The sequence below is a fragment of the Nocardia pseudobrasiliensis NBRC 108224 genome, from assembly GCF_001613105.1.
GTDB classification, from domain to species: Bacteria; Actinomycetota; Actinomycetes; order Mycobacteriales; family Mycobacteriaceae; genus Nocardia; species Nocardia pseudobrasiliensis.
In genome coordinates this window covers 283419-393927 of sequence record NZ_BDBS01000002.1, presented here as the reverse complement: position 1 = coordinate 393927, position 110509 = coordinate 283419, and the positions used below count along the sequence as shown (strand labels likewise).

Sequence of the window (110509 nt, the reverse complement as noted above, 5' to 3'; positions counted from 1 at the left end):
GCGACCGCGCCCGAATGTAATTCCCGGCCGTGGCCGTGCACGGTGCCGGTGAGCGTGGCCGCGGTATCGCGCCAGGTGTCGACCTTGCCGTTCAGGGCCGCCCGAGTGGCGCCGAACAGTGTGCTGGAATGGTCGGCCACTTCGGCGTGATGGCGATCGAATGCATCCGACGCATTACCCGCCGCATCGACGAATCGCCCCGCCAGCAGTCGCAGATCATCGGGATCGACCTCGAATCCCGCATCTTTTTCGGACAATTCGCCCCCTCGGCCCCGGAAAACCCCTCTTCGGTTAATGGTCCAGGATTCAATCCGTTTCCGCACGGAATCCCCAGCCCCGATTTCGGCGGGCTTGACATGAAGTTGTTGCCCCGGAACGTCTTTCACGGCAGGACGCTGAGATGTGTATGAGACCTCGGTGAAAGGCCGCGGTCACACGATGCCGATATGAATTACGGCCTCTGTGCGGATGTCACGCACCTCTCGGAGGTCCGCACCACCGCGATATTGGCGGACGACAATGCACTGGTGCGCACAGGTCTGCGCGCGGTACTCACCGACGCGGGAATCACCGTCCTCGCGGAGGCGGCCACCGGACCGGACCTGCTACGCGAGGTGCTGCGCCATCGGCCCGATGTGCTCGTGCTGGGCACGGTCTCACCCGATACCCTGCGCGATGTATCCCAGGTGACGCCCGGCATCGCGATTCTGCTGGTGAACGCGACCGAAGACACGCAGACGGTGCGCCGCGCGCTGCGGGCCGGGGTACACGGATATCTGCCCGCCTCCGCCGACGATATCGCCCGCGCGGTGTCGGTCGTCGCGGCCGGATGGGTGATATTCAGCCGGGCCGCGCTGTCGGCGCTCACCGGCGAAAGCGCCGACAGCCGGCCGTTTCCCGAGCTGACCACGCGCGAATTCGAGGTGCTCGATCTGGTCGCCGCGGGACTGCGGAATTCGGTCGTCGCGCGGCGTCTGCATCTGGCCCCCAAGACGGTGAGCAACCACATCTCCAATATCTTCGCCAAACTCGGCGTCTGCGATCGGGCCACCGCGATCGTGCGGGCCCGCGAGGCGGGACTCGGGGTCGATCCGGGCTGAGTGGATCCCCCCGACCGCACTCGGCCGGGGGGATCCACCGGATTCGATCAGCGCGGGTTACAGACGCAGTTTCCGCACGTGCAGCAGGCCTCACAGTTGCACGGAGGCAGGTAACCCGACGGCGTCGAACGGTCCTCCATGTCCAGCTGCTGCGGTTCCAGATCCAGCAATTCGGCGGCGAGATTCGCCGAGGTGACAGGCATGACTCGATCCTTTCGAATGAATATGACAAACACCTCGAATATGTCTGCCGCGCACACCTTTCCGGCAGGGCATCGACTCCCGGATCACTCGGGAACAATTCCCGGTTTCGCTCCCTGGTCGCGCACCCGGTCCGCATGTGATCGTGCTCTACAGGCGAAAGGAGACCGGCATGCGTCCGCGAATAGATCCGGCCGTGCGTTATGTCCCGTGTCCGGAGGGGGTCTACCTCCACGGTGATCGCGGCGCCCGAACCATGCGGGGAGCGCGCGCCTACGAGTGGCTCAGCCGCCTCGAACCGTATCTGACCGGCGAACTGAGCCTGCACGAGCTGACGGCCGCCCTGCCTGCCGCCCAGCGATCCACCGTCGAGGATATGGTGACGCTGCTGCACGAGCACGGATTCGTGACCGACGCACGCGCCGATCTGCCCCATACCCTCTCCCCTGCCCGGTGGGCGATCTGCTGTTCGAACTGTGCGGTGTCACCCGGCTGATCTGGACTCCGGAGTTGATCGGCGTGCCGTGTGCGCGCGAATCCGACTGCGCGCCGGTCGTTTCCGACCGGCTTCCGGCATCGGCGGCCCTGCACGCGGCGACCATGACAGCGCCCGGCGAGCCCGCGCTGCCTCGGGGCGCGATGGTATCGAATTCTGCAGGCCGACGCGGGCATCGCCCTCCAGCGCGCCAGCCTGGCCGCCGCGGCCCAGGGCCTCGCCGCCCGCATCTACTCCGGCGAAACCCCGGATTTCACCGCCCGGCTCGGCTGCCCGGATACCCGCACCGCACTGTCCGCCCTCCTGCTCGGCGCTCCGCGCGGGGCCTCGACGCTCGAGCGACGGGTCTGCTCGTAGGCGTGACCGACTCGCAGAAGGACATCCTCGGCCCGAGGTCTACCCAGTAGCTGCATACCGATCGGCAGACCCGCCGCGTCGTGACCGACCGGGACGGACAGCGACGGCACACCGGTGATGTTGGCGGGAGCCGACAGTCGCACATAGGCGTCGGCGACGGCTTCGGTCGTGCCGTCGCCCCAGGTGATGGTTTCCCGATACGTCTCGACCGCCGTCGCCGGAACCGTCGGCGCCGCAATCAGATCCACCTCACGCAGCATCCGGGCCCATTCCCGGCGCATCAGCTCGCGGGCGCGCTGGGCGCGCAGGTAGTCACCGGCCGACATCAGTTCGCCCGCCTCGAGCAGGATTCGGACGTCATCCTGATAGCGCTCGGGAACGGTCCGCAAGGTGTTCTCGTGGTAAGCGGTGGCCTCGGGCACCATGAGGCCCCACTGGGTGGCCTGGATGTAGCGAGTCATGGGGATGTCGACCTCGATCAGTCGCGCGCCGAGCGCCCGCAGTTGGTCGACGGCCCGCCGCACCGCGGCTTCGACCTCCGGATCGACCCGGTCGAAGTAGTAGTTGCGCGGTACGCCGACCCGCAATCCGGCGAGATCCGTGGTCTCGGTCAGGTGGTAGTGCACGGCCGGGTCGCTCAGGGAGGCCGGGTCGCGGGGATCGGGGCCGGTCAGCGCGGACAGGACCAGGGCGGCATCTTCGACCGTGCGGGTGATGGGCCCGATATGGTCCAGCGACCAGGACAACGATGTGACACCGTGCCGGGAGATCAAGCCATAGGTCGGCTTCAGGCCGACGACCCCGTTCAACGCGGCGGGTACCCGGATCGATCCGCCGGTATCGGTGCCCAGGGCGAATGTGGCGGCGCCCGCCGCCACGGCGACGGCGGAGCCACCGCTGGAACCGCCCGCGATCCGGCCCGGATGCCGGGCATTGCGAGTCTGCGGTGTGGTCAGTCCGTAGGCGAACTCGTGGGTGTGGGTCTTGCCGGCCAAGACGGCTCCGGCCGTCGAAAGGCGCTGGGCGACAGCGCTGTCGGCCCGCGCGCGATGGTCGGCTCGGACCCGCGAGCTCGCGGAGGTGGGCATATCGGCGACATCGATCAGATCCTTGAGGCCCATCGGAATACCGTGCAGCGCACCGCGATAGCGACCGGAGGCGATATCGTTCTCGGCCGCCCGCGCCGCTCGGCGCGCATGCTCGGCGGTCACGGTGACGTAGGCGTTCAGATCGGGCTGCACCTGTTCGATGCGGTTCAGCACGGAGTCCACCAACTCGACCGGCGACAGCCGCCGAGCCCGGATCGCCTCGGCGGCCGCGCTGAGCGACAGTTCGTAGGGCTGCATCACGGTTCTCCTAGTCGGCGCGGTAGGCGGAGGGGGGTGCGATGTCCGCGAAGTCGAGTTCGCGCAGGACCTCGACGACCGAATGAATGTGGTTGGCGGTGGCCGCGATTGCGGCCTGACGGTCGGCGGGCAGTCGCAGTCCCGTGCGCGCGGCCCAGCGGGCGGCGTCGGATGCGGTGAGTTCGGTGTCGGGCATCGCTCTCCCATCGGCTTCAAAAGCTAAATATTTGCTTTAGCAGACGTTAGCCCTACGACGGACTTAAAGCAAATTTGTTGCGTTTACCGGAGGGCTGGCGCGCTCGGAGCTCGTCGGATACCGATGTCCTCGGCATACCTATTCGCCGACGCTGCTCCCATGCCCTATGTTGTCGCCGCTGTCGTCGTCCTCACCGTCCTGGTGGTTCTCAATCTGCTGATCACCTTTGCCGTGTTGCGGCGCTTGCGGATTCACGAGGAGCGGCTGGCGATGCCCGCGGCGGGCGGGGCGGGCGACCGGGAGCAGTTGCTCGGGCGACGGTTGCCGCGGTTCGCGGCGAGCGGGGCGATTCGGCTCGTCGGGTTCTTCTCCGCGGGCTGCGCGCCGTGCGAGGAGCAGGCGGCGGAGTTCGCGCGCCATCCCGATGCGGAGCGGGTGGCGATTCTGACGCCGGGGTCGGGGGCGCAAGCCGAGCGGGCGCGCTTGCTCACCGCGCTCGGCGATGCGCCGACCGTGATCGAGGAGCCGATCGGCGGCGCGCTCGCCGAGGAGTTGGGTGTGCGCTCGTTTCCGCAGTTGTTGCTGCTGGACAAGTCCGGGACGATCGTGGCGGCGCGGCATTCGCTCGCCGCGCTGGCCGCGGGCGTCGCGTGACGGTGTGGTCGCGGCTGCGGACCGCGTGGCGGCTGTGCTGGGCGACGGGGCGGGGACTGACCCTCGTCCAGGTCGTGATCACGCTCATCGGCGGATTCCTTGCCTCGGCGGTGACATGGTCGACCAAGTTCATGATGGACGGCCTCGCCGAGCACGGGCCCTCGCGACAGTTGATCACGGCCGTCGCGGTGCTCGCGGCGGCGGGGCTGCTCGGGGCCTGCGAACCGCGGATCGCCGAATACGTTCGGGCCGAATTGAATCGGCGCGCATATCTACTGATGAACGATCGGCTGTTCACGGCGGTCGGTGATTTCCAGGGGTTGGAGCGATTCGAGGATCCGCGGCTGCTCGACCGTATTCGCTCGGCGCAGCAGAGCACCTCGAACGCGGTCGCGCCAGCGACCACCGGCCTGTTCGCCGCGGTGCGCGATCTGGTGTCGCTGACCGGACTGCTCGCCACGGTGTATCTGCTGGCCCCGGCGATGGCGCTCGTGCTGATGCTGTCGGCGGCGCCGGTGTTCTTCGCGCAGCTGTCGCTGTCGCGCCGATTCGCCGCAATGCTGGACACCATGTCGGCGTCGAGCAGGCGGCAGTTCCAACTGTCGGCGCTCAACAGTGATGTCAGGGCGGTCAAGGAGATTCGGCTGTTCGGCCTCGTGGACTTCTTCCGCGAGCGGGTCCTCGCGACGATCGAGGCGACCAATCACGCCCAGCGCGATCTGGATCGGCGGCAGCTGCGGGTGCAGGCCGCGCTGGCCGCACTCGGCAGTGCGATCGCCGCGGGCGGACTGGCCTGGGCGGTGTACGCCGCGAGCCGGGACCGGTTGTCGATCGGCGATGTCTCGGCCTTCGTCACCGCGGTCGCGGCGGCGCAGGCGGCGCTGTCCGGTCTCGTCACCAAGATCAGCGGCGCGCATCGGGGACTACTGCAGCTGGATCACTATGTGCGCGTGGTGAATATGCCGTCGGATCGGCCCGTGCCCGCACTGCCCGCGGCGCTGCCCACCCTGACCTCCGGTATCGACCTGGTCGACATCTGGTTCCGGTACGACCGGTCGCAGCCCTGGGTACTGCGGGGACTCGACGCCCGGATCGCGCACGGTGAGTCGCTCGCGCTGGTCGGGCGCAATGGCGCGGGCAAGAGCACGCTGATCAAACTGCTGTGCCGCTTCTACGAACCCGATCGCGGCGCGATCCTGTGGGACGGCGTGGACATTCGCGATGTGCCGATCACGGAGTTGCGACGTCGACTCGGGGTCCTGTTCCAGGATTTCATGGAATACGACCTCACGGTGGCCGAGAATATCGGAATCGGCGACCTGCCCGCACTTTCGGATCGACATAAAATCGCCCGGGCGGCCACCGAGGCCGGGGTATCGGAGAAGATCGAGACCCTGCCGCACGGTTACGACACGATGCTCAGCAGAATATTTTTCAAGGAGACCGACAAGAATGATGCGGAGCACGGCGTGACAGTATCGGGCGGGCAATGGCAGCGAATTGCCATCGCCCGCACCCTCATGCGCGACGACCGGGAACTGCTGATATTGGACGAGCCGGGATCCGGCCTCGACGCGGAGGCGGAGCATCGAATACATCGGCGATTGAAAACACATCGGACGGGCCGGACGAGTGTGCTCGTCTCGCACCGGCTGGGTGCGGTGCGAGACGCCGATCGGATTCTGGTGCTCGACGGGGGCCGGGTAGCCGAGGAGGGCACTCACGCGTCACTGATGGCGCTGAACGGGCAGTATGCACAGATGTTCACACTGCAGGCACAGGGTTACGCCATCGCGGGCACCGGGTGACCGACCCCGGTCCGGCGCTGCGGCCGGACCGGGTGACCTCGATCAGGGGCAGCCCTGGCGGCAGCCGTAACCACCGCAGGTGTAACCCGTGCCCGGGCAATAGCGGCATTCTTGGCAGCAATAGGACGGATAGTTGTTGTCGTGATCGCACCAGCATTCCCGTTCGGGCGCGGTGCAGGCAGACGCATCCATTTGTGGCACAAGCCTCGCCAGCAATCTGTCACCGGCCCTGCGCGCGATTCCGATCATGGGTTCACCTCATATCTCGCCGGCCCGTCCGGCGGCGGACAGATCATAACCATATTGCTTTCGATAACGGCAAGAAAAATTGCAGGAGACGAAGTATGAGATTGTTCGGAGCGGTCACCGCGCTACTCGCCGCGACGGGCGCGATATTCGCCGCACGGCGAATATTGGTCCTGGTGAATGTCACCGGCGTCAGCATGGAACCGACGCTGCGCGACGGCGACCGGATTCTGGTGCGCCGACACGGGCCCACCGGCCTGCGCCGCGGCCGGGTCGTGGTGCTGCCGGCCCCCGAGGCGGCCCGGGGGCCGCTGTGGCAGTGCCCCGGCTGGCACGTCAAACGCGTTGTCGCGCTGCCCGGAGACCCGCTGCCCGCCGAGGTTCCGGCGACCGACGATTCAGGTCTGGTGCCGCGGGATTCGGTGGTGGTGTTCGGCGACAACCCCTTCGGCGGCGATTCGCGCAACTGGGGGCCGTACGGCACGGACGGATTCGTCGGCACGCTGGTCTGCCGCACCCGGGCCTCGGGCCAGGCCGGATGATCTACGTTGTGTTGTCGGGCCGGTATCTGCTGGCGGGGGTGTTCCTGGTGGCCCTGGTGGGCAAATTACGTTGCCGCGCCGCGTATCTGGAGTTTGTCACGGCGACGGGCGCGCTGCTGGGCGCGAATACTCGAACGGCCCGGTGGGCGGCCGGGGCGACCGTCGCGATCGAGGCGATCACCGTCTGCGCGCTGATCGCCGAACCGGCCGCCCGGGTGGGCCTCGGCTTGGCCGCGCTGCTGCTGGGATGTTTCACCGTCGCCCTGATCCGTGCGTTGCGACGCGGCTCGACCACACCCTGCCGCTGTTTCGGCGCGTCCACCGCCCCGATTCGCGCCCGGCACGCGATGCGCAGCGCCGCACTGGGGGTCATCGCGCTCGGCGGGCTGCTGGTCGATCTCACCCTCGACGCCCACCACTACGAACCGGCCGGTGTCGCGGTGGCGGCTCCGGCCGTGGCCGCGGGCATCCTGCTGACCACCCGGCTCGACGATGTGGCCGACCTGCTGCGCTGAATGCCGCGTCGGATCAAGCCTGTTCGGGCAGGAATCGGGCCACCTGTGCGCGCGAGGTGATCTCGAGCTTCTGCAGGATCTTGGCCATATGCGCGTCGACGGTGCGCCGCGAACTGCCGCGCCGGGCGGCGATCGCGGAATTGGTCCAGCCTGCGGCGACCAGCGCCGCGACCTCCCGTTCGGCGGCGGTGAGATCGGTCCAGCGCGGCGAGGTTCCGCGCTGTCCGCGCACCGGCTCCGGCGTATGCGGCATCGGCAGGGCGCCCAGGGCGAGCCGGTGGACCTCGTGCGATTCCGGCCGCAGCGCAGCGCCGCGCCGTTCGGCGGCGTCGAAGGCCCTGGGGCCGAGTACATTCCGGGCGACGAGCACGGATTCGGTGGCGATATCGTCGAACGGTCCCAACTGCGCGATATCCACGCCGAGCCCGGTCCGCAGCGTGCGGATGCCGCCCGCGAGCACGGCTATCTCGGTCGCCACCGCCGTAATGCGTTGATCGGCAGAACGATTCGACGCGGCGCGATTGCCGATCACCTGCGCCAGCGACCAGGCTCGGAACTGGACCGCCCACAGTGCGGCCCACTGCTCCCGGCTGGGCAGCAGATTCGCCAGCACCGAACGCTGCAGCGCGAGCGCCTCGTCCAGATCGCCGAGCCGGGTGAGCGCCAGCGACCAGGTCAGCTCGGCCCAGAGTCTGGTCCACGAAATCCCCACGGCGGTAGTTCGTTCCAAATAGCGTCGTACCAGATCCCGCGCCTGCTCGCGCGGTCCGAGCAGACAGGCCGCCAGCGCGGCGAACTGCTGGCTCGGCACCGCTCCCGAGATGTTCCCGGCCCGATCGAATTTCGCGCGGGCGCGTTCCAGCACCGTCACCGCGAGTGGATCCTTGCCCACCAGCATCAGTTCGACGCCCCACGCGAAATCCACGACGGCGGGCAGACCGAGATCGTCCTGCGGCGCGCGCCGCCACTCGGGATCGGGCGTACAGGCCCGCCCGCATTCATCGAGCAGGCGTTCGGCATCGCGGGTCTGCCCCTGACACAACATGATCCACACCAGCAGCGCCATCGCCGTCACCCGCAACTCGGCCGGGGGTGCTGCGATGCGCGCGGTGGCGGTGAGCGCGCGCTCGGTCCACGAACGCATTTCGCGGAAGGACCCCTTGAAGAACGGCAGCCGCAGCACCAGCAGGCCCACACAGATCTCGAGTCCGTGCACCGCGCCCTCGCCCGGGACCAGGCTGCGCTCGATCGCGATGATGATATTGTTCCAGGCCGCCGCCGCCCAGTCGAGCAGTTCGCGTTCGTCCGGTCCGAAGTAGTTCGCCGCCGCGTGTAAAATCTTGTCCTGGTAGTAGTTTCGATGGCGTTCGGCGTAGCTGAGGTATTCGTCCGCATCGGCCGCCGACCGCGCGCGCAACCGCTGCAGCGCGTAGACGCGCAGATTCTCCGACAGCGAGTAATGCACCGCCGTCGCCGTGAGGTGCCGCGCTATCAGCGATTGGTCGGCAAGCCGCTCCAACAACGTCTCGATCTCCGCGGCGGGTAGTTCGACCGGATCGGCGCAGACGGCTCGAATGGCGTCCGGATCGGCACCGACATCGAAAGGCGCTGTGGCGCCGGGAGTGGTGTCGTACCCGCTGGCGAATACCGCCATTCGCTCGAAGAGAAGTTTCTCCTTGTCCGCGCACAGCGCATAGGACCAGCCGATGACATCGCCGATGCTGCGATGGCGCTCCTCGACCCCATGGGCGGGTCCGGGCGGCCAATCCAATCGACGGTCGCCCTCCGGACCATCACCCAATTGCCGGGCGATCATCGCCAACGGCTGACGTGCGAGGCGTCCGGCCGCCAGGCGAATGAACAAGGGGTGGTAGTCCATTCGGCGACAGATCAGCGCGGCCCAACTCAGCTCGTCGGCGTCCGCGACCGGATGTCCGGTCAACTCCGCGCGATCGCGGAACAACCGCAGCGCCTGATCCGGGGACAGCGGCGGCACCTCGAACCGATATTCGTCGACCCAATCCACGGCCTCACGGCTGGTCGCGATAACGCACAGCGCCGGAACGGCTTCCAACAGCCGGGCGATGACACGACCCGCGCCGGGCAATACATGTTCGCAGTTGTCGACGACGAGCACCGTCTGTCGCGGCCGCCCTTTCCCATCGCGTTTCGACAGGGTCGTGACGAGGGCCTCGCATCGCGAGCGGCCGGAATAGTCGGTGGTCACCACCGATCGGACGAGTTCCTCCTCGACCGCGATGTCGCCGCTGTCGGCGGGCAGACGAGCCAGGCGGACCCAGTACACGGGTGTGTCGCATGTGCGTAGGCGCTGAGAGACTTTCGCCGCCAAACGCGTCTTCCCGATTCCACCCGGGCCGAGCAATGTCACCAATCGCGCTTTGCGCAGCAGCAGTGTGACGATCGCATCCAGCTCGCGCTCACGTCCGACGAAGTCGTCTGCCGAAACCGACATGACGACGACACTAGCGGGAGGCGGGGAATGGGTATTCGCGATTCAGCGCCGGTCGAGCAGCGTGAGGTAGGCGTCGAGTTGGGCCGCACCGGCGAGCAGATCGCGGCTGCGGGTGGTCAATCGGTCCTGCCAGTTTTCCAGGAAGGCGCTCAGCGCCTCGGTTCCGCCTGCCTCGCGCAGTGATTCGATGAACCGGGCGACCTGGCGCAGCGGATAGCCGCCGCGACGCAGTTGTCGGGCGATCTCGGCGTCGCGCACGCCGTCCGGCCCGTATTCGCGGTAGCCCGTCGCCCGGTCGCGTGCGGGGCGCAGGATGCCCTCGGTCTCCCAGGTGCGCAGCGTTGCCGGATGTACGTCGAGTCGGCGCGCGAGTTCGCCTACGGTCAGGGGCTTTCCGTTGATCGGAGCGGGTGCCGCGGTGGACAGCGCGCCGAGGGCGCCCGCGACCTCGGCGCGGGTATCGCGCTCGGTGAGCAGCGCGACATGTGCGGCGTCGATGAGCCGGTAGGCGGCTTCGGTATCGCCTCGATTGACCGCGCGCATGATCTCCACGGCCTGCTCGTAGCCGTGGCCGCCGCGCAGGGCGACGAAGGCGCGCAGGGCCTGGGCGTGCAGCGCCGTATAGCGCCGGTACCCCGATGCGCTGCGTTCGGTCGGCGGGAGGATGCCCGCGTCGTCGTAGTTGCGGACGGCCTGGGCGGACAAACCGTGTTCGCGGGCCAGGTCGATGGGTCGCAGTTCGCACCTCCGATTGAGGCTTTGGAGTCGAAATTCCAGGTGATCCTCGCAGGGGTTTCACTCGAATCTTCAACGATACTGTCGAAGGCATGTCCACTGCCACATCACTGCACGCCCTCGGCCGCTCCCTCGACGATCCGGAGAGTCTGGGCCGTGCCCTCGACGAATTGCTCACCGCACCGCCGATCCTGCTCGCCCTCGGTGAACCGGTCCACGGGATCGCCGCATTTCCCTTGCTGCGCAATGAAATCCTGGGCCAGCTCGTCGAACGCGGCTACCGCTCCATCGCATTGGAGACCGACCTGTTCGCCGCGTCCGTCGTCGACGATTACGTGAACGGGGCAGAGTCCGATATAGAAACGGTGCTCGCGACCGGCTTCAGCCACGGTTTCGGCACCGTGCCGGGCAACCGCGAACTGGTCGAATGGCTCCGGGACTACAACTCCGGCCGTGCCGCCCAGGACCGCATCCGCTTTCACGGCTTCGACGCGCCCCTGGAGATCTCCGCCGCGCCCGGCCCGCGTCGGTTCCTGACCGCGGTCCTCGACTATCTCCCCGCGGCGCTGCGCCCCGCCTCGGCCCTGGACCTCGATACCCTACTGGGAGAGGATTCGGCCTGGACGAACCCGGCAGCGGTATACGAGCCGACGGCATCGGTCGGCGATTCCGATCGCGCTCGCGCGCTACGCGTCGTCGCCGACGATCTGGTGAGCGTGCTGCACCGCGCGGCCCCCGGACTGCGGCCCGCCGATCCGACCGGCTACGACCACGCCGTCGCGCACGCGCGCACAGCACTGGGCCTGCTGCGCTATCACGCCGCGATGGCCACCCCGGGACCGGATCGCGTCGCGATCCTGCTCAGCCTGCGCGCCGAGATGATGGCCCAGAACCTGCTCGCGATCGTGGCGCGGGAGCGGCGACGCGGACCGACACTGGCCTTCGCGCACAACATCCTTCTGCGGCGCACCGAATCCGCCGGGGCGAGCGGCAGTGCCGGAGCGCTGGTCGCTCTCGCCCTGGGTGATCGCTACGCATTCGTGGCCACCGATGCCAGCCTCGATCACCGACCCGGCACCTTCCAAGCGATATTGGCCGAGGCCACCACGCGCCGCACGCTGTTCCCGGCACCGGCCCTGCGCGCGGCCCTGCCCTCGACGGTCGACACGGGCGAACCGATTGTGCGCGGCCACATTCCGCTCGACGCCGCAGAAGTGGACCGCGCCGACGCGGTGGTCTTCATCGCCGATACCGACGGCGAACAGCATTGGGAGTGGTAGGCCCTGACGAAAACCTGCGGCAACCGGGACCCCTCCACCCGGCCGCCCCGGTGACGGCGGCGGTGCCGACCCGAAACATGATCGGGGCAAACCGGGCTGGGCTCCTTGGACGAACCTGCTACGAGTCGACTCGGAACTTCATCTCGCCGGTCAGAATCGCCGGGGACATACCGAAGGTCATCTTGCAGACGCGCGTGAAATGACCGTCGAAGAAGCCTGCGCCGTGGGCAACCCGCCGCGATAGGCCAGCACAGTCGAAGTCTTCCACCTAGGGCCTGCGGCAGACACCCCCGAGCAGCACGAGACCGGTGGCGGGCAGTTCGTCGTCGAGCCAGTTCTGCAGCGGCACAATGCCCGGGGCGAGGATGTCGAATCCGTCCAACAGCTCGGTCACCTCGTCGGCGGTCCGATATCGGCATTGGGCGGTACTGCCCGCGGTGACGCTGTCGACCTGGTCCACGAACGCCCGGCTGGTGTCGACCGAGGCATGGGTGACACCGAGATAGCTGCCCGGCGCCATCGCCTCGCGCAGTCGCGCGATGATCTCGGCCGGACCCTCGTCGTCCATGATGTAGTGCAGCACTCCGACGATCACGATGGCGACCGGTCGCGCGAAGTCGATCCCGGCCTCGGCGGGTAATCGGGCGATCAGGTCATCGATCCGGCGGACGTCGGCCAGCATCGGGGTCACGCCGACCTCGCCCGCGAGCATGGCATTGGCGTGGGCGTAGACGACCGGGTCGTAGTCGACGAAGGCCACGCGGGCGTCCGCGTCGTATTTGCGGGCGACCTCGTGGACCGCGGGACTGGTCGGGATGCCGGCGCCCAGGTCGACGTACTGGTCGACACCCGCTTCGGCGGCGATTTCGGTGATCTTGATGAGGAATTGGCGACAGAACCAGGCCGTCAGCCGGGTATCGGGGGCGACTTTCAGCATGCGCTGAGCAACCTGCCGATCGACCTCGTAATTGTCCTTGCCGCCCAGCATGTAGTCATAAACCCGGGCCACATTCGGCGTCGACGGGTCGACGCCCTCCGGCGCCGGTCTGCCCTCGACCATCACACCTCCCCTCGACCGCCTTCTGCCCCAACAACACCCAGGATGCCAGAACCGCGGGCCGGAGTAATGGAAGTAGGCCCAGCCGAACCCACCCCTCGTGGCCGAGAGGGTGGGTCCGGTCGGGGGCGAGAACCGTCTGCGGTCGGTCCCCGCTACCTTCCGCCGCCCGCCGATCGATCCCCGAACCGATATCGGTGGCGGTGGAAGGGGTTCGATCGGGTCAGCAGGTGGCCGCGGGATGCTCGGACCAGGTCCGGAAGCAGCCGGTGCAGCCCTCGAGGGTCTGACCCAGAGGTATGGCGGTGTGCAGGCGCGACACCAGGCAGGCCCGGTGGACGAACAGCTCCTGCGCGCCGCGTTCGCCGGGGGTGGAGATCTTCAGGGTTCGCAGGTCGGCGCTGGCCGCGGGAATGGTGTTGCCGCAGAAGGCACAGGCATAGGAGCCGGGGTGCCGCAGCGCGGGCCAGCGATTGATCGAGCGGGGGCGACCGCTCCTGGTCGAACTACACCGCGAATCATCCTCGTTCGTCGTGCTCATGCCTACTCCTCCCGAAACTTCAGTGGGCCGAGGACGACACACAGCGACTTCACAACGTCTTCTCAGTTGATCCTCAGGTCCCCGATACGGTCCGAACTGTGCAGGACGGATGACCAGCTCGCAAGTCTGTTAAGCGGATCAGAAGTCCGCGCGGGCGTTTTCAGCGACGGTTCGGCAATACGACCGCTGCGAACCGCCGAATACTCTCTCCACCAATGAGTTCGATCATCGACGCACCGCCGAAAAACGGCACCGAATCGTCGCTCGCAAGCACTGGGCAACCGACGAACAGAGCGGTCGGGACCGAATTGTTACCATCTGTTCCGACACCCGAAACATGCTGGTAGTGAGGTACTTTCGCACGCACAAGATCTCCACCGTGACCCCCCGGACCCCGCCGGTAACACAAAATGTCTCAGTGCCACAACAAGATCGACTCCACCAGCGCCGAAACCCTGTGATCGAGCTAACAGTAACTTTCGCCCTCGCCCCGCATATATGAGCCGCGAAGTTGCATGTGCAGAGAGGTTGGCTATGCAGATCGGGGCGCCGTCACCCCCCACGCACCAAGGGCCCACTCCCCGATGGCTCGATCGACCGTCGCTATCGGACCGGGAGCGCCGCCAAAAACTTTCGTGGGTCTGCGATCGACCGGAGATCGGGGTGTATCTGCGCCGCAGGCGCGAGGCCTTGGGACTGACGCAGGAGGAGGTCGCCCTCGCCGCCACGACCACCCTGTCGTCGCTGCGGAAATGGGAGGCGGGTCAACGCAACCCGGGGACCGAGAGCCTGGTCGCGTGGTGTCATGCGCTGGATCTGCCGGACTGGATGCTGCGCAAGGTGACCTCACTGGTGCTCAACGGCATCGACACCCTCCAGGTTGGCACGTGGCCGCCGACCGTCAACAACGATGACCTCGATCATCTCGAGACGATCATCAATCCCGCCTACTACTTCAGTTTCCCGCATCTGGATGTGCTGGCCGCCAACCGACTCGCGCAACGCCTGGTTCCCAGCCTCGCCCCGGCCGATCCCGCCGCCGCCCGGCCCACCAACCTGGTCGAGTGGATCATGACCAGGCCCGCGCGCGATCTGCTGGTCAACTGGCAGGCCGTCGCCACGCGCCTGGTGTATCTGCTGCGGGTCACCGGACCCGGCCTGGTCCCGCAGCAGCGCCTCGACGAGATCTTCAACTTCTGCTATTCGCAGGCGCCCAAGGATTTCGTCCGATTCTTCGCCGCCGAGCTCACCAAGGCCGAGACGAACGACGACGTGGTACTGCTGCGCAATCCGATCACCGGTGAGATCGTGCAGTGCACCTACCGGTTCCTGCGACCCGTGCAGCCGATGCGGCCCTATGAACAGTTCCAGGTCGCCCGGCGCAGCAATCCGCGGAATTGAACCGTCGACGCGACCGCCGGAATGTTGCACAGTATCGGGATGAACCGTTTCCCGCGTGGCCGCGCCCGGTTGTCGATCGTCGTGACCGCATTCGCATTGCTGGTCGGATTCGTTGCGGCGCAAGGGTGTTCGACTCGTACGGAGCCCAGTCCGCCGGTGTGGCAGACGCTTCCGGCGCTGGGGGCGACGCCCGCGGGCGGACACAGCGGATACGCGGCGGTCGACGGGATCGAGATGTACTACGCCGACTACGGGCAGGGACGGCCGGTGCTGCTGCTGCACGGCGGACTGGGCAGCGGCGAGTACTGGAACTATCAGGTACCCGCGCTGGTTCGTGCCGGATATCGGGTGATCGTGGCCGACAGCCGCGGACACGGACGCAGTACCCGGACCGCGGAACCCTACAGCTACGACCTCATGTCCGCCGATGTGCTCGCCCTGCTCGATCAGCTCGGGCTGTCCCGGGTGGATCTGGTCGGCTGGAGCGACGGCGGCATCATCGGGCTGAACTTGGCGATCAATCACCCCGAACGACTCGGCAAGGTCTTCGCCTACGGCGCCAATTCCGATCTGTCGGGCCTGATTCCGCACGGCACCGACAATCCGAACTTCGTCCGCTACATCGACCGCGCGCGCACCGAATACCAGCGCCTGTCCCCCACCCCGGACCAGTACGACGGCTTCGTCGCCCAGATCACGCATATGTGGGAGACCCAGCCCAACTACACCGCCGCGCAATTGTCGGCCATCACCGTGCCGATCACCATCGCCGACGGCGAATACGACGAGGCCATCGAGCGCTCGCACACCGAGTATCTGGCCCGAACCATTCCACACGCCCAACTCCGAATCCTGCCGAATGTCAGCCATTTCGGCATGCTGCAGAATCCCGACGAGTTCAATCGCGCGGTACTCGACAGCCTCACCCGCCCCTGAGGCGTCGATGTCGCGGTATGCGCATCACGGCGGTCCGCACGGGCGGGGCTATAACTGGCATACCAATCCGACCCCGTTGCCGTCGGGATCGGTGAACGAGGCGAATCGGGCCAGCCGTCCGGTGACGGCTACCTCAGAGCCGGGCCCGCACCAACAGCCCGAAAACGGACGAAACGGGCGTTCATTCGCACACTCTAGGATCGTGGTCGTGACCGGAGAACCACGCAAGCCTCGAACGACGGGCCTCGCGGTCTGGGCGGGTATGGCGTGGGGTGCCCTCGCCGCGGTCCTCACCGCGCCGATCGCCGCGGCGCTCGTGGCGATCGTCTATCGGTTCCCGATCCCCTTCGGCGACTACGCCACCGGCGCGGGCGATGCCCTGAACGCGGCCGCCGCGTCGGTGTTCTACCTGGTGATCGGCGGCGGTGTGCTGCTGGCGGTCCTGGGCGCGGTGGCGGGCGGGCTCATCACGCGGTCCACGGGGACGAGTCTGCTACGGGCGCTGGCACTGTCGGTCGCAGCGGGATTCGGCCTCGCGCTACTCGGTGCGCTGCTGCTGGCGAGCCTGGAGCATTTCATCGGCCCCTGGTGAGGAAACCGCTTAGGCTGCGCGCATGACCGAAGTGAACGCCACGGCCGCGGTCGGTCAGGCGGCCGGGCGCGGGCAGGTGGTGGCGTGGTCGCTGTGGGACTGGGGCTCCTCGGCCTTCAACGCGGTGATCCTCACATTCGTATTCTCGGTATATCTCACCGACAAGGTGGGCGAGGATCTGCCGGGCGGGATTTCGGCCAGCGCGTGGCTGGGCTGGGCGCTGGGAATCGCGGGTCTGATCGTCGCGCTCACCGCCCCGGTCAGCGGGCAGCGCTTCGACGCGTCGGCCGAACGCAAACGCTCCCTTGCCGTTCTGACCGCGCTGACCGTCGCGGCGATGGCGGCGATGTTCTTCGTCCGCGACGACTACCACTATCTGTGGCTCGGCCTGGTGCTGCTGTCGTTCGCCTCGGCCACCTTCGAACTGGCCGGTGTGCCCTACAACGCGATGCTGCGCCAGGTGTCCACCCCTGAGACGGTCGGGCGGGTCTCCGGATTCGGTTGGTCCATGGGCTATTTCGGCGGCATCTTCCTGCTGCTGATCAGCTACTTCGGTTTCATCGCCGGTTCGGGCGACCACCGCGGACTGTTCGCGGTGGCCACCGCGGACGGTCTGAACATCCGGCTGGTCGCGCTGCTGGCGGCACTCTGGTTCGCGGTCTTCGCCCTGCCGGTGCTGTTCGCGGTGCCCGAATTGCCGCGCACCGACGCAGATCCGGGCGCGGCGACCGCGGGTTTGTTCGGGTCGTACCGCGTGCTGTGGCGAGATCTGCGCGAGCTGTGGGCCGCCGATCGGCGCGTCGTCGAATTCCTGGTCGCCAGTGCGATATTCCGCGACGGGCTGGCGGGGGTGTTCACCTTCGGCGCGGTCCTCGCGGTGCGGGTGTACGGGATCGCCGATTCGGATGTGCTGCTGTTCGGCGTCGCCGCGAATGTCGTTGCCGCCCTCGGCGCGATCGTCGCGGGCCGATTCGACGATCGCGGCGGGCCCAAGCGGGTCATTGTCGTCTCGCTGGCGGCGATGACGGTATGCGGCGTCGCTCTGTTGATCGTGTCCGGGCCCGTGCTGTTCTGGGTCTTCGGCCTGCTGCTGACCGTCTTCGTCGGCCCGGCCCAGGCTTCGGCCCGATCCTTTCTCGCCCGGCTCTGCCCGCCCGGGCGCGAGGGCCAGCTGTTCGGCCTCTACACCACCACCGGCCGCGCCGTATCATTCCTCGCCCCAAGCCTTTTCGGCCTCTTCGTCTGGGTCTTCGACGCCGATCGCGCCGGAATCGTGGGCATTCTGGTGGTACTGGTCGTGGGCCTGGCGGTGGTGGCGCCGATCCGTCCGCCGGGCGGCGCTCAGCTGGGTTCGCGCAGCGGCAGTCCCGCGGCGCGGTAGATCGCGTCGATGACGGACATGTTCTCGATCGAATCCCGGGGTCCGGTCGGCACCGCCTCGCCGCGCAGCACGGCCGCGGCGAAGGCGTCGAGCTGGTAGGAGTAGGTGGTGCGGCGCGGGAAGCGTTCCACCCGGCTGGTCTGCTCCAGTCGCACCGACAGCCTGCTGAACAGTTGTGTCGCAATGGGATTGAGAACGCGCATGCGGCCGCGATCACCGATGATGTGAGCGCCGATGTTCACCAGATCCCGCGACCACAGCGAACAGCGCACCCGGCCGGTGTGCCCGCTCGGGAAGCGCAGCTCGGCCGTCATGGCCCGATCGACGCGAGGGTCGCGCAACTTCGCCTGCGCCGAAACCACTTCGGGGGTTTCGCCGCCGAAGACCCGGGCCATGTGCACCGCATAGCATCCGGCGTCCATCAGCGCGCCGCCCGCCAGCGAGTAGTCGTAGCGGATATCGGAGAACTTCGGCAGCGGGAAGCACAGCGCGGTCTCCACCCGCACCAGCTCGCCCAGCTCCCCCGAGGCGATGATCTGCTCGGCCCGCTCGGTCAGCGGGTGGTAGCGGTAGTGGAACGCCTCCATCACCACGCGATCGGAACTCGCTGCCAGCTCGGCGATTTCGCGCGCCTCGGCGGCATTGGCGGTGAACGGCTTCTCGCACAGCACATGTTTGCCAGCGGCCAGCGCGGCACGGGTCCACCGGCCGTGCAGGCCGTTGGGCAGCGGGTTGTAGACGGCGTCGATATCGTCGGCGGCGAGCAGCTCGTCATAGCTGTCGTGGACCGCCTCGATGCCGTGCTTGGTCGCGAATGCGCGGGCGCGCAACGGATCCCGCGCGGCGACCGCGGCGACGACCACCTCCGGATTCGCCCGCGCGGGCCTGATCAACGCCATGGGCGCGATGCGTGCCGCGCCCAGAATTCCGATTCGCACCGGCCCGATCTCGGTCACCCCAGCGATGGTAGTACCGATCGCGACGCCGGTGCGGAGCCGTGATAGAAGTACCGCCCAGGTCGATGGTGAACACCAGGATCCCATACACCGAATGTTCGGCGGAGGCACCGAGAACCAGCTGCCGAAGATGATGTGCACACAGCCGAACGCGGCAGCGCTGACGGCCGATGTCGTGGCGCCGGGCCCGACGGGCGGTATCGCGTAGCTTCGGCGGCGGAAAAGGCTTGGCGCACTGGGTTCGTCGATGACTATGGTCGCGATCATGGCGACGGCGAGACAGGCAGTGGTTGCGGATGCGGCGGAATTGGTGCGGCTGCGGGCGGTGATGTTGGAGTCGCTGGAGGCGCTGCGCGAATCGGCCCCCGGCGCGCCGGACTGGCGAGCGGCAGCCGCCGAAATCCTGGCCAAGGAATTGGCCGACCCGAACGGATCGATGACCGCATTCGTGGTCGATCGATCCGATGCCCCCGGCACGCTCGCGGCATGTGCCGTCGGCGTCGTCGAACATCTGCTGCCCTCGCCGCACAATCCGTCCGGTGTGCGCGGCTATGTCTTCAGCGTCGCGACCGAGGCCGATCAGCGGCGGCGCGGGTATTCACGCGCCTGTATGGTCGCCCTGCTGGACTGGTTCCGCGACCAGGGCGTGCTGCTGGTCGACCTCAATGCCTCCGAATACGGCGAACCGCTCTACACCGCACTGGGTTTCGTGCGGCAGGACGATCCGGGTATGCGACTGCGGCTCGGCTAGCGGGCCGAGCGGTCGAGCTCGACGATATCGGGAACGATCTCGCGGGTGGGACCGGTGCCGACGGCCGTGGCGTGCGCGTCGATGTCCACGATCTTCTCCTCGCCGCGAATGGCCTTCTCGCACCGGCGAGCCAGATCGTGACGATCGGCGCCGGGCTGCTCGAGCGGCAGCAGCGTGATCTCGGCGACCACACCCTTGGAGCGCAACACCCGCCGGGCCGAATCGAGGAAGGTGTCCACGCCGACGAAGCCGGGCACGGTCGACAGCTCGCCGTCGGAATCGAGGTAGCGCAACCGAATCGGCTGCACCGCGACCTCGGCGTCGACCGCGGCCTGGAACAGCGCCGCACGCGGGCGGCCGTGCGCGCGACCGCACCACGTGGTGCCCTCGGGGAACATGGCGATCCGCTCCCCCGCCACCAGGCGCTGCGCCATGGCGTCGATCACCCCGGGCAGCTGCCGCAGCCGCTCGCGCTCGATCGGGATGACCCGCATCAGCCGGGCCAGCTTGCCGAGCACCGGCCAGTCGATCAGATCCGCGCGGGCCACGAAGCCCATCGGATTCACCGCCGCCAACGCCAGGACATCGCTCCAGCCGACATGTCCGGCCACCACCAGCGTGCCGCGATCCGCGTCGGCCAGCGGCCCGCGCTGGTCGACGATCCGCAGCCGAATCCCGCAGCAGCGCAGCGCCGCACGGGCGAAGCGCCGTTGCAATCCGACCCGGCGCCGCTTGGGCGTGGCCAGATTGAGAACCGGGAAGGCGAACAGCAATCCGACCACGCCGAGCACCCGCGCGGCGGTGCGCACGGTTCCGGCGGCGGGGGCGATCTCGACGCAGCTCGGCCCGCACGGGCTCGACGGCATCCACGCGTGCACCGGGGCCGCGGGCGGACAGGCCAGCGATCCGGTGGTGGGTGACAGCAGTGCGGGGGTCATGTTCACCGTCCGTCGAAAGTGTTCGCGGCGCTTTGCAACCGCTCCAGATAGCGGGTGTTGATGGTGTCCAGTCCCAGCAGCGCGACGAAGTCGGCGACGGCGAAGGCGGGATCGTGTGCGGGTTCACCGCAGATCTCCGCGCCCAGGCGCAGATAGCCGCGCAGCAGCGGCGGCAGCTTGGGGCGGGCGGGCGGAACCAGCTCGTCGAGGGTGTGGCCGTCGACAACCACCGGATTGTGCGGGCGCACCCGCTGGGCGGGATCGCAGGCGTGCTTGGCCAGCAACAGATCTCGCACGCCGCGCACGTTCACGCCGGGCGCTTCGCCGGGGGTCTCGGCCATCGGCACCGAGACGCAGCCCATCACCCAGTCGTAACCGGTGAGCTGGATGTAGTGCAGGATGCCCGCCCACATGAGGGTCAGCACCGAACCGTTGCGGTGATCCGGTACCACGCAGGCGCGGCCCATCTCCACGATCCGCCGGCCCGCGGGATCCATATCGGTGAGGTCGAATTCGGTGGCGCTGTAATAGCCGCCCGCGGCGGAAACCTTGTCCGGCGGCAGCATTCGGTAGCAGCCGACGAACTGTTCGGTCAGCTCGTCACGCACCAGCAGGTGATCACAGTGCTCGTCGAACCGGTCGGCGTCCAGGCCCTCGGCGCTCTCGGGAATGTCGAAACCCGGCTCGGAGGCGAACACCTGATAGCGCAGCCGCTGGGCCGCCGTACGATGGTCGAGATCGGACGACACCACCAGGGAGTACTGCGGCCGCCCCACCCCGGCGTCCCCGGCCCGGCCCCCGGTCAGCACTGACGTAGTAGTCATATTCCTGATGAAGCCAGTCCGAATCGGCCCCGGGGCTACCGGTGAGTGTCGATCAAATGCCAGTCCGGTGAACGAGATACACGTCACACGCAGCGTTCACCGAGCCGATGCGTCAGGTTCGCCCAGTTTGCCTGGCGCACACTTTTCAGCAGGTCACCGACCCTCCAGCACCGTGGCACGGAATTCGGGCGCGGAAATGCGCCGGGTGTGGTCGATCAGAATCTCGGTCGTGCGGCGGACCCAATCGAGAATGGCCGCGTTCTGCTCCGGCGTGTAGCGCTCGTAGAGCTCGCTCATATCCTCGCCGAAGGGCGCGAATACCGCGCCGAGCAGTGCGCGCGATTCAGCGTTGGGCACCAACTCCACCAGCACCTTGCGGCGATCGTGCGGATCGCGCACGCGCCGGGCGTAGCCCGACTTCTCCAACCGATCCACCAGACCGGTGACCGCACCCGTGGTCAGCCCGGTGTGCTCGGCGATCGCACCGGCCGTCACCGAGCCGAGTCGATCCAGGGTGTCCATGCATTTTCGCTCGGATGCGCTGAGCCCCAACAACTTTCCCGTCGCCGCGTGAAAGTTGACCATGGCCGCCGCGAACTCGCGCCCGAAGGCGAGCCCGTCCTGCTTCTCCGTTGCCTCTTGCGCCATACGCTCAATATACCTTAGCTTCTAACTATCTTGGTAAGTAAGATACTTTTTGACCGAGGAGATGCTCATGTTCCAGGGGGAATCGCGTACCAGGCCCGTCCGGATCCTGGCGACCGTGGGCAATTTCGCCATCGATCTCTTGCTGCCGACCGTGCTGTACGCGGTGCTCGCGCCGACCGGGCTGCCCGCGGCGCTGCGGCTGTCCCTCGGCGGCAGCGTGGTCGCGGCCAAGGCCCTGGGCGGCCGGATCGGTGGCCGGTTCCGCTGGGGCCCGGCTCTGCTGACCGCGCTGATTCCCAGTGCGGCGCTGCTGGGCTGCCATCTCGCCGGATACAGCGACACCACGAGCATGGTCGCGGGCGCGATCGTCGCGGCGGTGATCGTGGTGACCGATCTGGCCTACACGCGCTTCGGCAGCGAAAATCCCCGGCCCTTGGATGGTTTCGCCGTGCTGGTGCTGCTCGAGGTGGTGGCGAGCGTGGTGCTGACCTCGCTGAGCGGTGACGCCCGCTTCGTACTGGCCCGCGCCTCGTTCTATATCGCGCTGGCCGGGGTGTACTTCTTCGTGAGTGCCTGGGGCACGGGGCCTTTCATGCAGGTGGCCCTGAAACCGGTACACACCGAGGGCGATCCCCCGCGCGTCGCCGCCTTCGACCGACTGTGGGCCGCCTCGTCCCGCTTCCGTCGTATCTATCGGGTGCTCACCGCGGCGCTGGGCCTCGTGCTGCTCGCCGACGCCGGGCTGCGCCTCGCCGTGATCTACAGCTATCCGCCCGACCGCGTGGGCGAATCCGCGCTGACCTCGAATCTGCCGCTGATCGTGCTGCTGGCGCTGTACTTCGTGATCGGTCGCACCTGGTCGGCGCCCCGGGCCGAGCGCATGCTCGACGCGGAGACCCGCGGCCGGGTCACCGCCGATCGCTGATCAGCCGCCCCATACATCCAACTCGCCGCTCTCTATGCGCCGCAAGGTCTTTCGCGACCACTCCAGATCCGCCCGGGTATGTTCGGCGACCAGCTGCAGATTATCGGCGACGTGGTACGGCGCGGCCTCGAGCGGATTGCCCGACCCCGCGAGAATTCGCCGCACGTCGCGCTCGAGACGGATGAGATCGGCCTCGAATTTCACGATCCGGCCGCGCAGCGCCGCCACCACCTCGTCGCGATCGGCCTGCGGAAACAGCGCGATCGTCGCGTAGTAGGGGTGTTTCGGCTGCTCGGTCGACCACAGCGACTCGCGGATCATGTCATCGAGCGTCTTCTCGCCCTCCGGCGTCATGCGATAACTCGTGCGCTCCGGCCGCGCACCGTCCTGTCCCACACCCTCGACCGCGATCAGACCCTCGCGCTGCAGGGTGTTCAACGCGCCGTAGATGGAACCGGGCTTGGCATTGGCCCATTCGTCGGCATGCCAGGACAGCAATTCCCGTCGCACGTCGTAGCCGTGCACCGGCTGCAGCATCCGCACCACCGCCAGCACCAGCATCCGAGTCGTAGGCACACCCATACCCGCAGGTTATCCCGCGCGGCCAGGAGGCCGGGGCTCAGCGGCGGTTGGCGCTGAGCAGATCGATCCCGAGCGCGGTGCACTGATGCCATACGGCCTTGCCGTCGCGCTGGGAGGTAATCAGCCCCGCCTCGCGAAGGGCCTTGGCCTGCATGGACGCCGCACCGATGGTGAGGCCCAGATCCAGGGCCAGTTCGGTGGTGGTGCGCTGCTGGATCACCGACTGCAGCGCCCGCGCGCGGGTGACCCCGAGCAGGGCCGCGATCGAGTCGGCGGGCTCCTCCTCGGCGTCCACCAGCGGCAGCGGGGTGGTCGACGGATACACCAGCAGTAAGCGGCCGTCGGGCAGGAACGCCACCAGCGGATGATCGGACCACAGCAGACTGGGATACAGCAGAATGCCCTGACCGGTCGTGCTGACCGTGAGCTCGTGTGGCGAATCCGCCTCGAGGGTGGTGCCGCGCCAGCGCACCGAGGTGTCGGTGCCCGACAGCGCCGCGCGCAGGCCGTCGCGCGCCAGAATGCGCGTCCGCCAAGCGGTTTCGGCGTAGAAGGCGGTGCGCAGCCGCGGCCACTGGCGGGCGAGGATCGTGGTGTAGGCCGCGCGTAGCGCCTGGTACAGATCGTCCCATGCCTCGCGATCCTGTTCGGCCAGCTGAGTCAGCCACAGCGTCTGCGGGCGATCGATCGAGCACATCCGCTGCAGTTCGGCCGAGACCGTCTGCCGCGGGGTCGTCATGACCAGCTCGATACCCTCCTCGACATCCGGGGTGGGCGGTTCGAGGAAATCCGGGCCCACGCCCAGCGGCGAGATCAATTGCAGCAGTGGACGAGCCCGCGGCGGCAGCATCCGCGAGACCTGCCGCCGCCAAGGGGTGAAGATCGGATGCGAATCCCGGCGCTGCAGCATCGCGACCGCGATCGCGAGTTCCGTCAGCGGTAGTGGCTGCTCCGCGATGGATACCCGAAGAAGATCATCAGCAGTGCAATGGATTCGCAACATACTGCGCCGCCTCCATATCGAGGATTCAGCCAGAGCTTAAACCATCGCACAGCGGTCGACCACCATGAAAACATCATCCCAAAAGGTATGAGTGGTAAGGGATTTCAAAAACTGCCAGGAAGCTCCGCTGTGAGGGGAGTCCTCCGCGCCCGTCGAGGTTCGGAGGACGGCGGGGCGAATCAGAGGGGATTGTTCGGATCGCGTTCCGGCAGAGGTCGTTCCACGATCGTCGGGCGACCGAGCGGATTGCGTACCCGGCGCTTGGCGGCCTGGTACACCTGGATCGTCTCCGCGGCGACGACCTCCCAGGCGAAGTCCGCGGTCAGGCGTTCGCGGGCGGCCAGGGCCCGGTCCTGGGCGGCCATCGGATCGTCGAGTACCGCGATGACGGCCTCCACGAGACCGTTCACATCCGCGGGTTCGAACGACGCGCCGGTCACACCGTCGATCACCAGCTCGCCCAGCCCGCCCGCGGTCGAGGTGACCAGCGGGGTTCCGGCGGCGGCCGCCTCGAGGGCGACGATGCCGAACGGTTCGTAGCGGCTCGGGAGCACGATCGCGTCGGCCCCGTGCAACCAACCGAGCAGTTCCGTATGGTCCAGGCGCCCGGCGAAATTCACCGCGCGGGCGACTCGATGCACGCGGGCGCGTTCACGCAGCCAGTCGAATTGGGTGCCGACACCGGCGACGGTCAGTGTCGCGCCCGGATGCGCTCGGCGGATCCGGGGCAGCGCGGCGATCGCGTCCTGAACGCCCTTCTCGTATTCCAGCCGCCCGACATAGAGCAGCCGCGGCGGACCCGAACGCGGCGCGCGCTCGCGAAAGGTCCACGCGCCCACGTCGATTCCATTGCGAATGACCGTGACCGGCACATTCTCCGGTCCGTAGAGTCGCTCGACCTCGTCCTGCATGGAGGTCGAACAGGTGATGAGCGCGTCGGATTCGCGGGCCAGCCACCATTCGACCGAATGCACCTGCTTGTTGACCTTGCCCGACACCCAGCCGCTGTGCCGACCGGCCTCGGTGGCGTGGATCGTCGACACCAGAGGCACGTCGTAGTGTTCGGCCAGCGCGATCGCCGGATGGGCGACCAGCCAGTCGTGGGCGTGCACGACATCGGGGGTCCAGCCCTCGGCGATACCCGGCTTGCTCAGCGCGATTCCCGCCCGGACCATCGCGTGACCCATGGCCAGCGTCCAGGCCAGCATGTCGTCACCGAAGTCGAAGCAGGGCGGATCCTCCGCGACCGCGACGACCAGGACGCGGTCCTCGATGAAGGTGTGCGTGGGATGGGTCGAGGAGTCGGTGCCCATCGGACGGCGCGCCAGCACGACCACCTCGTGCCCGGCGGCGGCCAATTCGGTGGCCAGGTGGTGTACGTGGCGGCCCAGCCCGCCGACGACAACCGGTGGGTACTCCCACGACACCATCAAAATTTTCATGCGGGTCCTTCGAGGCGGCGCGCATCGAGCGCCGGGAACAGTCCGTCGGCCGCGTACCATCCTGCCGCCAACTGCCCGGCTTTGGCGAGTTGGCCGCCCGCGACGGCGGCGGCGATCTCCCGGACGGCATGGGCGTGCTGATGGGCGCGGTCGCGAGCGTAACCGGCCGCGGAGTCCTTGCTGACCATGAAGGCCCAATCACTGGACACGGCCAGGATCGCCTCGCGCAGCAGTTGATCGGCCACGCGATCGCGCGAGCCGTCGGCCTGCACCCGCATCTTGTCGAGCGTATCCAGCGCCAGCCGTACGACCTCGGCATTCAGCTCGACCAGATCCTGCACCTGATCACCGGCCCAGACTCGCCAATCCTTACCCGAACCCCATGAGGAATCGGCGAGTTGCACCGGCTCGCCGACATATCCACGATCGCGCGCGTCGGCGAGGGTGCCCACGGTGACCCCGGCCTCGGGCAGCGCGCGCAACACCTGTTCGAGCCACTGCGGGCCCTCGTGCCACCAGTGCCCGAACAGTTCGGTGTCGAATGCGGCCACCACCAGCGCCGGGCGGCCGATGCGCTCGGATTCGGCGATCAGGCGCTCACGCACGGTCCGCACGAAATCCTCGACATCGCGGCGCACCGCGGTCGCGGCGAGTTCGGGGTCGTAGGGAGCTTTGTCCGGACCGGCCACCTGCTTACCGGTGACACGGGCGGGTTTGAGACCGGTGTCGTGGTCGTAGTGATGGAAGTCGCGGTACTGCGCCTGGCCCGGATAACCGGATTTCGGCGACCACACCCGATAGCTGACCTGCAGATCCCGGCCGAAGGCGAGCACCGGTGAATCCCACACCGGCCGCCCGAGCGTCGTATCGCCGCGCAGTGCGGGACCGTCGACCATGAAATGCGTCACACCCGCGGCGGCATAGGTCGTTTCCATCCCGGGCGTGAAACCGCATTCGGGCGCCCAGATACCCGCGGGCGTATGACCCCAACGCTGCCGGGCGTCGGCCAGGCCCTCGGTCAGTTCGAACGAGCGCAGCCGCGCGTCCAGCAGCGGCTGGAACGGGTGGGCGAGCGGACCGCCCAGCAGTTCGATCGCCTCGGCATCGATCAGCTCGCGCCAGACCGGCGAACCGCCGTGCCGCCAGCGCAGTTCGAAATCGGCCAGCGCGTCGGTCGCGAGCCGATGCTCGTAATGCCCGAGCGTCGGATTGCCCGCCATCGCGGCCTCGTCGGCGCGCAGCCGCCAATTGCCCAGCCAGTGATGCATGGCCGACAGACTGTGCGGATCGTCGAGCTGGGCGGCCAGCACCGGGGTGATGCCGAAGCTGAGTAGATGCGAACGCCCTTCGGCGGCAAGGTTTCTCAGCACCCGCGCGACTGGAAGATAGGATGCGGCCCAGGACTGATAGAGCCACTCCTCACCCACCGGCCAGCGACCGTGATGGGCCAGCCACGGCAGATGGGAATGCAGTACCAGGGTGAACTGGCCCGGGACGGCGTTGTCGCTCAACGATTCACCGATCTTCGGACTTCACCGCGACGGCGACCAGATCCAGGCTCGCGTCGATATCGTCGGTGCGCAGGACGAAATCGTCGGTCCGCACGGCCGCGACGTCGGCGGCCAGTTCGGCGGGCCAGGGCTCACCGGCCAGCGCCCGCTCGATCTGGGCATCGATGATCGAGCCGCCCCATTTGGCGTCCAGCGCGATCAGTTCCGGGCCGTGGTGCACGCCGCTCATGAGTTCGACGCGGAATCCGGCCTGTTCCAACAGCTCCGACAGCTCGGCGGCATCGAGTTCGCGAGTGTGGAAGGGGTTCAACGGCGTATCGCGGCCCGGGGAGAAGGTGATCCGGTTGGGCGTGCTGATCAGCAGCGCGCCGCCCGGCCGCAGCACCCGCAGGCATTCGCGCAGGAACTGCGCCTGATCCCAGAGATGTTCGATGACTTGGAAATTCACCACCACATCGACCGAGGCGTCCTCGAACGGCAGCTCGGCCAGATTGCCCTGGATCATCTCCACCCGCGGATAGGCCGCCCGCACATGGTCCACCGCGCTGGCGTCGTAGTCCAGGCCGATCACGCGGGCGGCGACCTCGGCGATCATATTCGCGCCGTAGCCCTCCCCCGATCCGGCCTCGAGCACCACGCGCCCCGCGCAGCGATCGAGCAGCCGCGCGTAGGCGATCTCGTGACGGCGGAACCAGTAGTTCTCCTCGGGGATACCCGGCACGGTCCGCTCACCGGTCAGCGGCAGCGGATCCACGGGTACGGCCTCACTCATTCACTCGACGTTAGCGGCTGGCCGTAGCACACGAGGACTCGGAGTGGCGATGGAGAACATCACACCGTAAGTTACCCATGAGTAACTTAACGTAGGGTAATGTCCGTGCACGAGCTATTCGTGGACGTACGGCCTACGTGCGACCCCACCCACGTGCCACCAGAACAGGAGGTCGACGAAGACCAATGCCGAACATCGTCGTACTCATCAAGCAGGTTCCCGACACCTGGTCCGAGCGCAAGCTGTCCGATGGCGACTACACCCTCGACCGCGAGGCCGCCGACGCCATCCTGGACGAAATCAACGAGCGTGCCGTCGAAGAGGCCCTGTTGATCAAGGAGGCCCAGGGCGGCGAGGTCACCGTGCTCGCGATGGGTCCCGAGCGTGCCACCGAGGCCATCCGCAAGGCGCTGTCCATGGGCGCCGACAAGGCCATCCACGTCAAGGACGACGCGATCCACGGCTCCGACGCCGTGCAGACCGCGTGGGTCCTGGCCGGTGCGCTGGGCCAGATCGAGGGCATCGAGCTGGTCATCGCCGGCAACGAGGCGACCGACGGCCGCGCGGGCGCTGTCCCGGCGATCATCGCCGAGTACCTGGGCATTCCGCAGCTGACGCATCTGCGCAAGCTGGCCGTCGACGGTGACAAGATCACCGGTGAGCGCGAGACCGACGAGGGCATCTTCAAGCTCGAGGCCTCGCTGCCGGCCATCGTCTCGGTCACCGAGAAGATCAACGAGCCGCGCTTCCCCTCCTTCAAGGGCATCATGGCCGCGAAGAAGAAGGAAGTGCAGACCTTCACCCTGGCCGACCTGGGCATCGACCCGTCGACCGTCGGTGTGGGCAACGCGGGTTCCGCGGTCTCCGGTGTCACCCCGAAGCCGCCGCGCACGGCGGGCGAGAAGATCGTCGACGAGGGAGAGGGCGGCTCGCAGATCGCCCAGTACCTCATCGGTCAGAAGATCATCTGATTCCGCCCCCGAGCCAACCACTTCAGGAGAAAAACCATGGCAGAAGTACTCGTGCTCGTGGAGCACGCCGAAGGTGCCCCGAAGAAGGTCACCAGTGAGCTGCTGACCGCCGCCCGCACGCTGGGCACCCCGTCGGCCGTCGTGCTGGGCTCCGCCGGCACCGCCGACAAGCTGGCCGACGCGCTGACCGCCGCGGGTGCGGAGAAGATCTATGTCGCCGAATCCGACGATGTCGAGGGCTTCCTGGTCACCCCGAAGGTCGACGTGCTCGCCGGCCTGGTCGAATCCGCTTCGCCCGCCGCCGTTCTGGTGGCCGCCTCGGCCGAGGGCAAGGAGGTGTCGGGCCGCCTCGCCGCCCGCATCGGTTCCGGCCTGCTGGTCGACGTCATCGATATCAAGGAGGACGGCACCGCCGTGCACTCCATCTTCGGTGGCGCGTTCACCGTGGACGCCAAGGCCACCGGCGATCTGCCGGTGATCTCGGTGCGCCCGGGCGCGATCGAGGCCAAGCCGCAGTCCGGCGCCGGCGAGAAGGTCACCGTCGAGGTCCCGGCCCAGGAGGAGGGCGTCACCAAGGTGACCGCCCGCGAGCCCATCACCGGCGGCGACCGTCCGGAGCTCACCGAGGCGACCATCGTGGTGTCCGGTGGCCGCGGCGTCGGCAGTGAGGACAACTTCCACAAGGTCGTCGAGCCGCTGGCCGACGCGCTGGGCGCCGCGGTCGGCGCTTCGCGCGCCGCCGTCGACTCGGGCTACTACCCGGGCCAGTTCCAGGTCGGCCAGACCGGTAAGACGGTCTCCCCGCAGCTGTACATCGCGCTGGGCATCTCCGGCGCCATCCAGCACCGCGCGGGCATGCAGACCTCGAAGACCATCGTCGCCGTCAACAAGGACGAAGAGGCGCCGATCTTCGAGATCAGCGATTACGGCATCGTGGGCGATCTGTTCAACGTCGCCCCGCAGCTGACCGAGGCCGTGAAGACCCACAAGGGTTAGCATTCCTCGCACAAGGGGCCCCGACCGAAAGGCCGGGGCCCCTTGGCTTTTCCGCTTATGACAGCGGCTTCGGCTGCCGGGCAAGACAATTCGCTGTGCCGAAGATGTTGAGCCGGGTTGAGCTCCCGTTCGGAAATGTTCCGTTTGTTCGAACGGGGTTCGTATATATGGCCATCACGCACAGATCCGCCTGCGTAGCGCTCGCCGCCGCGCTGCTCTGCGGGGCGGTCGTCGCCACCGCGCATGCCGACGATCCGACCGTCGGCTCTCCCGGTCTCGGCGATCCGTACTATCCGCTGGACGGCAATGGCGGATACGACGTCGACAACTACGATCTGGCGATCGATTACGAGCCGTCGACGCATGTGCTCACCGGTAGGGCGACCATCGCCGCCCGGGCCACCCAGCTGTTGACGGCGTTCAACTTCGATTACAAGGGCCCGGATATCAAAGGCGTCACCGTCAACGGCCTACCCGCCCGGTTCGATCGCAACGGCGAGCACGAGCTGACGATCACCCCGGCGCTGCCGCTGGTTCCGCTACTGCCGTTCACCGTCGTCGTCGACTACGCCGGTGACCGCGCAAGGCGCTGAACAAGCTCGACACCGAGCGGCCGGAGCACTGGCAGATTCCGCCCGGGAATCCCGGCGTGGGAAGGGAATTCACCTCCGTCTACACCCGCGGCCCGCTGTTCCTGCACGCGCTGCGCCGCACGATCGGCGATCAGGTGTTCTTCGCCGCGATCCACGACTGGGTTCAGGGCCACCGCGACGGTAACGACACCCTGCCCGAGTTCGAGCGTTTCGTCCAGCAGCGCCCGGGCCGCGATCTCGGCGGATTCTTCGACGCCTGGCTGATGCGGCCCACGCGCCCCGCCTACGAGTACCTCTATCCGGCCGGTTTGGGTTCCTGACGGTCCTCGCCGTCACCGTGCCGATTGGTGAGGATGCCGATGGCCGTGGGGATGCACAGCGCCAATCCCCACGGCACCTCCACCCAGAACGGCCAGAAGTATCCCGCGCCGGTGGCCAGCCAGATCAGAAGGCACAGGATGTTCACGAACACCCAGGGCGTCCACATGATGAAGACCCAGGTCGGCACCGCGGCGGAGCGCTTGGCGCGCTTGGCGTCCCGCTGCGCGGGCAGATCCGACAGGATCGGCACCAGATCACCATAGGTGCGCGCGGCATAGACATGCCGCACGCGCTCATCGAATTCATGCAGGGACAGGCGTCCCTCATCCATCGCCAGCCGCAACCGCGTGACGATCTTCTCGCGGTCGGCGTCGGACGCCCGCAGATTCTCGTTCCCCACGCCGGTCAGCGTAGAGCCGCAATTCGATTGCGCACAACGCTTCCGATCGGAAAGGTGGACGATATGCCGATCACCCTGCCTCCGGAGGTCGCGGACACCATCCGCGCCTACTTCCCCGAGCGCGGCGAGCAGTGGCTCGCCGACCTGCCGGCCACGGTGGAAAAGCGCTGCGCGGACTGGGGTCTCGAGCTGATCGGCGACGCCTTCCGCGGCGGTACGCACTCCTTCGTCGCGCCGGTGCGCCGCGCGGACGGTTCGGTGGCGGTACTGAAGGTGCCGGTGGTCGACGTGGAGAATCAGGGCGAGCCCACAGGGCTGTTCCACTACGACGGCGACGGCGCGGTGCGTCTGTACGACTACGACCGCGCGAGCGGTGCGCTGCTGCTGGAGTGGGCCCGCCCAGGAACACCGCTGCTGGAACAGCCTGGGTTTCCCAGTCTCGAGGGGCGGCCGGAGCACGTCTACCGGATCGAACGGGCCTGCCGATTGTATCGGCGGCTGCGCCGGGAGCCGGGCGAAAGTCCGGGTGACTTTCCGCCGCTGCCCGAGGCGGCGAGTATGGTGGCGGACTGGAGCGTCCGCTTCGGCGAGCCGGAATCCGCACTCGCACAGGCGGTTCCAGCGCGGTTGCTGGAAGATGCCGCGACGCTGTGCGGGGAGCTGGGTACGCCGGACGGACCGCTGCTGATCGTGAATCGCGACACCCATCTGGGTAATATCGTTGCCGCCGAGCGCGAGCCGTGGCTGCTCATCGATCCCAAGCCGTACCTGGGCGAAGCCGCCTTCGACGCGGGCTTTCTGATCCTGATCCAGGTGCAGTCCGATCCCACTGCCGCCCATGCCGCGGCGGTGGTCGCCCGCACGGCCGATGCCCTCGGGGTGGCGCCGCGGCGGGCGCGGACCTGGGCCTTCCTGCGCGCCATGGAGGAGATCGCGTGGTCGGTCGAGGACGACGATCGGGCCGTGCGGGCCTTACATCTGGCAACCGCGCAAGCCCTTGTCGTGTCATGAACGCAGGCCCGCGCCGCGTCGCCGGGAACCGCACGAGGCCAACGCATTTGCGACACACCCGATAGGACACCATTCGGTCGCGCATTTGTAACGAAAAGGTCGCTGCCACTCAGAATTGCTGATAATGTCTTGCCGTCGAGTGCCGGGAACCGGGCAATCCGGTAAGCGCTTCGAATCCCGGGATCTGCGACGCGGGTGTCCATCCGGCCGTGATGCTTGTGGTCGGCGAACTGAGGAAGGACGGGCGGCCGGGCGGCCGGCGACGAGGGAACCTGATGAATCAATCTACCGCCGTGACGATTTCGTGGATCCTCGCAGTCTTGGTCGTACTCGCCGTCGCCGCGGCGGTGGCCGCGGCCTCCTACGCGATGCGACAGCGCACCCGGGCGGCCCGCGCCCAGCGCGAACTACGCGACAAACTGGCCGAGACCGAACAGACCCTGCTCGCCCGTGAGGACGATTTCGCGCACGCCCTGCGTGCCCGCGAGGACGAATTCGAACGCGCCCTGCAGGCCCGCGACGACGAGTTGCAGCGCACGCTGCAGACCCGCGAGGACGAGCTCGAGCACTTCACCACCAGCACAATCGGATTCGTCTCCGAGGCGGTACGCCGCGGCGAGAGCCCGGTCGAACTGCAACTCGGCGGCGATCGGTTCACCCATCTGCTGCAGTCTCTGGCCGATCGCAGCGCCGACGAACTGCGCGCCATCGCCGGGGAGACCGAGAAGCGGGTGCGCGCGGAGGCGGAATACGCCACGCAGCGGGCGGTTTCGGAGGCCGAGACGCGCGCCCGCGTGGATCTGGAGCACTCCTCCCGCGAGGCGACCAGCGCCGCGGTCCGCGCCTTCGGCACCTCGGTGGTCAGCCTGGGCGCGGATGTCAGTCAGGTGGTCAGCTCCGCACTGCGCACTCATCGCGGCGACGAGGTGTACGAAACGCTGACCCGCATCGATCACAGTGTGCAGCAGATGATCCGCCAGGCGCAGTCGTATGTGATCGTCTGCGGTGGTCTGCCCGGTCGCCGCTGGCCGCAGCAGACCCTGACCGATGTGGTCGGCGGCGCGATCGGCCGTGTCCGCGACTTCACCCGGGTGCGCCCGCATCAGCTCGACCGCGTCGTGATCAGCCGCGCGGTCGAACCGCTGGTGCACACCCTGGCGACGCTGCTGGACAACGCGCTTCGCTATTCGCCGCCCACCTCGTTCGTGGATGTGACCTTCCAGGAGGGCCACCACGGCGTGACGGTGATCGTCGACGACGCAGGTGTGCGGATGAACGCCGAGCAGATGGAGGAGGCCCGGCAGGTGCTGGCCGGTGAGCGGGTGGTCGACATCCACTCCCTCGGACCCGCACCGCGCGTGGGCTTCCCGGGTATCGCCGCGCTGGCCCGCCGCTACGGCTTCACCGTCTACATCGACGGCCCCAACGCCTACGGCGGCATGCGCGCCATGGTCTACATTCCCGAGGCCCTGCTGGCCCAGCCCCCGGCCCCGCAGGTCCCGGCCGAAATCACCGCCGCCCCAGCGGCCGCCGCGCTCACCCGCGCCGAGGCCGCGGCCCCCGTCTCGGTCGAGGCCGCCGCCCCGGTGACCGTCTCCATCGTTCCCGCGGCCGAAACCCCCACCGCCCCGCCGCTTCCCGCGCCCGCGGCTCAGGCCGCCATCGAGAACCAGTTCCCTCCCGCGGAGCTCACCAGGCCCACCGCGGTGCCCGAACCGGCGGGCGATCCCACGCCGACCACGATCTCCGCTCCCGTCGCCGCCATCAGGCCCGCGCCGGAACTCACCCGGGACGAGGACGCCGACGAGTCGACCGTGCACGACATCACCCCCGGCGGACTGCCGCGGCGGCGACGCCGCACCGTCGCGGTCTCCACGCTGACGCGCGGTCCGCGCACCGATGACGCCCTCCCCCGAACCGATATCGCCGCAGCGTGGCACAGCGGCTCACAGAGTGGCCGTGCCGCCGCATACGATCACACCGAAGGGATGACATCCTGATGGGCACACCTTTGACGGCCGTTGCCGACGGCACCAACAAGCTGGCCTGGATGCTCGAGGACCTGACCGTTCCCGGCGTCCGGTTCGCGGTGCTGCTGTCCGAGGACGGCCTGCGCATCGCGCACTCCGGCCAGATCTCCGTCGACGACGCCGAACGTTTCGCCGCCGCCGCGTCGGGGCTGCGGTCGCTCGGCAAGGCCCTGGGCGAATTCGCCGGCGCGGCGAATTCGGTGCGGCAGAACATGACCGAGTACGACAACGGGATGATCTTCATCACCGCGGCCGGCGAGGGCGCCCTGATCGGCGTCTCGACCACCGACGATGTGGACGTCAGCCTGATCGCACACCGAATGAACGAACTAGCCGCGCGGGTCGGCCGCGAACTCGGCGCCCTGCCGCGCCAGCGGTAAGGCCGCCGTCATGCGGCACCGACGCGATCCCGATCTGGTCCGGGCCTATGTGCGCACCGGGGGGCGCTCGCGTGCCACCCGGCAACTGGATCTGGTGACTCTCGTTCTGGCAGCGAATGATCCGGCGCCCGGAATCAGTTCCGACGCGCGCCGGGTCATCGGTGTGTGCAGTCGGCGCGGCGCCCTGTCGATCGCCGAGATCGCCGCCTATCTCGACCTGCCGCCGTCGGTGGTGAAGATCCTCGCATCCGATCTTCTCGACAGCGGTCACCTGGTTCTCCCCGCCCCGGCCGAACCGATGCCGGAACTCGCCCTGCTCGAGGAGGTACTGAATGGGCTCCGCGCTCTCGCCGTCTGAGCGCACCGTGGACTACGTCCCCGAGACCGTCACCAGATCGGTGAAGCTGTTGGTGGCGGGCAACTTCGGGGTCGGCAAGACCACCTTCGTGTCCAGCGTCTCGGAGATCAAGCCGCTGCGCACCGAGGAGACCATCACCGAGGCCAGTGTCGGTGTGGACGATATGGCCGGATTACCCGGTAAGCAGACCACCACCGTCGCCATGGATTTCGGTCGCGTCACGCTGAATCCGACGCTGGCGCTGTATCTGTTCGGCACGCCCGGGCAGCAGCGGTTCGTACCACTGTGGGAGGAGTTGGCCACCGGCGCGCTCGGCGCGCTGGTACTGGTCGACACCCGTCGCATCGATAAGGCCGATGAGGTGCTCGCCACGCTCGAGGAGCGCGGCGTGCCGTATTCGGTGGCGGTCAACGAATTCGAGGGCGGGCCGCGCTATCCGCTGCACGAGATTCGCGACGCCCTCGACCTGGCCCCCGACACGCCGCTCACCGCGTTGGACGCGCGCGAGCGGCTCGGCTGCGTCGAATCGCTCATCACCCTCGTCGAATATCTGTTCCGACGCTTGGAGTCTCGCCTTTGACCACCTCCGACCCGGCCCGTACCCGGACCTCGCACGGTTCGCCGATCGACAGCGACGGCCCGCGCATTCCGATGTACACCGAGGAATTCGCCGCGGATCCGCACGCGGTCTATCGCGAGATGCGCCGGCGGTTCGGGTCACTGGCCCCGGTCGAGCTGGCTCCGGACGTGCCCGCCACGCTGGTGATCGGCTACCGCACCGCGGTGCGAATCCTCAACGACCCCGAGCATTTTCCCGCCGACCCGCGCACCTGGCAGAAGACCGCGCCCGCGGACAGTCCGGTGATGCCGATGCTGGAATGGCGGCCCAACGCGCTGCGCAGCGCGGGGCTCGAGCACACCCGCTACCGCGAGGCCAATGTGGCCGCGGTCAACGCCGTCGATCTGCACGCGCTGCACGCGGTGGTGGAGCGGATCGCGGTGCCACTGATCAATCAGTTCTGTGAATCCGGTGAGGCGGATCTACAGGGGCAGTACGCCTTTCCGCTGGCCTTCGAGGCGGTCAACGCGCTGCTGGGCTGCCCGCCGGAGATCGGGCAGCGCATCGCCGAGGGCATGGCCGCCATCTGGGACGGCGTCAACGCCGACAAGGGCAATCTGATGCTCAGCGAGGCGGTGCTGGAACTGGTGCTGCTCAAGCGGGATCAGCCCGGCGACGACATCGTCTCGCGGCTGGTCGCGCATGCGGCGGCACTGACCGACGAGGAGATGCTGCATCAGATCGTCACGCTCTACGGCGCGGGTATCGAACCGGCGCAGAACCTCATCACCAATACACTGCTGCTGATGTTCACCGACGAGCGTTTCGCCGGTGGCCTGCTCGGCGGCGCGCTGTCCAGTCGCGACGCCATCGACGAGGTGCTGTTCACCGATCCGCCCGCCGCGAACTACTGCGTGAGCTATCCGCGCCAGCCGATCCTCATCGACGATGTGTGGTTACCCGCGCATCAGCCGGTCGTGATCAGCATGGCCGCCTGCAACAACGATCCCGCCGTCGGTGCGCGCCAATTCACCGACAACCGTTCACATCTCGCGTGGAGTATCGGGCCACACGCCTGTCCCGCGCGCTCGCCGGCTTATCTGATCGCCCAGGACGCGATCGATCAGCTGCTCGACGCATTACCGGAAATACGTCTGGCCGTACCCGGTTCGGCCCTGCAGTGGCGGCCGGGGCCGTTCCACCGCGCGCTGGCCGCGCTGCCGGTCGTATTTCCGCCGAGTCCTCCGTTGAACATCATGTAAGGAGAACATCGTGTCGAGCAATCCGATCGTATTGGATCCCACCGGTTCCGATATCCAGGGCGAAATTCGGCGACTACGCGAGCGCGGGCCGGCCACCCGCGTCGAGCTGCCCGGCGGGGTGGTCGCCTGGTCGATCACCGATACCGCCCTGCTCGAGCGCCTGCTGACCGACTCGCGCGTCTCCAAGGATGCGCGGCAGCACTGGCCCGCCTTCGCGGGCGGTGAGATTCCGCCGGATTGGCCGCTGTATCTCTGGGTGGCCGTGAACAATATGTTCACCGCCTATGGTTCCGAACATCGCCGCCTGCGCAAACTGGTCGCGCCCGCGTTCACCGCGCGCCGCACGACCGCGCTGCAGTCGAATATCGAGGCCATAATCGACGATCTGCTGAACGCGTTGGCGGACAAGCCGTCCGGTGCGGTCGTGGATATGCGCGAGGCGTTCTGCTTCCCGCTGCCGATCCGGGTGATCGCGGAGCTGATGGGCGTGCCCGACGCCCTGCTGCCCGGACTGCGCAAATGTTCCGACGGCGTCTTCGACACCACCATGGGGCCCGAGGAATCGCAGGCCAATTATCTGGAGCTGTACCGAATCCTGGCCGAGTTGGTCGCCATCAAGCGCGCCGAACCCGGCGACGATATGACCAGCATGCTCATCGCCAATCGCGACGACGACGGCTCACATCTGACCGAACAGGAACTGCTCGACACCCTGCTGCTGGTGATCAGCGCGGGCCACGAGACCACGATCAACCTGCTCGATCAGGCGATCTTCGCCGCGCTCACCCATCCGGATCAATTGGCGGCGTTGCGATCCGGCGCGGTGCCCTGGTCCGAGCTGGTCGAGGAGACATTGCGCCACGAGAGCGCGGTCGTGCACACGCCGCTGCGCTACGCCGTCGAGGATATCGACGTGGACGGCGACGTCCGCATCGGCAAGGGCGACCCGATCATCGTCTGCTACGCCGGCCCCGGCCGCGACCCGAAGGTGCACGGCGACACCGCCGAAACCTTCGACGTCACCCGAACCAACAAGAACCACATGGGCTTCGGCTTCGGCGCCCACCACTGCCTGGGCGCACCCCTGGCCCGCCTGGAAGCGAACCTGGCCCTTCCCAAGCTGTTCGACCGCTTCCCCGACATGCGCCTGGCCGAGCCCGCCGACCGATTGAGCGCACTGCCGAGCTTCATCTCGAACGGACACGCGAAACTCCCGGTTCATCTGTAGGTCTCACCAACGCCCCGGCGTGCACGTCGGCATTCCTGGCGTGCACGTCCCGGCACGGCGTACCCGCTGCCGGGGCTCACTTGCGAGAGTTGAGCCTCTGCGACACAACAGCTTTCGAACGGAACAGTACCGGCATGACGGTGGTCGTGACGAGGGCGTCCACAGTGCACATGATCTGGCGCAGAGATCGTTCCAGCGGGTAGGCGGTAACGCCCAAGACGTTCTTGATCATCCGATCGGGCCTTCTCCGGCGGCGCGCTCGATGGCACTGACCAGCCGTTCCTGATGACGGGTGATCCAGGAGGCGCCCTCGTAGTTCTGCGCGAACGCCTCGATGAATTCCACCGGATCCTCCCCGACGACCGCGCGGATCGAGATTCCGTCCACCGCGCTCTGCTCGAACAGGTCGATGAGGTCTTCGAACATCGAAACACCGCCGCGCGCTCCGAAATACATCAGGTAATGCTCGAACGCCTCGACCGCGGTGCGGTAGTTCTCGGGAAGCTGCTTCACGCGCGCCTTGTACTGCCACCACCGTCGCTTCTCGCCGATATCGCCGACCAACTTCGAGAGGAACATGATCATCTGTCTCCTTCATGGAGCTGTTCGAGCCGTGCGGAGAGGAAGCTCCAGGTCCTCCAGAACTCGTCGAGATACTCGCGTCCCCGATCGTTGAGGGAGTACACCTTGCGCGGCGGCCCCTTCTCCGACGGAACCTTCTCCACGTCGACCAGTTCCCATTTCTCGATCCTGACGAGCAGGGCGTAGATGGTGCCCTCGGCGATGTCGGAGAACCCCTGATCTCGCAACCACGCCGTGATCTCGTAGCCGTACGCGGACCGCACGGACAAGATCGCCAGCACAATGCCTTCCAGCGTGCCCTTGAGCATCTCGGTCATCTGCCTGCCCATGGATCACCCCTTTCACTACTCAGCACCGCTGACTACTGGTAGATAGTAGCACTGAGTAGCGCATCCGCCAGCCCCCAAACCGACATCTCCCGACGCGCCCCCAACTCACATTTCCCGGCGCGCGCCCACCCCTCATTTCCCGGCGCGCTTTTCGCCGGGACTACGAGCTGTGGAGGGCCGCCAGCAGGGTTTCCAGGATCGGGGATCTTCTGGCCTCGCTGCGCAGGACCGCGGAGACCGGGACGCGCAGGGGGCGGCCAGCCAGTCTCAGGGTGGCGATGCCCTCGGTGTGGCTGTCGGCGTAGAGGATTGTCCAGGCGTCCGGGCGGTTGATCAGTTCCATCGTGGCCGTGTGGTCCGGGGGGATCGGGGGGCCGAACGAGGGGCGGGTGGGGAGGTCGGCGTAGGCCTTGCGGACGACATTGTGGAGCAGAACCTGTTCCTGTTCCGGGGGTAGTAACAGAGGGTAATCGCCCAGTGTGGCCAGAGTCACATCATCTCGTCCTGCCAATGGATGGGCCGTGGAGGTGGCCACGACAAGGTCCTCGACCCACAGTTTTTCGACGCTCAGACCAGGCTGATCGACACTGCCTCTGATGAGAGCAAGATCACAATCGCCATCCGCGACAGCGGCGATGCGCTGCCGGAACGGCTTGATGACGAATTCGATCTCCGCACCCGGATGCGCCTCCCGGGCGCCCGCTATCGCCGACAGCGATCTTGTTGCGAAAGACATGTTCGCCGCCAAGCGAATTCGCGGCCCGGATGCCCGGACAGCTGCGCGAATGGCGGATTCCAGACTCAGCATCTGTTTCGCAAGGGGAAGTAGCCGAGTGGTAGCGTCGGTCGGCACAACCGATCTCGTGGAACGCTCGAACAGCTGCACACCAAGATCATGTTCGAGCCGGGCGATCTGATGACTGATAGCCGATTGCGATATGAAGCATCGCGTCGCGGCCCGACTGAAGCTGAGCTCCTCGCAGACCGCGACGAAGTAGGACAGCTGTCGCAGTTCCATCAAGATCTCCTATTCATGAGCGATCCAGATAAGAGTCATCTCAATTATGCGCCCTGATCCCTGGAACATCAGCACTTCGAATCGTGGTTACTAATGACAGAAGGAGGCTGTCATGAACTACGTGGACGCGGGAATCGAAACCGCTGATGTCGTCATCGTCGGATCGGGCTTCGGCGGACTCGCTGCCGCGAAGCAGTTGAACAAGTCGGGGGTCAACTACGTGCTCATCTCGAGCACGCCGGAGCACCTGTTCCAGCCGCTGCTGTATCAGGTAGCGACGGGTGTGCTCCCCGCCACAGACATCGCGCCGCCGATCGCACAGGTGTTGCGCCGGCACAAGAACGGTCAGGTGCGGCTCGGCACGGTCGTCGACATCGACGCCGACGCGGCCGTACTCACCTACGAAACCCCCACCGGCCGAAGCAAGATCCGCTACGGCTCGCTGATCGCCGCCACCGGCGCCAACCAATCCTATTTCGGCCGTGACGATTTCGCCGAGAAGACCTACTCGCTCAAGACCATCGACGACGCCAAGCGGCTGCGCGCGCAGATCGAGCGCGTCTTCGCCGAGGCGGCCGGTGCGGACGAGAAGACCCGCGAGCGGCTGCTCAGCTTCGTGGTCGTCGGCGCGGGCCCGACCGGCGTCGAGGTCGCGGGCCAGCTGAAGGAACTCGCGAAGCGGTATTACCACCAGCAGATCTCGGTGACGCTGGTCGAGGGCGCGGGCGCGGTGCTGCCGCCGTTCGGCGGAACCCTGTCGGCCTACGCGCGCGAATCGCTGACCAAGGGCGGCGTCGAGGTTCTGCTGGACACCTTCGTCACCGATATCGAGCCGGGCAAGGTGACCGTCAAGACCAAGGACGGCGTCGAGCGCGGTATCGGCGCGGAGACGGTGGTGTGGTCGGCCGGTGTGCAGGCGGGCGGCTTCGCCGAACTGCTGGCCGAGGTGACCGACTGCCCGACCGATCGGGCGGGTCGGCTGCTCATCAACCAGGACTGCACGGTCGGTGGTCACGCCGATATCTTCGCCATCGGCGATATGACCTCGCTCAACGGCTACCCCGGACAGTCGCCGACGGCCATGCAGGAGGGCCGCCACGTCGCCGACATCATCCGCGGCAAGAAGCCCGCGGGCACCCCGTTCGTCTACTGGGACAAGGGCTCGATGGCGGTGATCAGCCGGTTCAGCGCGGTTACCAAGCTCAACGACAAGATCAAGTTCACCGGAGTCATCGCCTGGGCCGCCTGGCTCGCGGTGCACCTGTTCTACCTCGTCGGCTTCCGCAACCGCTTCGCCGCCATCGCCTCCTGGCTGGTCGCCTTCATCGGCACCGGCCGCCCCGGCTTCGCCGAGGTCAACAAGAAGGCCGAGGCCACAACGGCTCTGGAACACCGACAAGCCGCGTAATTCCACAACGACAGCCCCAATCCTCCGGTGCGCTCCGCACCGGAGGATTGTCGTGTCACGGCTCGACGACCGCTTCCGCACGCGGGCTGCGCAGCGGGGCCGCCACCCGCTGCCCGAGTCGCCGCTGGACCCTCAGTTGCTGCGCACCGCAATGACATTGAGTCGCTGACCTGCACAGTAGGACTGCCGCAAGATCGAGAGAGAACTCGTGGCAATACTGCTAATCTGAAACGATCGTTGATCGGCCACGGCCTCGTATCGCCGCCGGATCGGTCGGCGAAATCGCCTGTCGTGCAGGAGGTGTAGAGGTGAACAGTGTGGTGGCCGTCCGTCGGATTCGCCGATTCCCCTGCTACCTCGTCCCATCCCTTCGTGCCCGGTTCTGACCTCGCCGAATCCTCTTCCACCGTCTGGAGTTTCGTTCGTTGACCACGCCTTCTTCGTCCGCGTCCCACACCGCCACGCTGAGCGCCTGCCCCGTCAACCACGGCTCACCCTTCGATGCCGACGGACCGCGAACCCTCATCGACACCCCGGAGTTCGCGGCCGATCCGCACGGCGCCTATGCCGAGATGCGCCGTCGGCACGGCTCGATGGCACCGATCGAGTTGTCGCCCGGCGTGCCAGCGACCCTGGTGATCGGCTATCACACGGCACTGCGAATCCTCAACGATCCCGAGCACTTTCCGGCCGATCCGCGCGCCTGGCAGCAGACGGTGCCCGAGGACTGCCCCGTGCGACCGATGATGCAGTGGTATCCCAACGCGCTGCGCAATGCCGGAGCGATCCACGCGCGCTATCGGCAGGCCTATGTCGCGGCCGTCGACGGCGTCGACCTGCATTCGCTGCACAGCACCGTCGAGAAGGTCGCGATCCCGCTGATCAGCACCTTCTGCCAGGGCGGTCGGGCGGATCTGGTGTCGCAGTACGCGTTTCCGCTCGTATTCGAGGTGCTCAACCGGATGGTCGGCTGCGACGCGGAGCTGGGCCAGCGGGTCGCCACCGGTATGGCCGCGCTGTTCGACACCGTCAACGCCGCCTGGGGTATGCAGACCCTCAGCGAGGCGCTGCTGGAACTGATCGCCATGCGCCGCGCCGAACCCGGTGACGACGTCACCTCGCGGCTGGCCCACCACCCGGCCAATCTCAGTGACGAGGAGATGCTCTATCAGCTCGTCAGCTTCTACGGCGCGGGCCTCGAACCGCAGCAGAATCTGATCACCAACACGCTACTGGTCATGCTCACCGACGATCGCTTCGCGGGCGATGTGCTCGGCGGCAGCCTGTCCACCCGGGACGCACTCGACGAGGTCCTGTTCAACGACCCGCCGATGGCGAACTTCTGCATCACCTATCCGCGCCAGCCGATTCTGATCGAGAACACCTGGTTACCGGCCAATCAGCCGGTACTCATCAGCTTCACCGCCTGCAACAACGATCCCGCCATCGCCGGCGGCGACCGCAGCGGCAATCGCTCGCATCTGTCCTGGGGCGCGGGACCGCATGCCTGCCCGGCGCGTTCGGTGGCGTATCTGGTGGTGCAGGACGCGATCGATCAGCTGCTCGATGCCCTGCCCGAATTGCGACTGGCCGCGCCGCGCGACGAATTGACCTGGCGCCCGGGTCCTTTCCACCGCGCCCTGGCCGCCCTGCCGGTCGTCTTCCCCGAGGTCCCTCCATTGAATATCACCTAAGGAGGCTGTTGGATGCAGCACGACCCGATAGTCCTGGACCCGACCGGGACCGACATCCAGGGGGAATCCGCTCGGATTCGCGAACGCGGACCGGTGACCCCGGTCGCGTTACCGGGCGGCGTACCCGCCTGGTCGGTCACCGATTTCGCGGTACTCAAGAGTCTGCTGGCCGACTCGCGCGTATCGAAGGACCCCCGGCAACACTGGGCGGCGTTCATCAACGGCGAGATCACCGAGGCGTGGCCGCTGCTGCCGTGGGTGGCCGTGGACAATATGTTCACCGCCTACGGCCCCGAACACCGCCGGTTGCGAAAGCTGGTGTCCCCGGCCTTCACTCATCGCCGCACCACCGCGCTGAAGCCCCGCATCGAGGCGATCGTCACCGAACTGCTCGACGGCCTCGCGGCCACCCCGGCGGGCGAATCGGTCGATCTGCGCGACCGCTACGCCTATCCGGTGCCGATCCGGGTGATCAGCGAAATGCTGGGTGTGCCCGACCATCTCGTCTCGGCCATGCACAAATGCGTCGACGGCTTCTTCGACGGCTCGTTCACCGCCGAACAGGCGCAGGCGAACTACGTCGAAATGTACGGCCTGGTCAGCGAATTGGTGGCCTTCCGCCGCGAGAATCCGGGCGAGGACATCACCAGCGTCCTGATCACCACCCGCGCCGAGGACGACGGATCCCGGCTCGACGAGAAGGAACTCGTCGACACGCTGATGCTGGTCATCAACGCCGGTCACGAGACCACGGTGAATCTGCTCGATCAGGCCGTCACCGCGCTGCTGACCCATCCCGATCAGCTCGCCGAGGTGCGTTCGGGCGCGGTGTCGTGGGCGGATGTGGTCGAGGAGACGCTGCGCTACCAGTCGCCCGTCGCACATCTGCCGCTGCGCTACGCGGCCGACGATATCGACGGCGAGGGTTTCCACATCCCCAAGGGCGAGGCCATTCTCGCCTCCTACGCCGGGGCCAGCCGCGATCCGAAGATCCACGGCGACACCACCGATGCGTTCGATCTGCATCGCGAGAGCCGGGATCAGCATCTGGCCTTCGGTCACGGCGCGCACCACTGTCTGGGCGCACCCCTGGCACGGCTGGAGGCGGCGATCGCGCTGCCCGCGCTGTTCGAGCGGTTCCCGAGGCTGCGGTTCGCGGTGGAACCCGCGGAGCTGGAACATATCGGCAGCTTCATCTCCAACGGTCACGCGAAACTGCCGGTGTATCTGGACTAGTCACCCGCCTCGCCGCCGAACCAGCGCGGGATCACCTCCCGGATATAGGCGCTGATGCATTCGGCGGTGGGGCCGGACAGGATCTCGCCCGCGAAGTAGACGCCGTGGCGGCCCTGGATCGCCGCCACTCGGTCGAACCAGCCGTCGCGGATCGCGGCCGCGCTCGGATAGGCGGGCCATTCGGCGATGGTCTCGGCGATCAGTTCCGGATCGTCGAACAGGTACAGATCCTGCCGGGCCAGTTCCCAGGCCCGCGCGTCGGAGATCGACAAATCGGAGTTGCTGAAGCACACCCAGTACGGCCCGGGGTGTTGTTTGTTGGCGGCGGTGATCCGATGCAGGGCCTGGTCCGGGTCGGTGTCGGTATAGCCGCCGTAGGGTTCGATCAGCCAGAAGCCCAGGGGCTCAGGAGAATCGGGGCGACGCCGGAATTCGATCAGCTCCTCGCGTACGCGCAGTAGATAACTGCGGGTCCAGGCGCGCGGGCAGTTCCGCTCGGCGAACAGCTCCCGCACCTCGCCGGTCGGGAAGATCTCGCGGATCTGGGCGGGGCGGGCGGTGATCAGCACGCGGGCGTAGACGCCGCTGCGTCGAGCACCGGCACACGTGTAGTGCACGCGGATCTCGTCGGGCCCGAGCGGTTCGATGCCGTGCACCCGGCTGTCGACGAGTACGCGCAATCGGAGATCGTCGATGATCCGGTCGAGCAGACTGATGAAACCCCGCGAGAAGGCCAGCGCGATTGGCCTGCGCGAACTCAGCTGCGCCACCAGCGAGCGCGGCATTCGATCCAGCAGTTCGTCACGCCGCGCCGGATACAGCGACAGGATCAGCTTGGCCAGCTGCGAGACGTGGCCGCAGATGTGGGCATTGGCGTTGACGACGGTTTCGGCGGGCTGGCGCGGGCGGCGCAGATTGGCGTAGAGGGTGAGGCCCTGCAGGATCTCCCCGACCAGCGGGGCGTGACGAGCCCGATAGCTCTCCCAGGTCTCCCCCGCGATCCGATCGAAGGCCAGCCCGTCCGGGGTGGGGCCGGTCCGGTCGCGCACCGCGTGTTCGATCAGGGCCCAGGCGGTGCCGAGTTGGTCGACGAGCTGTTCGGGGGTCAGCGTCGCGAACAGGGGTACGAAATGCGCCGGTACGCCCGGCTGCGGCTTACCGGATGCGGATCGAGAGACGAAATGCAGCGATTCGGGGTGGGTGGGGACGGGGTGGGCGGTGAGCAACTCGTCGATGGCGGTGCCGGTCATATCGACGCCGAAATCCTGCTGGGCGACCAGATGCGCTTGGAAATCGTAGATTTCGCCCTCGGCCTCGTAGGTCTGGCAGTAGCCGCCCAACCGCGGTCCGGCCTCGAGGATATCGATGTTCGTGAAACCGAGTCCACGCAGTGTCGCCGCCGCGAAAACACCGCTCTGACCCGCACCGACGACGCATACGGGCGCGGCGGGATCCATCGGCTCAGTATGCGCCCGAATCCCTTGGGGGACGGTGCTTTCGAGGGTCGCGCCGGGGTGGATGCGGGTGAGGCTCCGATAGTGACGGTCACAACACCGGTCGAGGTTCCGGCGAATCTCGAGCTAAGCTGATCCCGGGCATCGTTCGTCGATGCCCAGCGTCGTAGATTGCTATCACTACGCACTCAGCCGCCGGCTGTGTGGCACCGGCTTTCCTTGCGGCGATCGATATTGCCCATCGGCAATCTCGCCAACCAGTGCCCGGCCGCGAATTCTCCCGTTCGCTGTGCGACAGGTCACCCTGCCCGAAAGAACAGACTTTTCATGACTTCCTTCGCCGAACTCGGCCTGCGCGATCCGCTGGTCCGTGCCCTCGAACGCGGCGGCATCTCCGCACCGTTCCCGATCCAGTCCGACACCCTGCCCGACACCCTGGCCGGTCGCGATGTGCTCGGCCGCGGTAAGACCGGCAGCGGTAAGACGCTGGCCTTCTCCATTCCGGTGGTCTCGCGGCTGGCCGACGGCCGTCGGCAGGCCAGCCGCCCGCGCGGGCTGATCCTGGCGCCGACCCGTGAGCTCGCCACCCAGATCGCGGCCGTCCTCGAGCCGCTCACCGCGGTGTACTCGATGCGGGTGGCCACCATCTTCGGCGGTGTGTCCCAGCATCGTCAGGTCAAGGCGCTGCAGGCCGGTGTCGATATCGTCGTGGCCTGCCCGGGCCGCCTCGAGGATCTGATGCGCCAGCGGCTGATCACCCTCGACGCGGTCGAGATCACCGTGATCGATGAGGCCGACCATATGGCCGATCTCGGCTTCCTGCCCGTGGTGACCCGCATCCTGGCCGCGACCCCGGCCGGCGGGCAGCGATTGCTGTTCTCCGCGACACTGGACAACGGGGTCGACAAACTCGCCAAGCGCTTCCTGCCGAATGCGGTCAAACATTCGGTCGACGAGGCCCATTCGCCCGTCGCCGCGATGACCCATCACGTCTTCGAGGTCGCCGGACCGACGGTCAAGACCGATCTGGTGCACAAGCTGGCCTCGGGTACGGGGCGGCGAATCCTGTTCACCCGCACCAAACATCAGGCCCGCAGGCTCGCCAAGCAGCTGACCACCGCCGGAATTCCCGCGGTCGATCTGCACGGCAATCTCGCGCAGGGCGCGCGCGATCGCAACCTCGCCATCTTCGCCTCCGGCGAGGCCCGGGTGCTGGTCGCCACCGATGTCGCCGCCCGCGGTGTGCACGTCGACGGCGTCGAACTCGTGGTGCACGTGGATCCGCCCGCCGAGCACAAGTCGTATCTGCACCGGTCCGGCCGCACCGCGCGTGCGGGCAGCGCCGGTGATGTGGTCACCATCGTGCTGCCCGATCAGCGCAGGGATATGGCTGCGCTGATGCGCAAGGCCGCGATCACGGTGCGCCCGCAGCAGGTCACCCCGGAGTCGGGACCGGTCGTCGAACTGGTCGGCGAAATCGCGCCGCGGGTCGTGGCCGCGCCGAAACCGAAGGTGGACAAGCCCGTTCGGGCCGAGGGTCGCGCACGTGGCGGGGCGGGCAAGAAGACCCGCACCGGCGGCGATCCGGCCGGACCGGGCCGCCGTACCCGCGGTTCGGCCAACAGCGGTGCGCCGCAAGCTCATTCGGGCAAACACGCCGAGGGCAGCGGCACTCGGCGCCAGCGCAGCGCGACCGGCGGTGCGAAGACCGGCGCGAACCGCGGCACGGGCCGGGGCGCGGCCGCTCCGGCGGGCAGCACCGGCGGCGTGGCCGGATTCTCCCGCGCCGGAGGCGGTTCGCGGCGACGCGGCCGCTGATCCTCACAGCTTGGCGAGCACCTTCTGCACCGTGAGCCAGGTGCGGGTGGTGACATTGTCCTTGCCGTAGACCTTCTCCAACCACGCCATGTGGTTGGGGGTGGTCGGGGTCATATTGTCGATGACGGCGAGTACGGCGCGGGCCTGCTCGTCGTAACCGGCTATGCGGACCGCGGATTCGAGTTCGGCGGGCAGCGGACCCGGGTCACCTTGCGGCGCACCGTCTTTGACGAAGGTGACGGTGAGATAGGTGCCGCGCCCGTGGGTCAGGTCCGGGAACGGATCGGTGTCGACCAGCGCCCGCAACTGTTCGCGGCTGCGGATGATGGTGCCGCCCGCGATACCCAGTTCGGCCCGCAAAGCCTGCTGAATTCTCGATTCCAGTGCGGGAATATCGGTTTCGTCGCTGGCGAACAGGATGTTGCCGCTGGTGAGCAGCGAGCTCACCCCGTCGAAGCCCAGACCGGAGAACACCGCCCGCAACTTCTCGTTGCGCATATTCGGATTGCTCGGCATGATCCCGCGCAACCAGGCGGCATATCTAGTCATGCGCGGCGACGCCGTTTTTCTTGCGCTCGATATCGGCCAGCGCGGCCAGATGCCGGGCCCGCTCCTCGGCCGCGGCGTCCCAGGACTCCTTGCGGTTCTTCACGACCTTGGCGGGCGCGCCGACGGCGATGCTGAAATCGGGGACCTCACCCTTGACCACCGCGTGCGCGCCGAGCACACAGCCGCGGCCGACCCGGGTGCCGCGCAGCACGGTCACCTTCGCCGCGATCCAGGTGTCGGGGCCGATGCGGACCGGACTCTTCACAATGCCCTGATCCTTGATCGGCAGGGTGATGTCGTCCATCCTGTGGTCGAAGTCGCAGATGTAGCACCAGTCGGCCACCAGCGTGGACTCGCCGATCTCGATGTCGAGGTAGGTGTTGACGACATTGTCCTTGCCGAACACCACCTTGTCGCCGATGCGCAGCGAACCCTCGTGACAGCGAATGGCATTGCCGTCGCCGATGTGCACCCAGCGCCCGATCTCCATCCGGCCCAGCTCCGGCGTCGCGTGCACCTCCACCCGACGGCCCAGAAAGACCATGCCCCGCAGCACGATATGCGGATTGGCCAGCCGGAACTTGAACAGGCGGTAGTACCGCACGAGATACCACGGCGTGTAGGCCCGATTGGCGAGCACCCAGCGCAGGGAGGCCACCGTCAGAAAGCGCGCCTGTTCCGGATCTCGGCGGCGCGACCCGCGCCAACGCGAGCGCAGCGGCGCGCCCCACATGCTCGTCACGAAACTGCTCCTCAGCGGTGTATCGGTCGTTGACGTACCAGGGTACTTTCGGGGCGATCCGGCTGCGCCGGGGGCCGCCACCGTGAGGCGGCCGACCGCACCGGCGGCCAACGGTTTAGTCTCGTGCAGGCCCGTACCAGCAGAGGGGAGCACCGTGCACGACCTTAGTGGGGTGACCGGGAACCGGACGTCGATGCGGCGCGCGCCCATTCGGGCGGCGGCGGCGATCGGCGCTGTCGGGCTATTGCTCCTCACCGGGTGCGGCGGTACCAAGGCCGACGATATCGCGGTCGGGCCCGGTAAGGGCTGGCCGTCGGCGTTCCACGACGCGCGAAACAGCGGTACCAGTCCGGTCACCGGATCGCGGCATCTCACGCCCGCCTGGTCACGGCCGCTCGGCGGGCCGACCGCGGTGCCGACCACGATCGGGCCGGACGGGCAGCTGTTCCTCACCACGCGCACCGAGGTCGACTGCGTGGGCAGGCCCGGGACCACCGGGATGATCTTCTCCTTCCAGATGGCGACCGGGCGCAAGCGGTTCTGTAATGCCTTGGGGCCCGCGGCGATCGGCTCGCCGACGGCAGTGGACGGGCTGACCAATGTGTATCTCGGTGACGATGTCGGCGGGGTGGGCTCGTTCAACGCGCTCGGGCAGCCGCGCTGGCGCACACCGGTCGCGGGGGTGCCGGTGTCGATTCAGTTCACCGAGGACAGCAATGTGCTGTCGGTGACGCAGTTCGGTCAGGTCGATGTGCTGAGCCGCCAGACCGGTGACCGGGTGGTATCGACCTTCCAGATCCTGGGCGAACCGGACTTTCTGAAGCAGCCCGATCTGCCCCGACCGCCCAATGGGCTGGGAATCGGCGAATGCGCGTCCGGGGCGCCGCAGTGCCCGGTGGCGAATGTGTCGGCGATCGACAAGGATTCGGGCCGTTTCTATGTCACCGCGTGGCGGCCCGGTGCGCCGGTGGCGGCGTTGGTGGCGTTGCGCTACGACGGTAAGGAGATCCGGCGGGAGTGGAGCGTGGATCTGCTCACCGACGGCAGCGCGACCAGTCCGACGCTGTCCGACGATCGCAAGACGGTCTACGTCGGCGACAACAGCGGGCGGCTGCTGGCCGTGGACGCCAACGACGGGCATACGAAATGGACTCAGCCCCTGGGGTTTTCGCCGCGCGGTGCGGTTTCGGTGCGCAACGGGCTGTTGATTCCCGGCGGTGACGACGGGCATCTGCTGGCGCTGCGCGATGCGAGTGATCGGGCCGAGATCGTCTGGGAGCGTAAGGATCTGCAGTTACGCGGGCGGCCCGTGCAGACCTCGGGTGATACGGGATATGTGGTGTCGCCGATCGGTGACGCGCTGAATCTGGTGACCTTCGAGACGACCAGCGGCAAGACCGTGGCGTCGAATGTGCTCGAGGGGGCGCAGGGCACAACCTCCGGGCTGGCCGTGGGGCCGAAGGGGGAGGTCGTGGTGACCACTCGGATCGGTGAGTTGTTCGCGTTCGAGCCGGAGAAGTAGTCAGTTCGTCGGCAGGGCGTCGACATTGTCGGCGATGCGGCGCAAGAGGGCGATCAGGGTTTCGTAATCGTCCGGGGTGAGACCCTCGATGATGGCTTCGCGCTGTGTGCCGATACGGGCGAACAGGGCGTCGTGGGCGGGGTGACCGGCCGGGGTCAGGGCGTAGACGTCGTTGTCGAATGCGACCCAGCCCTTGGTGATCAGTGGTTCCAGGTAGGGGACGACGGTCGGATCGGATTCGTCGAGGAACGGGGCGACCGCGCGATCGAGTTCGGGGAGCGTGCGTGGGCCGGTGACGGCGAGGGTGTGCAGTAGCTGCCACGAGCGGCGGACGATGCCTTCCGTGCCGAGCAGGGTGGTGAAGTTCTGCTCGATGCCGCGATCAATGTGTTTGAGCCAGTAGCCGAGTGGCTTCGGGGTGGACATTGCCATCTCCAGATGTATGCGTTTTTACAACTACTTGCAATCTAACATGTATTTGTAAGATGGCAACCGTGAACAAGGACGAGGAGGCGATCGCCGCGATCGAGCGGGCAATGGTGGCCATCCGCCGCAGCCAAACCCGCCGAGCCCTGAACCGCCTGGGCGCCAAGGGAATAGACGTCGCGATCGATCCCACCCTCTTCGGCGTCCTCGACGCGGTGGAGGCCCACCAGGAAACAGCCACGATCACCGACATAGCCCACGCCCTCAACATCGACCAGCCCCGAGCCAGCCGCCTGGTAGCCCGAGCCGTCTCCGAGGGCTTCCTGCGCCGCGAGGCCGACCAATCCGACGCCCGCCGAGTCCTCCTCCGCCTCACCCCCAAGGCCCGAACCACCCTCACCCGAGCCCACACCACCCGCCAAGCCATCTTCGCCCGAACCACAGCCCACTGGCCCCCCACCGACCGATCCGAATTCGCCCGCCTACTAACCCAATTCGTAACAGACTTCCAACAAAACCTGGAGTAACCCCGGCGGCTCCGCCGCCGGGGAAAGAGAGACCCAGCTCCGGCCGGGACATGAGAGTAGCTCCCGCCAGCAAAAGAGAGACCCAGCTCCGCCGGGAACGAGAATGGCTCCCGCGGACAGCCCCACCCAGCGGCAGACCTCACTCCCAGCGGGCAACTCTCACTCCGAGCAAGCGGCCCTTCACTCCCGAACGAGCGGCCCCACCCATTCCTCAGCGGGCAGCCCGACCCCAGCGGCAGACCTGACTCCTAGCGGGCAGTTCCCACTCCGAGCAAGCGGCCCTTCACTCCCGAACGAGCGGGCCCACTTATTCCCCGGCGGCGGAGCCGCCGGGGGTTGGGGTTTCGCAGACGAAAACTGTTGGGGAGGTGCCTATTCGGGTTATGACTAGGGTGTGGGGGATTGTGCCTCGGGGTTTGAGCCGGGTGCGGAGGTGGTCTGGGTTTATGTCTACGCCTCGGGTGAGGATTTCGAGGGGGCCGCAGTTGCGGTGGTGGAGTTCGGTTCGGAGGGGTTTTTCCTTGTAGGGGAGGTGGGTGAGGATTCGGAAGCCTCGGGTGGCCGGGGGGACCTGGTTGCCGGTCAGGTAGGCGATGCGGGGATCCAGTTGCCAGAGGCCGTGTTCGGCGGCGTAGTGGCGGACCAGGCCCGCGCGGACCACCGCGCCGTCGGGGTCGATGATCCAGTCGCCGGGGGCGCGGGTGGGGATGTCGTCGGGGGCGGCGTCGGTGAGGGTCCAGGGGGCGCGGGTGGTCGACAGGACGGTCGCTCGGCGGGTGACGCCGGGGGCCGCCAGGCCGGGGGACCAGAGGCAGGCCTCGCGGACCGAACCGTCCAGGGATACGACCTCGACTTCGCCGTCGGGGGCGAAGGTGTCGAAATCCAGTCCGGGAGCACACTTCACGACCAGATCGCGGCCGCGGTAGGCGTCGAGCAGATCCGGTAGCGGCGGTTGGAGTTTGGCGGGATCGTGGGTGCGGCGGCCGTCCGCGCGCCGGGCCGGATCGGCGATCACCACGGTGCCGGTACTGCACGACGCCAGCGCATCCGCCTTGGCCAGCAGGATATTTCGCGCCGAAGCAAGATTGTGCGCGGCCATCGCCAAACGCACCTCGTCCAGATCGCTGCCCAGCACACTCGGGCAAACCCGTTGCAGCTCAGCCAGTTCCGCCCCGATCGAACAGGTGATGTCGTGCACCGCCCGCCCCGCCAGCCGCTCCGCGCGATGCCGGGCCACGGCCGAGGGCGTCGCCTGCTGGAGAGCGTCGTCGGTGAACAACCACTCCCCCGCACCGTCGAGCTTCACCCCGGCCCGCCGCCGCAACCGCACGGTCTCCACGAGGACGGCCGCCCGCTCGCCGAACTCGCGCCGCACCCGCTCGAGATCGCGCACCAGCGAGGCCGGTGTCAACTCCAGCCCCGCCACCTCGGCGAGCGCGGCCCGGCCGGACGCACCGGCCAGATAGTCGACATCCGCGCGCGAAAAGCGCACTACTTCGCGGAAGGTTTCGGCTTCACACCGGTGATCATGGCGTTGTAGAAGAACTGCCGCGGCACCACATGCTTGAGCACGTTCTCGTCCAGCCAGCTCAACCCGAGCCAGGCCCGGTACTGCGCGAGGCGATAACCCCAGGTGAGCTTCTCCGCGGGCACGGCCGCCTCGAACGTGCGCACCGGCCAGCCCCACAGCGCCGCGGCGAATTCCTCGGTCTCGGCATGCACATCCACCGCACCAGCCGACCGGGCGATCGCCTCGAGATCGGACGGATCGAAGGTGTGCAGATCGACCACGGCCTCGAGCGCCGCCGCCCGCGACGACTCGTCGAGCTCCTCCTGCGAACGCCGCCACCCGCGCAGGAACGGCAGCTTGGTGATCTCGGTGGTCGCCTTCCAGGTGACCTGTCCCAGCCTGCGGGCATAGATATTGCCGATGGTCGTCGGCTCACCCGCGAAGACGAACCGCCCACCGGGCTTCAGCACCCGCAGGCATTCCTTCAGCGCCAACTCCACATCCGGAATGTGGTGCAGCACCGCATGCCCCACGACCAGATCGAAGGTGTCGTCGTCATAGGGAATGGTCTCCGCGTCGGCGACCCGCCCGTCGACCTCGAGGCCCAGATGTTCGGCATTGCGCAGCGCGACCTTCACCATGCCGGGCGACAGATCCGTGACGGAACCACGCTTCGCCACCCCGGCCTGCATCAGGTTCAGCAGGAAGAAGCCGGTGCCACAGCCCAGCTCGAGGGCACGCTCGTAGGGCAGCGAGGCGTTCGGGGCGACGGCGTCGAAGCGGCCCCGGGCGTAGGCGATGCAGCGCTCGTCGTAGGAGATCGACCACTTGTCGTCGTAGGTCTCCGCTTCCCAGTCGTGATACAGGACCTGGGCGAGCTTGTTGTCGCTATACGCGGCCTGGACCTCCGCCTCGGTGGCGTGCGGGTTCGGCGCGGGGTCGTCAGGACGTGCGGTCATGGTCGAAAAGCGTACTCGAGCGTCCAAGACCGCCCGCTCAGCGGCCCACGAATTCGGCGGCCCCCGGACCGTCGGCGAGATAGGAACGTGTTCCTATGCTGCGATCTTCGGTTTCGAACAGCGCGGCCCACTCCGCGCGGGCCCGCTCGCTGCCGTGCCCGCCCGCGGCGAAGACCCGCTTGGCGGCGGCCAGCGCGCGGGCCGGACCGCCGACGAACTGCCGGGCCCAGCGCAGCGCGGCGGTGTAGACGTCGTCGGGCGCGACCACCTCGTCCACCAAACCCAGCGCCGCGGCCTCCTTCGGATCGACGAAGCGTCCACTGAACACCAGATCCTTGGCGGCCGCCTCGCCGATCAGCAGACTCAGCCGATGAATCCCGGCCAGCGGAATCAGACCCATCCGAATCTGCGGCAGCCCGAGTTTCACGTTGTCGCCGATGATGCGCCGATCCGCGCCCAGCGCCAGCTCGAGCCCCGAACCCAGGGCATAGCCGCTGATCGCCGCGACCGTCGGCTGGGAGATCAGCGACAGACCCCGCAGCGCCGACTGCAGCCCGTCGGCCACCGCCTCCGCCTGCTGCGGCGTCCAGCGATCCAGTTCGGCCACCTCGTCACCCGCGCTGAACACCCGCTCGTCGCCGTAGACGATCACCGCGGCGATCCCGTGGTCGCACCCGATCCGCTCGGCCGCCTCGGCCAGCTCCCGCGCCACCTGCAGATCGATCAGATTCATCGGCGGCCGCGCGAAGCGCAGCACGGCGATCCCCGCCTCTGGACGGTCCACGGTCACGAATTCGGCCACGACGCAGGAGCCTACAGGTGCACGATCCGTCTCATTCCGGAGCGGTTTCGGCCGGTCGTCGCGAACCGCGCAGCCGTGAACCGTCGGGCAGCTCGGCGAAATAGCGGTCGTGGTACGGAAATCCCAGCCGCGGCTGTGCGTCCTCGTCGCCGACGACCGGCATGATCGGCTCGATCACCTGCTCGGCCGCGAGAATCGCCGCGGTGGACGGGAATTCGGCCAGTGCGATCAGTTGCGACCAGGTGGGCGGGAGCAGGATGTCCAGGCCGTCGCGCCAGCGGTCCAGGGCCTGGGCCGGGGTGCACCAGCGCACCTCGTGCGCCTCGGAGGTGGCCCCGTCGGCGCGCTGGCCCGGCGGGAGCACGGCGACGAAGAAGCGCGTGTCATAGCGGCGCGACTCCACCACGGGGGTGATCCAATTCGCCCAGGGCCGTAGCAGATCCGCGCGCAGCACCAGATTCTCGCGTTCCAGGAACCGGCCCAGGGACAGGTCGCGACGCTCGAGCGCCTCGCGGGCGCTGCGATAGGCGGCGGTATCGGAGACGACGCTGTCGGCGGTCGGCCCGGCCAGCAGCACCCCGCATTCCTCGAAGGTTTCGCGCACCGCGGCACACACCAGCGCCTGCGCCCGCGCGGCATCGATCCCGAACCGCTGTCCCCACCACGCCGGATCCGGTCCGGCCCAGCCGATTTCGGCCTGCGCGTCGGTGGCGTCCACGCCGCCGCCGGGGAATACGGTCATCCCGGCCGCGAACGCCATCGCCTTGACCCGCCGCTGCAGGAACACCTCGGGCCCCTGCTCACCGTCGCGCACCAACATGACGGTGGACGCGTCCTTGGGTGCAATGCCACGAGAGTCGGTCACAGGTCCTACCTCAGGTGCGTGGACGAGTTCTGGGCGTTCCCGGGAGTTACCCATGTTCTCGCGAAATCAGTCGTTACCCCTCGCACCCTAACGGGTGCTTGGTGAGAGGGGCTAACTCCGCTTGTGCCGATGCCGACCCAAGCGCTGAGACCGCCGGGCGAAGTAGCGGCCGTCGATGCGGTCCAAGGCGATGGACTGGCGGAACGCCTCGCTGAGATTCTCGGCGGTGAGGACGTCCGACAGCAGGCCCTGGGCGACGACGCTGCCCTCGTTGAGCAGCAGGGCATGGGTGAAGCCGGGGGGAATCTCCTCCACGTGATGGGTGACCAGGACGGTCGCGGGCGCGTCGGGATCCGAGGCCAGATCGCCGAGCTTCTCGACCAATTCCTCGCGGCCACCCAGATCCAGGCCCGCGGCCGGTTCGTCGAGCAGCAACAGTTCCGGATCGGTCATCAACGCGCGGGCGATGAGCACCCGCTTGCGTTCACCCTCCGACAGCGTGCCGTAGGCGCGATCGGAAAGATGTTCCGCGCCCAGACTTTCCAACATATCGATCGCGCGATCGGTATCGATATCGTCGTAATCCTCGCGCCAGCGGCCCATGACCGCATACCCGGCCGACACCACCAGATCGCTGACCTTCTCGTCCAGCGGGACGCGACTGGCCACCGCCGCGGAGGACATGCCGATGCGCGGGCGTAGTTCGGTGATATCGGTGCGACCCAGCGTCTCGCCGAGCAGATTCGCCGCGCCGGAGGTCGGATGCATATCGGCCGCCGCCATCCGCAGCAGCGTGGTCTTACCGGCGCCGTTGGGGCCCAGGACGACCCAGCGTTCGTCCAATTCCACCTGCCAGGTGACCGGACCCACCAGGGTGTGGCCCGAGCGCCGGACAGTCACGTCGTTGAAGTCGATGAGCAGATCGGGATCGGGTTGCGGCACGGGCTCCATCTTGTCCCACGCCCGCGAACCGTTGCCAATGTGGTCGGTTTGCACGATACGTGTCATAGCCTGCCGCGGCGCTGTCCGGGCGTGAATTCGTCGTCGCGATGGTGTGATTCGTCACGCTCCTCGGACTGCGGCGAGCGAAACATCCGCGCGAGCAGCAGCGCCACCGGTATCGAGCACACGATCCACGCGCCGAGCACTATCCACAGTGTCGTCATCTCCGTGCCTCTCCGGAAAATCGTGCACACGAGTCTCCCGCACCCGAGCCGTCTCGTCGACCGTCCGGCGCAGGTGCGTCACCACCGGTCGGGCGCGGTGGCGATCACCGTCATCGAGCCGGGCGCCACCTCGGTGAAACCCGCATCGCGCACCGCGGTCGCCGAGCCGCGCCGAACCCGATCGCACAGACTCGACCACTGCTCCGGCTCGGCGTCACGGACCGCGCACCGGTAACCGCGCAGCGACCACGCGTACACCTGTCGCACCGGCAACGCGCCGGCCAACAGCATGCTGGCATGCCCGACCTGCGCGGCCGCCTTGCCCACAGTCATACCCAATTCCGCGTTCACCCACAGCACCGGAATGTCGGAATCGGTCGGCCCGGGCGCGTCGTGCTCGAGTTCGGTGCCGCCGATCTGGAGTTTGCGGATACGCGAGTCGATGTCGCCAACTGCACCGGGAACGAGTGCTCGCGCCTGCGCGCCATCGTGTTCGACGGTCACACCGTCGATCTCACCGGCCGCCAGCCACTGTGCACCCCGGGCGCGCCGCGCAACCTTGCGAATGCGAGATCGCTTCCAGGTCAGATAGCGCTGTTCCCATTCCCCCTCCTCGCCCACCCTTGGATCCAGGCACAACGCCACCACCGCGGTGGCGGCCGCGGCCAGCAGCGAACTGCGCCGGGGCGGTTCGTCTTTGGGAATGTGCAACACCATCTGCATGGCCTGCACCAGCGCCGGATCCTCCGGATCGCCGCCACCGCCGTAGCCGTGCGCCAATTCCGCATGGCGGGCAACGAATCCCGCGTCCAGCTCGGTTACCGCCTCCGGAGTCACGCCGACCAGCCTAACGTTACGTCCGCGAACGACCCGCTACCGCCGACCGGGACGAAGGCTAGCGGCGGTAGATCTCGGCGTAGGCATTGGTGGCCACCGCGACGACGCCGGGGCCCATCCCCGTACAACCCGCGGTGATCTGCTGCCCGTTCGGGGTGAACGGATAGCTCTTGGACACATACGGTCCGATGGCGTACAGCGGGAACGGTCCCGAGGCGTAGAGGCCGAGGCAGTCGACGTGTAGTACGTACTCCACGCCATCGTCGGCCGGACAGGTGGCCGAGGCGCCGGTCAGGTCGCGCTGCACCGCGCAGTCCTGCGGCGCCGCCGCGGCGGTGCCGACCCCGAGGGTCGCCATGGCCGCCATACCCGTGACACCGAGAGCCGCCGCCTGGGCCGCCGCGATCATTGCCTTCTTCATTCCGCAGACCCTATGCGGTCCTTACCCCCGAACAGAAGTAATCGGCTGCCGCCAAATCCTTGGGCTCGGGTGTCACTGACCGACATCGATGGTGACAGAGAAGGTCTGGTACGGCGGTACGCCCTGCTCCCACGGCCGCGAGTAATCCATGGCCAGTTTCGTGCTGCCGGGCGCGAGGGCGGTGAAGGTCCAGATCGAGGTGCCGCCCACGCCCACCTTGTTGTCCGGATTGGGATCGGGACGGAAATCCGGATCGTCCTTCTGCTTGACGATCGTCTGATCGAGTTCGCGCAGCTGCCACAGGGCTCCGGTGGTCGGGTTGCCCGCCAGCGAAACCCTCACCTCCTGGCCCACTTTCAGCGTGACCCGCGTGCCATCGGCCTTGGCGTCGAGATTCACCGTGGACGACGCCGGGGTGGTCGGCGCGGCGGCGCTGGTGGTGGTAGCGGGATCGGTTTTCGAATCATTGGAACTACAGCCCACCAGGGCCAGGCCGAGCAGGGCGATCACCAGCAGTGGAGCACGCATCGCAGTCCTCCCGATCGTGGGTGAATGCAGCTCAGCGTACCCGGATGACCCTCAGTTCAACGGAACCCGACGCATCAGTCCGTCGCGGGCGTCGGCTGCCTCGACTTCTTCGCGGGTCACGCCCAAAATGAACAGGATCGCGTCCAGATAGGGGTGCGACAGCGCGGCATCGGCGATCTCGCGCAGCGCGGGTTTGGCGTTGAAGGCGATGCCCAGGCCCGCGGCGTTGAGCATATCGATATCGTTGGCGCCGTCGCCCACCGCGACCGTCTGCTCCATCGGCACCCCGGCCTCGGCGGCGAAACGCCGCAGCGCCACGGCCTTCCCGGGCCGGTCCACGATCTCGCCGATCACCTTGCCGGTCAGTTTGCCGCCGACCACCTCGAGCGTATTGGCCTGCACGAAGTCCAGTTCCAGCTCGTGCGCCAGCGGTTCGATCACCTGCCGGAAACCGCCGGAGACCACACCGCAGCGGAAACCCAAGCGGCGCAGGGTGCGAATGGTCGTGCGCGCGCCCGCGGTCAATTCGATGGTCTCGGCCACCTCGTCGATCACCGACTCGTCGAGTCCGGCCAGCGTCGCCACGCGCTGGCGCAGCGATTCGGCGAAATCGAGTTCACCGCGCATGGCCGCCTCGGTGACCGCGCGCACCTCGGCCTCGACCCCGGCGTGCGCGGCCAGCATCTCGATGACCTCGCCCTGGATGAGGGTGGAGTCGACGTCGAAGACGATCAGCCGCTTGGCCCGCCGCGCCAGACCCGCGCGCTCCACGGCGATATCGACATTCGCCTTGGCGGCGACCTCGGCCAGCGTCGTGCGCAGGCGAGTCTCGGCGGCGTCGGTGGCCGGAGCGGTCACCATGAGTTCCAGACCGGTCACCGGATAGTCGGCGATACCGCGGATCGAGTCGATGTTCACCGTCTGCTCGGCCAGTTTGCGCGCGATGGTGCTGAACGCCTTCGCGGTCACCGGACTGCCCAGCACCACCACCGCGTGGGTGGAAAGCCGCGCCCCGGCAACCGAATTCGCGCCGATCTCCACATCGACCTGCATGCCGACCGTGGCCATCGCATCCTCGAGCTGATCCTGCAGACCCTCGGGATCCTCGGGGCAGGTGACCAGCACGCCCAGGGTGAGCCGCCCGCGGATCACGACCTGTTCGACATCGAGCAGGCTCACGCCGTTGCGCGACAACGCCGCCAGCAGGACCGACGTCACGCCCGGCTTGTCGGGACCGGTGACCGTGATCAGCACCGTCGTCTCGGACGCGCCCAAAGTTCGAACTCCATCTGTCCGGGGGATGTGAGGCCCCAATTATCTCGAGGGGTCGTCAAACCGAACGCGGCGGCCGTCTCGAGAGACGGCCGCCGCGCCGGAGAGATCTACTTGCTAGCTCGAAACCTTCTCGAGCTCGCTCACATGGTGGGACTTACCGCCCCAGCCGACGTGGGCCTCGGCCCGCATCCGCTCGACCATATGCGGATAGTGCAGCTCGAACGCGGGACGCTCGGACCGGATGCGCGGCAGCTCGTAGAAGTTGTGCCGCGGCGGCGGGCAGGTGGTCGCCCACTCCAGCGAGTTGCCGTAACCCCACGGATCGTCCACCGTCACGACCTCGCCGTAGCGGTAGCTCTTGAAGACGTTCCAGATGAACGGCAGCGTCGAGGCGCCGAGGATGAAGGCGCCGATCGTGGAGATGGTGTTCAGCAGGGTGAACCCGTCGGTGGGCAGGTAGTCGGCGTAGCGCCGCGGCATACCCTCCGCGCCCAGCCAGTGCTGCACCAGGAAGGTGGTGTGGAAGCCGATCATGGTCGCCCAGAAGTGCCACTTGCCCAGGCGCTCGTCCATCATGCGACCGGTCATCTTCGGGAACCAGAAGTAGATGCCCGCGTAGGTGGCGAACACGATGGTGCCGAAGAGTACGTAGTGGAAGTGCGCGACCACGAAGTAGGTGTCGGACACGTGGAAGTCCAGCGGCGGGCTGGCCAGAATGACGCCCGACAGACCACCGAAGAGGAAGGTCACGATGAAGCCGACCGAGAACAGCATCGGCGATTCGAATGTCAGCTGACCTCGCCACATGGTGCCGATCCAGTTGAAGAACTTCACGCCGGTGGGCACCGCGATCAGGAAGGTCATGAACGAGAAGTACGGCAGCAGCACCGCGCCCGTGGCGTACATGTGGTGCGCCCACACCGCGATCGACAGCGCCGCGATGCCCAGGGTCGCGTAGACCAGGGTGGTGTAACCGAAGATCGGCTTACGGCTGAAGACCGGGAAGATCTCCGAGACGATGCCGAAGAACGGCAGCGCGATGATGTACACCTCGGGATGGCCGAAGTACCAGAACAGGTGCTGGTACAGGATCGCGCCGCCGGTGGCCGGATCGTAGATGTGCCCGCCCAGATGCCGGTCGTAGGCCAGCGCCATCAGCGCGGCGGTCAGCAGCGGGAAGGCCAGCAGCACGAGCACGCTGGTGACGGCGATGTTCCAAGTGAAGATCGGCATCCGGAACAGCGTCATACCCGGGCAGCGCAGGCAGACCACGGTGGTGAGCATATTGACGCCACCGAGGATGGTGCCCAGACCGGAGACGGCCAGACCCATGATCCACAGGTCCGCGCCCACGCCCGGGGAGTGCACGATATCCGACAGCGGGGTGTAGGCGGTCCAGCCGAAGTCCGCGGCGCCGCCGGGGGTGATGAAGCCCGCGGTCGCCATGGTCGCGCCGAACAGGTACAGCCAGTAGCTGAAGGCGTTCAGGCGCGGGAAGGCGACGTCGGGGGCGCCGATCTGCAGCGGCAGCACGATATTGGCGAAGCCGAACACGATCGCGGTCGCGTAGAACAGCAGCATGATCGTGCCGTGCATGGTGAACAGCTGGTTGAACTGCTCGGGCGAGAGGAACTGCAGGCCCGGGCGCGCGAGCTCGGCGCGCATCAACAGGGCCATGACGCCACCGATGAGGAAGAACGACATCGCCGTCACCAGGTACATCACGCCGAGGACCTTCGGGTCGGTCGTGGTGACGGCCTTGTAGATGAACGAACCCTTCGGACCCAGCCGCGGTGGATACGGCCGGCTCGCTTCCAACTTGCGGACTGGCTGGGGCTCTACAGCAGTCACTGATCCTCCTGAAGGTGTGCCTTCTGGTCGTTGTCGTACGCACGGCTTCCCGTGTCCGGGTTCGGCGCACGGCGAACGACGGGTGGCTTGCGCTACGACAGATCGTAATCGGTGCTGCCGCAAGCACCACGCCCGGTCCTACTCTGTGTCGTAATTGGGTGTCACCCGGCCGCTGTGTACCCTCTCCCGCATGCCGGTGATCGAGTCCGACCCCACCCGCAACATCCCAGCTGACAACCACGGCCGCATGCGGCGGCTACGGGTCGGCGGGCTCGCGCTGGCGGCGTTGGTGACACTACTCACCGCGTGTGCGAACGGGTCCGACGACGAGGCCAATATCGTTCGCACCACGACGAATATCGCCGGAGCCGCGGTCGTGGGCATCGAGCGCGACACCCGCACGGCCTGTTCGCTGCCGACCGCGCCGGATCAGCCCGCGGGCACCCATCCGGTCGCGGGAGCCCAGGTCCCCGCCGATCCGCAGCGCATCGTCGTCCTCGACACGACCGCACTGGACGCGGTCTGCGCGGTCGGCCTGTGGGAGCGGGTCGTCGGCGCGGCGACCCTCGACGGGCCCGTGCCGCAGCCGTCCTATCTGGGCACCGGAGTGCTGAAGATTCCCAGCGTCGGCGGGATCGGCCGTCCCGATCCGGCGAAAATCGCCGCGCTGCAGCCGGATCTGATCCTGGGCGCCACCGCGTCCGACGCCGACGCGCTGCGCGCCATCGCCCCGACCGTTCTGGTCGGCGCCGCCCCCTGGCAGGCGCAGTTCACCGCCCTGGCCGACGGTATGGATCGCGCCGGGGCCGCGGAGAGGATCCTCGGCGACTACCGCACCACCGCCCGCGAAACCGGCTCTGCGATCGCCGCGAGCTTCTCCCAGGCGTCGGTGATCCGCTTCTCCCCCAACGATATTCAGGTCCTCGGCGATGACAGCTTCGCCGGTCAGGTGCTCGCCGATACCGGCGTACAGCGCCCGGGCGCACAGCGGGGGCACACCTTCCCGGTGTCGGGCGTGGGCAGCGAGGCCGATCGGGATCGGGTCGAGGGCGATGTCCTGTATGTGATGTTCGACGGGCCCGACGGTAAGAGTTACGGCCAGGGCGTCATGAAGAGTAAGGACTGGAAGAGGCTCGGCGCGGTATCGGATCGCCGCGAATTCGCCGTCGACGACGCCATCTGGCACGGTTCGGGTGTCACCGCGGCGCGCGCGATGCTCGACGATCTGCGCGGCACGCTCAACGGATTCGTCACGGACTGACGACCGGCATCTCGCTGGCTATCCTCGACCCGCTACTCTGGACACGTGCGGCGGTGGGGCTCGCCGCTTCCGGATATCGGAACAACCGTGGCGCTCGCGCCGCCAACAGTCCCTACCCGAGGCAGTTTCGGCTGCCGTCAATCGAGTAGGAGACGCATGTGACGACCGAGCTGTCCCAGGAACCGATCGATGCGGATCTGGATCCCAATCCCTCACGGTCCCAGCGGGAATCGCGACGCGACCGGACCGCGCTGCTCGCCACGATCGCCGTCGGCGGCAGCCTCGGCGCACTGGCCCGCTATGGACTGGCCGAACTGTGGCCGACCCCGCCCGAGGGTTTCCCCTGGGCAACCTTCACCACCAATGTGTCCGGCTGCTTTCTCATCGGCGTGCTGATGGTGTTGATCACCGACGTCTGGATCGCGCACCGGCTGCTGCGGCCGTTCCTGGGCGTCGGCGTGCTCGGCGGTTTCACCACCTTCTCCACCTATACGAACGAGACGCGAAATCTGTTGCAGCCCGACACGATCGGACTCGCCTTCGCATATCTGTCCGGGACGCTGGTCGCCGCGCTGCTGGTCACGCTGGTGGCGGTGCGGCTCACGCGCGAGGCCTACGAGGGCATGCGCCGTCGCGCGTGCCGGAGGCGGGCCGCATGACCGTACTGCTCGTCGTCCTCGGCGCCGCCGTCGGGGCTCCGCTGCGCTATCTGCTCGATCGGGCCGTGCAGAACCGGCAGGACAGCGTCTTCCCGTGGGGCACGCTGCTGGTGAATGTCACCGGCTGCCTGATCCTCGGCGCGCTGACCGGCGCGGCCGCCTCCACCTCCGTATTCGCCCTCGCCGGAACGGGTTTCTGCGGTGCGCTCACCACCTACAGCACCTTCGGGTACGAGACGATCCGCCTGACCGAGGAGCGCAACTATCTCTACGCCGCCCTGAACGTCGCGATCAGCGTGATCGCCGGTCTCGGCGCGACCCTGCTGGCCTTCACCACCGTCCGCGACCTGCTCGGCTGAGTTCTCATCCGCGCTCACGTCCCGGCCGCGGGCGCAACGCGTAGGCCGGAACGAGCTGATCGGTGAGCTGCAACGGCACCCGTCCGTCGGCATAGGGAATGGAGAAGTTCACCCTCCCCATCCAATCCCCGGCGAGCGTGGGCACCCAGTGCGTCAATGTCCCCGGCCGCTCACCCGTCATATCCAGCCCCGCACCGTTGACATGCCGCGGCATTCCAGGATCCCGCACGAGGATGGCATCCAGCCGAACCCACACCGGCTTCGGCGGATGCACCAGCGCCCGGTAGTAGTAACCGGTCCGGCTCGGATACTGCAGCTCCGGTGCGGTGCCTTCGGTCCGAGGAACCTCACCATCCTCACTCGAACACATATTCGAATACTAGCGACTGCTACATGACATGTCTTCGGTGGGCAGGCCCCTGGACTTTTCCGGTCCGCACATCCCCGCAGCGGCGCATCCGGAACTGCTCGTCACATCGACTGTCTCCCTTGGCCTCCGGGATGCGACGGGATCGCCCGAATGGCAAACTGACCGGTATGCAGGTTGATGTCGTCACGGCTGTTCATGGCGGCTACGCCTGCTATCTGCCCGCCGCGTGGCGCTCATTGTGTGCCCAGACCCATCCGGATTGGCGCTGGTTGTTGCAGATCGACGGCCCCTCGGCCGAGGTGCTCGCCGAGCTCGAGAGCTGCGGCGCGGCCGACGATCCGCGAATATATCTGGGCGGCAACGTAACCCAGGAGGGGCCGGCTACTACGCGCAATGTCGCGCTCGGTCGTGCGCGCGCACCGCTGGTCCAGAATTTGGATGCCGACGACGAACTCGAACCCACGGCATTGGCGACGCTGGCCGAGGCGCTGGCGGTGCATCCGGACGCCGGTTTCGCCGTGGGCCCGGCGCGGGATCTGATGGATTCCGGTGAGCTGGTGGACTTCCCGTTTCCGTTCCCGCCGGGGCCGCTGCCCCGGGGTGCCCTGGTCGACGCCTGGGTCACCGATCGCGACAACTATCGACTGCCGGTCGTTCCCGCCGCGGTGATGTGGCGGCGCAGTCTGCTGCTCGCCGCGGGCGGCTGGGCCGGGCTGCGCAATATGGAGGACACCGGGCTGCTGATGGCCGGTTCGGCCCTCGCACCCGGTGCGGTCGTGGACACGATCGTCCTGCGCTATCGCAAACACCACGGCCAGCGCACCAAGGAAACACTCGAGTTCAACGGCTGGGCCGGTCAGATCTCCCTGATCCGCCGTCGCGCCGCCACCCTGCTGGCGGGCCCGGGCTGGAACGCGGAAGTCGCACTCGTATGAGCCACGGTCGCCGCGGGATTCGGCACGGTTCGACGCTCACGCAGTAGCCCCACCGTGGCGCACCCGCTCGCCAGCAGCCAGATCACCGGCCCAGATGGTCGAAGGCCCCGGGCACACGGCAGTGCCCGGGGCCGAAGGTTTCGCCGAACTCAGAACTCCCAGTCCTCGTCCTCGGTATTGACCGCCTTACCGATCACATAGCTCGAGCCCGAGCCGGAGAAGAAGTCGTGGTTCTCATCGGCATTGGGCGACAGCGCCGAGAGGATGGCCGGGTTGACGTCGGTCTCGTCCTTGGGGAACAGGCCCTCGTAGCCCAGATTCATCAGGGCCTTGTTGGCGTTGTAGCGCAGGAACTTCTTGACGTCCTCGGTGAGGCCGACCTCGTCGTAGAGGTCCTGGGTGTACTCGACCTCGTTCTCGTAGAGCTCGTAGAGCAGTTCGAAGGTGTAGTTCTTCAGCTCGTCGCGCTCGGCGGGCGCGAGCTGCTCGAGGCCGCGCTGGTACTTGTAGCCGATGTAGTAGCCGTGCACGGCCTCGTCGCGGATGATCAGGCGGATCAGATCGGCGGTGTTGGTGAGCTTGGCCCGCGAGGACCAGTACATCGGCAGGTAGAAGCCGGAGTAGAACAGGAAGCTCTCCAGCAGCGTGGAGGCCACCTTGCGCTTGAGCGGCTCCTCGCCCCGGTAGTACTCGAGGACGATCTCGGCCTTGCGCTGCAGATTGCGGTTCTCCTCCGACCAGCGGAAGGCGTCGTCGATCTCGCGGGTGGAGCACAGCGTGGAGAAGATCGAGCTGTAGCTCTTGGCGTGCACCGACTCCATGAACGCGATATTGGTGAGCACCGCCTCCTCGTGCGGGGTGAGCGCGTCGGGAATCAGGCTCACCGCGCCGACCGTGCCCTGAATCGTGTCGAGCAGGGTCAGACCGGTGAACACGCGCATGGTGAGCTGCTTCTCCTGCGCGGTCAGCGTGGCCCACGACGGAATGTCATTGGACACCGGAACCTTCTCCGGCAACCAGAAGTTGCCGACCAGCCGGTCCCAGACCTCGGCATCCTTCTCGTCGGGCACCCGATTCCAGTTGATCGCTGACACTCGGTCGATCAATTTCACGCCCGCTCACTCACCCTTCTCACCTCATGGATCCGTGCGGATTTCCCTCGCCCAGAACACTACTACTGGGGTCCGACAACAACGATCAACACAACAGCTTGTGTCTCGGCCCGTCCTGGACGAACGCGCGAATCGCGTGCCGGGATCCACAACGACGCCTGGGAGCGTACCGGAATGCCCAGCGTCACAACCGGTGCGGGACCGGCATGGCGAATCAGATGCCCAGGACCATTTTGGCGGTGGTGAAGTAGATGACCAGGCCGGTCGCGTCGACCAGCGTGGTGACCATCGGCGCGGAGATCACCGCCGGATCGATACGCAACTTCTTGGCCAGCAACGGCATCGTGCCGCCGATGGTCGCGGCCCAGCCGCAGATGACCACCAGCGTGATGCCCACGACCACCGCGATCTGCGCCCCGACGAAGACCGCGCCGATGAGCATGCCGACCGCCGCCAACATCGCGCCGAGCACCAGGCCCACCCGCAGTTCGCGCCAGATCACGCGCAGCAGATCCGATACTCGCACCTCGCCGACCGCCAGCGCGCGCACGCACGAGGTCGCCGCCTGCGCACCGGCGTTGCCGCCCGCGCCGATCAGCAGCGGAATGAACAGGGCCAGATGCGCCGCCTGCGCCAGCGTCGCCTCGAAGGCATCGGTCACCGTGACGGTCAGCGTCGCCGCGACCAGCAGGAGCAGCAGCCACATCGCGCGGTAGCGGGCGAGCTGAAAGACCTTGGCCGCCATATAATGTCCGGCCCAGGGCTGGGTTCCGGCCTGGCGCGCGACGTCCTCGCTGTCGGCCGCCTCGATCACCTCGACCGCGTCGTCGATGGTGAGCAATCCCACCAACCGGTCCTCGCTGTCGACCACCGGCAGGTTGATGACATTGGTCTCGCGCATGAGCCGGGCGGCCCGCTCCGCGGAATCGGTGGCGCGCGCGAAAACCGGTTCCGTGACAACCAGATCGGACACCATCGTCTCCGGCGCGCTGAGCACCAGCTCGCGCAGTTCCACGATGCCGATCAGCCGCCGTCCGGCATCGACCACGGGCAGCGTGTATACGGTCTCCGCGCCCGAACCCTTGGTGCGGACCATGCGCAGCGCCTGTTCGACGGTCAGATTCCGCGGCAGCGCAACGACTTCCGGGGTCATGTAGCGCCCGGCCGAACCCTCCGGATAGCCGAGCAGGGCCGCGGTCATCCGGCGCTCGTGCGGGCTCAGGCCCGCGAGCACCTTCTTGGCGACCTTGGCCGGGGCCTCGCGCAGCATGCGGGCGCGGTCGTCGGGATCCATGCCCTCGACCAGTTCGCGGAAGCTCTGATCGCGCAGGCCCGTGAGGATCTGCTGCTGATCGACCGGTTCGAGCTCCTCGAACACCGCCAGCGCGCGGTCCTTGTCCAGCAGCCGGAAGGCCATTCCGGCGTGCAGGGCGTCCATGCGCGCGAGTTCGTCGGCGATCAGGTGCGGCGGATGGTCGTCGAGCCAGCGCAGCGTGGCCTCGACGCGACGGCTGTCGACGACATCGCACAGCGATTCGGCGGGCGCGGTCTCGGTGGGGCGCGCAGGGGCAACGACGGACAGATCTGTCGGCGACATGGCAGTTCCTCGGCACGAGCGAGTCGATGATGAGTGGATCGAGAACCGGATCACACCGCGAGGCACCGACCCCGCTGCCGTCGAACTATCGGCAGGTCACAGGGGCGGCGCCGCGCGGCCTTCGACTAGGGGGTTCGCTACGCACAGCTACCCACCTCCTTGTCATCGGCCACTGTCAGGGGTACGCCGCCCAGGCGCACAGCAACTACAACAGCAGTTTACTGCTCAACGACCCGCGACGCGCGGGCGGGGACGATATGGTTCGGCAATCCGTTGCGCGGCATGCAAATCCCCACGGCGCTGATCATTTTTCGATCATTTCCCGCTCGACCTACCCGCGCGCGCATTGGGCGGCCGACCGGTATGGCTTAGGGTCTGCCCTCGTGCGTGTACTGGTGTTGGAGGACGATCCGCGACTGTCGGAGGAGGTCACCGCCGGATTACGCGGGGCCGGATTCGCGGTGGACGTCGCCTCCGATATCGCCGACGCCGACTTCAAGATCGCCGTGAACGGCTACGACTGCCTGGTCGTCGACCGCGGCCTACCCGACGGCGACGGCCTGGACCTGGTCGCCGACACCCGCGCCGCGGGTCGCTCGGTCCCCGCCCTGATCCTCACCGCCCGCGACGGCCTCGCCGACCGCATCGCCGGATTCGAGAACGGCGCCGACGACTACCTGGCCAAACCCTTCGCCCTGCCCGAGCTGATCCTGCGCGTACGCGCCCTGTGCCGCCGCCGCGACCACCCCGCGGCCTCCCGAATCACCGTGGGCGACATAGAAATCGACCTCATGCGCCGCCGAGTCCACCGCGCAGGCATCCTCCTCACCCTCACCCCCAAGGAATTCGCCGTCCTGGAGCGCCTCGCAACCCACCCCGGCGCCACAATCTCCCGCACCGACCTCATCGAATGCTGCTGGGACGAAATGGCCGACCCCACCTCCAACGTCGTAGACGCGGTAGTAGCCAAACTCCGCCGCAAACTGGGCCCACCCTCCCCCATCGAAACCATCCGCGGCACAGGCTTCCTCCTCAACCCCGACCCCACTTCCCCCACGGCCCCAACACATCCCGCCGAGCCGCCCACCTCCCCCAATTCCCCGCTCATGCCGTCGGCGAGCGCCAGCGAGTCGACGGCATGAGCGGGGAGCAGCGGCCCGCCCTGGCCCGACTGCGGCGGACTCGGTGGATGTTGACCGCTCTGGTCACCACGATCACCGCGATATGTGTACTGGTGCTCGGCATCGCCGCGGCGCGGGTGGATACCCAATCCCGTTCGCGGGGAGTGGACAACGATCTCGATCGGGTCGCGGGTGGTCTCGCGCGGGCGCTGCTGTTGACCGAGGACGGGCATGCCATCGACGTGTCCACCATCACCGGTGACGAGCTGGCCAATCAGCGCACGGCCGTGGTCGTCATGACGCGCGAGAACCGTTCCAGCGCATGGCGACAGGCCCACGCCTATCTGCGCTCGCAGCTGCCCGGCGACGCCGAGCTGGAAATGCTGGCGTCCGACACGATCGACCGTTCCGATCAGCAGATCTACAAAACCCTCATGAACACCGGCACCGGCCGCAGCGGCGATCCGGTGCGGATCGCGGCGACCCCGGTCTTCTGGAACGACAACGAGATCGATACGGTCGTCATGGCCGGAGCGCCGCCGGTCGCGGGTGCGGACGCACATCGCTGGCTGGTCATCGGGCTGTTGTTCGGCGGCCTGCTCATCGTGGCCGCCGCGGCCGCGGCGGGACATCTGCTGTCGGGGCGCAGTATGCGCGCCGCGATCGCCGTCCTCGACGAGCACGAACAGTTCCTCGCCGACGCCGCCCACGAACTGCGGACCCCGCTCACCACGATGAAGCTGATCACCGAATCCCGCCCGCGCACACCGGAAGACGTCGACCGCGTCCTCGCCGAGACCCGCGGCCTGGCCGATCGCATGGGCCGCCTGGTGACCGGTCTACTGGCCCGCGCCCGCCTGCAGGCGGGCATCGCCGAACCGGAACGCACCCTGCTACGACTGGATCAACTCGCCGAAACCGTCGCCGAGGATCTGCCGCACGCGCGCATCACCGTCGACGCCCGTCCGTCGGTGGTCCTGGGCGACCCCGAACTGCTGAGCCTGGCCCTGCGCAACATGATCGAGAACGCCGTCCACCACGGCTCGGTCAACAAACTCGCGCCGGTCGAGGTGCACGTCGCCGAGGGTCGGGTCAGCGTGCGCGACCACGGCCCGGGTATCGATCCGGCCTTGGCGGCCAACCCCTTCGACCGCGGCGCGGTCGGTCGCAGCGGCCGCCACGGCATCGGGCTGGCCCTGGTCGCCTGGGTCGCGCGCGTACACGGCGGCAATGCCGCGATCGAACCGGCCGCGGGCGGCGGCACAATCGCGACGCTGTGGCTGCCCCCGGCCGAACTGCCCGTCGCCGCGATCACGAAATCCTCATAACCGTCCTGTTGGAATGGGCCGAAGAGGGGCTCGTTCCTCGGAAAGGACACATCGATGACGACTCGGATCGCGCTGGCGGTGTTCGCGCTGGCCTTCGGCGCACTGCTCGGCGGCGGGGCGCGGGCACTGGCCGACGATGTCCGCTACGGCACCTACGACAACCGCGCCGCCTGCGAGGCGCGCGGCGCCGATACCGAGGCGCATCCCGGCTGGACTCGCTACGAATGCCGCCCGGTCTCGGTGCGGGGCTGGGAGTTGTATCTGGTCGGCTGAGCGCTCACCAGGACGCCGACGCCCGACTGGCCGCGACCACCGGCAGGGTGATGATCATCGTGAGCCCGCCCCCGGGTGTGTCGTCCGGGGTCAGCCGCCCGCCCATCGCCTCCACCAGCCCGCGCGCCAATGCCAGACCCAGCCCGATCCCACTGTGATTGTCACGATCGTCGAATCGCTGGAAGGGCTGAAAGACCCGCTCGCGCTGGGCGATCGGAATACCCGGCCCGTGATCGATGACCCGGATCTGCACACCGTCCCCGCAGGAATTCGCGGTCACCAGCACCCCGCTGTCGCCCGGAGCGAAGCGCAGCGCATTGCGCAGCAGATTGTTCATCGCCCGATCGATCAGCTCCGGATCCACCACGACCGCGGGCAATGCCGCCGCCATCCGGGTCTGCACCGCGATCGCGGCCGGACCCAGATCGGCGATACTCGACTCCACCAGATCCACCACATCCACCGGCCGCGCCGCGACCGCCAGCGTGCCCGCGCGCAACTTGCTGAGCTCCATCAGGTTGTCGACCAGTCCGTCGAGTTTGCGCAGCGAAACCGACGCCACATCGAGCAGATCGCGGCGCTGATCCTCACTCGGATGCACATCGTCACTGGCCAGCCCGTCGACCGCGGCCAATGCGGCGGCCAGCGGCGTGCGCAGATCGTGTCCCATCGCGGTGAGCAGCGCGGTCCGCACCCGCTCGCCCTCCGGCGCGGCCGCGACCTGATCGGCCACCGCACTGCCCGACCGACGGATCACCCGTTCGATCAGCACGTCGAACACCGCCCCGGCCACCAGGTAGGCGACCAGCAGCAGCACATTCTCCGGATCGGCCACCGCGAAGGAATGAATCGGCGGTGCGAAGTAGTAGGCGAGCAACAGGAATCCGGCCACGCTGGTGAGCAACGCGGGCAATCGCCCGCCGATCACCGAAACCGCCGCGACCGCGAACAGATAGACCAATGTATCCCCCACCAGCGACAACTCGGCCCGCACCAGCGCGAGCACCCCGGTCAGCAACGGCAGCAGCACCACCGCCACCGCGAACCCGACCACCCGCCACCGCCAGTCCCCCCGCACCCCATAACCCCGCCCGACCCCCGCCAGGGCGCCCAGACGGGCGGTCAGTGTCGCTCTCACGGTCACCCTCCCTCGCACGGCTCGGACGGACACCCCGCGCATCACGCGGGGCCATCACCCATCCTGACCGGCCAGAACCCGTCAATCACGCACCAAAACGAAATCCTGACGCAGTGTTGACGGGATTCAGTACCCGATGGTGAAGCGCCGCTGCACGAACCGAACTCGCCCAATACGAAAGGGCGCCTCCGGGGTTTCCGGAAGCGCCCTTCGCACAACGGTTCTCAGAGCATGCAGCTCACGCAGCCCTCGACCTCGGTGCCCTCCAGCGCCATCTGGCGGATGCGGATGTAGTAGAGGGTCTTGATGCCCTTGCGCCAGGCGTAGATCTGCGCCCGGTTGACATCGCGGGTGGTGGCGGTGTCCTTGAAGAACAGCGTCAGCGACAGGCCCTGGTCCACGTGCTGGGTGGCCGCGGCGTAGGTGTCGATGATCTTCTCGTAGCCGATGTCGTAGGCGTCCTGGAAGTAGTCGAGATTCTCGTTGGTCATATAGGGCGCGGGGTAGTAGACGCGCCCGATCTTGCCTTCCTTGCGGATCTCGATCTTCGACGCCACCGGGTGGATCGAGCTGGTGGAGTGGTTGATGTAGGAGATCGAGCCGGTCGGCGGCACGGCCTGCAGGTTCTGGTTGTAGATGCCGTGGGCCATGACCGAGGCCTTCAGCTCGCGCCAGTCGTCCTGGGTCGGGATGTGCACGCCCGCCTCGGCGAAGATCCCGCGCACCCGCTCGGTCTGCGGCTCCCACGTCTGCTCGGTGTACTTGTCGAAGTACTCGCCGCTGGCGTACTTCGACTCGGCGAAGCCGCCGAAGGACTGGCCGCGCTCGATGGCCAGCTTGTTCGACGCCCGGATCGCGTGGAAGGCGATCGTGTAGAAGTAGATGTTCGTGAAGTCGACGCCCTCGTCGGAGCCGTAGTGGATGTGCTCGCGGGCCAGGTAGCCGTGCAGGTTCATCTGTCCGAGGCCGATGGCGTGGGACTGGTTGTTGCCCTGCTCGATCGAGGGCACCGAGTAGATGTGGGTCTGATCCGAGACGGCGGTCAGGGCGCGGATCGCGGTCTCCACGGTCTGGCCGAAGTCCGGCGAATCCATGGTCTTGGCGATGTTGAGCGAACCCAGATTGCACGAGATGTCCTTGCCCACCTTGGCGTAGGACAGATCGTCGTTGTAGATCGAGGGCGTGGAGACCTGCAGGATCTCCGAGCACAGGTTGGAGTGGGTGATCTTGCCCGCGATCGGATTGGCGCGATTCACCGTGTCCTCGTACATGATGTACGGGTAGCCCGACTCGAACTGCAGCTCGGCGATGGTCTGGAAGAACTCGCGCGCGTTGATCTTCGACTTGCGAATCCGCTTGTCGTCGACCATCTCGTAGTACTTCTCGGTGACGTTCACATCAGCGAACGGCACGCCGTAGAGGCGCTCGACGTCGTAGGGCGAGAACAGGTACATGTCCTCGTTCTTCTTCGCCAGCTCGAAGGTGATGTCGGGGATCACCACGCCCAGGCTCAGCGTTTTGATGCGGATCTTCTCGTCCGCGTTCTCGCGCTTGGTGTCGAGGAAGCGGTAGATGTCGGGGTGGTGCGCGTGCAGATACACCGCGCCCGCGCCCTGCCGCGCGCCGAGCTGATTGGCGTAGGAGAACGAATCCTCCAGCAGCTTCATGATCGGGATGACGCCCGAGGACTGGTTCTCGATCTTCTTGATCGGCGCGCCGTGCTCACGAATATTGCTGAGCAGCAATGCGACACCGCCGCCGCGCTTGGACAGCTGCAGTGCGGAGTTGATCGAGCGACCGATGGACTCCATATTGTCCTCGATGCGCAGCAGGAAGCACGACACCGGTTCGCCGCGCTGCTTCTTGCCCGAGTTGAGGAATGTCGGGGTGGCCGGCTGGAAGCGGCCGTCCATGATCTCGTCGACCAGCGACTGGGCCAGCGGCTCGTCACCGGCGGCCAGGGTGAGCGCGACCATGCACACCCGGTCCTCGAAGCGCTCCAGATAGCGCTTGCCGTCGAAGGTCTTGAGCGTGTACGAGGTGTAGTACTTGAACGCGCCGAGGAAGGTCGGGAACCGGAACTTCTTGGCGTAGGCCTGCTGGAAAAGCTTCTTCACGAAGGCCCGGCTGTACTGGTCCAGCACCTCGGGTTCGTAGTAGTTCTCCTCGACGAGGTAGTCGAGCTTCTCGTCGAGATTGTGGAAGAAGACGGTGTTCTGGTTGACATGCTGCAGGAAGTACTGCCGCGCGGCCTCGCGATCCCGCTCGAACTGGATCTCGCCGCCCGGTCCGTACAGGTTCAGCATCGCGTTGAGTGCGTGGTAGTCCAGGCCCTCGGTGGACGCGTCGCCGCTGACCGGACGCTCTAGGCGGGCCGTCTTTCCGGCCGGTGCTGTTGTCGTTGCCAAAACAATCCCAATCCCTCTCGGACGCGCTCGACGTCCTCGGCGGTTCCCATGAGTTCGAAGCGATACAGGTACGGCACCCCGCACTTGCGTGAGATCACTTCTCCCGCATAGCAGTACGTATCGCCGAAGTTTGTGTTGCCGGCCGCCACGACGCCGCGCAACAGCGCACGATTGTGCGGATCGTTGAGGAATTTCGCAACCTGCCGGGGCACGAATTCCTTGTCGGATCTGCTGCTCCCACCCTCTCCGCGCCCGGCGTCGAAGACGTGCTTACCTCCCCCGTAGGTGGGGGAGATAAGCACGTAGGGCTCGTCGACGCGAAGCGAGTCAGCGGTGTGGAGCGGAATGCGCGCGGCCGGGAGGCCCAGCCGCTGCACGAAACGATGCGTGTTCTCCGACGCGCTCGAGAAGTAGACCAGATTCGGCACCACTCCCCCTTTCCTCGTCGGATCAGGCCATTCGTCTACCTGAGAGCAATCAGGCCGCGGCCGTCACCAGGGCCTTGATGCGATCGGGGCGGAAGCCCGACCAGTGGTCGTCGCCGGCGACGACGACGGGAGCCTGCAGGTAGCCCAGCGCCATGACGAAATCGCGGGCCTCGGGGTTCTCGGAGATGTCGACGACCTCGTAGTCCACACCGGCCTTGTCGAGCGCGCGGTACGTGGCGTTGCACTGAACACATGCGGGCTTGGTGTAGACGGTGATGGTCATGGGTGTCCCTCTCTCCTTCGCCTTGTCCGGTATGCAGTGCACGGCTGAAGCCAGTTCCCGGCCACCCGCGCGCCGGGACAAGTCCTGATCCTGCGCAAACCCCTGGAAGCGGTTGCCGAGGCCCAGGTCGCGAGAGTGTGACCGGTACGGAGTCCGCAACGTTCTCCAGTGCCGTAGACACTACACCTAGTGGCCGACAGATTCATACAACACGACATGTTGCGAGTCACAAAGGTGAAATTCGATCGGCGTAAGTACCTGGACAGTTGATTCGCAACCCGACACGACAGTGGCGCACATCACGATTTCGCGACACAGCTCTTTCCCAGCAAACCCACCCGCAACACCAATCACACCCCTCCCCAACCCCCCGAACGACCACGGGCCGCCCGCCCGCAACCGGACGAGCGGCCCGAGCCGCGACGTAGAGCTCAGCCCTGCCGAGCCTTGAACCGAGGCTCCTTCTTGTTGATCACAAACGTCCGCCCCCGCCGCCGAACAACCTGAGCCCCCGGCTTGTCCTTCAACGACCGCAACGAGTTCCGAACCTTCATCTCTTCACCTCCAGTAATGAAAACGGTTTTCATAGTCTATACATTCCATCATCGGAGACGAAAAGCCCCGGCCCGGTGCTGACGCGCCGAGCCGGGGGATATGAGACGGCTACGCCACACCCGAAAGGGAGCACCACGACCCAATACAACCGTCAGGATGGACTGCGCTGCGCGCCGCTCACCCGAATCAGCAGCCACCACTCGCTCACCCCAAGGCGAGCGCCCTCATCAAGGGCGGCGGTCAGGCGTTGACGCGGGACCTGGTGGCCTCGACCAGTTCTCGGACGGCGGCGGCGAGTTGGGTGAGGGCCTCGGCGTCTTCGCGGGGGTGGGCCGCGGCGAAGCGCTGGTTGATGGTGCCGAAGTGCAGGTGGGCGCTTTCGACTACCGCGGCGCCCGCGACACCGAGGGCCTTGACGGTGTCGCCGTGGGACCACTTGGCGGCGTTGGAGCTGATCGAAGCGCTGATCACCGCGGTGGGCTTGTCCTTGATCGAGCCCTGGCCGTAGGGGCGCGAGGCCCAGTCGATGGCGTTCTTCAGTGCGGCGGGGATGGTGCCGTTGTATTCGGGCACGAACAGCAGCAGGCCGTCGGCCGCGGCCACCGCGTCGCGCAATGCGGACGCCGTTGCGGGCAGGCTACCGGGAACGTCGATGTCCTCGTTGTAGAAAGGGATATCGGCGAGACCGGCGTAGATCTCGACCTCGACACCATCCGGTGCGGTCTGGGCGGCGGCCTCGGCGAGCTGCCGGTTGAACGACCCGGCGCGCAGGCTACCGACGAGAGCGAGAAGGCGAGTCTGGGACATGGTCACTCCTTGTGCGATGGGCAAGCTGTTCCGCTTTCGTGTCACAATAACCGGACCATGGTCCGCTTCATTCCTGTGAGGTAGCCCCTTGTGACCCGAGACACAAACATCGAACATTCGAAGTCGATTCCGATCGAACCGATCTCGCCGCCGTTCCCCTCGATCGAATCGGCGACCACCCTGCCGGTCGCCGAACACACCGAGCGTAGCGACGCCGCGCGCAATCGGCAGCTGCTGCTGGACGCCGCCGAACAGCTGGTGCGCGAGCACGGCGCCGACGCCGTCACCATGGACGAGGTCGCCAAGCGCGCCGGCGTCGGTAAGGGCACGGTCTTCCGCCGCTTCGGCAATCGCTCCGGACTCATGATGGCCCTGCTCGACCAGTCCGACCGAAAACTGCAGGCCGCCTACATCTTCGGCCCACCCCCGCTCGGTCCGGGCGCCCCGCCGGTGGAGCGCCTGGTGGCCTTCGGCCGCGCCCGGCTGGCCGCCATCGAGGTGGAGGGCGAGGTCCGCCGCGCCGCCGACGAGCACGGCCGCTTCGCCTCACCGCCCTACAACATCGCCAGAACCCATGTCGCCCTGCTGCTGCGCCAAGCCGGAACCAGCGGCGAGATCCCGCTGCTGGCCGATACGCTGCTGACCACCCTCGACGCCACGCTGGTCCTACATCAGGTCCAGGTCCTCGGCTACTCCCTCGACCAGATCGGCGACCATTGGGAACATCTGGTCCGTTCGCTCGTACCTCGTGACCGTTAAAGTGACGCCATGGGGAACCTGCGCGAACAGATCATCGCCGAATTGGGCGTCCAGCCGGTCATCGAGCCGAAGGTCGAGATACGCAGGCGTGTCGACTTCCTCAAGGAGTATCTGAAGTCCACGCCCGCAACGGGTTTCGTACTCGGCATCAGCGGCGGTCAGGATTCCTCGCTGACCGGGCGGCTGTGCCAGCTGGCCGCGGAGGAGTTGCGCGCGGAGGGCCGCGAGACCACCTTCGTCGCGGTGCGGCTGCCCTACGGCGTACAGGCCGACGAGGAGGACGCCCAGATCGCGCTGCGATTCATCCGCCCCGACCGCTCGATCGAGGTGAACGTCAAACCGAGCGCCGACGCGGTGGGCGCGGAATCGGCGCAGGGCCTGCGCGAAATCCTCGGCGAGCAGCCGCAATTGCGCGACTTCGTACGCGGCAACATCAAGGCCCGCGAGCGCATGGTCATCCAGTACGCGATCGCCGGTCAGCTGAACATGCTGGTGGTCGGCACCGATCACGCCGCCGAGGCGGTCACCGGTTTCTTCACCAAATACGGCGACGGCGGCGTCGACGTCACCCCGCTCACCGGCCTGACCAAACGCCAGGGCGCGGCCCTGCTGCAGGAACTGGGCGCCCCGCCGAGCGTGTGGCAGAAGGTCCCCACCGCCGACCTCGAGGACGACCGCCCCGCCCTCCCCGACGAGGTCGCCCTCGGCCTGAAATACACCCAGATCGACGACTATCTCGAGGGCAAGGACGTCGAACCGGAAGTCGCCGACCGGGTCGAAACGATCTTCCGCAACACCCGGCACAAGCGCACCGTGCCGGTGACCCCACTCGATACCTGGTGGCAGGGCTGAAGTTCAGCCGTCCCGGCGTTCCACCGCTATCCGCCCGCGAAGGGCGGCAGCACATCGACCCGCTCGCCCAGGCGCATCCGTCCGTCGCGGGTGAGCTCGTCGCCGATCAGGAAGGCGCACACCTTCAACATCGTGTCGAGGTCGGAACCGTATGTGGCCGACAGGCTTCGGCGCAGATCACCGACCGTGGCGTCGGCGGGCAGGTCGACACGCTCGCTGGACTTGCCGACCGCGTCGGCGATCGCGGCGAAATAGCGGACCTCAACCACCGATGGCTCCCATCGTCCGTTCCGGGGGCACGAATCCGACGGCATCGATGCCGTGCCCGGCCCATTTGTTCCACATCGCGCCGCGCCACAGCGTCGACAGTTCCGCATCGCTCGCGCCCGCGCGCAGCGGGGTGCGCAGATCGTATTCCTGATCGCTGAACAGGCACGAGCGGATCATGCCGTCGGCGGTCAGCCGGGTGCGGTCGCAGTCGCCGCAGAATTTGCGGGTCACCGAGGCGATGATGCCGACCGTTGCCGGACCGCCGTCCACCAGCCAGCTCTCCGCGGGCGCGGACGGATCGTCGCGGCCGATCTCGGTGAGGGTGAACCGCGCGCCGAGCACCTCGAGCAGTTCGGCGGCGGTGACCATGCGCGTCCGCGCCCATTCGTGATCGGCGTCGAGCGGCATCTCCTCGATGAAACGCAGCTCACAACCCTCGTCCAGGCACCAGCGCAGCAGATCCGTTGCACCGCCGAGGGTTTCGCGCATGAGCACGGCGTTCACCTTCACCGGCGCGAGGCCCGCCCGCCGGGCGGCTCGGATACCGGACAGCACCGAACCGAGCCGGTCGCGCCGGGTCAGGCGGGCGAATCCGGCGCGGTCGACCGTGTCGAGGGAGACGTTGATCCGATTCAGCCCGGCCCGCGCCAGACCGGCGGCGCGATGTTCCAGCCCGACGGCATTGGTGGTCATCGACAGCGGCGTATCGGACAGTTCCGCCCGGCAGCCCGCGACGATCCGTTCCAGATCGCAGCGCATGAGCGGCTCGCCGCCGGTGAAGCGGACCTCGCGCACCCCGAGATCGTGTACGGCCAGCGTGATCACCCGCACGATCTCCTCGGCGGAGAGCAGTTCGTCGGCGGGAATCGCCGGAAGACCCTCCTCGGGCATGCAATAGGTGCAGCGCAGCGAGCATTTCTCGGTGATGGATACACGCAAATCACGGGCTACCCGCCCGAAGCGGTCGACCAGATACGGAGTGTCGGGCCGGCCGTCCAGCGCGGGCCGCTTGCCTCGCACTGCGGGAATTCCCATCACAACCACGGTCACGGCACCCATTATTGTCACGTTCGTCCCGGCATGCTTCGGAGGAATCTACGAACTGTGCCCACACCTGCGCCGATTAGGCTGGCGGCATGACTACCCGCCCAGCCGCATCGACCTCGGCCCGATCCGTCGAGGACCATCGCCGGCGCGTCGAGCAGCTACTGCGGCCGATCGCCGTGCGCGATGTGGAGGACGTGCCGGTGGCCGAGGCGCTCGGCCGCCTGTTGGCCGGCGAGGTGCGGGCGCCGCTGGATCTGCCGGTGTTCCGCAACTCCGGGATGGACGGCTACGCCGTACGCGCCGAATCGGTGACCGTGACGCCCGCGACGCTGCCGCTGGCCGGTGTGGTCGCGGCCGGGCAGCCCGGGCAGACGCCGCTGCCGCCGGGCGCGGCAATGAAGGTGATGACCGGCGCGCCGATTCCGCCGGGGGCGGACTGCGTGGTCCCGGTCGAGGACACCCGCGCGGACGAGCAGACGGTCACTATCGAACGAGGCCGTCGCACGGGCGATTTCGTGCGCGAACCGGGTACCGACGTGCGGGCCGGTGAACTGCTGGTCGCGGCGGGCACGCTGGTCGCGCCGCGGCATATCGCGGCGCTGGCCGCGGTGGGGCTGCCCCGGCTCGCGGTCTTCCGGCGGGTGCGCGCGGCGGTGCTCACCACCGGTGACGAGTTGATGCCCGCCGGATCCCCGCTGCGGCCGGGACAGATCTACAACTCCAACGGCATCGCGTTGGCCGCGGCGCTCGCGGCCAACGGCGTCGAGGTGATCTCGGTCGATCACAGCCGCGACGATCCGGCCGAATTCCGCGCGAAACTGGATCGCGCGACGGCCGCCGCGGATGTGGTGTTCACCTCGGGCGGGGTGTCCAAGGGCGATTTCGAGGTGGTCAAGGACGTATTGGCCACGCTCGGTGGGGAATTCGGCTCGGTCGCGGTGCAACCCGGTGGGCCGCAGGGGATCACGGTCGTCGACGGGGTTGCGGTACTGAGCTTCCCGGGCAATCCGGTGAGCACCATGGTGTCGTTCGAGGTCTTCGCCCGACCGATGCTGCGCGAGCTGTCGGGCCTCCCCGCGGTGCCGAAAGCCGATGTGCCGCTGTTGGACCCGGTGCGCTCCCCCTCCGGTCGCAGGCAGTTCCTGCGCGGGCGGATGGAGATCGACGGGGTGGCGCTGGCCTCGGGTCCGGGATCGCATCTGGTGGCCGCGATGGCACATGCCGACGTGCTGATCGATATTCCGGCGGAGGTCACCGAGCTGACGGCCGGATCGGTTGTGGAAGTCTGGGAGCTATGACGGAGCTGTCGCATCTGGATTCCGAGGGTCGGGCGCGCATGGTCGACGTGAGCGCCAAATCCGACACCACGCGTGTGGCGGTCGCGGCCGGACAACTGCGCACGACCGCCGAGGTGGTCCGCCTGGTTCAGGCCGACGATATGCCCAAGGCCGATGTGCTGGCCACCGCTCGCATCGCGGGCATCGCGGGCGCGAAGAAGACCTCCGAGCTGATCCCGCTGTGCCACCAACTCGCTCTGTCCTCGGTCAACGTCAGCTTCGGCTTCACCCCCGACGCCATCACCATCGAGGCCACCGCGAAGACCAAGGGCCCCACCGGCGTCGAAATGGAGGCCCTCACCGCGGTGGCCGTCGCGGGGCTGACCCTGCACGACATGGTCAAGGCGGTCGATCCGGCGGCGACGCTGACCGATGTGCGGCTGCTGACCAAAGATGGTGGTAAACGGGGACATTGGGAGCGTGCCGGATCCGGCCATCGCACGAACGCGTCCGCACCGCCGGACGATCGCGACCCCTCCGCCGACGACGACGATCGGATCACGAAGCAACACCGGCACGCCCACGCAGCGGGTGGGAAGCATGAGGCCGCGGAGGGATCGCGATCGGCCGTCGTGGTGGTCGCGTCCACCGGCGCCGCGGCGGGCACCCGGGTCGACAAGACCGGCCCGGTGCTGGTGGAATGGCTTACCGCTCAGGGATTTTCGGTGCGCGGGCCGCTGGTCTACGCCGATGCCGATATCGCCGACGGGCTGGCGGACGCGCTCGACGGCGAGCCCGGGCTGGTGATCACGACCGGCGGTACCGGGGCCTCGCCCACCGATGCGACGCCCGAGGCCACACTGGCCGTGCTGGATCGGGAACTGCCCGGTGTGGCGGAGACGATTCGACTGCGCGGCACCGCGACCTTCGCACTGGCGGCACTCAGCCGCGGCGTCGCCGGTTTGGCGGGACGTACGGTCGTCATCAATCTGCCCGGTTCGCCCGGTGGCGTGCGCGATGGGATCGCGGTCCTGGAACCCCTGATCGATCATCTGCTGGCGCAGGTCGCCGGAGGAGGCAGTCATGAGTGAGCTGGTGCGGCTCACCGGAATCGTGGACACCACACTGGATCCCGCGGCGGTCGAGGCGGCGGTGAGCGGACCCGAATACGGTGCGGTCGTGGTGTTCACCGGCAAGGTGCGCGATCATGATGGCGGACAGTCGGTTTCGGCCCTGGAGTATTCGGCCCATCCGCAGGCCGAGCGGTTCCTGCACACGATCTGCGCCGAGATCGCCACGGCCGCGGGGCTGCCCGTGGCGGCCGTGCATCGCATCGGCTCGCTCGGCATCGGCGATCTGGCCGTCGCGGTCGCCGTCGCCGCACCGCATCGCGCCGAGGCCTTCACCGTCTGCGCCGAACTCGTCGATCGCATCAAACACGAGGTGCCCATCTGGAAGCGTCAGCTGTTCGCCGACGGCCTCTCCGAATGGGTGAACGCCTGCGGCTGAAATCGCCTGCGGGCCCGGTCATTCCCCGTCGGCGCGGCCCAGATTGCGTTCGATGGCCCGCAACGCGCTCACGAATCGCTCCCGCTCGGCCGCGTCCAGCGTGATCAGCGCGCGATCGACCAGCCGATCGCTCTCCTCCTCGATGACCCGCTCGAGCTTCCGCCCGCGGTCGGTGAGATGCAGTCGCACCAAACGACGATCGGTGGCATGCGGTTCGCGGCGCAGCAGGCCGGCCGCCTCCATCCGGGTGGTCGCCCGGGTGACCGTCGGCGTCGACAACCCCAGTCGTCTGGCGATCTCGCCCGGGGCCAGGCCGTCCTCGGCCCACAGGCAGCGCAGGATGAACTGCTGCCCGTCGTAGACGCCGTGGCGAGCGTAGGCCGTGGCGGCGGCGTTCATCAGGGCCTGTTTGGCAGCCCAGAAGGCATTCTGGAATTCGGCGCCGGACTGGTCGTTCATGGTGGACCCAGCCTAGGGTATTGATATCGTTAGCCGACTCACGTTATGGTCGTTACTCGGCTAACGAACATTGGGACAGGTAATGAAGCTGGGTTTGACCCTCTCCGATTTCTCCTACGACGTATCCCCCGAGCAGCTCGGCCCGCTCGTCGCCGGCCTCGCCGAACAGGCCGACGAGGCGGGATTCGACAGCCTGTGGGTAATGGATCACTTCTTCCAGATCCACCTGACCGGCCGCCCGCCGCAATCCCCGCTGCCGGAAGCCTATGCGACACTGGGCTTTCTGGCCGGGCGCACCCGCCGCATTCGACTCGGCACCCTGGTCACCTCGATCGCCTACCGGCATCCGGGCGTACTGCTCAAACAGGTCACCGCGTTGGACGTATTCAGCGGCGGCCGAATGTATTTCGGCGTCGGCGCGGGCGCACGCTTCGATCCGGAACCGATGGGACCGGGAACCCGCTGGGAGGCAGAGGGTCTGGGCATTCCGTTCCCGAGCCTGGCCGAGCGATTCGAGCGACTGGAAGAGGTGCTGCGCATCGCCGAACAGATGTGGAGCGAGGACGAAGCACCCTACTACGGAACGCATTACACATTGATGCGCACACTGAACTCGCCCAACTCGATTCAGCGCCCGCATCCGCCGATCCTGGTGGCGGGCAGCGGCGAGCGCAAGACCCTGCGGTTGGTCGCCCGCTACGCCGACGCCTGCAATCTGTCGGATATGCCCGATGTCGGCCTGGGCGGCGATATCGGCCACAAACTCGAGGTGCTGCGCAAACACTGTGCCGAGATCGGCCGGGACTACGCCACGATCGAGAAGACCGTCGGCACACGTTTCGATCCGACCGCTCCCGACCGACTCCTCGTGCGCCTGCGCGAACTGGCCGAACTGGGCGTCGATCACGCGGTGCTGGCCCCGACCCAGCCGTGGACCACCGAGCGCCTGGCGACCCTCGGCGCGCTACTGCCCGAAATCCACGCGCTCGGAGCCTGATTCGACCGTGCGCGAGCGCGCGAACGCCCCGATCCGGGTGTGATTGAACACCAGATTCAGCCCGAACGACGTGGCCGCGGCGAGGGTGATTCCGCTGGTAAGCAGGATCTGCGCCGCCACCGCGATCCGGCCGGGCGCGCCGAACGAGGCGGCTTTGGCGTCACTGCCGACGATCAGCCCGCCCGCCACGCCGATCAGCGAGATGCCGACCACGGTCAGCACCGTCCCCGACACCAGCGGCGGAAAGAATCGCACGATCAACGCGAACGGCCACGCCAGCGCCACTCCGACCACGCCGCCGATCAGCATCGATCCGTACACCGCGGGCAGACCGTACTGCTGGGCGATGAGAATCATGGGCGTGAGCGCCACGAATGTCGCACCGCAGACGATCGGCAGCCGGGCGCCCACGACCCGCCCGACGCCGAGGCTCTGCACGACTGTGATCAATCCGGCGACCAACAGGTCCGCGCCGATGAGAATCCCGATCGTGGTCCGATCCAGGCCCGCGGCCGCGCCGAAGACCAGGGGCACCGTGACGCAGCCGGTATACATGATGAGAACGTGCTGGATGCCGAACAGCAACAGCCGGGAAAACGGCAATCGGGTATCGACGGACTGTGGTGTTGCCATGGGGACTCCGTGACGATAGGGAACAGCGGGAGTGAGCATGACCGAATTGACCGGCAAGATAGTCCTCGGCCCGAATCAGTACGGCAAGGCCGAAAATCGCCTGGTGCGCATTTACCGCGACACCGATCGGCACGAGATCCGCGATCTCAACGTATCGACCTGTCTGCGCGGTGACTTCGAATCCGCCCATGTGACCGGCGATCAGGGCGCCGTCCTGCCCACCGATTCGCAGAAGCAGACCGTCTACGCCTACGCAAAGATCCACGGTCAGGGCAGTATCGAGGAGTACGGCCTGGCCCTGGCTCGGCATTTCGTCGACGACATCGCGCCGGTGGATTCGGCGCGCGTGGAGATCGAGGAGTACGGGTGGGAGCGGGTCTCGGCCGAGGGCCGTCCGCACGAGCACACCTGGACGCGCACCGGGCCGGAGGTGCGGATCGCGGCGATCACGGTGCGCGGCACGGGATCTCAGCGCCGCGAGTGGGTGATCGGCGGGGTCAAGGATCTGGTGATCCTCAAGTCCACGGGATCGGAATTCGCGGGCTTTCTCACCGATCCGTTCACGGTGCTCGAGCCGACCGAGGATCGGGTGATGGCCACCAGTCTGATCGCGCGCTGGCGCTTCGCGCACGCGCCCGTCGATTGGGACGCCACCCATGCCGGGATTCGCGCGGTGCTGGTGGAGCGATTCGCGGTGCTGCAGTCGAAGGCGCTGCAGCAGACGCTGTTCGATATGGGTCGCGCGGCGCTGGAGGCGTATCCGGGCTTGGCCGAAATCCGGCTGTCGGCGCCCAATAGGCATCATTTCGCCTTCGACCTCGGACGATTCGGCATCGACAATGCGGGTGAGGTGTTCCACGCCGCAGACCGGCCCTACGGCCTCATCCAGGCGAGTGTGCTGCGCGAGGACGCGCCCGACGCCGGAATCGCGTGGGATCCGTATACCGGGGCGGTGTAGGTAGGCGGTTCGAACATGCCGCCACGCTAGAGGCGCGGTGTTGCGGGCCGGTTTCCGCGATGTCACGCCGAACGTGACTATTCGGGCAGATCGGCGTATTCGAGGGAGTCGCTCAGGTCGCGGGGTACGTAGTGCCAGACGCCGAGCAGGGTCTGGGCGTCCAGCGGGTCGGGGTCGGTATGCGCGGTGGCTTCCAGGCGCCGCGTGACGACTTCGGCGTCCAGGCCCGCGCCGATCAGGACCACGCAGGTCTGCTCGGATTCGCCTCGGGCGGTGAGTGGTTCGAAGACCACATGGCGGCCGACCATGTGCAGCAGGAACTTTCGATGTTCGCCCGCCACCGCGAACACGACGGGCCCCTTCGCTCGGAACAGACCCGGTGGGGGTTTCTCGAGGAATTCCACCAGGGCGCGTGGGTCCAGAGGTGTTGCGCTGGTGAAGGTTACGGTGTCGTAGTCGTCGTGCAGATGCCGGTGGCCGTCGTCGTCGTGATGGTGATGTTCGGCCAGGAGTTCGTCGAAGCTGAGCTGTTCGGCGACGGTCGGCTCGCCGCGCCGAGGCACGTCGAACAGCAGTCGCGGGTCGATACGGCCGTGCGTGGTCGCGTACACCGGCGCGGGCTCCACCGTGGCGGTGAGTTCGGTGCGCAGCCTGGCCAAATGCGGTTCGGGGATCCGGTCGGCCTTGTTGAGTACGACCAGATCGGCCAGGCGCAGATGGGCGGCGAGCTCCGGATGCAGCGCGCGGCTGTCCTCGAAATGTTCGGCGTCGACCACCTCGAGCAGGCCGCCGTAGTGGATGCGCGGATTGTCGCTGCCGAGCACCATGCGGATCAGATTGCGCGGTTCGGCCAGTCCGCTGGCCTCGACCACGATCACATCGATGCGATTGCGCGGCTGGGACAGTCGCTCGAACATCTCGTCCAGCTCGCCGACGTCCACCGCGCAGCATACGCAGCCGTTGCCCAGCGACACCATGGCATCGACCTGGCCGGCTACCAGCATCGCATCGATATTGACGGCGCCGAAATCGTTGACCACCACGCCGATCCGCGCGTCTCGCTGCCGCAGCAGGTGATTGAGCAGGGTGGTCTTCCCGGCGCCCAGAAATCCGGCGACGATCAGTACAGGAATGCCCCGAGCCACCCCGCTCACCTTACCGGCGGATCAACGCGCTACTTCGTCCACGGGGTGATGAGCGTGGCGACCAGGTTGTAGGCGAGATTGATCAGCTCCGAATTGACCGTGGCGTCGCCGAGCCCCAGCGTTTTGGCCAGGGGCAGCAGCAGATGCATGGCCGTGGTCACGAGCGTGCCGACGGCCGCGGCGGTGTCGGAGGACTGGCCCGTGCCTCCGGTTCCGGGAAGCGTTCCCGTTCCTGGCGCGCCCTGGGTCCCCGGCAGAGTCGGCGAGGATTGGGTACCCGGCATCGGTTGCGTTCCCGGCATCGCCTGGTAACCCGGCGGAGGCGACGAATACATCCCCGGCGAGACGGCATTCGGCGGCGTCTGCGCGTAGCCGTCCTGACCACCCGGCGCGATTCCGGGCGTACTGCCCGGCCCGGTCCGCGCCGGTTGCCGCGGATCGACGAGCGGCACCTGTCCCCCGCCCTGCGACCCGCTGGGCGGCAACGGAATGTTCTGCCCCGAACCCGAGGGTGTGGAGGCCGCGGGAATCTGCGCACCCGGATCGATCGCGGCCGACTGCCCAACCTCCGGCGAGCCCGCCGCGGAAAGCGAATTCCCCTGTCCCGCGGGCGGCTGCGCCCCGGGCACCATGCCCTGCATATTCGGAACGGCCTGCGTCCCGCCCGGTCCAGCCGCGGCGGGAACCTGCGACCCACCCTGCCCGGTAGCACCGCCCGGCAGTGGCGACCCGCCCTGCCCCGCGACTCCGATCGGCGGCAACGAACCGTTCTGCCCCGCGGGCACACTCTGCGGTTGCGACCCGCCCTGCCCCGCAGCTCCGATCGGCGGCAACGAACCGTTCTGCCCCGCGGGCACACTCTGCGGTTGCGTCCCGGCCTGTCCTGTGGCGGCTGGAATCCGCGGGTGGTTCTGCCCCGCCGACGGCTGCGAGTTGTCCTGCACCGCGGCCGAGGGCTGCGAATCTGCTTGTCCCACAGCGCCGATCGGACGCGGCGAACCGTTCGGGCCAGCGGGCGCGCCCTGCGGCTGCGAACCCGCATCTCCGGCCGGGAGCTGCGAACCCTGCGTCGCGGTCATCCCGTCGACCGAGATGTTCAGCAGGTAACCCACCAGCCCCGTGGTGATGGCGACCGCGTGCTTCAGGCGGCCCTCGGGGGTTTCGAGGGATTGGGCGTCGTCGGGGTTCTGGCCATTGCCCATTTCGAGGAAGACTTCCGGGACCTCGGTGAGGGCCGGGCCCGCGATGTCGTCGCGGGTCATCAAGGCGTCGACCGCGCCGCCGTAGTTGGCGGCGGGGAAACCGGCGCGCAGGTAGGCGGCGCGCATGGCCTTGGTGGCGGCCAGGCCGGTGGTCGATTGGACCTGGGCGGCCTTGGCGTCGGGCACCGGCAGTTGCGGAACGATCAGGTGGAAACCGCGGGCGTTCGCGGGCGCGCCGTCGGCGTGGATACTCATCGCGACGTCGGCGCCGGAGGCATTGGCCGCGGCGGCGCGCTCGTCGACGCAGCCGCCCCAGCCGGTATCGTCCTGGCGGCTCAGCAGCACACGCGCGCCCAGCGCCTCGAGCGACTGCTTGACCATCTGGGCGACATTCCAGTTGATGGAATGTTCGGCGACCCCGTGCATGGTGGTCATGCCGGTGGTCTGGCACGCTTTCGTCCCGCCGCGCCCGTCGTTGACCGGACGATCGAGCTGCTGGGTGTGATTGACACCCTGATGGCCCGGATCGAGGAAGACCGTCTTCCCCGCGAGTCTCGTGGACATCACCGCCGAGGGCGGCGCGCCGACCGGCGAATCGGCGAGGGCGGCCGCCGGAATCGCGGCGGTGGCCGTCGCTGCGACGGTGAGGCAAAGGCAGGACCTGATGATGCTTGGATGCTTCATGTGCGGACGGCGCACCCGAACGGGAGCGCCCCTCCCTTCCCACTAGTAACACCAAACCCAGTGGTTCACTCTGACAACGTCAGTATCGCATGGCAAGCCCGGTTACCCAACCGTTACCGCGAATCGGAAGTATCGACGGCCCGCATTCCGGCCCTCACGCGCGCAGGATGCGATCCCCGTCCACCCGAATCGCCCGCGTGTCGAGCGGGCGCGGGGCGGGACCGGCCGCCACACTGCCGTCCAGGTGATAGCGACTGCCGTGACATGGGCAGGCGATCAATCCGTCGGCGATCGCGGCGACCCGGCACCCCAGATGCGTACAGGTCGCGGAGAGCCCGAGGAACGACCCGGCGACGGGCTGGGTGACGACGGTATCCCCGACGATCACCCCGCCCCCGATCGGCACATCGGCGACCCGAGTCAGCACATCCTCAGCAATCGATCCGTCGGTGGCCGCCCGAGGCGCGTCCGCACCACTCGAGCAGGCGGCCGAACCCATTGCGGCAACGGCGATTCCGGCACTCGCGAGCGCGGTGCGACGATCCAGCGGCCGATCGGACATGGGAGACTCCCTCGATTCCCGGGCGCGGCGCCGAGCGGCCCCGCCGATACCTGATCGACGGACCGGAAGGGTCTCCGGTTCAACCGGATCCGCACTCACGCGCCCAGCGGCAACCTCCGCAGCGACCGCAGCGCGTAGTGCACGCGGGTCTTGACCGTCCCGACCGGAACACCGAGATCGGCGGCCACGTCCTGATAGGCGCGATCACGCAGGATGACCTGCTCCACCGCGTCACGCTGGGCGTCGGGCAATCCGGCGAGCAACTGGGCGACCAACAACCCGTCGGTCAGCGCCTCGGCGAAATCCGGCCCGGCCGAGCGGGTATCGGCGTCGACGAGTTCGTCCCAGCTGGTCTCGGCGGGCCGGACCGCGCGCATGCGCGCGATATCGGTGAGCACATTGCGTTCGATGGTCAGCAGCCAGGTCCGGACGCTGCCCTTGTCCGGGTCGTAGGTGGCGCAGCCGCGCCAGGCCCGCAGCAGGGTCTCCTGGACCGCGTGTTCGGCCAACCCCGCATCGCCCCCGAGCCGCCGCGCCGCACGCCAGTGCAGCAGTCCCTGATCGGCATCCAGAACCGCGGCGAGTCCCTCGTCGGTGCACAATCGCGCACACCGCGGGCCGCAGGCCGGAACACTGTCCCGGGAAACAGGGCGAAGACCTCTCATGTCAGTCATATCGTGGCGCGCGAGCAGAACGACATCGGCAGAACGCGACCAAATTAATTTTTGCGATTCGACCGAACTGTCCGGTCGTTTCTGATAGACCCGTGCCCGGAACATATGGGGACCTTTCGAGGAGGATCGCCGTGCGCGCACGCACGTTCGTCGTCGCCGGGGCAGTGGCCTCCGCGGCCACCATGCTCGGCTCCGGTATCGCATCCGCCGATCCGGCGACCATCCCGGGTGACGGGTTCTACCGGGTGGGCGTCGATATCCAGCCCGGCATCTACCAGGCGCCCGGCACGCCCGATCCGGAACACGGCTGTTTCTGGCGGCGCGTGAACAAGGAGTGGACTCCCGTCGACCCCAATCACAATGTCGTCGCCAGCGACTTCACCCACACCACACCGGTGCGCACGCTGATCAAGCCCACCGACGCGGCCTTCGAGACCCGCAACTGCGGCGCGTGGGTGATGGTTCCGCCACCGCCGAACACCGGCTCCTACGGACCCGGCGGCTGGTTCGGGAGTGAGTACTGACGATGTGAGGGGGCGCGATGTGAGCGCTCACATCTAAGGTACTGTGGCGCCGTGATCAGCACGCGCCGCAGGCTCGCCGACGGCAGGGAAATCCTCTACTTCGATGCCGAGCCGACGCCCCGCAATGCCGTGGACACCCGAGATCTGCCGAGTACCACCACGCATTCGCAAGCCCGGTTCGACCCGCTGCTCCGGGAATGGGTGGTGATCGCCTCGCATCGCCAGACCCGCACCTTCCTGCCGCCCGCCGATCTGTGCCCGCTGTGCCCCTCCACGCCGGAGCGCGCCACCGAAATTCCCGAATCCGATTATCAGGTGGCGGTTTTCGAGAATCGTTTCCCCTCGCTGTCCACCGCGGCCGACGCGGCGTTCACGAGCGCGGTCGAGGGCGCGCCGCTGACCCCGCTGCGCGACGGATTCGGTCGTTGCGAGGTGGTGTGTTTCACCAGCGCGCACGACAGTTCCTTCGCGCGACTGGATCCCGAGCGGGCCCGGCTGGTGGTCGACGTCTGGGCCCAGCGCAGTGCGGAACTGGCCGAAATCGACGGCGTCGCACAGGTTTTCTGCTTCGAGAACCACGGCGAGGAGATCGGGGTGACGCTGTCGCATCCGCACGGCCAGATCTATGCCTACCCGTTCGTCACACCCCGGATCGCGAAGATCTCGGAGAATCTCGCCCGGCACCGAAAGTCACACGGCGGCAATCTGTTCGGTGATCTGCTGGCCGACGAGCGGGCCGCGGGGACGCGCGTGGTGGCCGCGAACGAGGAATGGACGGCCTTCGTGCCACCGTTCGCCCGCTGGCCCTACGAGGTGCAGCTGTTCCCGCATCGGCAAGTGCGCGATCTGCCCGAGCTCGACGACGCCCAGCGCGACGGATTCGCGGCGCTGTACCTGGATGTGCAGCACCGCTTCGCCCATCGCTTCGACACCCCCATGCCCTACGTCGCCGCGTGGAATCAGGCGCCGACCCCGAAATCCGGTGCGCCGCGCGAAGACTGGTGGCTGCATCTGCAACTGTTCTCGATTCGTCGCGCCCCGGGAAAGCTGAAATACCTCGCCGGATCCGAATCGGGTATGCAGGTGTTCATCAGCGACACCACCCCGGAGACGGTGGCGGCGGAACTGCGGGAGGTGCGATGAACGGCGTATGGGTCGCGCCCGGCCGGGTCAACATCATCGGCGAGCACACCGACTACAACGGCGGCTACGCGCTGCCGATCGCCCTGCCCCAGGTGGTGACCTGCGCGGCGCACGCGACCGCGGACGGTTCGGTGCGGGTGTCCTCGCGCCAGCATCCGGACGAGCCGGTGTCCCAGCCGATTTCGGGTCTCGCCGCAGCCGAGGTGGCGGGCTGGGCCCGCTATCCGCTGGGCGTGGTCCACGAATACGTCCGGCGCGGCCACCGAATCCCGGGCGTGGTACTGGGATTGGACGGCGCGGTGCCGGTGGGCGCGGGGCTGTCGTCGTCGGCGGCGGTGGAGTGCTCGGTGGCCGTAGCGCTGCGCGATCTGTTCGATCTGCCGGTCACCGCGGCCGATCTCATCGATATCGGCCGGGCCGCGGAGAACGACTACGTCGGCGCGGCGACCGGCACGCTGGATCAGTCCGCGTCGGTGCTGTGCACGGCCGGACACGCGCTGTTCCTGGATTTCCACACCGGCGAGCGGACTCAGGTGCCCTTCGATCTGGCCGCGGCCGGACTGGAATTGCTGGTGATCGACACCGACACCCCGCATCAACTCGCCGACGGCGGATATGCTCGGCGTCGCCGCGAATGCGAACAGGCCGCCGCCGCGCTGGGTGTGCCGTCATTGCGCGAGATCTCCGATGTGCGCGCGGTCGACCGCATCGACGATCCGGTGGTGCGCCGACGCGCACGGCATATCGTGACCGAGAACGCCCGGGTGCTCGATGTGGTCGAGAAGTTGCGTCAGGGCCGCGATCCGCGCGCGATCGGACCCGTCCTCACCGCCGGACACGCGTCGCTGCGCGACGATTTCGAGATCTCCACACCGCAACTGGATACCGCCGTCACCACCGCGCTGGCGGCCGGCGCGCACGGGGCGCGGATGGTCGGCGGCGGATTCGGCGGCAGCATCATCGCGCTGACCGATGCCGAACACACCCGCGAGGTCGCGCGGGCGGTCGAAAAGCGGTTCCAGGAGGCCGGTTTCACCCCGCCGCGCACCTTCGTGGCGGTGCCGTCGGCGGGTGCGCGCCGGATCTCCTGAGCGACAGACGAATAGCGAATTCCGACGCGCCCGAGTAACGAATCGGCCACCTTTGTATCGCCACAGGACGCTTTCTTGCGAATATGGCGAATTGAATTCGGTTGAGCCTACAGCCAATTGGCGCGGCCGCCCGTCGCGGCTTTCCATCGTCGACGGACCCGCAGCCGGTGCTGCAGCAATCGGTCCGCTCAGCGGTCTTCGCAGCTCCGATGGCAGCTTCTCGATCTCGACCACACATCGGCACGGATACGGCAACATCGCCCGGCGGCATCGATCCGATTCGCGGACCGCCGGCGCGCCCACGACCACGGACGTACCGGGCTGCGAATTCGGCGAACGCTCTACAGGTCCGGGAAACCGGCCGGTATGGTGAAAGCGCGATTAGCGCGGCTTTCCCGGGGAAACCTACCGAAATCCCGCTGTGCCGGAGAGCCGAGACAAGTGCCGACCGGATTCCCTCGGCCTTCTTCGAAGGCGCTGTCGTTACTTCTGCAACCCTCGTTGGGAGGTATCCATGACCGATCCGTATACCGCCGTGATGGCCGGTCACTTCGATATCGGTTGGCGCAAGTCCAGTTTCAGCGGGCCCGACGGCCACTGCGTGGAATGTGCGCGCCTGACCGATGGCAGAGTCGCCGTGCGAAACAGCAATCATCCGCAGGCGGGCACCCTGCTGTTCACACCCGCCGAGTGGGAAGCCTGGGTGCGGGGCTGCCGCGCCGGAGAATTCGACGATATGTCGGGCTGATCGGCACAGGCCGAGGTCGGACGTTATCGTCGTGCCATGACCAGGCGCAGGATTCTCATTACCGGGGCCAGCTCCGGACTCGGTGCGGGTATGGCCCGTGAATTCGCGGCGCGCGGACGCGATCTCGCCCTGTGCGCCCGCCGCGTCGACAAACTCGAGGAATTGCGCGCGGAACTGGTGGCGGCCCATCCGGGAATCACCGTCGCCGTCCGCGGCCTCGATGTGGACTCGCATACCGAGATACCCGCCGCGTTCGCCGCCCTGCGCGACGAACTCGGCGGACTCGACCGGGTGATCGTCAATGCCGGACTCGGTAAGGGCGCGCGCGTGGGCGCCGGCCGCGCCGATGCCAATATCGCCACGGCCACAACCAATTTGGTCAGTGCCCTGGCGCAGGCCGAGGCGGCGCTGCAGATCTTCCGTGAGCAGCGGTCCGGACATCTGGTGCTGATCTCCTCGATGAGCGCGGTGCGCGGGCTGCCGGGTAAGAAGGCGGCGTATGCGGCGAGCAAGGCCGGACTGTCCGCGCTCGGCGAGGGTCTGGCGACCGAACTGCGCCGCGATCCGATCGCCGTGACCACGATCGAGCCCGGATTCATCGCCACCGATCTGTCGGCCAAGGCCGACGACACCCGGCTGCTGGTTCCGCTGGACAAGGGCGTGGCGGCCATGGTCGCCGCGATCGAACGCGAACCGGTGCGCGCCCGCGTGCCCGCCTGGCCATGGCGGTTGGTGGGTGTGGTCCTGCCGCTGCTGCCGCGGGGCGCGGTGGCGCGGGTGAGCTGAGGTCTTACCGCACGGGTAATCGACTCGGCGCGGGCCGGTTCGGCAGACTCGACATCATGATCGATACCGCGGGTACGCAGCTGTTCCACCAGACCATGCCGTTCACCGAGAAGCTCGGCGTCGAGGTGCTCGAACACGGCCGCGAGGTGGTGCGCAGCCGCCTGGCCTGGGACGAGAGTCTGTGCACCCTGGGCGGCGTCCTGCACGGCGGAGTGCTGATGTCGCTGGCCGACGCCACCGCGGCGGTCTGCGCGTATCTGAATCTGCCCGAGGGCAAACAGGGCACCACGACCGTGGAGTCCAAGACGAACTTCCTGCGCGCCGTGCGCTCCGGCTTCGCCACCGCGACCGCCCGGCCGCTGCACACCGGGCGCAGCTTCATCGTCGTGGAGACCGAGATTCGCGACGATACGGATAAGCTCGTCGCGAAGGTGACCCAGACCCAGGCGGTGCTGTAGTGGCGAGATTCAAGACATGGGACGGCCTCGAGCTGAGCTATCGCGAATGGCCCGGCGACGGAATCCCGGTGGTGTTGCAGCACGGGATCGTCGCCGACACCAATGCCAACTGGATGAGCGTGGGTGTGGTCGACGCCCTGCAGGCGGCCGGGCGGCGGGTGATCTCACTCGACGCGCGCGGCCACGGCCGCTCCGATAAACCGCATGATCCGGCCCGGTACTCCTGGTCGGCCATGGGCGCGGATGTGCGCGCGCTGTTCGACGAACTCGGCCTGGATCGGGTCCATCTGGCCGGTTATTCGATGGGCGGCATCATCGCGCTGCTGGTCGCTGGGGCCGACGAACGGGTCGAACGGCTGGTGGTCGGCGGAATCGGTTGCGGCGTGGTCGATCTGGGTGGCATCGACCAGCGGGCGATCACCTTCGAACAGTTGGTCGGCGCGATGCGTGGCGAGGCGGATCGGGTGCCGCCCCCGGGTGCGATGTTCCGCTTGCTCGCCGAGGCCGTCGGCGCGGACCTCGCGGCCATCGCCGCCGTGGCGACGGGTCTGAACGAGGCCCCGATCGACGACCTGTCCCGAATCACCATGCCCGCCTTGGTTCTCGCGGGCGCGGAGGATCAGTACGCGGCCGAGCCCGAGCGCTTGGCCGCCGCACTGCCCGACGCCCGCGCGGTCGTCGTGCCGGGCGATCACCTGGTGGCCGTGACCGATCCGGGCTTCCACAGCGCGCTGGTCGACCACTTCCGCTGAGCCCCAACCGTTCCCGCCGCGAGGCGGTATCGATGCCCGGCCGCTTCGATCGACTGCGCCGCGAAGAGGTTCTCCCCGCGCCGACACTCGCGCAGACCGTCGCCGTGCGGCCCGCAGTTTATATCGAGGCGTTGCGGCCCAGGGTGTTCGCGCCAGTCACCACGACAACTGGTTTCCGCTGCCGACCTCCCGCGGGGAGGCGTATCGGAAACCGTTGACGGCCGAGCCGGCCCGCATTCCGGCGGACCATCGCCCCGAACCGCGCATGCTCACCGGCCGGGACGATTACCTCGCCCCGGCCGGCTGAGCTTCTGAGTCAGGCGACGCTCAGGGCGACTCGTCCCACATTGCGACGGGTCGCCACGAGTTCCATGGCCTCGGCGAGTCGGTCGAAGGCGAATACGCTGTGCCGTGGCCGAATACTCCTCTGCGCCAACAGCTTCCACAGCTGCTCGCGATAGGAACCGATCAGATCCGGCTGGCTGCGTGCGAGCAGGCCGACCGAGAATCCGGTGACCGTTTTCAGCTCGGCGAGCAGACCACCCGCGTCCACACTGCCGCCACCGGCACTGTAGACGACCAGACGTCCGTGCGGCGCAAGGCTTTCCACCCGGCGCTGCACGAAATCGCCACCCACACCGTCGAGGACGACATCGAAGCGCTCGGTCAGCGGCCGATCGTAGGTGACGACCTCGTCGACCCCGCATTCGCGCAGGAATTCCGCCTTGTCGGCGGACCCGACCGACCCCACCACCCGGCGTGCCCCGAGCCCCCGGGCGATCTGAACGGCCAGATGACCGCTACCGCTGGCCGCGCTCGTGACCAGGATCGACTCCCCCGCACCGAATCGCCCGGCACGCAATGCCCCCAGCGCGACCAGACCCCCGCGCACCACGGCCAGACCGTCGGCGAGATCCACGCCCGCGGGTAGCTCGGTCATCAATTGCGGTAGGGCGAGCGCGTATTGGGCATAGGCGCCCTCGAGTACGACGCCGCCCACGACCTTGCCGACCCAGCTCTCGTCCACCTCCGCGCCGACCGCGACAACGGCGCCGACCACCTCGGCCCCCGGTTCGGCGGCGTTACCCGACCGCAGCATGCGCAGCAGTCCGAGGTGGACGCCGACCAGTTCGGTGCGGATCAGCAGCTGCCCCGGGCCCGGCATCGGCTGCGCGGCAGACACGATCTCGGGACGAGCGGAGAATTGAATCTTGTGCACTGACCGCACCCTTTCGATGAAAACTTACGACGAGGGTAACTTTATGCTTGAACACTTCAGTAGGTCAAGCGCAAATTTATGTCGATGGTAAGATTTCACTCATGAGCACACCACCGGGCCTGCGAGAGTCGAAGAAGCAGGAGACCCGACAGTCGATCTCCGATCACGCCACCCGCCTGTTCATCGAGCGCGGTTTCGAGACCACGACCATTGCCGAGGTGGCCGACGCCGCCCGGGTCGCGAAGAAGACGGTGACGAACTACTTTCCGCGCAAAGAGGATCTGGCGATCGATATCCACGAGCGGTTCGTGGCCTGGCCCGCCGAGACCGTCGCCGACCGCCCGCGCGGCAGTACCGCCCTGGCTGCCCTGCGCGCGGAATTTCTCTCGGCGGCAAAACGATTCGATCCGGTGACGGGGTTTTCCGGGCCGGAGTTCTGCCGCATGATCGCCGACAGCCCGACGCTCACCGCGCGGCTACGCGAACTGCACGACCTGCGCGAACAGGCCCTGGCCGCGGCGCTGCCCGGCGACGAGATCACCCGCAGGGCCGCGGCCGCCCAGCTGACCGCGGCCCTGCGCCTGCTGTTCCAGCGCGTCCTGGAACTGACCCTGGCGGGTCGGTCCCGAAAAGCCGTCGCGCGCACCGTGGTCGAGGAGGCCGAGCAGATCTTCGACCTGCTGGCCCCCGCGCTCGACGACTACGCGAAGGCCTGATTCACCGCCGTCACCAGATCGGGTGCGCGCAGGTCGATACCGCCCTCGACGATGTGATTGGTGACGTAGGCGAAGGCCAGCTTGCGAGTCGGATCGGCGAAGGCGAGCGATCCGCCGCGGCCGGGGTGACCGAAGGTATGCGGGCCGCCGAGCGGGAAGGCTTCGGTCGGGAGCATATAGCCCGAGGCGTAGCGATCCGGCATGCGCATGACCTCATCGATACCCGCGGCTTGCTCGCGCGTCGCATCGGCGAGGGCTTCCGGCGAGAGCAGCCGCACACCGTCGACCTCGCCGATCAGCGCCGCGTAGAGCCGGGCCAATCCGCGCGCGGTGCCGATACCATTGCTGGCGGGGATCTCCGCGGCCTGCACATCAACGGCATTGAAATCCGGATCGGCGGGATCGGTGACCTGGAAGGCGCGATTGGCCAGCGATTGCGGATCCCGCATGGCGGCGACCACCTCGCGCAGGGCCTCGGGAATCAGATCCGGCGGCGCTTCGGACAGGTCCGGCTTCGGCGCGTACACCATTCGACTGACCCGGGGCCGTTCGGATTCGGGCAGGCCGATGAAGAAGTCGATGCCCAGTGGTCCGGCGATATCCTCGGCGAGGATCGCGCCAACGGTCCGGCCCGCGGCCCGGCGGATCACCTCGCCGACCAGCCAGCCGTAGGTGCGACCGTGATACCCGTGCGCGGTTCCCGGCTCCCACACCGGTTTCTGACGGGCCAGCGCCTCGACCATCGGATCCCATGCCAGCGCGTCCGACAGCGCGACCGGCTCGTCCAGCACCGGCAGGCCCGCGCGATGCGACAGCAGCCAGCGCACCGGAATCTCCGCCTTGCCCGCGGCCGCGAACTCGGGCCAGTACCGCGCGACCGGCGCGTCCAGATCGAGTTCCCCGCGCTGGGCGAGCAGATGCGCGATCGTCGCGGTCACGCCCTTGGTCGCCGAGTACACCAGTTGCAGCGTGTCCCGCTCCCAGGCCCGCCCCGCCTCCGAATCGGCCAGGCCGCCCCAGAGATCCACCACCGGGCGGCCGTCGCGATATACCGCGACGGCCGCGCCGATATCCCCGTACTTGTCGAAGTTGGCGGCGAATGCCTCCCGCACACCTTCGAAGCCCGGCTCCACCGTTCCATCGATCGTCATGACTCGATCTTTCCTCAGTGGTGATCGTGATGCGCGTGCGCCGACTCCGGGGCGCCGTTCATACCGCGCAGCATGCCGATTCCGCCGGTGCGCACGAAGCGGAAGACCAGCAGTGCGGCCAGGAGCAGGAAGACGATGTTCAGCCAGGTGGTGTAGTTCCAGCGAATGCCCTCCTCCATGACCATGGCGTGCCGGTGCTGCGGAATGAGACCCGTTGCGCCGAAGAGGATTTCGACCGCGTAACCCGCGCCGACCATGGCGACGTAGAAGGTACCGAGGATGATCAGCGTCATGCGCATGCCGTAGTACTTGCGGTAGATGTTGAGGATCGGCAGGATCAGCAGATCCGCGAAGATGAACGCGGTCACGCCGCCGAAGCTGATGCCGCCGTTCCACAGCACGGCCGCCAGCGGCACATTGCCGATCGAGCAGACGAAGGCCACGATCGCCACCACCGGACCCACAATCGGACCCCACACCGCCGACAACAGCGGATGATCGGTCAGAAAGAAGTTCTGCCAGAACGAATTCGGCACCCACGCCCCGATCGCGCCCGCGACCAGCAGGCCGATGATCAGGTCGCGCAATATCGCCGCCCATTCCATGACGAACACGTGCGACACCGCGGTGAACCCGCGCCCGGAGACCAACCGCCGCAGGAACGAGCCCTCACCGGTCACCGACATGTCCATGGCCGCATGGCCTTCCATCGAGCCGGCCAGACCACGATCCGCCTGCTCGCGCGCGGCCCGAACGACCTTCTCGCGCACGAAGATTCGGAACAGGACGGCGATGAACACGATCATGATCGGCCCGCCCACGAATTCCGCCGCGGTGAACTGCCATCCCATCAGCAGCGCCAGAATGATTCCGAGCTCCACCACCAGATTCGTGGACCCGATCTCGAACGCCATGGCCGCCGTGAAGTTCGCGCCCTTGCGAAACAACGACCGCGCCAGCGCCACCGCCGCATACGAGCACGACGACGAGGCGGCCCCCAGCACCGACGCCACCGCGAGCGTCCGTGGTCGATCGTCCCCCATCAACCGCACGATCGTCGACTTCCGCACCACCGCCTGCACCACCGCCGACAGCGCGAACCCCAGGATCAGGGCCCACAAGATCTCCCACGTCATCGACCCGGCCAACGCCAGAGCATGCCCAACCGCACCCACGCCAACCTCCTTCCACACGCCACACGACCCGATATCGCGGACCCAAGGAAACCTATACCCCCTATAGGTATAGATCAAGCAGGCGCCCCCCGACCCACACAACCTCCCCCGCGACCCACCGCCTCAGGCGCAGCCAGCCCTCCTTTTCAGATACCCGAAGCCCCCGACACCAAGGCCCCCGCCCGCTCGGCATACGAGATCGGATCACCGTCCGGCATCAAATCGAACTGCGAAATACCCAGCGCCGCATACGTTTCCGCATCTCGCAGGAATCCGTCGCGATCATCCACCGAACCGAAGTACAGCGCCGTCTTGCGGATGGCGTCGTAATCGCGGCCCTCGGATTCGCAGTGGGATCGCAGGACGTCGAGTTTGTGGGTGATCTCCTCGACGCTCGAGGCGAACAGATTGCAGGCGTCGCCGTAGCGGGCCACCAGGCGCAGGGTTCGTTTCTCGCCGCCTCCGCCGATGAGGATGGGCGGGCGGGGGCGGGTCAGCGGTGCGGGTACGCAGAGGGTTTCGGCCAGTTGGTAGTGCTCGCCCTTGTACGGTCCGTTGTTGTCGCTCCACATCTGCAGGCAGATCCGCAAGGTCTCCTCGAGCCGCTCGAACCGCTCGGCCACCGGTACCACCGGAACGCCGAGGGCGAGTTGTTCGCGCTCGTACCAGGACGCGCCGATGCCCAGTTCCGCGCGGCCGCCGGAGAGGACGTCGAGGGTGGTGACGATCTTGGCGAGCAGGCCGGGGTGGCGGTACATCACGCCGGTCACCAGGACCGACAGGCGGATTCGCTCGGTCACCGCGGCGACGTAGCCGAGGGTTGTGTAGGCCTCCAGCATCGGCTCGTCGGCGGTGCCGCGATGCTCCATCTGGAAGAAGTGGTCCATGACGGTGAATCCCGCGAATCCGGCCTGTTCGGCGATGCGGGCGGTCTCGGCCAGCGTCGCGGCGATGCGCGCCGGATCGGCCGGAGTCGAATAGTTCCAGTAGTGCAAGCTCAGATCCACAGCGTCTCTCCTCCGTCGAGAACATGGATATCCGACCGGGGGGACCAACATGAATATCCGATCCGGCGCACCCGGTCACCGATCCACCCTAGTCCCGCGGCCCACCACACCGGCTCCGAACAGGGCGAATGCCCCAACACGGCGGCGAAAGCCCCCGCACCCCAGCCCAACCCGACCGCATCGCCGAGATATCCCGCCGTGACCGGCAATACGGCGGCGGGAACGTAACCGCCGATGTTCAAGGCCGCGTTCGCCTCGGCCCGACGCGCATCGGGCACCCGGGTGAACAGCAGCGTCAACCCGCCGAACTGCCCGAGCCCCTGCCCGGCCCCGGCCAGTACCGCGGCCACCACCAGCGCGATCACCGAATGCGCCGACAACGCGACGGCCAAGGCCGCCATGGCCGCGACCACCGCGCACGCCCCCGCCAGCAGCACCCGCCGCACCGGCCACGGCCGCGCGGCGAACTGCGCACCCGTCGCCGCGGCGAACATGGCGAAGGCCATCGCCCCGGCCACGATTCGATTACCCGTCCCGAGCAGACCGACCAGCAGCGACGGACCCAACGACAGCACGAACGAGGTCGAGGTGATCCCCGGCGCGAACACCGCGACACCGAGCAGCAGATCCCGTCGATTCGCCCGGGGAACTGTCGGAATACGCACCAGCCCAGCGGTTCTCACCTTCGGAGCCGTCAGCGGCAGCCGCATGACGACGACCCCCGCCGACACCAGCAACACCGCCTCGACCACGAACACCACCACGGTCGGCCCCGCGACCACCTCCGACAACACCCCGGCCAGCAGCGGCCCGGTCCCCGCGCCGAACACCATCGCCGTCGATGCCGCCAAGGCCGCCAACCCTTTTCGCCCCGGCCCGGCCACATCGGCCACGGCCGCCATCCCCGCCGACACCGTCGCACCCACCGCGACCCCGGTCAGCACCCGCGCGATCCCCAGGACCACAACCGAATTCGCCGTCGCGAACAACGCGCAGGCCACCAGCGCCAGCATCAGCCCCGGCAGCAGCACCGGCCGCCGCCCGATTCGATCCGAGAGCACGCCCGCGACCAGCAGCGCCGCGATCAGCCCGACGATATAGCCCGCGAAGATCACCGTCAGCGTCCCGGCCGAGAACCCCAACCGCTCACGCCACAGCGGATACAGCGGGGTCGCCGCATTGGACAGCACGAACACCACGAGAACGGGCCAGGCCGCGAACCAGATCCGACCGGGCGGAACGCGGTCGGGCGCGAGTGTGTGCGCCGGGGTCAGGGTAGCCATCCGAACCTCCACGAGTAGTACGTAAAAACTCGTACTTGTACGAGTGGAGTCGAACTGTAGCACCAGTACGTGAAAAGTCGTACTGTGTTCTCATGACCCGCACGACCCCCCGCACCGCCTGGGCCCGCCACGCCGAACCCCCGGGCACGCCCGAACCGCTGCCCGAACCGGCCGTCGCGGACATCCGGCTCGAGACGGTGCTCGGCGCGCTCAGCGATCCGCTGCGCCTGGGCATCGTGCGCACCCTGCTGCTCGAGGCCGAGGACTACGACCACACCTGCGGCTGGTTCGGCATACCCCGGCCGAAATCCTCACTGACCCATCACTTCCGGGCCCTGCGCGAGGCCGGGGTGCTGCGCCAGCGCCAGTACGGTCTGGAGCGTCGCAGCCAGGTCCGCATCGACGATCTCGAGGCCCGCTTCCCCGGACTGCTCGAACTGGTGGCCGACTGGACGCCGAGCGAGTGATACTGACGCCCATGGCGATCTCGATTGCGGACCGGCTGGCGATTCACGAACTGCTCGCACTGCACGGACATCTCAGCGATGCCGGGGATTTCGACCGGATGGGCGAGATCTTCGTGGCGGAGGTGGAATACAACCTGACCGAACTGGGCGGGAGCGTGGTACAGGGCCGGGACGCGTTGCGGGATATGGCCCTCGAACTCGGCGACCGCAATCCGCTCGCGCACCATGTGACCAATGTCGTGGTCTCGGCCCTGGACGGCGATGCTGCCCTGGTGCATTCGAAGGGCATCGGAATCGGGGCCGACGGCACGGTCGCGAGCGTCACCTACGAGGACATCGTGCGCCGCACCCCCGACGGCTGGCGGATCACCCACCGTCGCGTGGTGCCACGCCGAAAGCCGTTGACTCCCTGACCTATTCGAACTCGGACCGATGCGCCACCGCCCACTCGCCGAACCCGCGGGGCGAGCGTCCGGTCACCTCCTCGACCGTGGCGTGCATCCGCGCGGTGAACTCCTCCAGCGCACCGGCCCGCAGCGCCATGACCGCATCGGCCACCTCCACCGCGAGCCCGGCGTCCAACAGCGCCCGCCGCGCGTCCTCGGGCGAGGTCTCGACATAGCGCAGCGGCCGCCCGAGCGCCTCGCCCAGAATCGCGGTCTGCTCACCCGGACTCAACGCCTGCGGGCCGCCGAGCAGATAGCCGCAACCCTCATGTCCCGGTTCGGTGAGCGCGCACACCGCGACGGCCGCGATATCCTCCGGATCCACCACCGCGATTCGGCCGTGGCCGTAGGGCGCGTACACGGTGTCGTGATCACGGATCGACCGCGCCCAGTGCAGTGCGTTGGACATGAATCCCAAGGGCCGCACCATGGTCCAGGCCAGACCGCTCTCGCGCACCGCTCGCTCCCCCGCGCGATGCCAGCGCGGAATCGGATCGTTCGCGGTCTCGTCCTCGACTCGCCCCGAGGACAATTTGACGATCTGCGCCACCCCCGCCACCGCGGCCGCCCGCGCCAGATTCGCGTCGTGGCGCGGAATCTCGGGCCCGTTGGCGACCGCGAACACCCGCTCGGCCCCGGCCAGCGCGGCGATCAGGCCGTCGGTATCGTCCAGGTCCGCCCGGACCACCTCGACTTCGGCGGGCAGCCTGGCGCTTTCGGGTCGCCGCGTCGTGGCCCGCACCCGCACGCCCCGATCACACAGCCGCCGCACCACCGCACGCCCAACGGTCCCGGTGGCACCGGTCACGACAATCATCCCAACTCCTCGGCTCGACCGACCGCGGGCGACTCCCGCGTCCCGGCCAGCCTGCGACCGCCGGATGATTCGAACCATTCACCGCATCGAATCGAACCGAATCCGCCACACTTTCGCTTCGAGCGCCGAGTTTCGGTCGATATCGCGCCGCGAAGTCGAGAAAGCCCACATCACTTCGAGCGACGAACCTAGCGGTGCTCACCGTGCATCACCGGCTCCTGCGCGAACACCTGCCCCTCGCGGAGTTCGACCGCGTTGCCTCGCCGCTGGACGAACCGATCCAGGGCCACCGCGAGACAGTCGTCACCGCCTCCGGCATCCCTACGCAGGCGCTCGATCCTGAATCCCAATTGCTCGAGTACTTTTCCCGGCCGCCCACCGATCTCCACGGCGGCGCCCGCCGGGCGGAACTGGTCACTCGCGGCGCGCTGGGTCTGGGGCAGCGCCTGCTCCCCGTGCAGCTGAGCGCCCCGATACCACAGCCGGATCGGCACCGGCCGCGCGCTGCCCAGCCGATGCGGCAGCGGCGTGCGCACCACGACCCGGGCCAGATTGCCCGACACCATGATCGTCACCCCGAGCGCCGCGGTGAACACCACAACGCTGGTGACGAACATGGCCCCGGTATAGCGGTGGACGTCGGCCTGCACGCTGCCCACCGGCGCGGTGACCGGGAAGGAGGCCACTATCGGCGGCAGCGTACTCAACCCCAGGGCGTAACCCAGTTGCGCCACACCGAATTTCGCGGCCGCCACCGCGCCCGCACCGGTCGGCGGCACCGCGGACACGATCAACACCGACTGCGCGTTCTGCGCCCACATCAGCCCGAATCCGATCAGCGCGCCCGCGGCCGCGTACAGCCACAGCTCGGTCCGCTCGGCAACGAAGATCAGGATCAGCGAGCCGAGCCCGCAGCACATCAGCCCCGAGGCCAATACCGCGCGCGCCGAGGTCCCGTTCTCCTGCGCCTGCCCCGCCAGCACCGCGCCGAGCAGCATGCCCAACGACAGCGGCACCAGCGCGAGGGCGACCGTCAGCACCGGCCCGTTCACATAGTCGGCGAGCAACGCCGCGGTCTGGCGCAGATAGACCGTCTCGGCGAACGCGAACACCACCCCGGCCAGACACGCCGCGACGAAGGGCAGCGAATCCAGCAGCGCCACCGGGAAAGCGGGCCGCCCCCGCCGCCGCTCCCACCGTACGAATACGGAGAACGCCAGCACCGACAGCGCCAGCGTGCCGAACGCGCCCGGGCTGTTCCAGCGATAGTCCACCGAACGGCCGACGGCCACCAGCGCGGCCACCAAGGCGACCGCGCCGAAAATCACCCCACCCGTATCGAATCGCCGCGGACCGGCGGGACGGCTGTCCGGAACCGCGAGCCAGCCGAGTACCGCCAGCGCCAACGCGATCCACGCCATCACCAGATAACCGTTGCGCCAGGGTGTTTCGGAGCTGACGACCTGTAATCCGATGCCACCGACCATCACCCCGACGGCCTGGATACCCAGCCACACCCCGAACACCCAGGGCAGTTCGTGCCGGAAGTACAGCGCGGACACCAGGGCCAGCGCGGTGACCACCGTCGCCGCCACACCCATCCCCGTGAGCGCCCGGCCGAGCAGGAACGCATTCGAATCGGGCGCGAAGGCGGTGAGCATGCTGCCGAGTGCGACCGCGAGCCCGCCGCACAGCAGCATTCGCCGTCGGCCGGTGCGGTCACCCAGCATGCCCACGGCCAGAATGCACGCCGCCGAGACGAGGGCCCCGATGCCGGCGGCCGTCGCCGCGACACCGGGGCCCATGTCCAACTCCTCACGTGCCCCGGGTAGTGCGACCGAATGCACGGCCGTATCGAGGCCCTGGACACACGACAGCAGCGCGATGGTCACCAGCGCGAGGGTGCGGCGCTCCCGCCGCGCGCGCACTCCGGACGGCCAGAACTGCAGCGTCGGCGTTTCGAACGTCGTCACACGCACCCTTTCTGCGGAGAATTCCACCGGTGTTGCGGACATATTGCCCAGCGCGGTGACGAATTCCCGGAAGCACACGTGGCGCGTCGTGAATGATACGAATATTTTTCGCTAGCGCGGCTTCAGACGACCGGCCGCGACGAGGACGCGAAACGCCGCGGCCTTACGTGCGCAGTCGGTGACCGTGCAGTCCAGATGCTGCTGCATCGTGCGATGCGCCTCGGGCACCGCCAGCGGATGATCGGGCTCGGTGTGCGGCAGCGCGGCCGTCGGCGGCGACATCGGAATCAGGGCTTCGGTGAGGATGCGCTGCCGGATCTCGTCGACCGTGCGTCCGTGTGGAATTCGCTGCGGGCGCACGCCCAGTACCACCGCGGTCATCATGCCGACCATGACCATGGTCGCCGCGAAAACCTGCCAGCTGCCCATCATTTCACCTCCACCACGGCGAAATCGAAGGATCGGAAACCATATTCGTGATAGTTGTTCATGACTCTCTCGTCGATTCCGAACTACCTTTTGTGAACTACCTTCTGACAGCGGATATCACGTATACGCGGGTGGAACGAGGTGGACCGAGACGTCGTTGCGGCCGATCCGCGACGCGAGTAGACGGCCGGCGAGATAGGCCCCGGCCGCGTCGTCGGTGGTCCACACGCTGACGCACGGACCGCAGGTGTCGTTGGCGGCGGCGATGGCCTGTTCGGCGTCGGCGACGCGCACCACCGGCAGCACCGGCCCGAGGGTCTGCCGAGTCAGCACCCGCGCGCCGGGCGCGACATCGGCGAGTACGGTCGGCGCGAACATATGTCCGGATCCGGCGCCCCCGATGCGCAGTCGCGCACCGTGCGCCACCGCGTCGCGTACCTGGTCCTCGATATGGCGCACATGTGCGGCCGAGGTCAGCACGTCCGCACCGGTGTCGTCCGGATCGGCCGTGCCGAACGCGGCGACCTCGGCGACCAGTCGATCGACGAAGGCGTCGTAGACGGCGGATTCGACGAACACCCGCTCGACGCTGTGGCAGTTCTGCCCGGATTCGGCCAGTCCGCCCAATGCGATTCCGACGGCGGCATGATCGAGATCGGCATCCTTCAGCACGATTGCTGATGATTTGCCGCCCAATTCGAGGCGGCACGGAATCAGCCGCGCGGCCGCGCGCAGAGCCACCACCTTGCCGGTCTCCGGGGATCCGGTGAAATGCACCGCGTCGACGGTGTCGACCACCGCGGGCCCGGCATCCGGGCCGACCGCGTATTCCAGAACGGGCGGCGCGCCCACCTGACTCCAGCCGGTGACCACCGCGCGAGTCGTCAAGGGCGTCACCGACGCCGGGCGTGCCAGCACCGCCGAACCCGACAGCAGCGCGGGCACCGCGTCGAACAGCATGGTCGCCAGCGGATAGGTCCATCCGGTCAGTACGCCCACCACCGCGCACGGATGATGCGCGATCGTCAGCCGCAGGGCGACATTCGGTACCCGCAGCGAGCGCAGCCGTTGCGTGCCGAGGAAATCCGCGCCGTGGGTGCGATGGAAATCGACGGCGTCGATACCGAGCCGGAATTCCCGCTCGGCCGCGCAGACCGACTTTCCGGTTTCATCCGCTAGCAGTTCCACCAGGGTGTCACGGTTGTCCAGCAGCCAATCCCGGAATCGGGTCATCCAGTGCACCCGTCCTACGACACCCAGTGAGCGCCAGTGCCATTGGTCCCGGCGCAACGCCGCGACCAGCGCGTCCACCCCGTCGGCGGTATGGGTCGGCACGGTGCCCAGCAGCCGGCCGTCGGCGGGCGCGGTCACGGTGATCCAGGCGGTGCTGGTGGAATTCGAACGAGCGGACAGCATTCGGGGGCTCACTCCGGCGCGTCGACAATGGTGAAGCCACACCGCGATCGCGCAGCACTCGGGCGAAGTGGACGAACGCCCGGGTCGAAAGGGTGCGCCGATCGCGATGCGGCATGAGAGAAACCGTATGGCTATCTCGCCCGCGCAACCAGCACGCATTGGGCCACAAATCGGCGAATATGGGACGCTCGCGGGGCGAATTCTGCGACGATTTTCGGTGTGGACGATGACTGGGCAACGGATGAGCCACTTCGACTGCGCTCCACCACCGGCGCGGCCCTGCTGGCCGACTTCGGTGAGACGCGCGGCATGTCGTTGCCGGATATTCTGCGCGGCACCGGGATCCCCGAGGACCAGCTGCGCGACCCCACCTCCGAGCTGACCATCGATCAGGAAATCACCCTGACCCGCAATATCGTGCGGGGAGTCGACGACGAGCCGGGTCTCGGGTTGATGGCCGGACTGCTGTGTCACGCACCGAACTTCGGCGTGCTCGGCTTCGCGATCATGAGTTGCACGACGCTGCGGCAGGCGGCCGAGGTCGGCATCCGCTACGCCGATCTGGCCTCCACCCTGGGCCGACACTGGATGGAGGATCACGGCAGGGAGACCTGGATCCTGCGCGACGACCGTTTCGTCCCCGACGATCTGCGGCGTTTCGTGCTGGAACGCGATATCGCCGCGGTGTCCACCATCCAGCAGGACCTGCTGCCGATGCGGGTGCCACCGGTCCGCGTCGAACTGACCCTGCCCGCACATCCCATCTACGAGATGTTCGCGACCCTGCTGTCGGTGGAAACCATCGAACTCGAGGCCGAGCGGTCCCGCATGGTGTGGCCGAGCCACGCACTGGATATGCCTCTGCCACAGGCGAATCCGTCCACACAGCGCTACTACGAACAGCAGTGCTCGGACCTGATTCAGTTGCGGCGCGGACGATCCGGAATCAGCGGGCGGGTACGGCAGCTGTTGATCCGGCGCGGCGGGCTGGCCGATCAGAGCAGGATCGCGGCCGATCTGGATGTCAGCGTCCGCACGCTGCGCCGCCGACTCGCCGACGAGGGCACCACCTTTCGGGAACTGAGCAACGAGACCGTCGGCATGCTCGCCGAGGAGCTGCTGGTGGCCGGACTGACCGTCGAACATGTCGCCGACCGCCTCGGCTATTCCAGCGTCTCGGCCTTCACCTCCGCTTTTCGTTCCTGGAAGGGCCAGTCCCCCGGGCAGTTCGCGCGCGCCAACCGCGGGCGCGTCACGGTGCGGGTGTAGCCGATGACCGCCACCTGCTCCTCCGACTGCGGCGCCCGACCGCGCTCGACCACCGGGGCGGCGCTGCTGGCCAATTTCGCGACCGGGCGCGGCTTGGCCATGTCGGAAGTCCTGCGCGGCACCGGGATTCGCGAACCGCAGCTACAGGACCCCGGCGCCGAGGTCACCCTCGATCAGGAGATGCGGTTGACCCACAATGTGGTCACCGCGGTCGGCGACGAACCCGGGCTCGGACTGATGGCGGGCCTACTGTGCCATCCGCCGAGCCTCGGCGTGCTCGGCTTCGCGGTGATGAGTTCCGCGACGCTGCGCCACGCGTTGGAGATCTCGGTGCGCCATGCCGATCTGCTGTTCACCTGCGCGCATTACATCCTGCACGACCACGGGGACGAGATCTGGCTGACCCGCGACGATCACACCGTCCCGGCCGAGCTCAGACGTTTCGTCCTCGAACGCGATATCGCGGCCATCACCACCATTCAGCAGGACCTCATTCAGATGAAGGTGCCCACGGTGCGGGTCGAGGTGGCATTGGATCCGCATCCGGTGTACGAGATGTTCGCCGCCCTGTTCGGGGCCGAGAATGTGGTGTTCTCCGCGCGCGACACCATCCTGGGCTGGCCGAGCGCTGCGCTGGAAAACCCTCTGCCCCTGGCGAATCCGGCCACGGTGCGGTTCTACGAACAGCAGTGCGCGGACCTGATCCAGAGCCGCCGCGATCGTCGGGGAGTCAGCGGGCGGGTCCGCGAGTTGCTCATCCGGTGCGGGCGGATCACCGATCAGACGCGCATCGCGGCCGAACTGGGGGTCAGCATTCGCACGCTGCGGCGTCGGCTCGCCGAGGAGGGCACCACCTTCCGTGAGCTGAACCTCGAGACCGTCGGCCTGCTTGCCGAAGAATTGCTGATGGCCGGGCTGACCGTCGAGCAGGTGGCCGACCGACTCGGCTATTCCAGCATTTCGGCCTTCACCTCGGCGTTCCGGTCGTGGAAGGGACAGTCGCCCGGGCAGTTCGCCAGGGCGAATCGCGGCCGGGTGACCGTACGGGTTTGACGGTCCGTGACACGGTCGAGATGCGTAGATCGGCCCCGGTTCGGCCGGATCGTCCTATTCTTCGACCATGACAACCAGCAATGTTGTTTACGAGGGTCCGATGCACCGGCTGGCTCGTAGCGCGTGGCAGTCGTTGCTGGTCATCGGCATTCTGTCGGTGATCGTCGGCATTGTGGTGCTGGTCTGGCCGGGACCTACCCTGGTCGTGGCGGGCATTCTGTTCGGTATCTACCTGCTGATCTCGGGCATCCTGCAGTTGGTCGCGGCGTTCGGGCCGCATGTGAGCACGGGCTGGCGAGTTCTCTCGCTCATCAGCGGTGTGCTGTCGTTCATTCTCGCATTCTTCTCTCTGCGCAATATCGGTGACGCTGTGGTGTTGCTGGCGCTGTGGATCGGCATCAGCTGGATGTTCCGCGGCATCGCGGCTCTGGTCGCGGGCGTCGAGGCCCCGCCGGGGTTGCCGGGGAAGGGCTGGTCGATCTTCTTCGGCATCGTGGTGATCCTCGGTGGCATCGCCCTGGTGGTGTGGCCGATCCATTCCATCGCGACGCTGACCCTGGTGGCGGGCTGGTGGTTGATCTTCATCGGCGTGATGGACATCGTGTACGGCTTCGGCGTTCGCTCGGCGGCCAAGAATGCGCCCGGCGGGCTCTGAGCCGACCGCACTGTGCCCCAGGTGAATTCACCTGGGGCACAGTTGTTTTCAGGGACGCTTCGCGCGCTCGACCTGGAAGGCCCAGCCGCAGACGGCCAGTCCGACCACCCCGATGATCCACGACGTCCACACCGGCGCGCCGTAGTGGATCAGAATGCCCGACACTCCGAACGAGTGCTGCCAGACCGCCTCGGTCACCGCCGAACCGAACCCCTGAACCAGCAGAATCAATCCCACTGTCCACAGCACGGTCTGTTCCTGCTTGCTCTTGTCCGCCACGGCCGACCTCTCCTCCGCAAACTCGTTCCGTCCAAAGCAGTCTGGAAGATCGGGGTGGTCGGGGGCATCCACCGGGAGGGCGCTTTCGTCGTCATCCTTTGCGGTGGGGCGGTCATTCTGCGGGATGATCGGGGCTCAGCCGCGGGTTACTAC

Annotated in this window: 119 protein-coding genes and 1 pseudogene (1 of these 120 running past the window's edge); 57 read left to right on the top strand and 63 right to left on the bottom strand. The window is 67.6% G+C overall.

From position 1 onward, the window contains the following. Positions 1 to 257, bottom strand: partial view of a WXG100 family type VII secretion target gene (locus NP4_RS03195; RefSeq protein WP_067991441.1) — the 5' portion only. 64 nt of this gene lie to the left of the window's left edge; only the first 257 of its 321 coding nucleotides appear in the window; the start codon lies at positions 255 to 257; the stop codon falls past the left edge of the window. A 189-nt stretch (positions 258 to 446) separates the two neighbouring features. Between NP4_RS03195 and NP4_RS03190 the strand changes: the two genes are divergently transcribed. After that, positions 447 to 1100 carry a response regulator transcription factor gene (locus NP4_RS03190; protein WP_067991437.1) on the top strand — a complete coding sequence of 218 codons (654 nt, stop codon included), beginning with the start codon at positions 447 to 449 and terminating at the stop codon, positions 1098 to 1100. A gap of 47 nt (positions 1101 to 1147) precedes the next feature. Here the strand turns inward: NP4_RS03190 and NP4_RS40600 are convergent, their stop codons facing one another. Continuing rightward, entirely contained in the window at positions 1148 to 1303 is a 156-nt protein-coding gene (locus tag NP4_RS40600) for a hypothetical protein (protein ID WP_156524876.1), read from the bottom strand. A 170-nt stretch (positions 1304 to 1473) separates the two neighbouring features. Here NP4_RS40600 and NP4_RS03185 point away from each other — a divergent pair, with 170 nt between their 5' ends. Beyond that, positions 1474 to 1797 carry a hypothetical protein gene (locus NP4_RS03185; RefSeq protein WP_147287836.1) on the top strand — a complete coding sequence of 108 codons (324 nt, stop codon included), beginning with the start codon at positions 1474 to 1476 and terminating at the stop codon, positions 1795 to 1797. A gap of 230 nt (positions 1798 to 2027) precedes the next feature. On the opposite strand, the gene NP4_RS03180 is transcribed toward NP4_RS03185, so the two are convergent. After that, positions 2028 to 3500: an amidase gene (locus NP4_RS03180; RefSeq protein ID WP_067991431.1), complete on the bottom strand. Its 1473-nt coding sequence runs from the start codon at positions 3498 to 3500 to the stop codon at positions 2028 to 2030. Positions 3501 to 3510: 10 nt separating this feature from the next. Then, positions 3511 to 3696, bottom strand: coding sequence for a hypothetical protein (locus NP4_RS03175; RefSeq protein ID WP_067991429.1), 186 nt, complete (start codon positions 3694 to 3696; stop codon positions 3511 to 3513). 159 nt (positions 3697 to 3855) lie between these two features. On the opposite strand from NP4_RS03175, the gene NP4_RS03170 reads away from it, so the two are divergent. The 4 genes from NP4_RS03170 to NP4_RS03155 all read left to right on the top strand — a co-directional run bounded on the left by NP4_RS03170 (position 3856) and on the right by NP4_RS03155 (position 7461). Next, positions 3856 to 4350 carry a TlpA family protein disulfide reductase gene (locus NP4_RS03170; protein WP_067991427.1) on the top strand — a complete coding sequence of 165 codons (495 nt, stop codon included), beginning with the start codon at positions 3856 to 3858 and terminating at the stop codon, positions 4348 to 4350. Next, positions 4347 to 6158, top strand: coding sequence for an ABC transporter ATP-binding protein (locus NP4_RS03165; RefSeq protein WP_082875470.1), 1812 nt, complete (start codon positions 4347 to 4349; stop codon positions 6156 to 6158). Before NP4_RS03170 ends, NP4_RS03165 begins: the two co-directional genes overlap by 4 nt. A gap of 344 nt (positions 6159 to 6502) precedes the next feature. Next, a complete protein-coding gene (locus NP4_RS03160; protein ID WP_067991424.1) occupies positions 6503 to 6946 on the top strand; it encodes a S26 family signal peptidase in 444 nt (147 codons plus the stop codon). Then, positions 6943 to 7461, top strand: a complete 519-nt coding sequence (locus NP4_RS03155) for a MauE/DoxX family redox-associated membrane protein (protein ID WP_067991420.1) — start codon at positions 6943 to 6945, stop codon at positions 7459 to 7461. The genes NP4_RS03160 and NP4_RS03155 overlap by 4 nt, the downstream gene beginning before the upstream one ends. Before the next feature lie 13 nt (positions 7462 to 7474). Here the strand turns inward: NP4_RS03155 and NP4_RS03150 are convergent, their stop codons facing one another. Together NP4_RS03150 and NP4_RS03145 are read right to left on the bottom strand one after the other, a co-directional pair. Further along, positions 7475 to 9934, bottom strand: a complete 2460-nt coding sequence (locus tag NP4_RS03150) for an ATP-binding protein (RefSeq protein WP_067991417.1) — start codon at positions 9932 to 9934, stop codon at positions 7475 to 7477. A gap of 42 nt (positions 9935 to 9976) precedes the next feature. After that, positions 9977 to 10672 (bottom strand): MerR family transcriptional regulator, encoded by a 696-nt coding sequence (locus tag NP4_RS03145; RefSeq protein ID WP_067991413.1) that lies wholly within the window; start codon positions 10670 to 10672, stop codon positions 9977 to 9979. Between the two features lie 89 nt (positions 10673 to 10761). Here NP4_RS03145 and NP4_RS03140 point away from each other — a divergent pair, with 89 nt between their 5' ends. Continuing rightward, a complete protein-coding gene (locus NP4_RS03140; protein ID WP_067991410.1) occupies positions 10762 to 11949 on the top strand; it encodes an erythromycin esterase family protein in 1188 nt (395 codons plus the stop codon). 268 nt (positions 11950 to 12217) lie between these two features. On the opposite strand, the gene NP4_RS03135 is transcribed toward NP4_RS03140, so the two are convergent. Both NP4_RS03135 and NP4_RS03130 read right to left on the bottom strand, forming a co-directional pair. After that, on the bottom strand, positions 12218 to 13009 hold the full coding sequence (locus tag NP4_RS03135; protein ID WP_067991407.1) for an SAM-dependent methyltransferase: 792 nt from the start codon (positions 13007 to 13009) through the stop codon (positions 12218 to 12220). Between the two features lie 220 nt (positions 13010 to 13229). Beyond that, entirely contained in the window at positions 13230 to 13547 is a 318-nt protein-coding gene (locus NP4_RS03130; RefSeq protein ID WP_067991404.1) for a hypothetical protein, read from the bottom strand. Positions 13548 to 14045: 498 nt separating this feature from the next. Here NP4_RS03130 and NP4_RS03125 point away from each other — a divergent pair, with 498 nt between their 5' ends. The 4 genes from NP4_RS03125 to NP4_RS03110 all read left to right on the top strand — a co-directional run bounded on the left by NP4_RS03125 (position 14046) and on the right by NP4_RS03110 (position 17857). Next, positions 14046 to 14948 carry a helix-turn-helix domain-containing protein gene (locus NP4_RS03125; RefSeq protein WP_082875469.1) on the top strand — a complete coding sequence of 301 codons (903 nt, stop codon included), beginning with the start codon at positions 14046 to 14048 and terminating at the stop codon, positions 14946 to 14948. A 39-nt stretch (positions 14949 to 14987) separates the two neighbouring features. After that, on the top strand, positions 14988 to 15884 hold the full coding sequence (locus tag NP4_RS03120; protein ID WP_067991399.1) for an alpha/beta fold hydrolase: 897 nt from the start codon (positions 14988 to 14990) through the stop codon (positions 15882 to 15884). 208 nt (positions 15885 to 16092) lie between these two features. Further along, the gene (locus tag NP4_RS03115) at positions 16093 to 16476 is read left to right on the top strand and encodes a hypothetical protein (RefSeq protein WP_147287835.1); all 384 of its coding nucleotides are present in this window, start codon (positions 16093 to 16095) and stop codon (positions 16474 to 16476) included. 22 nt (positions 16477 to 16498) lie between these two features. After that, entirely contained in the window at positions 16499 to 17857 is a 1359-nt protein-coding gene (locus NP4_RS03110; protein ID WP_067991393.1) for an MFS transporter, read from the top strand. On the opposite strand, the gene NP4_RS03105 is transcribed toward NP4_RS03110, so the two are convergent. Beyond that, positions 17818 to 18813, bottom strand: coding sequence for a Gfo/Idh/MocA family protein (locus NP4_RS03105; RefSeq protein WP_067991390.1), 996 nt, complete (start codon positions 18811 to 18813; stop codon positions 17818 to 17820). The two genes, NP4_RS03110 and NP4_RS03105, sit on opposite strands and share 40 nt — an antisense overlap. A gap of 265 nt (positions 18814 to 19078) precedes the next feature. On the opposite strand from NP4_RS03105, the gene NP4_RS03100 reads away from it, so the two are divergent. Then, positions 19079 to 19564 (top strand): GNAT family N-acetyltransferase, encoded by a 486-nt coding sequence (locus tag NP4_RS03100; RefSeq protein ID WP_067992062.1) that lies wholly within the window; start codon positions 19079 to 19081, stop codon positions 19562 to 19564. On the opposite strand, the gene NP4_RS03095 is transcribed toward NP4_RS03100, so the two are convergent. The 3 genes from NP4_RS03095 to NP4_RS03085 form a co-directional block, all read right to left on the bottom strand. Beyond that, entirely contained in the window at positions 19561 to 20502 is a 942-nt protein-coding gene (locus tag NP4_RS03095) for a lysophospholipid acyltransferase family protein (protein ID WP_245996949.1), read from the bottom strand. The genes NP4_RS03100 and NP4_RS03095 overlap by 4 nt on opposite strands. A gap of 2 nt (positions 20503 to 20504) precedes the next feature. Continuing rightward, the gene (locus NP4_RS03090; protein ID WP_067991387.1) at positions 20505 to 21326 is read right to left on the bottom strand and encodes a GNAT family N-acetyltransferase; all 822 of its coding nucleotides are present in this window, start codon (positions 21324 to 21326) and stop codon (positions 20505 to 20507) included. A 153-nt stretch (positions 21327 to 21479) separates the two neighbouring features. Further along, positions 21480 to 21974: a MarR family winged helix-turn-helix transcriptional regulator gene (locus NP4_RS03085; protein WP_067991383.1), complete on the bottom strand. Its 495-nt coding sequence runs from the start codon at positions 21972 to 21974 to the stop codon at positions 21480 to 21482. Positions 21975 to 22041: 67 nt separating this feature from the next. On the opposite strand from NP4_RS03085, the gene NP4_RS03080 reads away from it, so the two are divergent. Next, on the top strand, positions 22042 to 22899 hold the full coding sequence (locus NP4_RS03080; protein ID WP_147287834.1) for a VC0807 family protein: 858 nt from the start codon (positions 22042 to 22044) through the stop codon (positions 22897 to 22899). On the opposite strand, the gene NP4_RS03075 is transcribed toward NP4_RS03080, so the two are convergent. From NP4_RS03075 to NP4_RS03055, 5 genes are all read right to left on the bottom strand, one after another. Beyond that, positions 22900 to 23481: a PadR family transcriptional regulator gene (locus NP4_RS03075; protein WP_082875467.1), complete on the bottom strand. Its 582-nt coding sequence runs from the start codon at positions 23479 to 23481 to the stop codon at positions 22900 to 22902. A 37-nt stretch (positions 23482 to 23518) separates the two neighbouring features. Beyond that, on the bottom strand, positions 23519 to 24484 hold the full coding sequence (locus tag NP4_RS03070) for an ArsR/SmtB family transcription factor (protein ID WP_067991375.1): 966 nt from the start codon (positions 24482 to 24484) through the stop codon (positions 23519 to 23521). Positions 24485 to 24663: 179 nt separating this feature from the next. Then, positions 24664 to 25926: a glycosyltransferase family 4 protein gene (locus NP4_RS03065; protein ID WP_067991371.1), complete on the bottom strand. Its 1263-nt coding sequence runs from the start codon at positions 25924 to 25926 to the stop codon at positions 24664 to 24666. Continuing rightward, on the bottom strand, positions 25923 to 27437 hold the full coding sequence (locus tag NP4_RS03060; RefSeq protein WP_067991368.1) for a 1,4-alpha-glucan branching protein domain-containing protein: 1515 nt from the start codon (positions 27435 to 27437) through the stop codon (positions 25923 to 25925). Before NP4_RS03060 ends, NP4_RS03065 begins: the two co-directional genes overlap by 4 nt. A 4-nt stretch (positions 27438 to 27441) precedes the next feature. After that, positions 27442 to 28209: a class I SAM-dependent methyltransferase gene (locus NP4_RS03055; protein ID WP_067991365.1), complete on the bottom strand. Its 768-nt coding sequence runs from the start codon at positions 28207 to 28209 to the stop codon at positions 27442 to 27444. A 185-nt stretch (positions 28210 to 28394) separates the two neighbouring features. Between NP4_RS03055 and NP4_RS03050 the strand changes: the two genes are divergently transcribed. The 4 genes from NP4_RS03050 (at position 28395) to NP4_RS42325 (ending at position 31089) form a co-directional block, all read left to right on the top strand. Next, on the top strand, positions 28395 to 29180 hold the full coding sequence (locus NP4_RS03050) for an electron transfer flavoprotein subunit beta/FixA family protein (RefSeq protein ID WP_062507412.1): 786 nt from the start codon (positions 28395 to 28397) through the stop codon (positions 29178 to 29180). Between the two features lie 36 nt (positions 29181 to 29216). Beyond that, a complete protein-coding gene (locus NP4_RS03045; protein WP_067991362.1) occupies positions 29217 to 30176 on the top strand; it encodes an electron transfer flavoprotein subunit alpha/FixB family protein in 960 nt (319 codons plus the stop codon). 167 nt (positions 30177 to 30343) lie between these two features. After that, positions 30344 to 30769: a gluzincin family metallopeptidase gene (locus NP4_RS42330; protein WP_067991359.1), complete on the top strand. Its 426-nt coding sequence runs from the start codon at positions 30344 to 30346 to the stop codon at positions 30767 to 30769. A gap of 56 nt (positions 30770 to 30825) precedes the next feature. Continuing rightward, complete coding sequence (locus NP4_RS42325) at positions 30826 to 31089, top strand: hypothetical protein (protein ID WP_067991356.1); 264 nt, start codon at positions 30826 to 30828, stop codon at positions 31087 to 31089. Here the strand turns inward: NP4_RS42325 and NP4_RS03030 are convergent. Then, entirely contained in the window at positions 31065 to 31490 is a 426-nt protein-coding gene (locus NP4_RS03030) for a DUF1707 domain-containing protein (protein WP_067991354.1), read from the bottom strand. The two genes, NP4_RS42325 and NP4_RS03030, sit on opposite strands and share 25 nt — an antisense overlap. A 63-nt stretch (positions 31491 to 31553) precedes the next feature. Between NP4_RS03030 and NP4_RS03025 the strand changes: the two genes are divergently transcribed. From NP4_RS03025 to NP4_RS02995, 7 genes are all read left to right on the top strand, one after another. Further along, positions 31554 to 32501 (top strand): aminoglycoside phosphotransferase family protein, encoded by a 948-nt coding sequence (locus tag NP4_RS03025; RefSeq protein WP_067992057.1) that lies wholly within the window; start codon positions 31554 to 31556, stop codon positions 32499 to 32501. Between the two features lie 293 nt (positions 32502 to 32794). Further along, positions 32795 to 34501: an ATP-binding protein gene (locus tag NP4_RS42320; RefSeq protein WP_245996946.1), complete on the top strand. Its 1707-nt coding sequence runs from the start codon at positions 32795 to 32797 to the stop codon at positions 34499 to 34501. Further along, a complete protein-coding gene (locus NP4_RS03015; protein ID WP_067991351.1) occupies positions 34501 to 34911 on the top strand; it encodes a roadblock/LC7 domain-containing protein in 411 nt (136 codons plus the stop codon). The genes NP4_RS42320 and NP4_RS03015 overlap by 1 nt, the downstream gene beginning before the upstream one ends. A 10-nt stretch (positions 34912 to 34921) precedes the next feature. Then, a complete protein-coding gene (locus tag NP4_RS03010; protein WP_062507407.1) occupies positions 34922 to 35269 on the top strand; it encodes a DUF742 domain-containing protein in 348 nt (115 codons plus the stop codon). After that, a complete protein-coding gene (locus tag NP4_RS03005) occupies positions 35244 to 35849 on the top strand; it encodes a GTP-binding protein (protein WP_062507405.1) in 606 nt (201 codons plus the stop codon). The genes NP4_RS03010 and NP4_RS03005 overlap by 26 nt, the downstream gene beginning before the upstream one ends. After that, positions 35846 to 37090 (top strand): cytochrome P450, encoded by a 1245-nt coding sequence (locus tag NP4_RS03000; protein ID WP_067991348.1) that lies wholly within the window; start codon positions 35846 to 35848, stop codon positions 37088 to 37090. Before NP4_RS03005 ends, NP4_RS03000 begins: the two co-directional genes overlap by 4 nt. 10 nt (positions 37091 to 37100) lie before the next feature. After that, entirely contained in the window at positions 37101 to 38318 is a 1218-nt protein-coding gene (locus tag NP4_RS02995) for a cytochrome P450 family protein (protein WP_082875466.1), read from the top strand. 228 nt (positions 38319 to 38546) lie between these two features. Here the strand turns inward: NP4_RS02995 and NP4_RS02990 are convergent, their stop codons facing one another. The 3 genes from NP4_RS02990 to NP4_RS02980 form a co-directional block, all read right to left on the bottom strand. After that, positions 38547 to 38903 carry a DUF1048 domain-containing protein gene (locus NP4_RS02990; RefSeq protein ID WP_245996945.1) on the bottom strand — a complete coding sequence of 119 codons (357 nt, stop codon included), beginning with the start codon at positions 38901 to 38903 and terminating at the stop codon, positions 38547 to 38549. Further along, the gene (locus NP4_RS02985) at positions 38900 to 39229 is read right to left on the bottom strand and encodes a PadR family transcriptional regulator (RefSeq protein WP_067991342.1); all 330 of its coding nucleotides are present in this window, start codon (positions 39227 to 39229) and stop codon (positions 38900 to 38902) included. Before NP4_RS02985 ends, NP4_RS02990 begins: the two co-directional genes overlap by 4 nt. A gap of 160 nt (positions 39230 to 39389) precedes the next feature. Further along, positions 39390 to 40247 (bottom strand): LysR family transcriptional regulator, encoded by an 858-nt coding sequence (locus NP4_RS02980; protein ID WP_067991341.1) that lies wholly within the window; start codon positions 40245 to 40247, stop codon positions 39390 to 39392. 112 nt (positions 40248 to 40359) lie between these two features. On the opposite strand from NP4_RS02980, the gene NP4_RS02975 reads away from it, so the two are divergent. The 3 genes from NP4_RS02975 to NP4_RS02965 all read left to right on the top strand — a co-directional run bounded on the left by NP4_RS02975 (position 40360) and on the right by NP4_RS02965 (position 44585). After that, positions 40360 to 41655 (top strand): NAD(P)/FAD-dependent oxidoreductase, encoded by a 1296-nt coding sequence (locus NP4_RS02975; RefSeq protein WP_067991338.1) that lies wholly within the window; start codon positions 40360 to 40362, stop codon positions 41653 to 41655. 425 nt (positions 41656 to 42080) lie between these two features. After that, positions 42081 to 43349, top strand: a complete 1269-nt coding sequence (locus NP4_RS02970) for a cytochrome P450 (protein ID WP_114755454.1) — start codon at positions 42081 to 42083, stop codon at positions 43347 to 43349. Between the two features lie 12 nt (positions 43350 to 43361). Further along, positions 43362 to 44585 carry a cytochrome P450 family protein gene (locus NP4_RS02965; RefSeq protein ID WP_067991336.1) on the top strand — a complete coding sequence of 408 codons (1224 nt, stop codon included), beginning with the start codon at positions 43362 to 43364 and terminating at the stop codon, positions 44583 to 44585. Here the strand turns inward: NP4_RS02965 and NP4_RS02960 are convergent. Beyond that, the gene (locus NP4_RS02960) at positions 44582 to 46042 is read right to left on the bottom strand and encodes an NAD(P)/FAD-dependent oxidoreductase (RefSeq protein ID WP_067991334.1); all 1461 of its coding nucleotides are present in this window, start codon (positions 46040 to 46042) and stop codon (positions 44582 to 44584) included. The genes NP4_RS02965 and NP4_RS02960 overlap by 4 nt on opposite strands. 324 nt (positions 46043 to 46366) lie before the next feature. Here NP4_RS02960 and NP4_RS02955 point away from each other — a divergent pair, with 324 nt between their 5' ends. Then, a complete protein-coding gene (locus NP4_RS02955) occupies positions 46367 to 47857 on the top strand; it encodes a DEAD/DEAH box helicase (protein WP_067991332.1) in 1491 nt (496 codons plus the stop codon). 3 nt (positions 47858 to 47860) lie between these two features. Here NP4_RS02955 and NP4_RS02950 read toward each other — a convergent pair whose 3' ends face one another. Together NP4_RS02950 and NP4_RS02945 are read right to left on the bottom strand one after the other, a co-directional pair. Then, the gene (locus tag NP4_RS02950; protein ID WP_067991328.1) at positions 47861 to 48406 is read right to left on the bottom strand and encodes a DUF1697 domain-containing protein; all 546 of its coding nucleotides are present in this window, start codon (positions 48404 to 48406) and stop codon (positions 47861 to 47863) included. Beyond that, positions 48399 to 49139 carry an acyltransferase gene (locus NP4_RS02945; protein WP_067991326.1) on the bottom strand — a complete coding sequence of 247 codons (741 nt, stop codon included), beginning with the start codon at positions 49137 to 49139 and terminating at the stop codon, positions 48399 to 48401. Before NP4_RS02945 ends, NP4_RS02950 begins: the two co-directional genes overlap by 8 nt. Positions 49140 to 49320: 181 nt before the next feature. On the opposite strand from NP4_RS02945, the gene NP4_RS02940 reads away from it, so the two are divergent. After that, positions 49321 to 50670 (top strand): outer membrane protein assembly factor BamB family protein, encoded by a 1350-nt coding sequence (locus NP4_RS02940; protein ID WP_245996943.1) that lies wholly within the window; start codon positions 49321 to 49323, stop codon positions 50668 to 50670. Here the strand turns inward: NP4_RS02940 and NP4_RS02935 are convergent, their stop codons facing one another. After that, positions 50671 to 51096 (bottom strand): MarR family winged helix-turn-helix transcriptional regulator, encoded by a 426-nt coding sequence (locus NP4_RS02935; RefSeq protein ID WP_067991320.1) that lies wholly within the window; start codon positions 51094 to 51096, stop codon positions 50671 to 50673. A 68-nt stretch (positions 51097 to 51164) separates the two neighbouring features. Between NP4_RS02935 and NP4_RS02930 the strand changes: the two genes are divergently transcribed. Continuing rightward, complete coding sequence (locus NP4_RS02930; protein ID WP_245996941.1) at positions 51165 to 51623, top strand: MarR family winged helix-turn-helix transcriptional regulator; 459 nt, start codon at positions 51165 to 51167, stop codon at positions 51621 to 51623. 307 nt (positions 51624 to 51930) lie between these two features. Here NP4_RS02930 and NP4_RS02925 read toward each other — a convergent pair whose 3' ends face one another. From NP4_RS02925 to ctaD, 11 genes are all read right to left on the bottom strand, one after another. Beyond that, positions 51931 to 53115, bottom strand: a complete 1185-nt coding sequence (locus tag NP4_RS02925) for a THUMP-like domain-containing protein (RefSeq protein WP_067991314.1) — start codon at positions 53113 to 53115, stop codon at positions 51931 to 51933. After that, the gene (locus NP4_RS02920) at positions 53115 to 54092 is read right to left on the bottom strand and encodes a class I SAM-dependent methyltransferase (protein WP_067991311.1); all 978 of its coding nucleotides are present in this window, start codon (positions 54090 to 54092) and stop codon (positions 53115 to 53117) included. Before NP4_RS02920 ends, NP4_RS02925 begins: the two co-directional genes overlap by 1 nt. 37 nt (positions 54093 to 54129) lie before the next feature. After that, entirely contained in the window at positions 54130 to 54894 is a 765-nt protein-coding gene (locus NP4_RS02915) for an enoyl-CoA hydratase-related protein (RefSeq protein ID WP_067991308.1), read from the bottom strand. 31 nt (positions 54895 to 54925) lie between these two features. Continuing rightward, the gene (locus NP4_RS02910; RefSeq protein ID WP_082875464.1) at positions 54926 to 55813 is read right to left on the bottom strand and encodes an NUDIX hydrolase; all 888 of its coding nucleotides are present in this window, start codon (positions 55811 to 55813) and stop codon (positions 54926 to 54928) included. Between the two features lie 57 nt (positions 55814 to 55870). Continuing rightward, positions 55871 to 56710: an ABC transporter ATP-binding protein gene (locus NP4_RS02905; protein ID WP_067992047.1), complete on the bottom strand. Its 840-nt coding sequence runs from the start codon at positions 56708 to 56710 to the stop codon at positions 55871 to 55873. Positions 56711 to 56763: 53 nt separating this feature from the next. Further along, positions 56764 to 56925 carry a hypothetical protein gene (locus NP4_RS40595; protein ID WP_156524875.1) on the bottom strand — a complete coding sequence of 54 codons (162 nt, stop codon included), beginning with the start codon at positions 56923 to 56925 and terminating at the stop codon, positions 56764 to 56766. 78 nt (positions 56926 to 57003) lie between these two features. After that, positions 57004 to 57762: a peptidyl-tRNA hydrolase gene (locus NP4_RS02900; RefSeq protein WP_245996939.1), complete on the bottom strand. Its 759-nt coding sequence runs from the start codon at positions 57760 to 57762 to the stop codon at positions 57004 to 57006. Positions 57763 to 57820: 58 nt separating this feature from the next. Continuing rightward, entirely contained in the window at positions 57821 to 58183 is a 363-nt protein-coding gene (locus NP4_RS02895; protein ID WP_067991300.1) for a hypothetical protein, read from the bottom strand. 72 nt (positions 58184 to 58255) lie between these two features. Further along, positions 58256 to 58711, bottom strand: a complete 456-nt coding sequence (locus NP4_RS02890; RefSeq protein WP_067991296.1) for a protease inhibitor I42 family protein — start codon at positions 58709 to 58711, stop codon at positions 58256 to 58258. Between the two features lie 51 nt (positions 58712 to 58762). Then, positions 58763 to 59986 carry a phosphoserine phosphatase SerB gene (gene serB, locus NP4_RS02885; RefSeq protein ID WP_067991292.1) on the bottom strand — a complete coding sequence of 408 codons (1224 nt, stop codon included), beginning with the start codon at positions 59984 to 59986 and terminating at the stop codon, positions 58763 to 58765. A 114-nt stretch (positions 59987 to 60100) separates the two neighbouring features. After that, positions 60101 to 61837 (bottom strand): aa3-type cytochrome oxidase subunit I, encoded by a 1737-nt coding sequence (gene ctaD, locus NP4_RS02880; protein ID WP_062514118.1) that lies wholly within the window; start codon positions 61835 to 61837, stop codon positions 60101 to 60103. A gap of 190 nt (positions 61838 to 62027) precedes the next feature. On the opposite strand from ctaD, the gene NP4_RS02875 reads away from it, so the two are divergent. The 3 genes from NP4_RS02875 to crcB (NP4_RS02865) all read left to right on the top strand — a co-directional run bounded on the left by NP4_RS02875 (position 62028) and on the right by crcB (NP4_RS02865) (position 64116). Next, positions 62028 to 63098, top strand: a complete 1071-nt coding sequence (locus NP4_RS02875; RefSeq protein WP_082875505.1) for an ABC transporter substrate-binding protein — start codon at positions 62028 to 62030, stop codon at positions 63096 to 63098. A 158-nt stretch (positions 63099 to 63256) separates the two neighbouring features. Continuing rightward, positions 63257 to 63757: a fluoride efflux transporter CrcB gene (gene crcB / locus NP4_RS02870; protein WP_245996936.1), complete on the top strand. Its 501-nt coding sequence runs from the start codon at positions 63257 to 63259 to the stop codon at positions 63755 to 63757. Further along, positions 63754 to 64116: a fluoride efflux transporter CrcB gene (gene crcB, locus NP4_RS02865; protein WP_067992036.1), complete on the top strand. Its 363-nt coding sequence runs from the start codon at positions 63754 to 63756 to the stop codon at positions 64114 to 64116. The genes crcB (NP4_RS02870) and crcB (NP4_RS02865) overlap by 4 nt, the downstream gene beginning before the upstream one ends. 4 nt (positions 64117 to 64120) lie before the next feature. Here the strand turns inward: crcB (NP4_RS02865) and NP4_RS02860 are convergent, their stop codons facing one another. Next, on the bottom strand, positions 64121 to 64486 hold the full coding sequence (locus NP4_RS02860) for a hypothetical protein (RefSeq protein WP_067991289.1): 366 nt from the start codon (positions 64484 to 64486) through the stop codon (positions 64121 to 64123). Between the two features lie 167 nt (positions 64487 to 64653). Between NP4_RS02860 and NP4_RS02855 the strand changes: the two genes are divergently transcribed. Beyond that, the gene (locus NP4_RS02855; protein ID WP_067992034.1) at positions 64654 to 65421 is read left to right on the top strand and encodes a glycosyltransferase family A protein; all 768 of its coding nucleotides are present in this window, start codon (positions 64654 to 64656) and stop codon (positions 65419 to 65421) included. Positions 65422 to 65570: 149 nt separating this feature from the next. On the opposite strand, the gene nrdF is transcribed toward NP4_RS02855, so the two are convergent. Next, the gene (gene nrdF, locus NP4_RS02850) at positions 65571 to 66533 is read right to left on the bottom strand and encodes a class 1b ribonucleoside-diphosphate reductase subunit beta (protein WP_067991287.1); all 963 of its coding nucleotides are present in this window, start codon (positions 66531 to 66533) and stop codon (positions 65571 to 65573) included. Between the two features lie 214 nt (positions 66534 to 66747). Continuing rightward, positions 66748 to 68130: a magnesium transporter gene (gene mgtE, locus NP4_RS02845; RefSeq protein ID WP_067991283.1), complete on the bottom strand. Its 1383-nt coding sequence runs from the start codon at positions 68128 to 68130 to the stop codon at positions 66748 to 66750. A gap of 383 nt (positions 68131 to 68513) precedes the next feature. Between mgtE and NP4_RS02840 the strand changes: the two genes are divergently transcribed. The 3 genes from NP4_RS02840 to NP4_RS02830 are packed head-to-tail and all read left to right on the top strand — an operon-like array spanning position 68514 to position 70852. Next, positions 68514 to 69272 carry a response regulator transcription factor gene (locus NP4_RS02840; RefSeq protein ID WP_082875463.1) on the top strand — a complete coding sequence of 253 codons (759 nt, stop codon included), beginning with the start codon at positions 68514 to 68516 and terminating at the stop codon, positions 69270 to 69272. Continuing rightward, entirely contained in the window at positions 69269 to 70579 is a 1311-nt protein-coding gene (locus NP4_RS02835; RefSeq protein ID WP_067991280.1) for a sensor histidine kinase, read from the top strand. Before NP4_RS02840 ends, NP4_RS02835 begins: the two co-directional genes overlap by 4 nt. A 54-nt stretch (positions 70580 to 70633) precedes the next feature. Further along, on the top strand, positions 70634 to 70852 hold the full coding sequence (locus tag NP4_RS02830; RefSeq protein ID WP_067991277.1) for a hypothetical protein: 219 nt from the start codon (positions 70634 to 70636) through the stop codon (positions 70850 to 70852). Positions 70853 to 70856: 4 nt separating this feature from the next. On the opposite strand, the gene NP4_RS02825 is transcribed toward NP4_RS02830, so the two are convergent. The 6 genes from NP4_RS02825 to NP4_RS02800 form a co-directional block, all read right to left on the bottom strand. Continuing rightward, on the bottom strand, positions 70857 to 71990 hold the full coding sequence (locus tag NP4_RS02825; RefSeq protein ID WP_169813643.1) for a sensor histidine kinase: 1134 nt from the start codon (positions 71988 to 71990) through the stop codon (positions 70857 to 70859). A 224-nt stretch (positions 71991 to 72214) separates the two neighbouring features. Next, complete coding sequence (gene nrdE, locus NP4_RS02820) at positions 72215 to 74296, bottom strand: class 1b ribonucleoside-diphosphate reductase subunit alpha (RefSeq protein ID WP_245997024.1); 2082 nt, start codon at positions 74294 to 74296, stop codon at positions 72215 to 72217. 59 nt (positions 74297 to 74355) lie between these two features. Further along, positions 74356 to 74826, bottom strand: coding sequence for a class Ib ribonucleoside-diphosphate reductase assembly flavoprotein NrdI (nrdI, locus tag NP4_RS02815; RefSeq protein WP_067992027.1), 471 nt, complete (start codon positions 74824 to 74826; stop codon positions 74356 to 74358). Between the two features lie 49 nt (positions 74827 to 74875). Further along, positions 74876 to 75109 (bottom strand): redoxin NrdH, encoded by a 234-nt coding sequence (locus NP4_RS02810; RefSeq protein WP_062511933.1) that lies wholly within the window; start codon positions 75107 to 75109, stop codon positions 74876 to 74878. Between the two features lie 431 nt (positions 75110 to 75540). Beyond that, positions 75541 to 75663, bottom strand: coding sequence for a type B 50S ribosomal protein L36 (gene ykgO / locus NP4_RS02805; RefSeq protein WP_062511938.1), 123 nt, complete (start codon positions 75661 to 75663; stop codon positions 75541 to 75543). A gap of 241 nt (positions 75664 to 75904) precedes the next feature. Beyond that, complete coding sequence (locus NP4_RS02800; protein ID WP_067991271.1) at positions 75905 to 76471, bottom strand: NAD(P)H-dependent oxidoreductase; 567 nt, start codon at positions 76469 to 76471, stop codon at positions 75905 to 75907. Between the two features lie 141 nt (positions 76472 to 76612). Between NP4_RS02800 and NP4_RS02795 the strand changes: the two genes are divergently transcribed. Together NP4_RS02795 and nadE are read left to right on the top strand one after the other, a co-directional pair. Beyond that, positions 76613 to 77230, top strand: coding sequence for a TetR/AcrR family transcriptional regulator (locus NP4_RS02795; RefSeq protein ID WP_373863805.1), 618 nt, complete (start codon positions 76613 to 76615; stop codon positions 77228 to 77230). A 9-nt stretch (positions 77231 to 77239) separates the two neighbouring features. Next, positions 77240 to 78082, top strand: a complete 843-nt coding sequence (gene nadE / locus NP4_RS02790) for an NAD(+) synthase (RefSeq protein WP_067991268.1) — start codon at positions 77240 to 77242, stop codon at positions 78080 to 78082. Between the two features lie 26 nt (positions 78083 to 78108). Here nadE and NP4_RS02785 read toward each other — a convergent pair whose 3' ends face one another. Beyond that, positions 78109 to 78351, bottom strand: coding sequence for a MoaD/ThiS family protein (locus tag NP4_RS02785; protein WP_067991264.1), 243 nt, complete (start codon positions 78349 to 78351; stop codon positions 78109 to 78111). Next, the gene (moaA, locus tag NP4_RS02780; RefSeq protein ID WP_067992021.1) at positions 78344 to 79402 is read right to left on the bottom strand and encodes a GTP 3',8-cyclase MoaA; all 1059 of its coding nucleotides are present in this window, start codon (positions 79400 to 79402) and stop codon (positions 78344 to 78346) included. Before moaA ends, NP4_RS02785 begins: the two co-directional genes overlap by 8 nt. A gap of 86 nt (positions 79403 to 79488) precedes the next feature. Here moaA and NP4_RS02775 point away from each other — a divergent pair, with 86 nt between their 5' ends. Genes NP4_RS02775 through NP4_RS02765 form a run of 3 tightly spaced genes read left to right on the top strand, consistent with a single transcriptional unit; the run spans position 79489 to position 82185 of the window. Next, the gene (locus NP4_RS02775) at positions 79489 to 80697 is read left to right on the top strand and encodes a molybdopterin molybdotransferase MoeA (RefSeq protein WP_067991259.1); all 1209 of its coding nucleotides are present in this window, start codon (positions 79489 to 79491) and stop codon (positions 80695 to 80697) included. After that, positions 80694 to 81767, top strand: a complete 1074-nt coding sequence (moaCB, locus tag NP4_RS02770; RefSeq protein WP_067991257.1) for a bifunctional molybdenum cofactor biosynthesis protein MoaC/MoaB — start codon at positions 80694 to 80696, stop codon at positions 81765 to 81767. Before NP4_RS02775 ends, moaCB begins: the two co-directional genes overlap by 4 nt. Beyond that, positions 81760 to 82185: a molybdenum cofactor biosynthesis protein MoaE gene (locus tag NP4_RS02765; protein WP_067991255.1), complete on the top strand. Its 426-nt coding sequence runs from the start codon at positions 81760 to 81762 to the stop codon at positions 82183 to 82185. Before moaCB ends, NP4_RS02765 begins: the two co-directional genes overlap by 8 nt. Positions 82186 to 82203: 18 nt before the next feature. Here NP4_RS02765 and NP4_RS02760 read toward each other — a convergent pair whose 3' ends face one another. Further along, the gene (locus NP4_RS02760) at positions 82204 to 82644 is read right to left on the bottom strand and encodes a MarR family winged helix-turn-helix transcriptional regulator (RefSeq protein ID WP_067991253.1); all 441 of its coding nucleotides are present in this window, start codon (positions 82642 to 82644) and stop codon (positions 82204 to 82206) included. An 82-nt stretch (positions 82645 to 82726) separates the two neighbouring features. On the opposite strand from NP4_RS02760, the gene NP4_RS02755 reads away from it, so the two are divergent. Further along, positions 82727 to 83641, top strand: coding sequence for an LLM class F420-dependent oxidoreductase (locus NP4_RS02755; RefSeq protein WP_067991251.1), 915 nt, complete (start codon positions 82727 to 82729; stop codon positions 83639 to 83641). 93 nt (positions 83642 to 83734) lie between these two features. Here the strand turns inward: NP4_RS02755 and NP4_RS02750 are convergent. Next, positions 83735 to 84274 (bottom strand): annotated as a pseudogene (locus NP4_RS02750) (solute carrier family 23 protein); the annotation flags it as partial. Positions 84275 to 84311: 37 nt separating this feature from the next. On the opposite strand from NP4_RS02750, the gene pucL reads away from it, so the two are divergent. Continuing rightward, the gene (pucL, locus tag NP4_RS02745) at positions 84312 to 85232 is read left to right on the top strand and encodes a factor-independent urate hydroxylase (protein WP_067991244.1); all 921 of its coding nucleotides are present in this window, start codon (positions 84312 to 84314) and stop codon (positions 85230 to 85232) included. Positions 85233 to 85309: 77 nt separating this feature from the next. Here the strand turns inward: pucL and NP4_RS02740 are convergent, their stop codons facing one another. From NP4_RS02740 to NP4_RS02725, 4 genes are all read right to left on the bottom strand, one after another. After that, complete coding sequence (locus NP4_RS02740; RefSeq protein WP_067991241.1) at positions 85310 to 86377, bottom strand: CobW family GTP-binding protein; 1068 nt, start codon at positions 86375 to 86377, stop codon at positions 85310 to 85312. Positions 86378 to 86406: 29 nt separating this feature from the next. Continuing rightward, a complete protein-coding gene (locus NP4_RS43255; RefSeq protein WP_067991237.1) occupies positions 86407 to 88263 on the bottom strand; it encodes an N-acetylmuramoyl-L-alanine amidase in 1857 nt (618 codons plus the stop codon). Between the two features lie 154 nt (positions 88264 to 88417). After that, entirely contained in the window at positions 88418 to 88825 is a 408-nt protein-coding gene (locus NP4_RS02730) for a QcrA and Rieske domain-containing protein (protein WP_067991229.1), read from the bottom strand. 95 nt (positions 88826 to 88920) lie between these two features. After that, on the bottom strand, positions 88921 to 89427 hold the full coding sequence (locus tag NP4_RS02725) for a sigma-70 family RNA polymerase sigma factor (RefSeq protein WP_245996933.1): 507 nt from the start codon (positions 89425 to 89427) through the stop codon (positions 88921 to 88923). A gap of 203 nt (positions 89428 to 89630) precedes the next feature. On the opposite strand from NP4_RS02725, the gene NP4_RS02720 reads away from it, so the two are divergent. The 7 genes from NP4_RS02720 to NP4_RS02690 all read left to right on the top strand — a co-directional run bounded on the left by NP4_RS02720 (position 89631) and on the right by NP4_RS02690 (position 95001). Next, positions 89631 to 90023: an Rv1352/Rv1906c domain-containing protein gene (locus tag NP4_RS02720; RefSeq protein ID WP_067991226.1), complete on the top strand. Its 393-nt coding sequence runs from the start codon at positions 89631 to 89633 to the stop codon at positions 90021 to 90023. Between the two features lie 51 nt (positions 90024 to 90074). Next, positions 90075 to 91166, top strand: coding sequence for a galactose-1-phosphate uridylyltransferase (galT, locus tag NP4_RS02715; RefSeq protein WP_067991224.1), 1092 nt, complete (start codon positions 90075 to 90077; stop codon positions 91164 to 91166). Continuing rightward, positions 91163 to 92257, top strand: coding sequence for a galactokinase (gene galK, locus NP4_RS02710; protein WP_067991222.1), 1095 nt, complete (start codon positions 91163 to 91165; stop codon positions 92255 to 92257). Before galT ends, galK begins: the two co-directional genes overlap by 4 nt. Positions 92258 to 92771: 514 nt before the next feature. Next, positions 92772 to 93005, top strand: coding sequence for a DUF397 domain-containing protein (locus tag NP4_RS02705; RefSeq protein WP_169813642.1), 234 nt, complete (start codon positions 92772 to 92774; stop codon positions 93003 to 93005). Between the two features lie 36 nt (positions 93006 to 93041). Continuing rightward, positions 93042 to 93791, top strand: a complete 750-nt coding sequence (locus NP4_RS02700) for an SDR family oxidoreductase (RefSeq protein ID WP_067991221.1) — start codon at positions 93042 to 93044, stop codon at positions 93789 to 93791. Positions 93792 to 93847: 56 nt separating this feature from the next. Next, the gene (locus NP4_RS02695) at positions 93848 to 94249 is read left to right on the top strand and encodes a PaaI family thioesterase (protein WP_067991218.1); all 402 of its coding nucleotides are present in this window, start codon (positions 93848 to 93850) and stop codon (positions 94247 to 94249) included. After that, positions 94249 to 95001, top strand: a complete 753-nt coding sequence (locus NP4_RS02690; protein WP_067991215.1) for an alpha/beta fold hydrolase — start codon at positions 94249 to 94251, stop codon at positions 94999 to 95001. Before NP4_RS02695 ends, NP4_RS02690 begins: the two co-directional genes overlap by 1 nt. Positions 95002 to 95317: 316 nt before the next feature. Here the strand turns inward: NP4_RS02690 and NP4_RS02685 are convergent, their stop codons facing one another. Then, positions 95318 to 96220, bottom strand: coding sequence for a quinone oxidoreductase family protein (locus NP4_RS02685; RefSeq protein ID WP_067991210.1), 903 nt, complete (start codon positions 96218 to 96220; stop codon positions 95318 to 95320). Between the two features lie 101 nt (positions 96221 to 96321). On the opposite strand from NP4_RS02685, the gene NP4_RS02680 reads away from it, so the two are divergent. Next, positions 96322 to 96936, top strand: coding sequence for a TetR/AcrR family transcriptional regulator (locus tag NP4_RS02680; protein ID WP_067991209.1), 615 nt, complete (start codon positions 96322 to 96324; stop codon positions 96934 to 96936). Here NP4_RS02680 and NP4_RS02675 read toward each other — a convergent pair. The 4 genes from NP4_RS02675 to NP4_RS02660 all read right to left on the bottom strand — a co-directional run bounded on the left by NP4_RS02675 (position 96921) and on the right by NP4_RS02660 (position 101552). Continuing rightward, positions 96921 to 98087, bottom strand: a complete 1167-nt coding sequence (locus tag NP4_RS02675; protein WP_067991207.1) for a serine hydrolase domain-containing protein — start codon at positions 98085 to 98087, stop codon at positions 96921 to 96923. The two genes, NP4_RS02680 and NP4_RS02675, sit on opposite strands and share 16 nt — an antisense overlap. 14 nt (positions 98088 to 98101) lie before the next feature. Then, complete coding sequence (locus NP4_RS02670) at positions 98102 to 99295, bottom strand: permease (protein ID WP_281277640.1); 1194 nt, start codon at positions 99293 to 99295, stop codon at positions 98102 to 98104. 113 nt (positions 99296 to 99408) lie between these two features. After that, the gene (locus NP4_RS02665) at positions 99409 to 100269 is read right to left on the bottom strand and encodes an LLM class F420-dependent oxidoreductase (RefSeq protein WP_067991202.1); all 861 of its coding nucleotides are present in this window, start codon (positions 100267 to 100269) and stop codon (positions 99409 to 99411) included. Then, the gene (locus NP4_RS02660) at positions 100260 to 101552 is read right to left on the bottom strand and encodes an MFS transporter (RefSeq protein WP_082875459.1); all 1293 of its coding nucleotides are present in this window, start codon (positions 101550 to 101552) and stop codon (positions 100260 to 100262) included. The genes NP4_RS02665 and NP4_RS02660 overlap by 10 nt, the downstream gene beginning before the upstream one ends. Positions 101553 to 101644: 92 nt before the next feature. Between NP4_RS02660 and NP4_RS02655 the strand changes: the two genes are divergently transcribed. After that, complete coding sequence (locus tag NP4_RS02655; RefSeq protein WP_067991200.1) at positions 101645 to 102019, top strand: ArsR/SmtB family transcription factor; 375 nt, start codon at positions 101645 to 101647, stop codon at positions 102017 to 102019. A gap of 11 nt (positions 102020 to 102030) precedes the next feature. Then, positions 102031 to 102432 carry a nuclear transport factor 2 family protein gene (locus NP4_RS02650; protein ID WP_067992013.1) on the top strand — a complete coding sequence of 134 codons (402 nt, stop codon included), beginning with the start codon at positions 102031 to 102033 and terminating at the stop codon, positions 102430 to 102432. Position 102433: 1 nt separating this feature from the next. On the opposite strand, the gene NP4_RS02645 is transcribed toward NP4_RS02650, so the two are convergent. The 4 genes from NP4_RS02645 to NP4_RS02630 all read right to left on the bottom strand — a co-directional run bounded on the left by NP4_RS02645 (position 102434) and on the right by NP4_RS02630 (position 107100). Beyond that, positions 102434 to 103282, bottom strand: a complete 849-nt coding sequence (locus NP4_RS02645; protein ID WP_067991196.1) for an NAD(P)H-binding protein — start codon at positions 103280 to 103282, stop codon at positions 102434 to 102436. A 188-nt stretch (positions 103283 to 103470) separates the two neighbouring features. Next, the gene (locus NP4_RS02640; RefSeq protein ID WP_169813641.1) at positions 103471 to 105255 is read right to left on the bottom strand and encodes an MFS transporter; all 1785 of its coding nucleotides are present in this window, start codon (positions 105253 to 105255) and stop codon (positions 103471 to 103473) included. Between the two features lie 111 nt (positions 105256 to 105366). Then, positions 105367 to 105687 carry a hypothetical protein gene (locus tag NP4_RS02635; RefSeq protein WP_067991190.1) on the bottom strand — a complete coding sequence of 107 codons (321 nt, stop codon included), beginning with the start codon at positions 105685 to 105687 and terminating at the stop codon, positions 105367 to 105369. Between the two features lie 114 nt (positions 105688 to 105801). Next, on the bottom strand, positions 105802 to 107100 hold the full coding sequence (locus NP4_RS02630; RefSeq protein WP_067991187.1) for an aldehyde dehydrogenase family protein: 1299 nt from the start codon (positions 107098 to 107100) through the stop codon (positions 105802 to 105804). A gap of 219 nt (positions 107101 to 107319) precedes the next feature. Here NP4_RS02630 and NP4_RS02625 point away from each other — a divergent pair, with 219 nt between their 5' ends. The 3 genes from NP4_RS02625 to NP4_RS02615 all read left to right on the top strand — a co-directional run bounded on the left by NP4_RS02625 (position 107320) and on the right by NP4_RS02615 (position 110077). Beyond that, entirely contained in the window at positions 107320 to 108369 is a 1050-nt protein-coding gene (locus NP4_RS02625; RefSeq protein ID WP_082875457.1) for an AraC family transcriptional regulator, read from the top strand. A gap of 3 nt (positions 108370 to 108372) precedes the next feature. Continuing rightward, complete coding sequence (locus NP4_RS02620) at positions 108373 to 109422, top strand: AraC family transcriptional regulator (RefSeq protein ID WP_067991184.1); 1050 nt, start codon at positions 108373 to 108375, stop codon at positions 109420 to 109422. A 67-nt stretch (positions 109423 to 109489) separates the two neighbouring features. Next, positions 109490 to 110077 (top strand): HdeD family acid-resistance protein, encoded by a 588-nt coding sequence (locus tag NP4_RS02615; RefSeq protein ID WP_067991179.1) that lies wholly within the window; start codon positions 109490 to 109492, stop codon positions 110075 to 110077. Between the two features lie 48 nt (positions 110078 to 110125). Here the strand turns inward: NP4_RS02615 and NP4_RS02610 are convergent, their stop codons facing one another. Next, positions 110126 to 110356 carry a hypothetical protein gene (locus NP4_RS02610; RefSeq protein ID WP_067991177.1) on the bottom strand — a complete coding sequence of 77 codons (231 nt, stop codon included), beginning with the start codon at positions 110354 to 110356 and terminating at the stop codon, positions 110126 to 110128. Positions 110357 to 110509 lie beyond the last annotated feature (153 nt).

Bases quoted from the DNA above. Each gene is read 5' to 3' on its own strand.
- NP4_RS03190 (WP_067991437.1), top strand. From the start codon at position 447: ATGAATTACGGCCTCTGTGCGGATGTCACGCACCTCTCGGAGGTCCGC.
- NP4_RS40600 (WP_156524876.1), bottom strand. From the start codon at position 1,303: ATGCCTGTCACCTCGGCGAATCTCGCCGCCGAATTGCTGGATCTGGAA.
- NP4_RS03185 (WP_147287836.1), top strand. From the start codon at position 1,474: ATGCGTCCGCGAATAGATCCGGCCGTGCGTTATGTCCCGTGTCCGGAG.
- NP4_RS03180 (WP_067991431.1), bottom strand. From the start codon at position 3,500: ATGCAGCCCTACGAACTGTCGCTCAGCGCGGCCGCCGAGGCGATCCGG.
- NP4_RS03175 (WP_067991429.1), bottom strand. From the start codon at position 3,696: ATGCCCGACACCGAACTCACCGCATCCGACGCCGCCCGCTGGGCCGCG.
- NP4_RS03170 (WP_067991427.1), top strand. From the start codon at position 3,856: ATGCCCTATGTTGTCGCCGCTGTCGTCGTCCTCACCGTCCTGGTGGTT.
- NP4_RS03160 (WP_067991424.1), top strand. From the start codon at position 6,503: ATGAGATTGTTCGGAGCGGTCACCGCGCTACTCGCCGCGACGGGCGCG.
- NP4_RS03155 (WP_067991420.1), top strand. From the start codon at position 6,943: ATGATCTACGTTGTGTTGTCGGGCCGGTATCTGCTGGCGGGGGTGTTC.
- NP4_RS03150 (WP_067991417.1), bottom strand. From the start codon at position 9,934: ATGTCGGTTTCGGCAGACGACTTCGTCGGACGTGAGCGCGAGCTGGAT.
- NP4_RS03140 (WP_067991410.1), top strand. From the start codon at position 10,762: ATGTCCACTGCCACATCACTGCACGCCCTCGGCCGCTCCCTCGACGAT.
- NP4_RS03135 (WP_067991407.1), bottom strand. From the start codon at position 13,009: ATGGTCGAGGGCAGACCGGCGCCGGAGGGCGTCGACCCGTCGACGCCG.
- NP4_RS03130 (WP_067991404.1), bottom strand. From the start codon at position 13,547: ATGAGCACGACGAACGAGGATGATTCGCGGTGTAGTTCGACCAGGAGC.
- NP4_RS03125 (WP_082875469.1), top strand. From the start codon at position 14,046: ATGAGCCGCGAAGTTGCATGTGCAGAGAGGTTGGCTATGCAGATCGGG.
- NP4_RS03120 (WP_067991399.1), top strand. From the start codon at position 14,988: ATGAACCGTTTCCCGCGTGGCCGCGCCCGGTTGTCGATCGTCGTGACC.
- NP4_RS03110 (WP_067991393.1), top strand. From the start codon at position 16,499: ATGACCGAAGTGAACGCCACGGCCGCGGTCGGTCAGGCGGCCGGGCGC.
- NP4_RS03100 (WP_067992062.1), top strand. From the start codon at position 19,079: ATGGCGACGGCGAGACAGGCAGTGGTTGCGGATGCGGCGGAATTGGTG.
- NP4_RS03095 (WP_245996949.1), bottom strand. From the start codon at position 20,502: ATGACCCCCGCACTGCTGTCACCCACCACCGGATCGCTGGCCTGTCCG.
- NP4_RS03090 (WP_067991387.1), bottom strand. From the start codon at position 21,326: ATGACTACTACGTCAGTGCTGACCGGGGGCCGGGCCGGGGACGCCGGG.
- NP4_RS03085 (WP_067991383.1), bottom strand. From the start codon at position 21,974: ATGGCGCAAGAGGCAACGGAGAAGCAGGACGGGCTCGCCTTCGGGCGC.
- NP4_RS03080 (WP_147287834.1), top strand. From the start codon at position 22,042: ATGTTCCAGGGGGAATCGCGTACCAGGCCCGTCCGGATCCTGGCGACC.
- NP4_RS03075 (WP_082875467.1), bottom strand. From the start codon at position 23,481: ATGGGTGTGCCTACGACTCGGATGCTGGTGCTGGCGGTGGTGCGGATG.
- NP4_RS03070 (WP_067991375.1), bottom strand. From the start codon at position 24,484: ATGTTGCGAATCCATTGCACTGCTGATGATCTTCTTCGGGTATCCATC.
- NP4_RS03065 (WP_067991371.1), bottom strand. From the start codon at position 25,926: ATGAAAATTTTGATGGTGTCGTGGGAGTACCCACCGGTTGTCGTCGGC.
- NP4_RS03055 (WP_067991365.1), bottom strand. From the start codon at position 28,209: ATGAGTGAGGCCGTACCCGTGGATCCGCTGCCGCTGACCGGTGAGCGG.
- NP4_RS03050 (WP_062507412.1), top strand. From the start codon at position 28,395: ATGCCGAACATCGTCGTACTCATCAAGCAGGTTCCCGACACCTGGTCC.
- NP4_RS03045 (WP_067991362.1), top strand. From the start codon at position 29,217: ATGGCAGAAGTACTCGTGCTCGTGGAGCACGCCGAAGGTGCCCCGAAG.
- NP4_RS42330 (WP_067991359.1), top strand. From the start codon at position 30,344: ATGGCCATCACGCACAGATCCGCCTGCGTAGCGCTCGCCGCCGCGCTG.
- NP4_RS03025 (WP_067992057.1), top strand. From the start codon at position 31,554: ATGCCGATCACCCTGCCTCCGGAGGTCGCGGACACCATCCGCGCCTAC.
- NP4_RS03015 (WP_067991351.1), top strand. From the start codon at position 34,501: ATGGGCACACCTTTGACGGCCGTTGCCGACGGCACCAACAAGCTGGCC.
- NP4_RS03010 (WP_062507407.1), top strand. From the start codon at position 34,922: ATGCGGCACCGACGCGATCCCGATCTGGTCCGGGCCTATGTGCGCACC.
- NP4_RS03005 (WP_062507405.1), top strand. From the start codon at position 35,244: ATGGGCTCCGCGCTCTCGCCGTCTGAGCGCACCGTGGACTACGTCCCC.
- NP4_RS02990 (WP_245996945.1), bottom strand. From the start codon at position 38,903: ATGATCATGTTCCTCTCGAAGTTGGTCGGCGATATCGGCGAGAAGCGA.
- NP4_RS02985 (WP_067991342.1), bottom strand. From the start codon at position 39,229: ATGGGCAGGCAGATGACCGAGATGCTCAAGGGCACGCTGGAAGGCATT.
- NP4_RS02980 (WP_067991341.1), bottom strand. From the start codon at position 40,247: ATGGAACTGCGACAGCTGTCCTACTTCGTCGCGGTCTGCGAGGAGCTC.
- NP4_RS02975 (WP_067991338.1), top strand. From the start codon at position 40,360: ATGAACTACGTGGACGCGGGAATCGAAACCGCTGATGTCGTCATCGTC.
- NP4_RS02965 (WP_067991336.1), top strand. From the start codon at position 43,362: ATGCAGCACGACCCGATAGTCCTGGACCCGACCGGGACCGACATCCAG.
- NP4_RS02960 (WP_067991334.1), bottom strand. From the start codon at position 46,042: ATGGATCCCGCCGCGCCCGTATGCGTCGTCGGTGCGGGTCAGAGCGGT.
- NP4_RS02955 (WP_067991332.1), top strand. From the start codon at position 46,367: ATGACTTCCTTCGCCGAACTCGGCCTGCGCGATCCGCTGGTCCGTGCC.
- NP4_RS02950 (WP_067991328.1), bottom strand. From the start codon at position 48,406: ATGACTAGATATGCCGCCTGGTTGCGCGGGATCATGCCGAGCAATCCG.
- NP4_RS02945 (WP_067991326.1), bottom strand. From the start codon at position 49,139: ATGTGGGGCGCGCCGCTGCGCTCGCGTTGGCGCGGGTCGCGCCGCCGA.
- NP4_RS02935 (WP_067991320.1), bottom strand. From the start codon at position 51,096: ATGTCCACCCCGAAGCCACTCGGCTACTGGCTCAAACACATTGATCGC.
- NP4_RS02920 (WP_067991311.1), bottom strand. From the start codon at position 54,092: ATGACCGCACGTCCTGACGACCCCGCGCCGAACCCGCACGCCACCGAG.
- NP4_RS02910 (WP_082875464.1), bottom strand. From the start codon at position 55,813: ATGGGTAACTCCCGGGAACGCCCAGAACTCGTCCACGCACCTGAGGTA.
- NP4_RS02905 (WP_067992047.1), bottom strand. From the start codon at position 56,710: ATGGAGCCCGTGCCGCAACCCGATCCCGATCTGCTCATCGACTTCAAC.
- NP4_RS40595 (WP_156524875.1), bottom strand. From the start codon at position 56,925: ATGACGACACTGTGGATAGTGCTCGGCGCGTGGATCGTGTGCTCGATA.
- NP4_RS02895 (WP_067991300.1), bottom strand. From the start codon at position 58,183: ATGAAGAAGGCAATGATCGCGGCGGCCCAGGCGGCGGCTCTCGGTGTC.
- NP4_RS02890 (WP_067991296.1), bottom strand. From the start codon at position 58,711: ATGCGTGCTCCACTGCTGGTGATCGCCCTGCTCGGCCTGGCCCTGGTG.
- NP4_RS02875 (WP_082875505.1), top strand. From the start codon at position 62,028: ATGCCGGTGATCGAGTCCGACCCCACCCGCAACATCCCAGCTGACAAC.
- crcB (WP_067992036.1), top strand. From the start codon at position 63,754: ATGACCGTACTGCTCGTCGTCCTCGGCGCCGCCGTCGGGGCTCCGCTG.
- NP4_RS02860 (WP_067991289.1), bottom strand. From the start codon at position 64,486: ATGTGTTCGAGTGAGGATGGTGAGGTTCCTCGGACCGAAGGCACCGCA.
- NP4_RS02855 (WP_067992034.1), top strand. From the start codon at position 64,654: ATGCAGGTTGATGTCGTCACGGCTGTTCATGGCGGCTACGCCTGCTAT.
- mgtE (WP_067991283.1), bottom strand. From the start codon at position 68,130: ATGTCGCCGACAGATCTGTCCGTCGTTGCCCCTGCGCGCCCCACCGAG.
- NP4_RS02835 (WP_067991280.1), top strand. From the start codon at position 69,269: ATGAGCGGGGAGCAGCGGCCCGCCCTGGCCCGACTGCGGCGGACTCGG.
- NP4_RS02830 (WP_067991277.1), top strand. From the start codon at position 70,634: ATGACGACTCGGATCGCGCTGGCGGTGTTCGCGCTGGCCTTCGGCGCA.
- nrdE (WP_245997024.1), bottom strand. From the start codon at position 74,296: ATGCTGAACCTGTACGGACCGGGCGGCGAGATCCAGTTCGAGCGGGAT.
- NP4_RS02810 (WP_062511933.1), bottom strand. From the start codon at position 75,109: ATGACCATCACCGTCTACACCAAGCCCGCATGTGTTCAGTGCAACGCC.
- ykgO (WP_062511938.1), bottom strand. From the start codon at position 75,663: ATGAAGGTTCGGAACTCGTTGCGGTCGTTGAAGGACAAGCCGGGGGCT.
- NP4_RS02800 (WP_067991271.1), bottom strand. From the start codon at position 76,471: ATGTCCCAGACTCGCCTTCTCGCTCTCGTCGGTAGCCTGCGCGCCGGG.
- nadE (WP_067991268.1), top strand. From the start codon at position 77,240: ATGGGGAACCTGCGCGAACAGATCATCGCCGAATTGGGCGTCCAGCCG.
- NP4_RS02775 (WP_067991259.1), top strand. From the start codon at position 79,489: ATGACTACCCGCCCAGCCGCATCGACCTCGGCCCGATCCGTCGAGGAC.
- moaCB (WP_067991257.1), top strand. From the start codon at position 80,694: ATGACGGAGCTGTCGCATCTGGATTCCGAGGGTCGGGCGCGCATGGTC.
- NP4_RS02765 (WP_067991255.1), top strand. From the start codon at position 81,760: ATGAGTGAGCTGGTGCGGCTCACCGGAATCGTGGACACCACACTGGAT.
- NP4_RS02760 (WP_067991253.1), bottom strand. From the start codon at position 82,644: ATGAACGACCAGTCCGGCGCCGAATTCCAGAATGCCTTCTGGGCTGCC.
- NP4_RS02755 (WP_067991251.1), top strand. From the start codon at position 82,727: ATGAAGCTGGGTTTGACCCTCTCCGATTTCTCCTACGACGTATCCCCC.
- pucL (WP_067991244.1), top strand. From the start codon at position 84,312: ATGACCGAATTGACCGGCAAGATAGTCCTCGGCCCGAATCAGTACGGC.
- NP4_RS43255 (WP_067991237.1), bottom strand. From the start codon at position 88,263: ATGAAGCATCCAAGCATCATCAGGTCCTGCCTTTGCCTCACCGTCGCA.
- NP4_RS02730 (WP_067991229.1), bottom strand. From the start codon at position 88,825: ATGTCCGATCGGCCGCTGGATCGTCGCACCGCGCTCGCGAGTGCCGGA.
- galK (WP_067991222.1), top strand. From the start codon at position 91,163: ATGAACGGCGTATGGGTCGCGCCCGGCCGGGTCAACATCATCGGCGAG.
- NP4_RS02705 (WP_169813642.1), top strand. From the start codon at position 92,772: ATGACCGATCCGTATACCGCCGTGATGGCCGGTCACTTCGATATCGGT.
- NP4_RS02700 (WP_067991221.1), top strand. From the start codon at position 93,042: ATGACCAGGCGCAGGATTCTCATTACCGGGGCCAGCTCCGGACTCGGT.
- NP4_RS02695 (WP_067991218.1), top strand. From the start codon at position 93,848: ATGATCGATACCGCGGGTACGCAGCTGTTCCACCAGACCATGCCGTTC.
- NP4_RS02680 (WP_067991209.1), top strand. From the start codon at position 96,322: ATGAGCACACCACCGGGCCTGCGAGAGTCGAAGAAGCAGGAGACCCGA.
- NP4_RS02675 (WP_067991207.1), bottom strand. From the start codon at position 98,087: ATGACGATCGATGGAACGGTGGAGCCGGGCTTCGAAGGTGTGCGGGAG.
- NP4_RS02660 (WP_082875459.1), bottom strand. From the start codon at position 101,552: ATGGCTACCCTGACCCCGGCGCACACACTCGCGCCCGACCGCGTTCCG.
- NP4_RS02655 (WP_067991200.1), top strand. From the start codon at position 101,645: ATGACCCGCACGACCCCCCGCACCGCCTGGGCCCGCCACGCCGAACCC.
- NP4_RS02650 (WP_067992013.1), top strand. From the start codon at position 102,031: ATGGCGATCTCGATTGCGGACCGGCTGGCGATTCACGAACTGCTCGCA.
- NP4_RS02645 (WP_067991196.1), bottom strand. From the start codon at position 103,282: ATGATTGTCGTGACCGGTGCCACCGGGACCGTTGGGCGTGCGGTGGTG.
- NP4_RS02635 (WP_067991190.1), bottom strand. From the start codon at position 105,687: ATGATGGGCAGCTGGCAGGTTTTCGCGGCGACCATGGTCATGGTCGGC.
- NP4_RS02630 (WP_067991187.1), bottom strand. From the start codon at position 107,100: ATGCTGTCCGCTCGTTCGAATTCCACCAGCACCGCCTGGATCACCGTG.
- NP4_RS02620 (WP_067991184.1), top strand. From the start codon at position 108,373: ATGACCGCCACCTGCTCCTCCGACTGCGGCGCCCGACCGCGCTCGACC.
- NP4_RS02615 (WP_067991179.1), top strand. From the start codon at position 109,490: ATGACAACCAGCAATGTTGTTTACGAGGGTCCGATGCACCGGCTGGCT.